General features: G+C 41.8%; 103 protein-coding genes and 1 pseudogene (1 of these 104 running past the window's edge). 31 read left to right on the plus strand and 73 right to left on the minus strand.

The features are described from left to right. Positions 1–986 precede the first annotated feature (986 nt). The 5 genes from FN960_RS05455 to FN960_RS05475 all read right to left on the minus strand — a co-directional run bounded on the left by FN960_RS05455 (position 987) and on the right by FN960_RS05475 (position 5,280). A complete protein-coding gene (locus FN960_RS05455) occupies positions 987–1,388 on the minus strand; it encodes a fibronectin type III domain-containing protein (protein WP_143847689.1) in 402 nt (133 codons plus the stop codon). Between the two features lie 247 nt (positions 1,389–1,635). Beyond that, a complete protein-coding gene (locus tag FN960_RS05460) occupies positions 1,636–2,835 on the minus strand; it encodes a class I SAM-dependent rRNA methyltransferase (protein WP_143847690.1) in 1,200 nt (399 codons plus the stop codon). A gap of 76 nt (positions 2,836–2,911) precedes the next feature. After that, positions 2,912–3,385 (minus strand): GNAT family N-acetyltransferase, encoded by a 474-nt coding sequence (locus tag FN960_RS05465; RefSeq protein ID WP_260681931.1) that lies wholly within the window; start codon positions 3,383–3,385, stop codon positions 2,912–2,914. A gap of 148 nt (positions 3,386–3,533) precedes the next feature. Then, a complete protein-coding gene (gene aldA, locus FN960_RS05470; protein ID WP_143847691.1) occupies positions 3,534–4,976 on the minus strand; it encodes an aldehyde dehydrogenase in 1,443 nt (480 codons plus the stop codon). 25 nt (positions 4,977–5,001) lie between these two features. Next, positions 5,002–5,280: a thiamine-binding protein gene (locus tag FN960_RS05475; RefSeq protein WP_143847692.1), complete on the minus strand. Its 279-nt coding sequence runs from the start codon at positions 5,278–5,280 to the stop codon at positions 5,002–5,004. Positions 5,281–5,442: 162 nt separating this feature from the next. On the opposite strand from FN960_RS05475, the gene FN960_RS05480 reads away from it, so the two are divergent. Further along, positions 5,443–5,757, plus strand: a complete 315-nt coding sequence (locus FN960_RS05480) for a DUF3817 domain-containing protein (RefSeq protein WP_143847693.1) — start codon at positions 5,443–5,445, stop codon at positions 5,755–5,757. Positions 5,758–5,876: 119 nt separating this feature from the next. Then, positions 5,877–6,221, plus strand: a complete 345-nt coding sequence (locus FN960_RS05485) for a YflT domain-containing protein (protein WP_143847694.1) — start codon at positions 5,877–5,879, stop codon at positions 6,219–6,221. Positions 6,222–6,257: 36 nt separating this feature from the next. Here FN960_RS05485 and FN960_RS05490 read toward each other — a convergent pair whose 3' ends face one another. Then, on the minus strand, positions 6,258–7,922 hold the full coding sequence (locus FN960_RS05490; protein ID WP_143847695.1) for a putative bifunctional diguanylate cyclase/phosphodiesterase: 1,665 nt from the start codon (positions 7,920–7,922) through the stop codon (positions 6,258–6,260). 124 nt (positions 7,923–8,046) lie between these two features. Next, a complete protein-coding gene (gene yxzF / locus FN960_RS24910) occupies positions 8,047–8,166 on the minus strand; it encodes a small protein YxzF (protein WP_498034073.1) in 120 nt (39 codons plus the stop codon). A 103-nt stretch (positions 8,167–8,269) separates the two neighbouring features. Between yxzF and FN960_RS05495 the strand changes: the two genes are divergently transcribed. Further along, on the plus strand, positions 8,270–8,851 hold the full coding sequence (locus tag FN960_RS05495) for a YpiB family protein (RefSeq protein WP_143847696.1): 582 nt from the start codon (positions 8,270–8,272) through the stop codon (positions 8,849–8,851). Here FN960_RS05495 and FN960_RS05500 read toward each other — a convergent pair. Then, positions 8,848–10,518, minus strand: coding sequence for a M20/M25/M40 family metallo-hydrolase (locus tag FN960_RS05500; protein ID WP_185970936.1), 1,671 nt, complete (start codon positions 10,516–10,518; stop codon positions 8,848–8,850). The genes FN960_RS05495 and FN960_RS05500 overlap by 4 nt on opposite strands. 300 nt (positions 10,519–10,818) lie before the next feature. Here FN960_RS05500 and FN960_RS05505 point away from each other — a divergent pair, with 300 nt between their 5' ends. From FN960_RS05505 to FN960_RS05520, 4 genes are read left to right on the plus strand one after another with little or no spacing between them, the layout of a single operon-like run. Then, positions 10,819–11,751 carry a metal ABC transporter solute-binding protein, Zn/Mn family gene (locus tag FN960_RS05505; RefSeq protein WP_260681932.1) on the plus strand — a complete coding sequence of 311 codons (933 nt, stop codon included), beginning with the start codon at positions 10,819–10,821 and terminating at the stop codon, positions 11,749–11,751. Positions 11,752–11,753: 2 nt separating this feature from the next. Further along, complete coding sequence (locus FN960_RS05510) at positions 11,754–12,512, plus strand: metal ABC transporter ATP-binding protein (protein WP_143847698.1); 759 nt, start codon at positions 11,754–11,756, stop codon at positions 12,510–12,512. After that, entirely contained in the window at positions 12,490–13,386 is an 897-nt protein-coding gene (locus FN960_RS05515) for a metal ABC transporter permease (protein WP_143847699.1), read from the plus strand. Before FN960_RS05510 ends, FN960_RS05515 begins: the two co-directional genes overlap by 23 nt. After that, positions 13,383–14,267 (plus strand): metal ABC transporter permease, encoded by an 885-nt coding sequence (locus FN960_RS05520; RefSeq protein WP_143847700.1) that lies wholly within the window; start codon positions 13,383–13,385, stop codon positions 14,265–14,267. Before FN960_RS05515 ends, FN960_RS05520 begins: the two co-directional genes overlap by 4 nt. A 578-nt stretch (positions 14,268–14,845) precedes the next feature. Here the strand turns inward: FN960_RS05520 and FN960_RS05525 are convergent. The 11 genes from FN960_RS05525 to FN960_RS05575 form a co-directional block, all read right to left on the minus strand. Next, a complete protein-coding gene (locus FN960_RS05525; RefSeq protein WP_260681933.1) occupies positions 14,846–15,322 on the minus strand; it encodes a GNAT family N-acetyltransferase in 477 nt (158 codons plus the stop codon). Between the two features lie 22 nt (positions 15,323–15,344). Further along, positions 15,345–16,127, minus strand: coding sequence for a Cof-type HAD-IIB family hydrolase (locus FN960_RS05530; RefSeq protein ID WP_143847701.1), 783 nt, complete (start codon positions 16,125–16,127; stop codon positions 15,345–15,347). 5 nt (positions 16,128–16,132) lie between these two features. Then, entirely contained in the window at positions 16,133–17,506 is a 1,374-nt protein-coding gene (locus FN960_RS05535; RefSeq protein WP_185970955.1) for a dipeptidase, read from the minus strand. A gap of 176 nt (positions 17,507–17,682) precedes the next feature. After that, positions 17,683–19,365, minus strand: a complete 1,683-nt coding sequence (locus tag FN960_RS05540; protein ID WP_143847703.1) for an SLC13 family permease — start codon at positions 19,363–19,365, stop codon at positions 17,683–17,685. Between the two features lie 105 nt (positions 19,366–19,470). Then, positions 19,471–20,196 (minus strand): response regulator, encoded by a 726-nt coding sequence (locus FN960_RS05545; protein WP_143847704.1) that lies wholly within the window; start codon positions 20,194–20,196, stop codon positions 19,471–19,473. After that, entirely contained in the window at positions 20,174–21,805 is a 1,632-nt protein-coding gene (gene dcuS, locus FN960_RS05550) for a DcuS/MalK family sensor histidine kinase (protein ID WP_185970937.1), read from the minus strand. The genes FN960_RS05545 and dcuS overlap by 23 nt, the downstream gene beginning before the upstream one ends. Before the next feature lie 162 nt (positions 21,806–21,967). Continuing rightward, complete coding sequence (locus FN960_RS05555; RefSeq protein ID WP_185970938.1) at positions 21,968–23,959, minus strand: methyl-accepting chemotaxis protein; 1,992 nt, start codon at positions 23,957–23,959, stop codon at positions 21,968–21,970. A 779-nt stretch (positions 23,960–24,738) separates the two neighbouring features. Further along, positions 24,739–25,110 (minus strand): PH domain-containing protein, encoded by a 372-nt coding sequence (locus FN960_RS05560; protein ID WP_143847707.1) that lies wholly within the window; start codon positions 25,108–25,110, stop codon positions 24,739–24,741. A 13-nt stretch (positions 25,111–25,123) separates the two neighbouring features. Next, complete coding sequence (gene nadD / locus FN960_RS05565; RefSeq protein ID WP_143847708.1) at positions 25,124–25,741, minus strand: nicotinate (nicotinamide) nucleotide adenylyltransferase; 618 nt, start codon at positions 25,739–25,741, stop codon at positions 25,124–25,126. 5 nt (positions 25,742–25,746) lie between these two features. Further along, complete coding sequence (locus FN960_RS05570) at positions 25,747–27,426, minus strand: nicotinate phosphoribosyltransferase (RefSeq protein WP_143847709.1); 1,680 nt, start codon at positions 27,424–27,426, stop codon at positions 25,747–25,749. A gap of 19 nt (positions 27,427–27,445) precedes the next feature. Further along, on the minus strand, positions 27,446–27,991 hold the full coding sequence (locus FN960_RS05575) for a cysteine hydrolase family protein (RefSeq protein WP_143847710.1): 546 nt from the start codon (positions 27,989–27,991) through the stop codon (positions 27,446–27,448). Positions 27,992–28,247: 256 nt separating this feature from the next. On the opposite strand from FN960_RS05575, the gene FN960_RS05580 reads away from it, so the two are divergent. Both FN960_RS05580 and FN960_RS05585 read left to right on the plus strand, forming a co-directional pair. Continuing rightward, positions 28,248–28,376, plus strand: coding sequence for an anti-repressor SinI family protein (locus tag FN960_RS05580; RefSeq protein ID WP_143847711.1), 129 nt, complete (start codon positions 28,248–28,250; stop codon positions 28,374–28,376). Between the two features lie 304 nt (positions 28,377–28,680). Next, a complete protein-coding gene (locus FN960_RS05585; protein WP_143847712.1) occupies positions 28,681–29,016 on the plus strand; it encodes a helix-turn-helix domain-containing protein in 336 nt (111 codons plus the stop codon). A 1-nt stretch (position 29,017) separates the two neighbouring features. Here FN960_RS05585 and FN960_RS05590 read toward each other — a convergent pair whose 3' ends face one another. Together FN960_RS05590 and FN960_RS05595 are read right to left on the minus strand one after the other, a co-directional pair. Then, the gene (locus FN960_RS05590; protein WP_143847713.1) at positions 29,018–29,224 is read right to left on the minus strand and encodes a helix-turn-helix domain-containing protein; all 207 of its coding nucleotides are present in this window, start codon (positions 29,222–29,224) and stop codon (positions 29,018–29,020) included. Between the two features lie 124 nt (positions 29,225–29,348). Continuing rightward, complete coding sequence (locus FN960_RS05595) at positions 29,349–30,560, minus strand: ornithine--oxo-acid transaminase (protein ID WP_143847714.1); 1,212 nt, start codon at positions 30,558–30,560, stop codon at positions 29,349–29,351. A gap of 1,058 nt (positions 30,561–31,618) precedes the next feature. Between FN960_RS05595 and FN960_RS05600 the strand changes: the two genes are divergently transcribed. Next, positions 31,619–32,824 carry an MFS transporter gene (locus tag FN960_RS05600; protein WP_143847715.1) on the plus strand — a complete coding sequence of 402 codons (1,206 nt, stop codon included), beginning with the start codon at positions 31,619–31,621 and terminating at the stop codon, positions 32,822–32,824. Positions 32,825–32,882: 58 nt separating this feature from the next. Here FN960_RS05600 and FN960_RS05605 read toward each other — a convergent pair whose 3' ends face one another. From FN960_RS05605 to FN960_RS05615, 3 genes are all read right to left on the minus strand, one after another. Further along, on the minus strand, positions 32,883–34,301 hold the full coding sequence (locus FN960_RS05605; protein ID WP_143847716.1) for an anion permease: 1,419 nt from the start codon (positions 34,299–34,301) through the stop codon (positions 32,883–32,885). 405 nt (positions 34,302–34,706) lie between these two features. Then, positions 34,707–35,342: a DAK2 domain-containing protein gene (locus tag FN960_RS05610; protein WP_185970939.1), complete on the minus strand. Its 636-nt coding sequence runs from the start codon at positions 35,340–35,342 to the stop codon at positions 34,707–34,709. A 180-nt stretch (positions 35,343–35,522) separates the two neighbouring features. Then, positions 35,523–37,913, minus strand: a complete 2,391-nt coding sequence (locus FN960_RS05615) for a bifunctional diguanylate cyclase/phosphodiesterase (RefSeq protein ID WP_143847718.1) — start codon at positions 37,911–37,913, stop codon at positions 35,523–35,525. Positions 37,914–38,141: 228 nt separating this feature from the next. Here FN960_RS05615 and FN960_RS05620 point away from each other — a divergent pair, with 228 nt between their 5' ends. Further along, positions 38,142–39,176 carry an acyltransferase family protein gene (locus FN960_RS05620; RefSeq protein WP_143847719.1) on the plus strand — a complete coding sequence of 345 codons (1,035 nt, stop codon included), beginning with the start codon at positions 38,142–38,144 and terminating at the stop codon, positions 39,174–39,176. Between the two features lie 325 nt (positions 39,177–39,501). On the opposite strand, the gene ltaS is transcribed toward FN960_RS05620, so the two are convergent. The 5 genes from ltaS to FN960_RS05645 all read right to left on the minus strand — a co-directional run bounded on the left by ltaS (position 39,502) and on the right by FN960_RS05645 (position 44,739). Further along, positions 39,502–41,418 carry a lipoteichoic acid synthase gene (gene ltaS / locus FN960_RS05625; protein WP_143847720.1) on the minus strand — a complete coding sequence of 639 codons (1,917 nt, stop codon included), beginning with the start codon at positions 41,416–41,418 and terminating at the stop codon, positions 39,502–39,504. 130 nt (positions 41,419–41,548) lie between these two features. Beyond that, positions 41,549–42,175 carry a flavin reductase family protein gene (locus tag FN960_RS05630; RefSeq protein WP_143847721.1) on the minus strand — a complete coding sequence of 209 codons (627 nt, stop codon included), beginning with the start codon at positions 42,173–42,175 and terminating at the stop codon, positions 41,549–41,551. 31 nt (positions 42,176–42,206) lie between these two features. Then, positions 42,207–42,812 carry a hypothetical protein gene (locus FN960_RS05635; protein ID WP_143847722.1) on the minus strand — a complete coding sequence of 202 codons (606 nt, stop codon included), beginning with the start codon at positions 42,810–42,812 and terminating at the stop codon, positions 42,207–42,209. Between the two features lie 181 nt (positions 42,813–42,993). Next, positions 42,994–43,779 (minus strand): SDR family oxidoreductase, encoded by a 786-nt coding sequence (locus FN960_RS05640; RefSeq protein ID WP_143847723.1) that lies wholly within the window; start codon positions 43,777–43,779, stop codon positions 42,994–42,996. Positions 43,780–43,860: 81 nt separating this feature from the next. Continuing rightward, entirely contained in the window at positions 43,861–44,739 is an 879-nt protein-coding gene (locus FN960_RS05645; RefSeq protein WP_143847724.1) for a MazG nucleotide pyrophosphohydrolase domain-containing protein, read from the minus strand. A gap of 225 nt (positions 44,740–44,964) precedes the next feature. Between FN960_RS05645 and FN960_RS05650 the strand changes: the two genes are divergently transcribed. From FN960_RS05650 to FN960_RS05670, 5 genes are all read left to right on the plus strand, one after another. Then, positions 44,965–46,014: an ABC transporter substrate-binding protein gene (locus FN960_RS05650; RefSeq protein WP_143847725.1), complete on the plus strand. Its 1,050-nt coding sequence runs from the start codon at positions 44,965–44,967 to the stop codon at positions 46,012–46,014. 55 nt (positions 46,015–46,069) lie between these two features. Then, a complete protein-coding gene (locus tag FN960_RS05655; protein ID WP_143848052.1) occupies positions 46,070–47,044 on the plus strand; it encodes a FecCD family ABC transporter permease in 975 nt (324 codons plus the stop codon). After that, the gene (locus FN960_RS05660) at positions 47,041–48,072 is read left to right on the plus strand and encodes a FecCD family ABC transporter permease (RefSeq protein ID WP_143847726.1); all 1,032 of its coding nucleotides are present in this window, start codon (positions 47,041–47,043) and stop codon (positions 48,070–48,072) included. The genes FN960_RS05655 and FN960_RS05660 overlap by 4 nt, the downstream gene beginning before the upstream one ends. Further along, on the plus strand, positions 48,072–48,881 hold the full coding sequence (locus tag FN960_RS05665; RefSeq protein WP_143847727.1) for an ABC transporter ATP-binding protein: 810 nt from the start codon (positions 48,072–48,074) through the stop codon (positions 48,879–48,881). Before FN960_RS05660 ends, FN960_RS05665 begins: the two co-directional genes overlap by 1 nt. Before the next feature lie 676 nt (positions 48,882–49,557). After that, positions 49,558–50,256: a DsbA family oxidoreductase gene (locus FN960_RS05670; protein WP_143847728.1), complete on the plus strand. Its 699-nt coding sequence runs from the start codon at positions 49,558–49,560 to the stop codon at positions 50,254–50,256. A gap of 58 nt (positions 50,257–50,314) precedes the next feature. Here FN960_RS05670 and FN960_RS05675 read toward each other — a convergent pair whose 3' ends face one another. Then, on the minus strand, positions 50,315–51,862 hold the full coding sequence (locus FN960_RS05675) for a PTS sugar transporter (protein ID WP_143847729.1): 1,548 nt from the start codon (positions 51,860–51,862) through the stop codon (positions 50,315–50,317). A 411-nt stretch (positions 51,863–52,273) separates the two neighbouring features. Between FN960_RS05675 and FN960_RS05680 the strand changes: the two genes are divergently transcribed. Beyond that, entirely contained in the window at positions 52,274–53,089 is an 816-nt protein-coding gene (locus FN960_RS05680) for an alpha/beta fold hydrolase (protein WP_143847730.1), read from the plus strand. 113 nt (positions 53,090–53,202) lie between these two features. Continuing rightward, complete coding sequence (locus FN960_RS05685) at positions 53,203–54,120, plus strand: metal ABC transporter solute-binding protein, Zn/Mn family (protein ID WP_260681935.1); 918 nt, start codon at positions 53,203–53,205, stop codon at positions 54,118–54,120. Positions 54,121–54,199: 79 nt separating this feature from the next. Here the strand turns inward: FN960_RS05685 and FN960_RS05690 are convergent, their stop codons facing one another. From FN960_RS05690 to FN960_RS05725, 8 genes are all read right to left on the minus strand, one after another. After that, complete coding sequence (locus FN960_RS05690; protein ID WP_143847732.1) at positions 54,200–54,454, minus strand: DUF4190 domain-containing protein; 255 nt, start codon at positions 54,452–54,454, stop codon at positions 54,200–54,202. Between the two features lie 9 nt (positions 54,455–54,463). Then, positions 54,464–55,027 carry a flavin reductase family protein gene (locus FN960_RS05695; protein ID WP_143847733.1) on the minus strand — a complete coding sequence of 188 codons (564 nt, stop codon included), beginning with the start codon at positions 55,025–55,027 and terminating at the stop codon, positions 54,464–54,466. An 83-nt stretch (positions 55,028–55,110) separates the two neighbouring features. After that, the gene (locus FN960_RS05700; protein WP_143847734.1) at positions 55,111–55,365 is read right to left on the minus strand and encodes a hypothetical protein; all 255 of its coding nucleotides are present in this window, start codon (positions 55,363–55,365) and stop codon (positions 55,111–55,113) included. A 35-nt stretch (positions 55,366–55,400) separates the two neighbouring features. After that, positions 55,401–56,549, minus strand: a complete 1,149-nt coding sequence (locus FN960_RS05705; RefSeq protein ID WP_260681936.1) for a metallophosphoesterase — start codon at positions 56,547–56,549, stop codon at positions 55,401–55,403. 914 nt (positions 56,550–57,463) lie between these two features. Continuing rightward, complete coding sequence (locus FN960_RS05710) at positions 57,464–58,744, minus strand: TRAP transporter large permease (RefSeq protein ID WP_143847735.1); 1,281 nt, start codon at positions 58,742–58,744, stop codon at positions 57,464–57,466. Between the two features lie 2 nt (positions 58,745–58,746). After that, the gene (locus FN960_RS05715; protein WP_143847736.1) at positions 58,747–59,229 is read right to left on the minus strand and encodes a TRAP transporter small permease; all 483 of its coding nucleotides are present in this window, start codon (positions 59,227–59,229) and stop codon (positions 58,747–58,749) included. Between the two features lie 13 nt (positions 59,230–59,242). Next, positions 59,243–60,253, minus strand: coding sequence for a C4-dicarboxylate TRAP transporter substrate-binding protein (locus FN960_RS05720; protein WP_143847737.1), 1,011 nt, complete (start codon positions 60,251–60,253; stop codon positions 59,243–59,245). Between the two features lie 93 nt (positions 60,254–60,346). Then, positions 60,347–61,360, minus strand: a complete 1,014-nt coding sequence (locus FN960_RS05725) for a zinc-binding alcohol dehydrogenase family protein (protein WP_143847738.1) — start codon at positions 61,358–61,360, stop codon at positions 60,347–60,349. A 116-nt stretch (positions 61,361–61,476) separates the two neighbouring features. On the opposite strand from FN960_RS05725, the gene FN960_RS05730 reads away from it, so the two are divergent. Then, a complete protein-coding gene (locus FN960_RS05730; protein WP_185970940.1) occupies positions 61,477–62,343 on the plus strand; it encodes an AraC family transcriptional regulator in 867 nt (288 codons plus the stop codon). 50 nt (positions 62,344–62,393) lie between these two features. Here FN960_RS05730 and pdxR read toward each other — a convergent pair whose 3' ends face one another. After that, entirely contained in the window at positions 62,394–63,821 is a 1,428-nt protein-coding gene (gene pdxR, locus FN960_RS05735) for a MocR-like pyridoxine biosynthesis transcription factor PdxR (protein WP_143847740.1), read from the minus strand. A 150-nt stretch (positions 63,822–63,971) separates the two neighbouring features. On the opposite strand from pdxR, the gene FN960_RS05740 reads away from it, so the two are divergent. Together FN960_RS05740 and FN960_RS05745 are read left to right on the plus strand one after the other, a co-directional pair. Continuing rightward, the gene (locus FN960_RS05740) at positions 63,972–64,673 is read left to right on the plus strand and encodes an aspartate/glutamate racemase family protein (RefSeq protein ID WP_143847741.1); all 702 of its coding nucleotides are present in this window, start codon (positions 63,972–63,974) and stop codon (positions 64,671–64,673) included. Between the two features lie 370 nt (positions 64,674–65,043). After that, positions 65,044–65,604 (plus strand): YdhK family protein, encoded by a 561-nt coding sequence (locus FN960_RS05745; RefSeq protein ID WP_143847742.1) that lies wholly within the window; start codon positions 65,044–65,046, stop codon positions 65,602–65,604. Positions 65,605–66,548: 944 nt separating this feature from the next. Here FN960_RS05745 and nirD read toward each other — a convergent pair. The 24 genes from nirD to FN960_RS05865 form a co-directional block, all read right to left on the minus strand. Further along, a complete protein-coding gene (gene nirD, locus FN960_RS05750) occupies positions 66,549–66,875 on the minus strand; it encodes a nitrite reductase small subunit NirD (protein ID WP_143847743.1) in 327 nt (108 codons plus the stop codon). A 13-nt stretch (positions 66,876–66,888) separates the two neighbouring features. Continuing rightward, the gene (gene nirB / locus FN960_RS05755) at positions 66,889–69,315 is read right to left on the minus strand and encodes a nitrite reductase large subunit NirB (RefSeq protein ID WP_143847744.1); all 2,427 of its coding nucleotides are present in this window, start codon (positions 69,313–69,315) and stop codon (positions 66,889–66,891) included. 16 nt (positions 69,316–69,331) lie between these two features. Further along, a complete protein-coding gene (gene cobA / locus FN960_RS05760) occupies positions 69,332–70,471 on the minus strand; it encodes a uroporphyrinogen-III C-methyltransferase (protein ID WP_185970941.1) in 1,140 nt (379 codons plus the stop codon). A gap of 820 nt (positions 70,472–71,291) precedes the next feature. Then, on the minus strand, positions 71,292–72,677 hold the full coding sequence (gene lpdA, locus FN960_RS05765; RefSeq protein ID WP_143847746.1) for a dihydrolipoyl dehydrogenase: 1,386 nt from the start codon (positions 72,675–72,677) through the stop codon (positions 71,292–71,294). A 14-nt stretch (positions 72,678–72,691) separates the two neighbouring features. After that, positions 72,692–74,008: a dihydrolipoamide acetyltransferase family protein gene (locus tag FN960_RS05770; protein ID WP_143847747.1), complete on the minus strand. Its 1,317-nt coding sequence runs from the start codon at positions 74,006–74,008 to the stop codon at positions 72,692–72,694. 17 nt (positions 74,009–74,025) lie between these two features. Beyond that, positions 74,026–75,009 (minus strand): alpha-ketoacid dehydrogenase subunit beta, encoded by a 984-nt coding sequence (locus FN960_RS05775; RefSeq protein ID WP_143847748.1) that lies wholly within the window; start codon positions 75,007–75,009, stop codon positions 74,026–74,028. 12 nt (positions 75,010–75,021) lie between these two features. After that, entirely contained in the window at positions 75,022–75,999 is a 978-nt protein-coding gene (pdhA, locus tag FN960_RS05780; protein WP_143847749.1) for a pyruvate dehydrogenase (acetyl-transferring) E1 component subunit alpha, read from the minus strand. Positions 76,000–76,120: 121 nt separating this feature from the next. Then, positions 76,121–76,465 carry a bh protein gene (locus FN960_RS05785; RefSeq protein ID WP_143847750.1) on the minus strand — a complete coding sequence of 115 codons (345 nt, stop codon included), beginning with the start codon at positions 76,463–76,465 and terminating at the stop codon, positions 76,121–76,123. 39 nt (positions 76,466–76,504) lie between these two features. Continuing rightward, positions 76,505–77,797, minus strand: a complete 1,293-nt coding sequence (locus FN960_RS05790) for an NAD(P)H-dependent oxidoreductase (RefSeq protein WP_143847751.1) — start codon at positions 77,795–77,797, stop codon at positions 76,505–76,507. 27 nt (positions 77,798–77,824) lie between these two features. Further along, positions 77,825–78,202 (minus strand): PTS glucitol/sorbitol transporter subunit IIA, encoded by a 378-nt coding sequence (locus FN960_RS05795; protein ID WP_143847752.1) that lies wholly within the window; start codon positions 78,200–78,202, stop codon positions 77,825–77,827. Positions 78,203–78,228: 26 nt separating this feature from the next. Next, complete coding sequence (srlE, locus tag FN960_RS05800) at positions 78,229–79,251, minus strand: PTS glucitol/sorbitol transporter subunit IIB (RefSeq protein ID WP_143847753.1); 1,023 nt, start codon at positions 79,249–79,251, stop codon at positions 78,229–78,231. A gap of 25 nt (positions 79,252–79,276) precedes the next feature. After that, the gene (gene srlA, locus FN960_RS05805; RefSeq protein ID WP_143847754.1) at positions 79,277–79,816 is read right to left on the minus strand and encodes a PTS glucitol/sorbitol transporter subunit IIC; all 540 of its coding nucleotides are present in this window, start codon (positions 79,814–79,816) and stop codon (positions 79,277–79,279) included. 13 nt (positions 79,817–79,829) lie between these two features. Continuing rightward, entirely contained in the window at positions 79,830–80,210 is a 381-nt protein-coding gene (locus FN960_RS05810; RefSeq protein ID WP_143847755.1) for a transcriptional regulator GutM, read from the minus strand. Between the two features lie 145 nt (positions 80,211–80,355). After that, the gene (locus tag FN960_RS05815; protein WP_143847756.1) at positions 80,356–81,306 is read right to left on the minus strand and encodes a sugar-binding transcriptional regulator; all 951 of its coding nucleotides are present in this window, start codon (positions 81,304–81,306) and stop codon (positions 80,356–80,358) included. Positions 81,307–81,870: 564 nt separating this feature from the next. Further along, a complete protein-coding gene (locus tag FN960_RS05820; protein WP_185970942.1) occupies positions 81,871–82,233 on the minus strand; it encodes a DUF1516 family protein in 363 nt (120 codons plus the stop codon). An 89-nt stretch (positions 82,234–82,322) separates the two neighbouring features. Then, on the minus strand, positions 82,323–83,915 hold the full coding sequence (locus FN960_RS05825; RefSeq protein ID WP_143847758.1) for a glutathione ABC transporter substrate-binding protein: 1,593 nt from the start codon (positions 83,913–83,915) through the stop codon (positions 82,323–82,325). Between the two features lie 248 nt (positions 83,916–84,163). Then, positions 84,164–86,248 (minus strand): Fe(3+)-hydroxamate ABC transporter permease FhuB, encoded by a 2,085-nt coding sequence (gene fhuB, locus FN960_RS05830; RefSeq protein ID WP_260681937.1) that lies wholly within the window; start codon positions 86,246–86,248, stop codon positions 84,164–84,166. Positions 86,249–86,270: 22 nt separating this feature from the next. Then, positions 86,271–87,266: an ABC transporter substrate-binding protein gene (locus tag FN960_RS05835; RefSeq protein ID WP_143847760.1), complete on the minus strand. Its 996-nt coding sequence runs from the start codon at positions 87,264–87,266 to the stop codon at positions 86,271–86,273. A 192-nt stretch (positions 87,267–87,458) separates the two neighbouring features. Then, a complete protein-coding gene (locus tag FN960_RS05840; RefSeq protein WP_143847761.1) occupies positions 87,459–87,818 on the minus strand; it encodes a sensory rhodopsin transducer in 360 nt (119 codons plus the stop codon). 38 nt (positions 87,819–87,856) lie between these two features. Then, positions 87,857–89,002: a Gfo/Idh/MocA family protein gene (locus FN960_RS05845; protein ID WP_143847762.1), complete on the minus strand. Its 1,146-nt coding sequence runs from the start codon at positions 89,000–89,002 to the stop codon at positions 87,857–87,859. After that, positions 88,999–90,087: a Gfo/Idh/MocA family protein gene (locus FN960_RS05850; RefSeq protein ID WP_221936793.1), complete on the minus strand. Its 1,089-nt coding sequence runs from the start codon at positions 90,085–90,087 to the stop codon at positions 88,999–89,001. Before FN960_RS05850 ends, FN960_RS05845 begins: the two co-directional genes overlap by 4 nt. A 24-nt stretch (positions 90,088–90,111) precedes the next feature. Next, complete coding sequence (locus FN960_RS05855; protein ID WP_143847763.1) at positions 90,112–90,933, minus strand: sugar phosphate isomerase/epimerase family protein; 822 nt, start codon at positions 90,931–90,933, stop codon at positions 90,112–90,114. After that, entirely contained in the window at positions 90,930–92,108 is a 1,179-nt protein-coding gene (locus FN960_RS05860; RefSeq protein WP_143847764.1) for a dihydrodipicolinate synthase family protein, read from the minus strand. Before FN960_RS05860 ends, FN960_RS05855 begins: the two co-directional genes overlap by 4 nt. Positions 92,109–92,118: 10 nt before the next feature. Then, the gene (locus FN960_RS05865) at positions 92,119–93,270 is read right to left on the minus strand and encodes a Gfo/Idh/MocA family protein (protein ID WP_143847765.1); all 1,152 of its coding nucleotides are present in this window, start codon (positions 93,268–93,270) and stop codon (positions 92,119–92,121) included. Between the two features lie 962 nt (positions 93,271–94,232). On the opposite strand from FN960_RS05865, the gene FN960_RS05870 reads away from it, so the two are divergent. The 6 genes from FN960_RS05870 to FN960_RS05895 all read left to right on the plus strand — a co-directional run bounded on the left by FN960_RS05870 (position 94,233) and on the right by FN960_RS05895 (position 99,831). Continuing rightward, positions 94,233–94,445 carry a YuzF family protein gene (locus FN960_RS05870; protein ID WP_260681938.1) on the plus strand — a complete coding sequence of 71 codons (213 nt, stop codon included), beginning with the start codon at positions 94,233–94,235 and terminating at the stop codon, positions 94,443–94,445. Between the two features lie 73 nt (positions 94,446–94,518). Next, a complete protein-coding gene (locus tag FN960_RS05875; protein WP_143847766.1) occupies positions 94,519–95,409 on the plus strand; it encodes a manganese catalase family protein in 891 nt (296 codons plus the stop codon). Positions 95,410–95,545: 136 nt separating this feature from the next. Then, on the plus strand, positions 95,546–96,721 hold the full coding sequence (locus FN960_RS05880; protein WP_143847767.1) for an MFS transporter: 1,176 nt from the start codon (positions 95,546–95,548) through the stop codon (positions 96,719–96,721). Positions 96,722–97,018: 297 nt separating this feature from the next. Then, on the plus strand, positions 97,019–98,023 hold the full coding sequence (locus FN960_RS05885) for a TRAP transporter substrate-binding protein (protein ID WP_143847768.1): 1,005 nt from the start codon (positions 97,019–97,021) through the stop codon (positions 98,021–98,023). Between the two features lie 20 nt (positions 98,024–98,043). Next, positions 98,044–98,547: a TRAP transporter small permease gene (locus FN960_RS05890; protein ID WP_143847769.1), complete on the plus strand. Its 504-nt coding sequence runs from the start codon at positions 98,044–98,046 to the stop codon at positions 98,545–98,547. Between the two features lie 3 nt (positions 98,548–98,550). After that, positions 98,551–99,831 (plus strand): TRAP transporter large permease, encoded by a 1,281-nt coding sequence (locus tag FN960_RS05895; protein WP_143847770.1) that lies wholly within the window; start codon positions 98,551–98,553, stop codon positions 99,829–99,831. A 119-nt stretch (positions 99,832–99,950) separates the two neighbouring features. Here FN960_RS05895 and FN960_RS05900 read toward each other — a convergent pair whose 3' ends face one another. Continuing rightward, complete coding sequence (locus FN960_RS05900; protein WP_143847771.1) at positions 99,951–100,754, minus strand: helix-turn-helix domain-containing protein; 804 nt, start codon at positions 100,752–100,754, stop codon at positions 99,951–99,953. 364 nt (positions 100,755–101,118) lie between these two features. Here FN960_RS05900 and FN960_RS05905 point away from each other — a divergent pair, with 364 nt between their 5' ends. Beyond that, the gene (locus tag FN960_RS05905; protein ID WP_260681950.1) at positions 101,119–101,949 is read left to right on the plus strand and encodes a carbonic anhydrase; all 831 of its coding nucleotides are present in this window, start codon (positions 101,119–101,121) and stop codon (positions 101,947–101,949) included. 485 nt (positions 101,950–102,434) lie between these two features. On the opposite strand, the gene FN960_RS24885 is transcribed toward FN960_RS05905, so the two are convergent. After that, complete coding sequence (locus tag FN960_RS24885; protein ID WP_260681951.1) at positions 102,435–102,926, minus strand: methyl-accepting chemotaxis protein; 492 nt, start codon at positions 102,924–102,926, stop codon at positions 102,435–102,437. 45 nt (positions 102,927–102,971) lie between these two features. Further along, positions 102,972–103,340, minus strand: a pseudogene (locus FN960_RS24890) (PAS domain-containing protein); the annotation flags it as partial. 296 nt (positions 103,341–103,636) lie between these two features. Here FN960_RS24890 and FN960_RS05915 point away from each other — a divergent pair. Genes FN960_RS05915 through FN960_RS05925 form a run of 3 tightly spaced genes read left to right on the plus strand, consistent with a single transcriptional unit; the run spans position 103,637 to position 106,516 of the window. Then, entirely contained in the window at positions 103,637–104,362 is a 726-nt protein-coding gene (locus tag FN960_RS05915; RefSeq protein WP_143847774.1) for a (Fe-S)-binding protein, read from the plus strand. Between the two features lie 14 nt (positions 104,363–104,376). Then, positions 104,377–105,822 (plus strand): LutB/LldF family L-lactate oxidation iron-sulfur protein, encoded by a 1,446-nt coding sequence (locus tag FN960_RS05920; protein ID WP_143848056.1) that lies wholly within the window; start codon positions 104,377–104,379, stop codon positions 105,820–105,822. Continuing rightward, entirely contained in the window at positions 105,803–106,516 is a 714-nt protein-coding gene (locus FN960_RS05925) for a LutC/YkgG family protein (protein ID WP_143847775.1), read from the plus strand. The genes FN960_RS05920 and FN960_RS05925 overlap by 20 nt, the downstream gene beginning before the upstream one ends. Positions 106,517–106,539: 23 nt before the next feature. On the opposite strand, the gene FN960_RS05930 is transcribed toward FN960_RS05925, so the two are convergent. From FN960_RS05930 to rhaA, 7 genes are all read right to left on the minus strand, one after another. Further along, positions 106,540–107,268, minus strand: coding sequence for a FadR/GntR family transcriptional regulator (locus tag FN960_RS05930; protein WP_143847776.1), 729 nt, complete (start codon positions 107,266–107,268; stop codon positions 106,540–106,542). A 374-nt stretch (positions 107,269–107,642) separates the two neighbouring features. After that, entirely contained in the window at positions 107,643–110,219 is a 2,577-nt protein-coding gene (locus FN960_RS05935) for an ABC transporter permease (RefSeq protein ID WP_143847777.1), read from the minus strand. Continuing rightward, positions 110,216–110,899, minus strand: a complete 684-nt coding sequence (locus FN960_RS05940) for an ABC transporter ATP-binding protein (RefSeq protein WP_143847778.1) — start codon at positions 110,897–110,899, stop codon at positions 110,216–110,218. Before FN960_RS05940 ends, FN960_RS05935 begins: the two co-directional genes overlap by 4 nt. Before the next feature lie 84 nt (positions 110,900–110,983). Beyond that, positions 110,984–111,988, minus strand: coding sequence for a sensor histidine kinase (locus tag FN960_RS05945; RefSeq protein ID WP_143847779.1), 1,005 nt, complete (start codon positions 111,986–111,988; stop codon positions 110,984–110,986). Continuing rightward, positions 111,975–112,679 (minus strand): response regulator transcription factor, encoded by a 705-nt coding sequence (locus tag FN960_RS05950; protein ID WP_143847780.1) that lies wholly within the window; start codon positions 112,677–112,679, stop codon positions 111,975–111,977. The genes FN960_RS05945 and FN960_RS05950 overlap by 14 nt, the downstream gene beginning before the upstream one ends. A 331-nt stretch (positions 112,680–113,010) precedes the next feature. Continuing rightward, positions 113,011–115,074 (minus strand): bifunctional aldolase/short-chain dehydrogenase, encoded by a 2,064-nt coding sequence (locus tag FN960_RS05955; RefSeq protein WP_143847781.1) that lies wholly within the window; start codon positions 115,072–115,074, stop codon positions 113,011–113,013. Between the two features lie 29 nt (positions 115,075–115,103). Next, positions 115,104–115,343, minus strand: partial view of an L-rhamnose isomerase gene (gene rhaA, locus FN960_RS05960; protein ID WP_143847782.1) — the final stretch only. Its footprint extends 1,014 nt past the window's final position; only the last 240 of its 1,254 coding nucleotides appear in the window; the start codon falls outside the window, past its right edge; its stop codon occupies positions 115,104–115,106.

The following is a 115,343-nucleotide window of genomic DNA, read 5'->3' on the forward strand; positions in this document are numbered from 1 at the left end:
TAAAGCAGGTTGCTGACATCAATACTAATGTTTCCAGATTCGTTTCCGCTCTCATTAAGAACATCACTTAGAATTTGTGTAATATCATTCATCTCTGGTCACCTCCCTATTTCTTTCAGCTTCCGTTTCAGTTGTTCATATTAAAGCAGGTTGCTGACATCAATGTCGAGATTGCCAGATCCGTTCCCGCTCTCGTTTAGAATGTCTCCTAAAATTTGCGTGATATCGTTCATCTCTGGTCACCTCCTATTTTTTTCAGCTTCCGTTCAGTCATTCATATTAAAGCAGGTTGCTGACATCAATACTAATGTTTCCAGATTCGTTTCCGCTCTCATTAAGAACATCACTTAGAATTTGCGTAATATCATTCATCTCTGGTCACCTCCTATTTCTTTTAGCTTCCGTTTCAGTTATTCAGATTAAAGCAGGTTGCTGACATCAATATCGAGATTGCCAGATTCGTTCCCGCTCTCGTTAAGTACATCACTTAAAATTTGCGTGATATCATTCATCTCTGGTCACCTCCTATTTTTTTCAGCTTTCGTTTCAGTTATTCAGATTAAAGCAGGTTACTGATTTCAATATTAATGTTTGCGGAGTCATTCCCACTCTCATTAAGAATGTCACTTAAAAGTTGAGTCACATCAGTCATATCTCTCGCCTCCCTTTTTCCGTCTCATAAAGCTAACGGAAGAACTACTTTCTTGGATCACTTTTTTGCCTATGTTTTTTTAGAATCGTTTTACACAGCCTATAGTAGATGATTAATATCTACATCTAGATTGCCAGATTCATTGCCACTCTCACCGAGAATGTCACTCAAGATTTGCGTTACATCTGTCATGATGTCTCACCTCTCTTGCTCTTTCATAAAAGCTAACGATACAATAATGAGATTGGATCACTTTTAGAGAAACTTTTTTAAAATCTTTTTTCTGATAGGCTTGTAATCGCTGATGTGTCAGTACTTCCCCAGATACTCTCCACTACTCACTGACAACCTCAGATGGCTCCGACTCTCTCCCCGCTTCATCAACAGACGTGATGTAATATCTATGCCCGCCTGCATCAGGATCCACAAACGTCTTCCTCTCATTCGCAGCCACACGACCTACTTCTTCAAACTCATCATCCGTCCCATCACGATACACGACATAGCTCACAATATCGTCTTCTCTCACTGCATGCCAACTTACAAATGTTCCTCTAACCTCCACATTTGTGGGAGGATCAGGCCGTTCCTCTTCTTGTTCCTCCACCTGCCCCTCCTGAGTACTTAAATCAGCCGTCCCGTCCACCGCTTGTTGATCGTAGACGTCTTTTGCATAAACATAAACAACCCAGAGTGATAATAGACCACACAAGACGAACACCGTCATTTTCTTCATCCATCTCACCTCGTATCTATATAAAGAAAACGTAAGAATTGACGATTTAGATCACTTTAGTGGCGGCATAAAAAATGTTTAATAGTAAGTGCTATGAACTAAATAATAAATAAAGCGCTTAGATCAGGGTTTCTGTGCTGATCTAAGCGCTTTATTAAGGATCCATTCATCTCACGGGAATAAAAGACAGAAAAACAATAAAAAGATTCGGTCTAACCCTATTTTGGGATCGACGGACGAAGAACAATCAATTATCTCTACGTATAAATAATACTTTCAAAAAGTTACCTTCCTTATACTGATTAAGGTATGGATAATCCTCTGGAACAGTATATTCTTCAATAATGGTATAGCTAACTTTTTGACTAGTGAAAGCTTGTTCTACAAAAGACTTAAACTTCCGCATTCCTAACACACTATTGTTTGTGGAGGCGACAATGACTCCATTCATGTTGGTGATGGCAATGGCCTGCTTAAGGAGCGTGGCGTAATCTTTAGTGACACTAAAGGTCTGTTTTTTAGAGCGAGCAAAGCTTGGTGGGTCTACTACTACTAGGTCAAAGCTAAGCTGTTTCTTCTGAGCATATTTAAAATATTCAAAGACATCCATCACATGAATTTTTTGCTGCTCGATCTCCACATCGTTAACAGAGAACTGTTCGATGGTCCGCTCCTTACTTCTTGAAGCCAAGTCCACACTTGTTGTGTGCACTGCGCCGCCCATAGCGGCTGCCACTGAAAAAGCGCCTGTATATGAGAACGTATTAAGGACCGTTTTCCCTTTTGAATATTGTTCTGTTATACGCTTACGTACCTCACGTTGATCAAGAAAAATACCCGTCATCGGCCCGTCATTAAGATAGACGGCATAGGTTATCCCGTTCTCCAGGATGAGTAAGGGTTCTGGCGCCTTCTCTCCTTCTACAAAGTCATCATCTTCTACGTAGGCTCCATTTTGGGCAAAACGTTTTTTCTCATAAAGACCAACAAATGGGTAGGTTCTTTTTACCGCTTCAATGATCCAGTCTCTCATTGTGTATATACCTTCGCTGTAATATGTTATGACCCCATATTCGGCGTAAAAATCAATGGTAACGCCTCCCACTCCGTCTCCTTCTCCGTTAAACACACGAAAAGCGGTTGTCTGGTCATCAGCAAATAAGCGGCCCCTTAACGCAAAAGCTTTTTGAATTCGTTGCATAAACAGCTGCTCATCAATACGATCCGTTTTGTTTGTACTTAGAATCCAGCCCCGTCCTTTGTTTTGGCTACCATAATATCCTGAAGCAATAAACTGCTCGTTCTCATCTTCAATTGTAAGGAAATCCCCTTCAAGAAGAGGCTCTTCCGCTTGTTCTATTAATTCCTGCTCAACTAGTGGAAACCCGCGCTTATACAAGGACGCTAGTCGACTATCTGCGTACAATGTAATATTCTGTCTACTCATTTTATCTCATCCTATTCATTCTGCCGTGTCATTCATCAGCCAAGTATACCATATTCAACTTGGTAGCTCGCTTGGGCTAAAGGGTGAAGGACTGTATGCTTCGTTTCTCGTGATCTTCAAGCGTTTCATATTCCCCATTGGTATATTCGTGAATCACTTTTTTCCAGAACGCCTGCGCTGGTTTGTTTTCTTTTAACTGAGCAACTACCCAATTTCCTCGCCAACGCTTAAATACTTCAAAAGCAGCTTTTCTTCCAATTCCTTTTCTTGTGTATGGTTTCAACACAAAGAATTCATTAATCGAGTTAGGTGAGGAGTCTGATGTCGCTTCCAGAAGAACAAAACCTGCGAGTTGTTGATCTACTTTAATAAATAAAGGAGTGAGATGCTGCTCACTCCAGTATCCATCGAGCTTAAATGGCTCGAATTTACCGTTACCTTCTATATTTATATCATCTAGGTATTCACTGAATTCATAGATATAAAATTGCATAAGATTATGCAGGATTGGCGCCTCTTCTTTTTTAACCGGTATGATCTGTACGTCCACAGGATGTCCTCTCCTTTATATATCTACCTTCTTTTATTATGCATAATAACTCGCCTAAAACACAAGGTTATCTAATAAATGCTAATCCCTCTCATAAAAAAAAGAACAATGGCATCGTTTCAGCCATTGTCCGGATCATCATTTCACTTTATTCCTGTTTAAATTCCATATAAACCGCATGAGTAACAAGGAAGTCATCCACTCCATATTTTCCATCAGTTCCGCCTAAGCCGGATTGACGCATGCCTGCGTGATAGCCTTGAACAGCTTCAAAGTTCTCACGATTTACAAAGGTTTCTCCATACAATAATTCATCGGCGGCACGCATCGCCTCATGATAGTTCTCTGTGTAAATGGAAGAGGAAAGGCCATATTTTGAATCATTTGCCCATTCTATTGCATCTTCAAATTTCGTGTAGGTCATGATTGGAAGAACCGGTCCAAAAATCTCTTCCTGTATAATTTCAGAGCTTTGTTTCACGTTGGTAAGAATCGTTGGCTCATAGAAAAAGCCTTGCTCCACTTCTGCGGGTTGACCACCTGTAACGAGTTCCGCGCCTTCTTCTACTGCACGCTGAACCATTTCGTGAATCCCTTGCATGTGATCCTTGTTAATGAGTGGACCAATATCAGCATCTTTGTTTTCAAGAGGATTGCCATAGGTTGTTTCTTTAAACACCTTCGTCAGCTTTTGAATAAACTCTTCAGCAACATCATCATGAACATATACACGCTCCGCATTTGTACAAGCTTGTCCATTGTTCGTTAGCCTTGATCCCGCAATATGCTTTACAGCCAAATCAAGATCTGCATGCTTGGTTACAATAGCTGGCGCCTTACCACCCAGCTCCAAATTCACTTTTGTGATATTCTCAGCTGCTGCTTCCATTACCTTGGTTCCTGCGCCAACGCTACCAGTCATGGTTACCATAGCAACCTTAGGATGTTTAGCCAGTGTGTTACCTACACTTGAACCCTTCCCAGTAACAAGGTTATAGACCCCGGCAGGAAGCTCTGACTCATCAACAAGCTTCGTAAACTCCACCGCTGTATTAGGCGTTTGCTGACTCGGTTTAAGAATGATAGAACAACCAGTAATTAAAGAGGTAGCGACCTTTCTTGCTAGAATAAATACTGGGAAATTCCATGGCACAATGCCACCGACAACCCCTATTGGTTTCTTTTGTAATAGTATTTGCTCATTGGGACGATCACTTGGAATGATCTCTCCACCAATTCTTCTTGCCCATTCAGACATATAGTAGAAATAATCTATGGCCATTTGAACTTCTCCATCTGCTAACTCATAGGCCTTGCCCTGTTCTTCTATCAATAATTCAACAAAACGTTCTTTATTTGCCTCAAGACTTTGCCCTAAATCACGTACAATCTTGCCTCGTTCTACCTGCGTTTGTTTTGACCATTGTTTTTGAGCGTTGTAGGCCGCTTCAATAGCTTGATTGGTTTCGTCCTCTGTTGCATTTGCTATTTTTGAAATGACTTTTTCCGTTGATGGATTCACAACATCGATTATTTCATCTGACGTTGAATCGACGTATGCTCCATTTATATATAATTGATGAGTGTTCATGGTTTACCCTCTCCTATCAAACAAATCAAAGTTTCTTCTCATTAATCGAAATACCACTTGGACGGTAATGCATCTTTATATGTGAATGAACTTCATTTGCACCAAGGTCAATGCTTTTGTCGTTTACCTTTTTGATGACAGCAAATACAGTATCAAGCTCTCCTTCAACGACTGTTTCCATCGCCCCCACTTCATAAGTCAATCCAGATTCTTGTATAACTCTCACAATTTCTGTTAGTATTCCGTCTGTATGGTCGTCTTTACCGTTTGGAAGGATTTGTATTCCGGCTGTTACTGTAGACATATCAGATCACTCCTCCATTAGATTGTACAGACTGTGTACCCCACACGAATATTCACAAACATTGTATTCGCTTCACAAAAAATTCATTAGCTTTTGCGTATTCATCCTTCATCAAGTAGTACAATAGAGGATATAACCATCTGTATAGGAAGGGTGTACGAGATGAACAATCCATTTAAACAATTTAAAGTGGTCGGATATTTAGAAGGTATTTCATTCCTTCTGCTTTTAGGTATTGCCATGCCTCTTAAATACATTTGGGGAATGGATATGGCTGTTACAATCGTTGGGGCTGCCCACGGCGGATTATTTGTTCTATATGTTGCGGCTATTTTCTACATGATGATTCGTGTACGCTGGACATTGCTAACCGCTCTTTTAGCGTTTATTGCTTCCATCGTTCCATTTGGCCCTTTTATCTTTGATGCCAAAGTATTAAAGCACCAAGAAGCAGCCACTTCATTCGTCACGAAATAATTTTTTGCCTGTCATATACTAAGATCGACTTTATGGGAATCATTTCCTTATCGTTTTTTTAATCTTTATGTTTTAACCAAAGCAAGGTGGGTAAACATAGAGCACAGGAGGCGATAGATATGAAACCAATATATAAAGAATTCAAAAATGACGAAGAAGTAGTGACAGCAGTATCTTCACTAAAATCACAAGGTGTAGAAGAGGACAACATTTACGTAATTACACATGATGACGATCGTACGAATCGTGTGGCTGATAACGCAGATGCAAACACGGTGGGCGTTAACGAAACTGGTTTGGGTACTTCTATCAAAAATGTATTCCGCAAAAAAGGTGACGAGCTTCGCGCTAAATTCGAAGAGCTTGGATTTAGTCAACAGGAAGCTGAGTCATTGGAGAACAAGCTTGATGAAGGTAAAATTATTCTAGCAGTGAAGGATGCACCCACAACTTTAAATATTTAAATCAACAAAAAAAGCTCCCATCGCTTGGGAGCTTTTTTAATGTTGTAAGGCTAAAAGTTTGGTTTTAATAGGGTCATATATATTATTGATCATGTCAAAAGGAACGGGTTTGCTAAAATAGAAGCCTTGAACCTCGTCGCAGTTTATCTTTTTTAGTAACTCAACCTGCTCTTCTGTTTCCACACCTTCAGCCGTGACAAGAATCCCTAATTTTTGTGCAAGGGAAATTAAGGACGTTACAATATGATAATCCTTCGAGCCCGTAGTCACGTTTTGGATAAACACTTTATCGATTTTTATCTTATCAACAGGCAGCATACGCAAATAATTAAAGGATGCATGACTAACACCAAAATCATCAATAGCAATACGAAAGCCTGCTTTACGCAAACGCTTCAAATTCTCAACGGTTGCTACTTCATTCTTTAAAATAGAATGCTCCGTAATTTCTAATTCAATATGCTGTGGGTCCACCTCATGTCTTTTGGTGGCATTAAGTAACACAGATTCAAGCCGCTTGGACTCTAATGTCTTTGTTGATAGATTTACCGAGACTCGAAGATGATTATGTAATAGACCACCAATTTGTTTACAAACCCTATTAATGACCCACTCATCAATGGTCTCAATGATTCCACACTCTTCAGCTACTAAAATAAATTGATCCGGTGAAATAAAGCCTAGCTTTGGACTAAACCAGCGTATAAGCGCCTCATAATGAATAACTTCTGTCCGCAAATGAATAATTGGTTGGTAATAAATCGTAAATTCTTGGTTTTCAATCGCCTTTTTTAGTTCTCGTTGCAGCATATTTTTGTCTAAATGACCGCTTTGGTGACTTTTAGACTCTTTGAACGTTTTAATTTGATTACCGCCATGCTGTTTAGCCTCAAACATGGCTCGATACGCTTTCATTATAAGCCGGTCAACCGTTTCCTCAGCGTCTGCCATCCTAGAAATTCCTATGCTTGCTGTAACGGGAATTTCAATTCTATTTACAAAAAAAGGGTTCTCTAAAGCTGACTGTAACGTTTCGGAAAGCTTCTCCACTGTCTGCCCATCTTCCGTACATATGATAAGCTCGTCTCCAGTAACACGAGAAAGCAAAGCTCGATCAGCTAATAATAACCGGAGTCTGTTAGCAATATCTGTTAAAAAACTCTCAATTCGAACATGTCCTATTTTGTCTATAATATTATTAAATTTATCTATATTTATATATATAAGTGCTAGGTTTCCATCTTGTTTACGCTGATATTCCAGCTTCTGTTGGACGAATTCTCTAAAATAATTAAAGCTAGGCAATCCTGTTCTTATTTCAAATGATCCTTCATTCGTTCTTTTTATACGTTCTGAATAGACTAATAAAAATACATCCTCAACATTGTCCAACTTTATAGGGACATGAACTGTTCTCTCTGTTTCATTCGTATTTATCTTTTCATCATATACAACAGCTTCATTATCTTCTATCGCTTTACGAAACATTGAATCTACACGTTGGGATACATACATGGGAAGCACTTCATCCATAAACTTACCTACAGATTCTTCACCAAGGTATTCTGAACCCTCCGATTTCGCACTAATATATTCATATCGAAACCGGCCATCCACATGTTTAAGTAAATATACCGTGTCATATGCATTTCGCAAAGCAGCGGCTAGCTTCATAAATTGAATATTAGTTTGTTTAGTCAAGGTCGTTTATAGACTCCTTTCTCCTGCGTCCACTCAGAAGTCTCTACTTATATATCGTAAAAAACGTTGATGATTTAAAGTGCTCCCACTAAATAAGTTAACTGTTGTAGATTTAGGGCTTTATTCACTCCTTTGGATTTGTATTCATCTCTTTCTTTTTCTTACGCTCTTTTACTATTTTCAGAATAACTGGATACAACACAGGTCCCCATCTGAGGGCTAATCTAATAATTCTTGGCATCATTCATCTCTCCTTCAATCATTCTATGCCCTTAACATTCCCTCCCTTTTCAGAAAAGAAACATTTCTCCCGTTTTTACGTTATGATTATAGGGAATACGTGAATATTGACTGAAGAACAGGCAGGTGATGACATGAACAGATGGGTATCCACGTCCGAAAAGTCTGGATTTTTACATTGGTTTCTAAAAAACCACCGATTGAAACGAAAAGATTCGCGATTAATTCTTGATTATCTGATAAATCATCCACATATATTAGAACATGTAACCTTTACAGATACAGTTTCTCCACAAGCAAAAACAATTATTATTTCTAGCATGCAATCAGATGAACAAGGCTTTGTATATTACAATCAGTCCGTCAAAAGCGAGGATCCCTCCAAGGTACTTGGTGATCTAATGGCTCATCCAAGCGCTAAAAGGAACTTAATCATTCATTTCTATGGGAGTCATATCCACGCCACCTATCAGCAATTACTACAAACTCCCATCAAAGAACAATATCAAAACTATAAACGCTTTAAGCGCTATGAAGATGAAACGAAAGTCTTACTTGATCAGGTCAAACAAACAACAGACCGAAACACGCTTCTCGCAGAGATTGACGCTGCACTTGATGATCGAAATGAAGCGCTTTTTAAAGAATTGACTATTCGCCTTAGAGAATTGGATGAGAGCATTCCTTAAACCGAGTGAAGCTCATGTATTTTCTGTAGCGCTAATGTAAGCAGCAAGGGTGCGGTTTCAGTTGAATAAGAGAGCTGAAGCCGTTCCGTTCGTTTATGAGCGTCCTTACCAAAAGGTCCAATATTCATTGTTGGAATATCGATATTTGCAATCTCTTTAAGGGGCACATGATAATCGTATCCAAACAAGGGCATATGCTTCTCTAGCGATTCAATGGTTTTTTGATTTCCACTGCTTCTGCAATAGCTCACATCAGACAGCCCTGGGAAGAAGGTTTTCTCTGCTACTTCCTCGCCACACTGTTCCAATGCATATTGCGTGACTTGTCGAACCACAGATAATAATGCCCGATCTGTATCCTTATCCAAATGAACGTGCGGATAATAAGGGGGTTGTAGCAGCACTAAATAAAAGGGTGCCAAGTCGAGAAAGTAACCAGATAACCTCCTTGCAATGGCTAACGTCTTCTCTGAATAATCCTCTTCTTCGATATCAACAGCTCGAATCACATCTTGATAAACACCTTGAAAGGTTTGACCATATTTATCAATGCCTAGCTTATAAAGATGCTCTAAGGTGTAAACCCTAGGCTTTGGAGGTTCACTAATCAGTCCATTTGGAACATGGGTCTGGGCAGACCTTAAGGACACAAGACGTTGATAGATGCGTTCGCTCGCAGTTTCACACGCTTGTGTTACTTTGTGAATCACTCCATCAGGTGAGGTAGCTAACGTTAGCACATTATAAAGCAAATACGCCTCATTTGGAGTTTGAACATCATAGCTTTCTTTTATATCTCTAATGCGTAAACAAGTTGGTGATGGCGACTTCTCGCCCATCGCTTGATCGGCGAATACCTCTGACCATTCCATCTCTACGGCAATTTGAGCAGCCATTACGGAAGCATTAATTCCCTCCAAAGGCTGTCCTACATGTGTTTCCCGGCCAAGACAATAGATAAAAGGTAAGAGCTTACCTGTCGAGCCAGTATAGATGTATTTACGATGATCATTTGGATAAGAGGAAAAGTTCGGTTCACTGCATATACAAGCATCAAAGCTCCAGCCAGCTTCTCTCATATCATGTAATTCCCCAACCGCTGCGAACATTCCTTTTGAAAGCATTTCCTCATCAGGAACCGCAACTAAAATGAGATTTTGTTTATTTCCTGGTGTTTCACTTATATCCTGTAGGACAGATAACTGCATGGCCAAACCTGCTTTCATATCCATGGTTCCTCTGCCAAATAGATAATCATTAGAATACAGGTCCTGTTGCGCGTGTGCATCAAGAAAGCCTTCATTTTCTCTCTTTAATTCGCCTTCCAATTGGGCTGGCGTAAAAGCGTACGATTTGTATTGACCAAAATCATCTACCCCAACCACATCAAAATGACTTAGCAAAAGAACACCACGTTTAGAGTCTGGATCTCCTTCCATCCTTGCCACAATTGCCTCTCTTTGAAGAGGATCCCCTTTAATCGGCACTCGCTTAATATGGTGAGCATGGCTTTTGTAGTAATCCATTCTTTGAAGAATCGTCACAATCGTATCAACCATCTCACATTCACCTTTTGTGCCGGATATACTTGGCTGATTCACTAATTCTAATGTTAATTGCTTTACTCGATCCGCATGTTCATACTGCAAAAATGTTTTCTGCCCCATCAGCTTCGCCTCTCTCTTTAATCGCTCATTTACTTTATGCATAAAATGCCTATTGTGACTCTAAGGAGTAAATAACTTCTCATATGTAAGGGGTATCATCTTCATCATATCAAGATTGTTGAAATGTGACGAATGATTTTTTTAGCAAGTAACCTTTGTTGTGAGGTTATCTCCTGATCTTTTTATGACCTTAAATTATTGACATTTTTGCAGAGGACTATTATTGTTTACTTAAGGCAACTTTTAGTCGCTTGTCTTACTTTTTCTTGCTCTGCACGATATATAAAGGAGTTTCACTCTATGACACAAATGAGTCATTCTATATATATATGGCTAATAGCTGCTATTTTGGTATTGTCGGGTTGCCAGTCTACCTTTGTACAACACGACCCTAATCAATTAAATGTCGTCACCACAACGGCACAAATTGCTGATCCTCTGCGTATAATTGGAGGCGACCGTATTCAGGTAACCAGTCTAATGGGACCAGGAATTGATCCACATCTATATGAAGCCTCACAGAGGGACATTAGTCGAATAGAACAAGCGGATGTATTGTTTTATAGTGGATTGCACCTGGAAGCTAATATGAATGTAATCTTTGAGAATACTTCTGTACCAACACTTGCATTCAGTAGTGCAACTGAGAGCTCCGAGCTGCTTGAAGATCCTGAGTACCCAGGTTCAATTGATCCTCATATTTGGTTTGATATAAATTTGTGGTCTGCAGGTATTGAAGCCGCTGTTGAACAATTAAAAGTGCTCTCTCCTCAGGATGCCGCATACTTTGAGGAGAACAAGCAGAACTACTTAAACGAGCTTCAACAATTACAGGAGTATGCCTCCGCTAAACTTGGCTCTTTAGATGAGAGTAAACGAGTACTCGTGACTGCTCATGATGCTTTTCAATATTTTGCACGTGCGACTGATATGGATGTTGTTGCCTTGCAGGGCCTAAGCACTGAATCCGAAATTGGCATCTCTGATGTACAGTCGACGGTGACGACGATTGTAGAACGGGATATTCCCGCTGTATTTGTAGAAACAAGTGTAAATGAAAGAGCCATTCAATCAGTGATTGAAGGCGTTAAAAGACAGGGGCATCAGGTGCAACTAGGTGGTGAACTCTACTCTGACGCAATGGGAGAAGAGGGAACCGAGACAGGAACATATATTGGAATGTACAGATATAATGTGAATACCATTTACGATGCTCTTTCAGGAGGGACATAAACATGACACACGTTCTTGAAGTCAATAACGTAAGTGCGGCTTATCGAAAAAATAAGGTGCTCGATAATGTGACGTTTGCTGTAGATAAAGGAACACTAACGGGAATTGTCGGCCCAAACGGTGCTGGTAAATCAACGTTAATTAAGACGTTGCTTGAGCTACACCCTTCACTATCTGGAGATGTTGCTTTTTTTGGACACTCCTTAAAAGCAGAGAAAACACGGGTGGGCTATGTGCCACAGCGCGGCTCTGTTGACTGGGATTTCCCCACCAATGCACTAGATGTCGTAATGATGGGTCTATATCAAAAGATTGGCTGGTTTAAATGGCCAATGCGCCGTCATAAGGAAAAGGCATTTGAAACGCTTGATAAGGTCGGGATGGCCGATTATGCCCACAGACAAATTAGTCAGCTGTCTGGCGGACAACAGCAGCGCGTCTTTTTGGCAAGAGCGTTAATCCAAGAAGCGGACCTTTATTTCATGGATGAGCCTTTTGCTGGGGTGGATGCTTCTACAGAGAAAGCGATTATGACCATTCTTAAAGAATTAAAAAACACGGGAAAAACGGTGCTAGTGGTTCATCATGACTTACAAACAGTCACTGATTATTTCGATCAAGTATTGCTACTAAACCGCTCTGTGATTGCCCATGGTCCTACCGTAACTACATTTACGCAAGACACTATTGCAAATGCATACGGCGGGGCTGTTCGTTGGATGAAGGAGGGCTTACAGCATGGGCATCCTACTGTCCAGTAATTTCCAATGGGTTCTATTGAGCACAACGCTCCTTGGCGTTGCAGCAGGAATGTTTGGGGTCTTATCTTATTGGAGAAAACAAAGCTTAATGAGTGACGCCTTGTCACATGCAGCGCTTCCTGGAGTTGTGATCGCCTTTCTCATTCTTAATGAAAAGAATCTACCATTTCTCATATTAGGAGCGGGAATAAGCGCTCTTCTAGGAGCACTGTTCATTCAAGGAATTAAAACATCAACCAGGATTAAAGAGGATACAGCCATGGGTATGATTTTGTCAGTATTCTTTGGCGGTGGGATCATGCTGCTTACCATTGCTAATCGCTCAGGGGGAGGCAACCAAAGCGGGCTGGATAGCTTTATCTTTGGTCAGGCAGCAACCATGGTGCAATCCGATGTGTACATGATGGCCGGTCTTGCCTGTGTGGTTATCCTGATCATTTTGTTCGCCTTTAAAGAATGGAAGCTGTTTCTGTTTGATCCTAACTTTGCAAAAGGGATAGGCTACCCATTGAGGGGAATGAATGGACTCTATCTTGCTGTACTAGTCATTACGATCGTTATTGGTATTCAAGCCGTTGGGGTCATTTTAATGGCAGCTCTGCTCATCATCCCAGCCGTCAGCGCAAGATACTGGACTCACTCATTCCATGTCATGATGGCTCTTTCTGCCGTATTTGGTGGACTATCTGGAGCTCTCGGAACATTTATTAGTGCCCAAGGTTCAGGATGGCCAACTGGTCCCTTTATTGTTCTAGCTGCCTCCATTTTATTTCTTGTTTCTCTCATTGCAGGTAAAGAAAAGGGCTTACTCATTGAGTGGCTTGAATACCGGTCCATTAAGAGGGACCACCTGCCGAAAGGAGATCAAGTATGACGTACGTAGCATGGATTCTGATAACTGCCTCTTTAGTCGGTATGTCCTGCGGTATGATTGGAGTCTTCCTTGTTTTAAGAAGAATGGCCATGATGGCAGATGCGATCAGTCATACCGTGCTACTTGGCATTGTGCTAGCTTTTATGATTACCCAGAGTCTTGAAGGTGTACACATGCTCATTGGTGCTGCTTTAGCCGGTCTTTTAACAACTTACTTAGTTCAGTGGTTCCAATCAAAGGGTGTCCAATATGACGCCTCCATTGGTGTCGTCTTCACCAGTTTGTTTGCGATCGGTGTCATCCTGGTTTCAACCAGTATCGGTAACACACACTTAGATATTAAGCATACTTTGATGGGCGAAATCGCATTTATTCCTTGGAATACAACAACACTCCCATTTACAGGTTTTGAGGTTCCAGTAGCCACTCTCATCTTATTTTGCGTCTTTTTATTAGTGCTAGGATTGATTCTTGCTTTTTATAAAGAATGGAAAATTACTGCTTTTGATCCCGCATTAGCCGCAAGTCTTGGACTGCCGGTGATTGGGTTGCACTATTTATTTATGACTCTTGTTTCGTTAACAACCGTAGCGTCCTTTGATGCTGTTGGCGCGATTCTTGTAGTGGCCATGCTCATCACTCCCGCTGCATCGGCCTATTTATGGACTGAGAGACTATCCATTATGCTTTTGTTAAGTGCTTCGTTTGGAATTATTTCTTCCATAAGCGGGTACTATCTTGCCGTTTGGCTGGATACCTCTGTCTCAGGATCCATGGCATTCTCTACAGGTCTTGTTTTCTTAGTTAGCTTTATATTTTCACCAACACATGGCATGATCTCGCGTTGGGTACGACCAGAAAAAGCCAGTTTGACGTCTTAAATTGCTCGAGGCTATGGTGAGATCGGCAGTGAACCCTTAAAGTTTGATTTTTAATTAATTACAGATAGGCTGGTTTGAGTTCAGTAATGTGCCTGACTCAAATCAGCCCATTTTAGTTTGATTTGATCGTGATTATAATTTTCTGGATAGAGTAATCTGATGATTTTTTCTTCGTCCGCCGCTACAGGAGAACCCTACGCTTTCCGCGGGAACGGCCTCAGCCCTCGAAGTGGAAAACCACCACTTCGATGTCTTCAGACGCGTTCTGTTCCGCAGGAGTCTTCGGGTTCTCCTTCCGCTCATGTTCTGAATTAAACAATTAAAGATCGTTTTTCAGTGACCGCCTGTTCTTCTCACAGGTATCGGCCCTCCTATTTAGTCCACTTGTTTAGTGAGCTCGCTGGTAAACTTCAAGAGCATCCAAAAACCTTTGAACACGCTTTGCGCCCTGTGCCCACTGTTGGGCATAAACCTGATGACGAATTAGGCCCGCTTCAAATAATCATTCACCACGTTCCTTTTACATTTTTCATGGGATTTCACCATAAAAAAAACACCCCAAACGTTAGAGAAAAACTCTAACGTTTGGGGTGCACCATCACAATAAACTCAACGTCTTTTGAAAAGAATGTTGCCTGCTGCACGAAGCCGCTATTTGTATAAAGCTTTATCGCTCGTTTGTTAAAGGCTGCTACCGAAAGTCTGATGCATTCACCTGAAAACCTGCTTTGTACATGAGATAATATGCTTTGAAAGAACTCCATACCCTTGCCTTGACCAGTTAAGGCCGGCGACATCCCTAGTCCTATATCGACACAGCTTTCTTTGTAGACACCAGCTATACTTCCCTCTGGCACTTGAGCCGATTTTCCGATACAGAAGATACCATACAGCCTGTCTTCATAATAAACTGAGTAATACGACCCCATCAAAAATTCCTGCATAGCCTCTGACTTGGAGCGGATATTGTAAAAATCATAAGGAGGTTCATAGTCCCATTGTAGCACCTGAACAGCATCCTCAGGTGTCATATCATCAATTATGTACTTCCCCACCTGGACGCCCCCCTTTATATTTTTAGCTATTCGTTTGAAGCACCCAGGTACGGATTGCCTTCGCAACGCCTGCCTCATTATTCGTTGAGGTCACCCAATCCGCTTGTTCTTTTACATATTTCTGAGCATTCCCCATAGCTACACCAATTCCTGCTTCTTTAATCATCGCTAGGTCGTTCAAACTATCTCCAACTGCCATCATTTCTGATAAAGAGATATCGAGTAATTTGCCTACCTTTTCTAAACCTAGTGCTTTATTAATCCCTGCTGCATTGATTTCAAGATTCGTCGGGCTTGAATTTGATAGCTCCAGCTCTGGATGAGATTCTAGCTGCTCCCTGATTGTGGCACGTGTTACATCATCCTTGATATCAAAGCCAAATTTAAGCCATTCCGTCTGATGGATGTCCTCTGGCATTTCACCGCGCCATACCTCACCGACAGCTGCAGCCCATATATGAGTATCCTCATGCTCTTTACTAAGATCCCACATTTTTTGTACCAGCTGACTGTCTAGCTTGTTACGCTCCACTAAATTACGTTCCTTGTCCCAAATTTCACTACCATTTACTGTTACTAGATAGGACTCTAGCTTTAATGCATCTGCAAACTCGCCACACGTCATCAACGAGCGACCAGTGCTAAGAATCACGCATATTCCCTGCTCTTGCGCTTCTGTAATGGCTTCAATATTTTCTCTTGGGATTTGGTGATCGGAATTAAGTAGGGTACCATCAATGTCCAGAGCCACTAATTTAATCTCTTTTCTACTCACTGCATTTGCCACTCTCTCCACTCCTATCATTTTACTCACTTCTCAAACTGTAGTGTTTCCCAAAAATAAATTAATGTTTCCATGCCCTTGTCAAAATTCTCTAAATGAAAATGCTCATTGGGTGCATGGAAATTCTCCGATGGCAAACCAAATCCCATTAACAAAATAGGAATGTTTAAGACTTGGTCAAAGGTTTCGACCACAGGGATGGATCCCCCCATTCTTGTAAAAACAGCCGGCGTGCCATAGACCGCTTCATAGGCGTCCGTTGCCGTTTTAAACGCAGGATGATCCGTCGGGGCTAAAAATGGTTTACCTTGATCATAACGGGTCGTAGTCAACGTTACGCCAGGAGGAGTATGGCTTTGCAAATGCTCTTCAATCTGTTGAATGATAACATCTGGGTCCTGACCAGGAACAAGTCTACACGTGATTTTCGCATGGGCTTCTGAAGGAATAACTGTTTTCACACCTTCCCCTTGGAAACCTCCGTAGATACCATTAATTTCGAGTGTTGGGCGTACCCACGTGTGCTCCCGTGCTGTATAACCCTTCTCACCAAAAAGCTCATTGAGGTGTAGCTCTTCTTTTAATTCAGATTCAAAATCTCCTAACTGGGCGTAGCTGGCACGCTCTTCTTCAGTTGGTTCGATGACATCATCATAGAACCCCTTAACCTGGATGCGCCCATCTTCATCACGCAAGGTATCAAGTAGCTGGACGAGTGCATGCACTGAATTCTGAACGGCACCTCCGTACAAACCTGAATGCAAATCTCCTTTTGCTCCTTTTACATCAATCTGAAGACTACACATTCCTCTGAGTCCCTTACATACAGCAGGTCTGCCTTTGCCAAGCATCGGAGTATCAGAAATTAAAAGGACATCAGCTGAGAGAAGCTGCTCATTTGACTGAACAAACTCATCTAAGCTTGGACTACCGATCTCTTCCTCTCCCTCAATGAGAAACTTCACATTAAAGGGTAATGATCCCTTCGTCGCAAGCAGGGCCTGCACAGCTTTTACATGCATAAAGGTTTGTCCCTTATCATCGCTCGCCCCACGTGCAAATAGCTTCTCTTCATGTACGATTGGTTCAAATGGTGGGCTATCCCATAGCTCTACGGGATCAACCGGCTGAACATCATAGTGACCGTAAATGAGTACAGTATGATCATTATCAGCTGACGTCCACTCCCCATACACGACTGGATGCCCAGGTGTCTCCATGATTTCAGCCTTTTGCATTCCTGCCGTCTTTAATGCTTCAACCGTCCAGTTGGCAGCATCACGGACATCGCCCTTATGATCGGAAATAGAACTAATGCTCGGAATCCGGAGAAATTCAATTAACTCGTTTATGTATTCTTGACGATTTTCCTTAATATATGATGTAGCGACTTGTGACATCATCATCATCTCCATTCAAATGGGTTTGACCTTAGTTTATCACAGGATCGTGTTGATAAACGAATGCCATCCTCTAAAAAACACTCCTGCGTACCCAGTACCTAAAATGAAAAACCTCAACCACAAAGGGTCGAGGTTTCTCACCTGTTAAGCTATGAAATGTCTCTTAACTATAACTAGTTTCTGAAGCTTTCTGGGAAGACCGTTAAATCTATTCCCCATAGAGTCGGGAGTATGAGATAGACCGCCCCTACTATAAGAATGGTTGCAATAATATTAACAACAAACCCAACCCGCACCATCTCAATGATTTTCAGCTTTCCTGTACCAAATATAATCGCATTTGGCGGTGTTCCAACTGGCAACATAAATGCACAGTTTGCAGCCATTGCACATGGCACCATAACGGCATACGGATGAATGTTTATCGCCACAGCTAATGCAGCAACAATTGGTAAAATCATTGTAGCGGTTGCTGTGTTTGATGTGATCTCCGTAAGCGCCATAATGAGAAGCGTAGATGCTAAGATAACAATAAAGATATGCATTCCATCTAAAACTCTAAGCTGATCGCCCATCCAATCAGATAGACCTGATGATGTGAAGCCTGCAGCAATCGCTAGACCTCCTCCGAAAAGAAGTAAAACCCCCCACGGAATTTCTTTTGAATCCTTCCATTCAAGAATTCTTGATCCAAATTTTCTAGAGGCTGGGACAAGGAAAAGTGTAGCCGTTGCGACCATGGCAATCATACCGTCAGTTAAGTCTAGGTTTTCAAAAAGATTAGTCCATACTAGTTCTCTCGTGACCCACATAATCGCTGTTAATACAAAAACTACGGCTACAACCTTCTCTTCAAAAGCCATGACTCCAAGTGCTTTACGCTCTTTAGAGATGACTTCTTGTCCACCTGGTAACCCTTTTATGTTCATCTTAAATGCAAATCTACCTAAATAAAGCCATGTAAAGCTGATTAATAGAGCAACCACTGGCGTGGCAAAGAGCATCCATAAAGCAAAGGATATCTCGACTCCAAAGATCTCGTTAACCTGAGCAGCTAAAATAATATTGGGAGGCGTACCAATTAATGTCCCTAGACCACCAATCGTCCCAGCGTAACCAATACCAAAGATGAGTGCTTTCTCAAACTTAGGTAATTCTTTTTCCTCAGGTTTGCCTTTTAAAGCTGCGGCAACCTGTGCTGTGATGGCAAGCCCCATAGGAATCATCATCATAACTGCTGCAGTATTAGAGACCCACATAGATAGAAATCCTGTGGCAACCATAAAACCTAGCAAAATTCGTTGAGTACTTGTTCCAATTAGTGCGATAATTCCTAGTGCTATTCGTTTATGAAGGTCCCACTTTTCCATCGCTGTTGCAATAAAGAAGCCGCCTAAAAATAAGAAAATAATATCATTTCCATATGCTGATACTACAGCGTCTGATTCAAGAGCCCCTGTAAGTGGCAATAATACAATTGGTAATAAGGATGTAGCTGGAATAGGCATAGCTTCTGTAATCCACCAGGTTGCTACCCAAAGAGTTACAGCAAGAACCGCCTTTCCTTCTGCAGATAATCCGTCAGGTTGAAAAAAGAACATGGTTAAGATGAATAATAGTGGTCCAAGCAGTAATCCTACAACCTGTGGCTTAGCATAAGGCTTCTTATAATCTTTATCATCCTCAGGACCTTGATTGTTAGATTGAGAATTCCCTTTATTTTTATCACTAGCTGAGTGATATTGCTGTTTAGCAGTATTAGCATCTTTTTGATAGGAAAATACATTTAATAGACGTTTTGTTTGTCTATGTGATTGCCAAAGACTTGCCCAAACATTTGCAGTAAATGCTTTCATATATAATACCCTCCCCGATTGTAAGCGCTTGCTTCATTTTGGTTTAATTTGTTCTCTCCGTCCACTTTAATTAACTAAAAACAGACCTTTTTGAAACTTTTTTAACTAGAAAGAGGAATCACTTTCAAGAACGGTAGCGATATACTCATGTCCCTTAGAGCTTAGCTTATATTGTTGAAGTGGTCTTCCTGTTCCTTCATATGAGTAATCATGCTCAAGCAATGCGTATTCCTCGAGATACCGTAAATATTTACGCAAAGATACTCTGGATATGGAGGTAGCGTCTGCTAAATCAGCTGTCGAAAACCAATCATCAAATGTCTGGATTTCATTTAAAATCCGCAAAAATGTATGCTTGGTAATTCCTTTAGGCAACTCCTCTTGTTGGATTTCATCTCCTGGTGTTCTAGGTAGAAATAATGTATCAAGCTCCTCTTGCTTAAGTGCTTCCATGCGAAGCTGCTGATAGCGCTGTGCATAGACATGTAATGCTTCTTTAAAACGATCAAACTCAAACGGCTTCATGAGGTAATCTACCGCACCATATCTCAGGGCCGTCTGAATTGAACTTTGATCGTTAGCTGATGTGACTACAATGACATCAACTTCTATATTCCCTTTTCGCAGATCAACTAACATGTCCAAGCCATTTTCATGATTAATATAAATATCTAGTAAAATGACATGGACCTCATTCTCCTCAAGAATCTCCCACGCTTCCTTTATGGTGCTAGCCGTTCCAACCGTTTGGAAACCTTCAATTCTTTCTAAATAAATACCATTAAACTTAGCCACCATTGGATCGTCTTCAACTATTAATACGTTTATCATGGTTATCTCCTTCTATCGGCAATGCGGCTCGCAGTGTCACACCTAAATCGTCGTTTGCTTGAATATCTAGCCGCCCGTTCAGTTCTTCAAGTGATGACTGCATGAGGTATAATCCAAATCCTCGTTTCGACCCTTTTGTTGATTGCCCCTTCTGCCTCAGGTTATCTAGCTCTGACTGTGTGACCGTTAATCCATTATCTTTTAGCTGCCAAATTATTTCTCCTAGTCTAACATCCATAGTGATTTCTATTTTAGGATTTGAACTAGATTCAAGTGCCTCTGCTGCATTATCTAAGCTGTTTCCAATAACGGTAATGATGACATTTGTATATTTTGTATCCTTCACTACCGGCCATGCCGTTTGGCCAGAAAAAGTGACCTGAATCCCTTTTCTTTTTAAAACATTAAGCTTGTTTAACATGTAACCTACTAGTACTGGGTCTTTGAGGTGGCGAGACATCCAACCGACGTCCTCCTGATAATAAGTTGAAATGGTTTTAATGTAATCTCGAAGCTCATCATAAGACTCTGTATGTACCATGGCTGAAACCACATGCAACTTATTCATAAACTCATGTGTGTGACTGCTTAAGGATTCTGCATAGGATTTTATTCCTGATAGTTGATCCAGAGCCAAGGCAAGCTCTGTTGTATCTTGAAATGTCGCCATCGCTCCTAATTGAACACCATTAGAACTAACTGGAACTCGTGTGACAACTAATTCATAATCCTGAAGTTTCATCGGCTGATTTCGTTTGATGTCACCCGTCTTTAATACCTCATGAAGCTCAAATTCAGGGAGGATATCCGCAATAGGTTGATGGAGAGGCTCGGTTGTTTTCCCCGTCTTATGTAACAGATCTAATGCTGTAGCATTACAGACAATGACTTTCCCTTCAGCATCTACTACGATAATCCCTTCCTGTACAGACGATAGGATCGCTTCACGTGTTTCCAGCAATTGAGTGATTTCAACTGGTTCAAGGTCGTGCATTGATTTTTTAACTTTTTTTGCAAGGAGAATGGCTCCAAGTATAGCTGGAATGATACCAAGAACCCCACCAAGCCACACCATTAGCTGACTTCGATAGACTGCATCATTGATATTGTCTGTTAATATCCCTACGGCTACAACTCCAACCTGATCTCCCACCTCGTTTGTGACTGGAATGAAAGCTCGTAAAGACTCACCTAACGTACCTTCTGCTGTTGATGTATAGGTCTGCCCCCCAAACGCAGGACTTACATCATCACCGACAAATTGTCTTCCTATCTGTTCCTCTAATGGATGTGTTAATCGAACACGATTCATGTTCATCACCACGATGTAATCAACGCCAGTTTCCGTTTGGACTTCATCTGCATAAGCTTGTAGCTCATCCTGTGTTCTTTCTGCTTGAAGGCCTTCTATCACTACAGGGGAGCGGGCAAACGAGGTTGCAATGGTCCATGCTTTGTCTTCAAGTGATGCTTTTGTTGATTTGGCATAATCATAAGCAACAAGCATACCCGTACATAAGAGTGCAATTAATACGACCGTACAGACAAGCAAGATAATGACTGTTCTTAAGTTGTAGGGGTTTTTCCGCTTCCAGATTCGTGTGCCCACTTTCTCGTTTAACTCCTTTTGTCTCTTCACGTGAATAATTAATAGCTTTACTATAACAAAGAACTTCTTGGGAAAACAGGAAACAGGAATAAGCTCGTTCTCTTATACATCAAAGAGACGAGCTTATTTAAACATCCATTAGACTTAATTGTCAGTACATGGTTACCATTTAAAGACTTGCACAAGCTCCTGGAGTTCCTCAGAGAGTCTTGTGAGACTTTCTGCAGAGCTTGAGATTTCTTCCATTGAAGCCAGTTGTTCTTCAGTTGAAGCAGACACGCTCTGCATCTCTGATGAGGTTTCTGCCGCACTCGCAGAGACTTCTTTAAATACGTCGACAAATTGTCTCGCATCCGATGAAATTTGCATAGATTCTGTCTTAACATGGTTAATTTTTGAGAGCATGTCGCTCATATACTCATCAATCTGATCAAATGAATGATCTGCCTGCTTTGCAACCTGAATTCCCTTTTCTACTTCAACCCCACCAACATTCATTGCATGAGAAGCTAACTCCACTTGATCTTGAATCTTTAGGATGATGGTTTTAATCTGATTATTGGCAGCAGCCGATTGCTCTGCAAGCTTTCTTACTTCCTCTGCGACAACAGCAAAACCCTTACCTGTTTCACCTGCTCTGGCTGCTTCGATTGAGGCATTCAGTGCAAGGAGATTCGTCTGTTCGGCAATATCCTTAATTACATTTGTGACCTGGTTAATCTCCCTTGAGCTTTCCCCAAGCTGATTCATTCTCTGTGATACCACGGAGCTTGTTTCTTGAATGGTATTCATTTGCTCCATACTCGATTCAACTGCCCTGCTTCCAGCCATGACAGCAGTTTGCACCTTTCCAGCGGTGGTTGAGGTTACTGCAGAATGTTGCTCGATCTCATCGATTGATGCTGATAGATGCGTAGCCTTGTGTGAACTGTTCTCCATTGCTTGCCCTTGAGCCTCAGTTGTTGATACAACCTCTTGAACGACAGTAGTGATCTGTTCTGTTGCTTTTGTGTTCTGTTCTGAACTGGCTAGTAGCTGCTCCGATGCTGCTGCTACTTGAGTTGATTTTTCTAGAACACCTTGTAATAGATCGAGAAAAGACACTCTCATCTGCTCAAAGGCTGAAGCAAGCTGACCCATTTCGTCTTTTCGATTTTGCCGTAGCTCAGGATGTTCGCTTAGGTCTCCTGTGCCCATGATGCCGGCTACCTTTACCAACGTATGAATTGGTTTTGTAATGGATCGAATAACTGCAATAATTAAGATCATCCCTACTATAAGAGTACTCCCCATCACGATCAACGTGTGCCAAAATATAGGGTTCACTGCCTCAGACACTTCATCTGAGAACATGGTTCCAGCGACCTTCCAGCCTGTTACGTCGTTTGTGAGATAGGACATATATTTGTCTTCAGATTCAAAGATATATTCAAACTGACCTGCATCATCCTGGTACATCCTTGCAAAGAAGTCGTCCTGCGCCACTGTACCCGCTTCCTGAGTTGGATGTGAAATAAAGCTCTGGTTTCGATCAAGCAAAAACATGTAGCCTTCTTTACCGACAGTGATTGATTCTAGCATACGGGTGAGGTCATCTAATTCTAAGTCAACAGCTACAACCCCACTGCCATCATCTAAAGCTCTAGAGAGCGTAATCGACATATTCCCTGTAGCCATAGAGGCATAAGGCGCTGATACAAATATCTCTCCGGCATTTAACTTTGCTTGCTGATACCAAGTACGTTCTCTGACATCAAATGATTCAGGATAATCATAGGTAGAAGGATGGTAGATAAAGGTACCAGAATCTGTCCCTATTAATGCTTGCCCAACATTTTCCTGCGAGATATAAAATTGTTCAATAAAGGTATCGACCGCTTGATCCTCTAACGTGTCGGATAACACATTCGCTAATAGGTCCAAATTTTCTTCTTGTGATTTAATATATTGGTTTATGGTTTGATTTAATGTTTCAATGCTTTCATCTGCTTCCTGTTTAATTAAAGACTCTGTGTTATTCCTTGCGCTATCGTAAGCAAAGAATCCAATGACTGATGTAGGCACAATCAAAATAAACAAAAACGAAGCGATTAATTTCGCTCGTAAGCTCATTCCTCGTTTATAGCGATTACTCTTTTTTGGTTTGTTTTTCATTGACCATTCCTCCATCTATGCCAAGGTATCCATCATCCTTATATCGGCAACCTTGAAGGAAAAGTTAATCTTACTTAGAAAAATTTATAAATTTTTAGATTTATAAATGGGATAGAGAGGTCTCGTGATTCGTTTCTTCGTCCGTCGCTCCCAAAATAGGGATCCACTTACCGCGGGAGTGAGTCAATCTGGCTCTGCCATCTTAACTCGATGAACCTTTTCATTGAGTTCGCTGAAAAATTTATTTAAACTGTGCTCATTTGCATCACAACAGGAATCAGACTTGTTCTTTTTGCTATGAGCTCTTGCTTCTTGCTAAATCTTCGCTCCTCTTGGTATTCAGGCCTTTTCTCTTGCTATGAGCTCTTGCTTCTTGCTATACCTACCGCTTCTCTTGGTATTCAGGCTTTTTTTCTTGCTATGAGCTTCTGCTTCTTATTAAATCACCTGCTTCTCTTGGTATTTCTCTTGCTATGAGCTCTTGCTTCTTGCTATACCTACCGCTTCTCTTGGTATGCAGACTTTTTCTCTTGCTATGAGCTTCTGCTTCTTGCTAAATCTCCGCTCCTCTTGGTATTCAGGCTTTTTCTCTTGCTAAGAGCTCTTGCTTCTTGCTAAATCTACCGCTTCTCTTGGTATGCAGACTTTTTCTCTTGCTATGAGCTCCTGCTTCTTGCTAAATCTACCGCGTTCAATAACTCAGTTGTCATTCTGCATAAGCTTTTCGATTCTCATCACAAAAAATAGTGGGTAAAGTCATTGATGACTTTACCCACTGCTTAAAATTCTGATCTGGATGATGCGTTTAACATGTGCTTGACGAGCTGGTTATAAAATCCTAGCGAGTCACTACCCTTTACTAGGTTTAATTGATGGCTTCTGGATCTTGTACTAATCCGAACTGGATTTGTAATGGCTATACGTCGGTCCTTTAACAGGGCGACCTCTTCAATCTTCTGATAGGGAATGGATACGACCTCCGAGGATTTTGAAACAAAGGATCTGCCAACAAAAATGATTCGTTGATCTGTTAAAGCAACAAAGTCTATTAACAAACCATACGTTTGTAACAGCCTTTCACCAGGTAGCAGAAATTCCTCTACCTTTTCTCGGTGATCATTACGGTTATCTGCATTTTTCCAAAAAGTCATGACATCCCTCCGTTTACTCTATTTCTTGATATAGACGATGCTCTTTAATATATTGGTAGCAGCTTTCAGGGAGGAGATACCGAGGTTCTCCACCTCTGCTAAATTCTTCACGAATATACGTGGAGCTTATTTCCATGGCTAACCCTTTATCAACTAATTGAAAGCGACCATCGTCTACGTTTCGAAGGATAGGCGACTGGGCAATCGTCTTTAGCATATCGATCCCATCTCGTGCCATGACGATAAACTGATTTTCCTCAAGCAGTTTGTCCCCTTGGACCCAGCTTCCCTGACCAATATTTTCGAGCAAATCTGCTCCCATTACAAAAAATAGCTCATCATTTGGATATGTTTCTTTTAATATTTGCATAGTGAAATAAGTGTATTGTCTGCCCAAAGGTGCATAGATCTCTTCCGTTGACAGTTCAAATCTGGGATCATCCTTAATGGCTAGCTTCACCATCTCAATCCGATGATGGTCACAAATGTTTAAGTTTTTATCACGTCTTTTATTTGAAGAAGGAAGAAATAATACTTTATCTAACTTCTTACGGTGGAAGATAGTAGAAGCCGTCCATAAATGTACATTTGTAACTGGATCAAAGGAAGAGCCATACACACCAATTTTCACTTATTTCACCTCTCAGTTGGATTTTTGCCGGCGATCATATTCTCCTTTAACTCTCTTAGCTCATCTGATAGTGCGACTGGATAAACTTCAGGAACTTCTAAACGAAGATATTCCTCCCAGAATGTTTTTTTAGCCGACTGATGATAGTCCCTCAGCTCTTGCATAGATGGCTGATCATATACGAGCTGACCCGCATCAAAGATTTTTTTATGAAGTTCCTCATATGTAAAGTTACGGATTGTTTTTGATTTAAGCGGATTTGTAGGATGCTTTAGAACCAATTCTTCTTTGCCCTCCAGCTGCTCGTGCTCCAAACAAATATAATCTCCTTTTGCCATATGATTCTGATCGTATAGGCGATATACCTTTTTGCGTCCAGGGTTGAGTACCTTATCGATGCTTTCAGAGATCTTAATCAGCGAAATCCAATCATCTTTCTTTAAGCTTCCACCATTGGTCTCCAATTCATGGTCAAATGGACTTCGTGCAACGATCTTGTGTACGCCTCCGAGGGCAGGGTTGTCGTACGCTGTGATGAATTTCGTCCCCACTCCCCAGATATCAATTTTAGCTCCCTGCTGCTTTAATGAAGCAATCGTGTATTCATCAAGGTCATTCGTCGCAGAGATCTTCACATAGTTTAAACCTTCTTCATCTAAGTGTTTTCGAACTTTTTTTGAAAGGTAGGCGAGGTCACCACTATCTAATCTCACTGCAGCAAGCTTCTGCCCTCTTTGCTCCATCTCTTTAGCAATTCGAATCGCATTAGGCAGACCACTGCCAAGCGTATCTGTCGTATCAAGCAATAGCACGACTTTCTGTGGAAATGTATCTGCATATGTTTTAAACGCTTCGTATTCACTCTCATGAAACATTATATATACATGGGCCATCGTCCCAGTAATAGGTATATCAAGATCTTTCCCAGCTTTCACATTACTTGTTGCTTGAAAGCCTGCAATATAAGCCATCTTGGCTCCATTTACACTTGAATCTCTTCCCTGAGCCCGTCGTTTCCCCATCTCAAGTAACACATCTCCCTCGGTGACGGTAACAAGGCGTGACCCTTTGGTTAAAAGCAATGACTCCGCGTTAATCGTGTTAAGCAACATGGCTTCAATCCAAATACACTCCCATACTGGGGCTTCTATTCTTACACATGGTGTGTTTGGAAATATTAAATTCCCTTCTTGAACAGAATAAAGATCTCCACTAAATCGTAGTGTTTTTAAGTCTTCTAAGAAGGCTTCATCAAATGACTCAGGTTGATTTCTTAAATAATCAATATCGTTATCATTAAAGTAAAGATTTGAAAGGATTTCAATGAGATGATCTAATCCTCCAAATGCAACATATCCACCGAGCTCCCCACGATAATCACCTACGCCACGTATGAAAGGTGGTTTACGGTAAAAGTCATCATACACGACATTGTTTTTATGAACATTCTGTTTCCACAGAGCGTACATCATCGTGATGGCATAATAATCGGCATCAAGTGCATAGTCCTGTGAAGGATTGTAGAACGGAACGATTTGAAAGCCTTCGTCCTGCTTACAATTCAAACATTCCACTATGCTCTTATTATCCTTAGCAAACATCGGATGTTTACAATGATTGCAGACATACACATGTCTATATTCCTTAGAATCGATATAATCAAAAATGGTTTCTTTCGATGACATGAGTGTAACTCCTTTTTTATTAACGAATAGTAGCCCCTAAAGATTGTTGAAAATGCTCAAGCGCCCATTCGTGGCCAGCTTGATTAAAGCTTGCAACTGCTTGTTGATGAATGACAATTTTGTATTGAAGCGAATAAGCATAAATGGCTGTATGTAGCACACAGATATCTGTCACATCTCCAATTAAATGGACTTCTGTAATACCACGCTCGCGAAGCTTAATGTCTAAATCAGTGCCCACAAACGCCGAATACCTTGTTTTGTCCATAAAATATACCTGTGGATTCTCTTTCACTTCATTATAATACTCTCCAAGGGCCCCATACAAATGACGTCCTTCTGTGTTTCGAAGATTATGAGGTGGAAATAGGCTGTTTTCCGGATGGTACGGGTCCTCTTTATCATGAACATCTACGGCAAACACAACAAAGTCACCATTATCAACAAATTGTTTTGTAACCTTAACAACTTCACTTTCAATCGCGCGCCCAGGTTCTCCCACTGATAAGGCACCTTCTTCAGCAATAAAATCGTTTGTATAATCAATATTGATTAGTGCTTTCATTGTTTATCCCCATTTCCATCTTATTTTTTCCTCTTATTAACTATCTTAGACTCACCGCTTCTATCGTGCAATGGCTTTCTAATTCTTCATTTACCTATACGTAATGTTGTCATTGAATGCTTTCCAATTGTTGCTTAGGAAATTAATAGGTTGCTACATTAAGAATTCTTTAGCTTTTGTTCTCTTTAAAGACAATAATCGTTCTATATAATGAACGTTATAACCTACAATATTTCCCTTGTAACTCATTGATTAAATGGAGGTGTTTGTAATTTGTGATAATAATGATCATGAATGGTTACACTTAGTGATGGAGGCGAGAGAGCTTGGCCTTACAATTGATGAAGTCAGGAGGTTTATTAGTGAGGCAAAAGAAGACGAGTAGTTTTTATGCAATTATTTATTTGAAGCTGACATTCACATACTACATCAAGGATTTCATACATTCGAAGTCCTTGTTGAGTTATTAATCTAGTCATATGTACTAGATTAACTTTTTACTCTTTTCGTAGATCTTTATACCCGTGTCTAATGTCTTTTTCAGAATTTTTTATTATAAAAATTGCAAATTGGGAAAATACTATAATAATGGCTGTCGTATCAGGCTTTTACCCTAATGTTCTATTTACAGAACAATTGATGTACTGGTATAATAGCGACTAGTCAAAGATATAAGTGAGGTACCTATTATGATTGGAAATCAAGTAAAAAAATGCAGGCTAGCAAAGGGCCTTTCCCTTTCGGAATTGGCAGAAAATGCAGGAGTTGCCAAATCATACTTAAGCTCTATTGAACGTAATATTCAATCTAACCCATCTATACACTTCTTAGAAAAAATATCAGTTATCTTAAATGTACCAATTGAAACATTACTTTACGAAAAATCAGCGACTGAACATAGTGATCTTGATAATGAATGGTTGGAATTAGTAAGAGAAGCCAAAGCGTCTGGCATAAGTCAGGATCAGTTCCGAGAATTTCTAGAATTTAACCGTTGGCGTAAAGATCAATCAAAACAACAGTAAGTTATTGCCTATCTATGTGTCGTATCAACTCAATAAAAGGGATGTCCATAGCATTAGCGAGTTTTGATAAAATTTCAACGCTTGGATTTTTTTGTATACCTCTTTCTACGTAGCTAATATATGATTTCGACACCCCTGATTGATCTGCCAGCTGATTTAATGTCATTCCCCTTTCCTTTCTTAACATTCTTATTTTCTTTCCATCCATCTTCTAACTCTCCTTACTCTCTGATTTGTTCTTTAATAAGAACGCGATACTGAATATTATACGGACACCTTTAGGCGCCCGCAACTTATTTTCCGTAATAAAGAACAAATTTCTCTAATGATGTCTAGTTTAAAAGTTCGTTAGATTCGTTAAATATTGACTTTAGACGTTCAAAAGCCCAATCAATTTCTTCTTTTGTAATCAGTAAAGGAGGAGCTAATCGAATGACATTTTCATGTGTTTCTTTGCAAAGCAATCCTTTTTCCTTTAATTTCTCGCAATAGGGTCTTGCTGGCTCTGTTAACTCCACGCCTATAAACAAACCTCTTCCTCTAACCTCATGAATGATTGGATGATCTAAGGTCCGAAGTTTAGACATAAAGTATTCTCCAAGTGTGAATGAATTCTCTACCAACTTCTCATCTTCAATAACTTGTAATGAAGCAATAGACACTGCACAAGCGAGTGGATTCCCACCAAAAGTGGATCCATGCGAACCAGGCGCAAACACCCCTAATATGTCTTCGTTGCTTACTACCGCAGAGATAGGCATGACTCCACCACCTAAAGCCTTACCTAAAATATACATGTCGGGTACTACACGCTCCCAATCACAGGCAAAGACTTTTCCAGAACGACCGAGTCCAGACTGTATTTCATCAGCAATAAATAACACCTGTTCCTGTTTACACAGATTTGCGGCCTCTGCTAAATATCCATGGGGCGGCAGGATAACACCTGCCTCTCCCTGAATAGGCTCAACAAGAAAAGCAGCCGTATTTGTAGTTATTGCTTTCTTTAATGCCTCAATATCTCCATAAGGCACAATTTTGATCCCAGTTAGCATTGGACCGAACCCACGCTTATATTCTTCATTTGAGGAAAGCGAGACTGCTGTCATTGTGCGTCCATGAAAATTATTTTCGCAGACAATGATTTCGGCCTGATTGATTGGTACGCCCTTGCTTTCATACGCCCATTTTCTCGCTGCTTTTACAGCTGTCTCTACAGCTTCAGCCCCAGTATTCATAGGCAACACCATATTTTTATTTGTTAGCACTGCCACTTTTTCATAAAAAATTCCTAGCTGATCATTATGGAATGCTCTAGACGTTAGTGTAATCCGCTCAGCCTGTTCCTTAAGCGCCTTAATAATTACGGGATGGCAATGCCCCTGATTAAGCGCCGAGTAGGCACTTAACATATCTAGATACTTTGTACCCTCCGGATCCCATACCCACACCCCTTCTCCTTTTGATAACACGATGGGGAGCGGATGATAATTCCTTGCACCAAATTGTTCAGTTTGTTTAATAATGTGATCTGTACCTTCCATCAAAAAACCTCCTCAACCGAAATGGTCCTGCAACTTCATTGTACGATTGGTAGTAAGAAGTCGGCAAGTGAAGGATAGAGTTCATGCTTATGTGTAATTGATATCGATGTAAAAAGAAAGGGTAAGGACATGTTTTGTTTCTTCGGATGTCGCTCCCGAAAATGGGGGTATGCTTACCGCAGGAGTACCTGAGCTAACGGGCGATGCCATCTTATCTCAATGAACTTTTTTTCGAAGCTACTGAAAAAGTCATGTAAGAATGAGCTGAATGGCGCCGCTACAGGGGAACCCTACGCTTTCCGCGGGAACGGCCTCAGCCCTCGAAGTGGAAAACCACCACTTCGATGTCTTCAGACGCGTTCTGTTCCGCAGGAGTCTACGGGTTCTCCTTCCGCTAACGTTCGGACTTAAACAGTTGAAGAAATTTCGCAGTCTTATAAAGATCGTTTTTCAGTGACCTCCTTTTCATCCCACAGGTGTTGGCCCTCCATTTTTTGTCCGCTTGTTTAGATGAATACTATCATCAACATTTAAACAATAATCAGGACTTTTCCTCTCTATTATTGCTGTTCAAATCCATTTTTTTAATAGTCATACCGATGCCTACTAACAAGCGGAAAAAGTAGGGTGCCACTGAATGATAGCGATCTACTTCTAAACAAAAAACAGCCCTCATTGCCTCAGATAAAAGTGTTTGAGCATTTGTCTAATCGGTAACATGAGCGGAAGGAGAAATCGAAGACTCCTAAGGGACCAGCACGAGTCTGAAGACATTGAAGGAGTGATCTTCTCCTTCAATGGCTGAGGCCGTGCCCTAGGAAAGCGAAGATTTCTCCTGTAGCGGTGCTCCGAGCTCATTTCTAGATGACATTTTCAACAACTTCCTTTTTCTCCCCCAAGTGTCAGCCTCCATTTTCGTCCACTTGATTAGATAGGTCTCAGAATCATTATCTTTACAATCATAGGTACTTTTCCAAGTGAAGAAAAGCTTGCAAGCATTGTAGACTTGTAATAGGTTAAATAGGAATGTCTTTTTTAATCTAGGGGGAGCTCCAACGATGGCACGTGTTCTACAAGAGGCAGAAACTACAATTACAATAAAGGATCATATCCTTTTTCTATCTACCGTTTTCTTTTTTTGGTTTGCTACATATATCTATGTCCCTACCTTCAGTCTCTATTTAGAGCAGAGAAATTTCAGTTACGCTGCCATTGGAATTATTCTTGGTAGTTACGGGGTCACACAGGTGCTCATTCGTTTCCCGTTAGGAATTCTTTCAGATATGCTGCAACGAATACGTAAACAGCTTTACATAGGTGGATTTGGGGTAGCTGCAATAAGTGGCATCATGTTTGTGTATTTAGATTCCTTTACTGCCATCCTGATCGCCCGTCTTCTTGCAGGAATCACAGCTTCTATGTGGGTGATGGCTACAGTTATTTATGCTCAGTATTTTTTGCGTTCACAATCATCTCGAGCAATGGGGACGCTCCAGTTTCTAACGGTGATGCCTCAGTTTATAAGCATGGCAATAGCCGGCTTTCTCGTTCAGGGCTTCGGATGGAATTTGCCTTTTTGGGTGGCTGTGGCTGCCTCGCTCTGTGGTATGTTTTTGGCACTATTTATTAAAGACCTTCCAGTAGAAAGAACAACTACCGAGGTAAAACCTCGTGTAGCGGATTATATCAAGCGAACGTTACAAGTACCATCCTTAATATCGATTACTGCCCTATCAATGATTGGTCATGGCATACTATTTATCACTATATTTGGATTTACACCACTATATGCCTCTAGAATTGGAGTGGATGAAGGCAGTCTCTTTTGGATCGTGACCGCATTTTTTATCCCACATGCCATTGCTTCATTAGGGCTTGCCTTTATTAGCTTAAAGGAGTCCCAGATTCAATTGATATTGGTTGGGTCTCTCCTTGTGACAGCAGGATGTATGTTTGTCTTACCGTTTACTCAAACATTGATTACATTGAGTATGGTTCATGCAGTTATTGGTTTGACCCTGGGTCTATTTCTCCCATTACTTCTTGGAAAAATCGCGTCCCTTCCAGTACAATCCATTCGAACCTCGGTTATGGGGTTTTATCAATCCTTTTACGCGTTGGGAATATTTCTTGGCCCACTGATTGCTGGTGCTATCGCTCAATCTTTTGGCTTACGTGAAACGTTCTGGTTCGGCGCTATTCTCGCATTAATCGCTATGCCTTTATTACTCAAGACTAAAGTAAAAAGTACCAGCCCAGCATAAAAAAGCATTGACCTAAGTGGCTTTGTCCCTTAGGTCAACACCTGCTAACCTCAATCTCCTACCATAATCCAAGCAGCTTCCACCATAGTCCGCCAATACCAATCCACACTGTGATATGAATAATCGAAATGATAAAACCGAGTGACCACCACTTCTGTTGCGTCACATAACCCGTACCAAAGAATACAGGGGCTGGACCACTCCCATAATGCGTCGTACAACCAAATAAGTTGCTAAAGAACCCGAGTAACAACGCTGATAATAAAGGTGGCGCTCCTGCTGCGACAATGACTGACAGGAAAGCGGCATACATGGCACTTACATGGGCTGTATTGCTCGCAAAAAAGTAATGAGAGTAAAAGTAAACAATGGCGAGAATGACAAGGGTATATGTCCACCCTAACCCTTGAACAGTGCCCTGCATCATTTCACTAAACCATGGGATCATGCCTAAGCTGTTTAGATATTCAGCCATCATGACTAAAACCGAAAACCAAACTAGCGTATCCCAAGCTCCCTCTTCCTTTTTGATATCCGACCATGACAATACGTTGGTTACGAGTAATGTCACCAGACCAATAAAAGCAGCTGCCGTTGCATCAATCCTTATGTACGATCCAGTCATCCATAGAGTTAAGAGTAGAATAAATACGGCAATCATAAACCACTCATCTCGCTTGAGTGCTCCCATCTCCTGCAGCTTTTCCATCGCCAATGCAGGTGCCCCAGGCGTTTCTTTGACCTCTGGGGGGTAAAGCTTATAAATCACTACCGGAATTAATAATAAGCTTACAATTCCAGGAACAATGGCTGCCAGCATCCACCCCGTCCATGTAATCTCTTGTCCTGTGATATTAAAAGCAATTTGAGCAGCCAAAGGGTTTGCTGCCATTGCCGTAAGAAACATTGCAGAAGTAATCATGTCACCTTGAAAGGAGGAAGTAATGAGGAAAGATCCTACTTTCCATTCTGTTCCATTGTCAGGCTTTGACCCATATGCTTCAGAAAGGGAACGAACAATGGGCATAATGATTCCACCTGCTCTTGCCGTGTTAGACGGCATGGCTGGAGCTAGCATTAAATCACTAACAATTAATGAATAGGAGAGACCGAGTGTTTTTCTCCCAAATAATCGAACAAAAAAATAAGCAATTCTAGCACCAAGTCCTGTTTTAATGAACCCTCTTGAGATAAAAAAAGCTATGACAATGAGCCATATTGTACTGTTCTGAAATCCACTTAACGCCTCTCCCATTTCCAATGTTCCTGTAATGACCACAGCTGTTAATCCTAAGATAGCCACACTGCCCATGGGCAATGGTTTAATAATTAATCCAGTGATCGTAGCTACAAAAATAGCAAATAGCTGCCAGGCTATTGGGTCTAGTCCGCTTGGAACAGGCATAAACCAGACTACTACTCCTATTAGGATAATGATGAGTAAGCGCAGGTAACGCACCTCAGTGGTCGTCTTCATATCTTCACTCCATTAATTCTTGTCTAATACTTCCTAATAGTTTGTGATACATACTGTTCTTCATACATTGGTTTTGGCAAACATAAAAAGAATGGCTGTTTCTATCATTCTGGCTCTACGGCGCCGCTACAGGGTTCCCCTTCCGCTAACGTTCTGACTTAAACAATTTAAGAAATTTCGCAGTCTTAAAAAGATAATTTTTCAGTGACCTCCTTTTCATCCCGCAGGTGTCAGCCCTCAAATTACGTCCGCTAGTGATGGGAAAGGGACTTGTTTAGCTCAATTCCTCTACATTAACCGTAGGTAGAACCATAGAATTCAACAACATCATAAACCTACACAAAAATCCGAACATACTTTTTTCAGTCATGTTCGGATAGGGGCATGCATTTTTAATTTTGGGTATTAATTCTTGATGGAGTCCTTTTCGGCCTCTGTTAAGACATTTGTTAATGCTTGAAATAGATAGTAACTTGAAACAACACCTGGGTCTAAGAATCCAATTGATTTATTGCCTCGCTTTGCTGCTTCCCCTTTTTGTGCCGTTAAATATTTTGAGGTTTTTAACGCACTCTTCGCAGCATCTTCGAACACTAGATAGTTAGGATGGGTTTGCTTCTCAACTGCATCTGCTACTGAAGCCCACACATCAATTAATGTTTTGTCTCCACGCTTCGTATCTCCAATTTGCTTCATCTTCACGACAGCGGTTTGCAGCCCTGCTCCAAACTGTTTAATCGTTACGTCGTTGCCATGTAGCTCTTTTGACATCTCAAGGAAAGCTTCCCCGTAGAGATGGACCGCCGCTGATTCTGTTTCCTTTTGAAGGACTGAACCTACATAGTTAAATATAGAGCCAAGCGACGTCACCTCGTTTGGCCAATTAGACTCTAGTTGACGAAATGCACCAATCACGTTCTGACCATGGTCTCCATCTCCTACATAATGGTCAAGCGTGGAAAGATATTCTTCATCCTGCTTTAGTTTCTGTACGCAGTTTTTTATCCATCTTTCTACTAGTTCAGCTGTAATCTCAGGCATAATGATCATCCCCCGACATTTAAATATTCTTAAGTAATCAATACCCTTTCTCTATTTATTAAATCATCCATCTTTAAACGTAAGAGATAGGGCTACACTTTTGGGTGACCTTTACGCTAAAGAAAAAAGTGGGTAACGTCATCGATGACATTACCCACTTTTTTACTATGTTTCTTACCTTTATATAGCTGCCTTATTCAAATAAAGCGCCTCTACCTCATTAGCAGGAAGCGGTTTACTAAAATAGTATCCCTGAATTTCCATCGATTTGTTTTGCATAAGAAAATCTAACTGATCCTTTGTCTCAATACCTTCAGCGGTAACATTCATCTTAAGGTGTTTAGCCATAGAAATGATGGTTGATACAATGGCTCGATCGTGATCATTCCTTGTAATATCGTTAATAAAAGATCGATCAATTTTCAGGCGAGTGATAGGAAATTGCTTTAAATAACTCAAAGAACTATAACCTGTCCCAAAATCATCAAGGCTAATTTTCACACCAAGATCACTTAGCTTCTGTAAGGTAACCGTTGACGTTTCAGCATCCATCATCATACCTTCTGTAATCTCTAGTTCTAAATACTTCGCCTCTAAACCTGTTTCATGAAGGACATATTGAATATGTTGGTCAAAGTCCGACTCATGAAATTGTTGAGATGAAAGGTTAACTGCTATAGGAACACGAAATCCGCCTTCCTCCTGCCATATTTTCATTTGCTGGCAAGCCTTTTTTAAAACCCATGTTCCAATTTCAAAGATAAGCCCAGTCTCCTCAGCAACTGGAAGGAAAACACCTGGAGCAAGCAGGCCTTTATCTGGATGCTCCCATCTTACAAGTGCTTCCACCCCAGACACCGTCTGCCCGTCCACTGAAAACTTAGGTTGATAATGGAGAATTAATTCATTGTTAGCTATCCCTTTTCTTAAATCTGATTCTAACTCTAACTTCTCTTCGATTTGTGTATTAAAGTCTTTTGCATAAAAACGGTATCCATTTTTTACGTTCTTTTTCACTTCATACATGGCAATATCCGCATTTCTAAGCAGTTCATCAGGCTGATCTCCATCATCTGGGTATACCGCTAGACCGATACTTGCTGAAATGTATAAGTCGTGCTCCTTTAGATGAAATGGCTTTTGAATGACCTCTACAATATGCTCAGCAAATGTGGCTACTGATTTTCTATTTTGATAATTTCTATATATGATTACAAATTCATCTCCGCCAAATCTTGCAAGGGTGATGTCCTCATTTTTAGTGGACTGGCTAATTCTCTTACTAACTTTCTTTAAAAATAGATCCCCATACATATGCCCGAGTGAATCATTTATCATTTTAAATCGATCAATGTCCAACGCTAATATGGCAAAGGATTGCTTGGTAGACTCACAATATTGAATAGTATCTTTCATCAATTCATTAAATTTCCGTCTGTTTGGCAGACCTGTTAATTCGTCATGATACGCTAAATGTTCAATTTGTTTAGTTGACTGCTTTTCAAATGATATATCCCGCATCATAATATGTATGCCAGCTACTTTTTCAGCAATAATGACTGGTAGATGCATTACCTTCACATCTATACGAGCGCCGTCCGGTCTGACAAAACTCGTCTCGTAGCTTTTGCGATTAAATGGTTGAAAGTCTTTAAATAAACCCAATTCATGAATGGTCTTATTTAGAAACCGGCTCTCTGGCATACCTGTAATCTGTTCAACAGATGGGTTCACACGCAAGATGCGTCCTTCTTGGTTCACCGAAAGAATTCCGTCATTATTGTGATCATATAGCGAACGATACCAACGCTCTTGCCGCTCAATATCAGTATTTTTTTCGTTAAAGCGTTTATTTAGATAGATACCAGCCATCGTTAAGCAAAAGGAAATGAACGTGGCTGCAGCAATCCAAAAAGCAAATCTTTGTGGATTGATTAACCCTTCACTTTGCGAATGAACTGTATAAAGAGTAAATGTGGCTGCTGCCATACCGGTGTAATGCATGCCTGTAATAGCAACAGCCATAATTAATCCGCTTCCTATTTTGTAGAGCACTGCGTTAGGTGATTGTGTTGCTTTCAATTCTAATAATAGCCATAAGGCAGCAAAGGAGGCTAACGCTGCGATTGCTACTGATAGGGCAACCGTTCCCCAGTCATAGGTGATCTCAAGCGACATGGCGGCCATTCCAACATAATGCATACCTGAAATAGCAGCGGCCATCAGCAGACCACCAAAGAATAATATCATCGTATCATTAGGCTTTTTAAGCCCTACAATAAAAAGCGCAATAGCGGACGCAATAATGGCAAATACTATGGATAGAACGACAATGCCAATATGATAATAAACGGGAATCGGAAAAGAATACGCAAGCATCCCAACAAAGTGCATAGACCAAATTCCTAAACCCATTGAGACTGCCCCAAATGAAAGCCAAAGCCATTTTCCTTTTCCATGTTCATATTGAACCCTTCCAGACAAATCCAAAGCGGAGTAAGAAGTTAACGTGGCAATTAGGTAGGACAATAACACAAGCGACACATTATAAGATCCGTGAAAATGCTCCATTATGAAATCCCCTTCTATAGTCAAACAGAATCGAGGTTAATTAATAACATTTCTCAATAAAACAGATAATTAGACCCATTAGATCACAACTATATACCTATTTTACCATAAAAAAATGAAACAAGATGTATTATTTCGCATCATTCTCGCTAATGGTTTTCAAGTTCTAATAATGAGGGTAGGCTTAATAAGAGTTTTTGCCAACATCTATAGAAGGAGCACAATATTATGAGTGATCGTGTTAAATGGATTGATGCCGCAAAAGGAATTGGCATCATTCTAGTCGTTATGAGTCATGCACCCATTCATGATTCGATTAAGAATTTTTTATTTGCGTTTCACATGCCTATGTTTTTTTATTTATCTGGCATTGTTTATAAGACTTCATCCTTGCCAACGTCTACTTTTATATTAAAAAAAGCACGGGGATTGTTACTTCCATACTTTATCTTTTCATTTATCACATATATTGTTTGGTTTTTCGTTACTCGACATTTCCCTTTTACTTCGGGAGATCAAGTAGATCCTATCGTGCCATTTTCCGGCATCTTTATCTCTACACCTGTAGATTATCAATTAACGTATAATCCAGCTATATGGTTTCTCACTTGCTTGTTCGTAGTTGAGGTTTTGTTCTACTTGTATCAGCGTCTTTCAAAAGGGCGTTGGTTGCCCATCTTACTTATAGGCTGTGGTTTCATTGGATACCTAAGTTCTATCATTATTTCATCTAATGTCTTACCTTGGAGTATTCTTGTAGCCTTAACTGCTATTGTTTTTTATGGTCTTGGGTATGCAACGAAACACCTTTGGAAGTCCTATTCATGGCGTTCTGTCCTTATAGTCGGAGCGGCTTTGTACGCCATCACGTTTATTGCACAAGGATTAAACACGGAGAGAATTGATATGCGGGGTAATATTTATGGGGAGATTTGGTACTTTTATATCGGCGCAACTGCGGGGTTGATAGCAACCATTTTACTCGCTCATAAGCTTGCTCGGTTTCATTACCTCGTCTACCTTGGACAATATTCCATTGTTATTCTTTTGCTTCATTTTCCTGCTTTAAATCTTATGAAGGCCTCTGTTTACTATGGGCTAAATATGGAGATGGCTGAAACGACGACTCTTCCTTGGACATTATTCTATACTGTGAGTACGTTACTTCTCATGGTTCCATGTATCATCTTTCTTAAGAAATACCCTTTCCTTCTTGGAAAGAAAAAACCAAAGAAATCACAGCGCACCGTAAAACCGGCATAAAGTAGTGAAGCATTTTAAAGAGGAGTCATTAGTCACACAAAGCAGGCTGAGACAAAACATAAAATCTTTCATTTTTAACGCGAACATTGCAACAAATCCGCTACAGGAGAAACCCTCGCTTTCCACGGGCACGGCCTCAGCCCTTGAAGCGGAAAACCACCCCTTCAATGTCTTCAGACTCGTGCTGTGCCGTAGGAGTCTCAGGTTCTCCTTACGCTAGTTAAGATGAAAACACGAAAAGACGATGAATCCTAGTTAGGATCCTTCGTCTTTTCTTTATGTTCATATACTTTTGTCTAGCCTTCTTTTGAGATGTTCAGCCTTTCTATTCAGTTGACTTTGTTCCGTAGAAGTACTCTTTAGGCTTAACTGGTTCAAAATTTGAGATGGAATGAAATCTGAGCAAATCCTGATATAACACGTCATCAGAGAGCTGAAGCTGTTCGCTTACTTTTTCCATTAAGCGCTCTGTTTCCTGATTTGATTCAAGCACCTCACCAGACGCAGTATCATACATAGTGCCAGCTACACTTGTATACGTCGGTGTGACAAAGCTTCCATCACGAAACGCCACAGTCTCATCATGCTCATCAGAAAATAAATCTGTTCCAAAGGTGATATATGGCTTTGCGTCTACTCCTTGCAAATGAAGCAGCGTCGGCATGACATCAATTTCCCCACCAAACGTGTGCTTTACTCCACCCTCCATGCCAGGAACACGGATCATAAAGGGAACTCGTTGATTTTGCGCATTTTGGTAAGGCGTGATCTCTGTATCAAGCACCTCTGACATCGCACGATTATGATTTTCAGAAATTCCTTGATGATCTCCATATAACACAATAACTGAATCCTCAAACAAGCCCGCTTCCTTCAAATCATCAAAAAATTGTTCAACAGCCTCATCTAAATACCGCGCTGTCTGAAAGTAGCCATCTACCGTTTTATCTCCTGTTGTCCCACGTGCTAAAGACGCATCCTCTTCATCCAGGATAAATGGGTAGTGATTCGTTAAGGTAATAAGATGAGCATAAAAAGGCTGATCTAAGGACTCTAGCATCGGAATAGATTCCTTAAAAAACGGCTTATCCTTTAATCCCAGATTCACCACAGCATCATCCTCCATATGATACGAGGAGGCATCGAAGAAATAATCAATACCAAACTGTTTGTAAATCTGATCCCGGTTCCAAAAGGATTTGTAATCCCCATGCAGAACGGCACTTGTATGCCCCTTCTCCTGATTTAAAACGGCCGGTAGCGATTGAAAGGTGTTTTGACCTTTGGTGACAAATGCAGCACCCGTTGGCAGACCAAAGATACTATTATCTAGGATGAGCTCTGCATCCGAGGTTTTCCCTTGACCCGTTTGATGAAAAAACTGATCAAAATACTGGATGTCATCCTCGCCATGCGCTAGACGATTTAAAAAAGGTGTGACCTCTTCGCCATCCAATTCATAATCAATCAGAAAGGATTGAAAGCTTTCTAAATGAATCTTAATTATGTTCTTGCCTTCAGCTATACCAAACAGCTCTTCATTTGGCTCCGCGTAATGCGAGGAGGTATAGTGCTTAGCATTTGTAAGGTCATCACTGCTAGCATACGCTCGTTGAGATTCCATTTGTGCCGTTTGGATGCCATCATAGATCGTATAGTTATATAACCCTAAATACTTCACAATATAATTCCGATCAAAGGTTCTTGTCAGCAGCTGTGGTCGATCAATTTCAGCAAGTGTCAGGTTTACTGTAAAAATGACCAGACTTGCCATAATGGCTAGAGAAGCCATGCTTTTTCTCAGGCGAACCTCGGTTATCTCCACTTTTCGAAGTAGAAAGATTAAAATAGCTACATCCAAAAAGTATAAAAAATCATAGCCATACATGGTGGAAAAAATACCATCAGTCATATTACTGACGTTATCAGTCTGTAGCAAGTTAGGTAACGTCAAAAAATCATCAAAAAACCGGTAAAACATAATATTTGAATACAGCGTAACCGTCATTAAAATGCTTAGTATGACGATCCACCAACATGCTCTTTTTCCCTTAGCAAATAAAGCCAACCCAAATAATAAAATCGTTGCACTAAGTGGGTTTATTAATAGCAAAAATTCTTGCAAGGACCCTTTTACTCCTAAATTAAATTCAAGCTTATACGACGTATAGGTTTTGACCCATACTAGTAAAACCGCAATCAAGAAAAAGGTTCCCTTACTGATCTGTCGTTTTTCAAGCATAGGATCTCTTCTTTCTCATTCAAATTCCATATAAAGCACAATATAATGTTCTGCATTCTAGACCTAAATCCTTCATCCTGCAAGGATCAAATTTTGGTTTTTATGTCTATAACCGTGAGACATTCAAGAATTATTCTGGCCTCTTTATTGAAAACACGTCACTTAAAAAAGCATAATCATGTCCCGCTAATCGAGCAACTGGCATCAATGCTTCTGAGGACAAGTAGCCTTTCTCGGGATCATACACATCCTCGGCTACATGATAGCAAACCACTTTTGCAAGCAGTAAATCATTCGTAATGACCCCATACTCATTTTCTATAGGTATATGATTATGAAGTATACACTCAAAGCGAGCTTTTGCTTCTATTATGCCCGGTGTTTTGACAATTTCACTTGGTTTTACATGGAATTCTGTTCGATCAAGCTCACTTTCATTTGGCTTTAAATTTGCCGCAGTTTCATTTACACCCTCAAGGATAACTTTATCAGTAACATGAATGACAAGTTCGTTGTTATAAAGAGCATTGCGGGCTGTGTCTTTCATTCGTCCATCCTTTCTTCCAATAGAAATAGAGACTAATGGCGGATCCGCTGAAACCACATTAAAAAAACTAAAAGGAGCCGCATTCACGACTCCTGTATCCTCAGACGATAGGGTTGTAATAAAAGCAATAGGTCTTGGCACCACAGAACCAGAAAGAAGCCGATAGTGTTCCTGTTTTGTTAAATCAGTAGCCGTAAATGTATGGTGCATGCCTTTCACTCCTTCATTTTTTTAAATTATATTAATCATTTGCCTCTAAATCATGCATATAATTATAAACCTTATTTATCTCTTCCTCCGCACCGAAAGCATACGTGACATTCCATATTCGGTCGACATTCGTCCCATTTAATTCTGCATCTAAATCATGAAAAATTCGATGAAGATATCGCACAGACATTTCATCAGAGTGCTCCTCCGACACTTCTATAAGTGCTTCTGCATTCCTAAGATCATTCATCATTTCTGAGTGTGAAAGACCATAGTCCATCATCCATTGGACATCTGATTTTAATGTTCTCCATTTCTCACGCTCGGTTAGCTCGGAATGGTCTAACCGTTCAACTCCACCCCAGCCTGCCAAATGGTTCAAAAAATCATGATGCGTTTGTATGAGTTCTTTTACTTTCTCTTCTTCCCCTTCTTGAAAAACCACACGTTCCGTGGAGGCTTCATAGTCAATAATTCCTTCTGCTGCCTCTGTCTTAGTACCTAGCTCTCTCGTAGGAAGATTCTCTACTTCATTAGAGTCCGATGCAAATAAACCTTCCTGGGTCATCCCTATATAGGCAATAGCTGCGCCTGCCAACAAAATAATAATTGTTGCACCAATCGCAATATTCTTCACGAACAGCTTCAGCTCCTCTAACTAATGAAAAAGTATTGTATCCAAGGTACCACATAATCCACCCTACTCCTACCTTAACTTGTATATCTTTAGAAAAATGTAACAAAAAGGTGATGTTGAAGAGATAGGACGCAGTTGAACCACAATATCATGAAGATATCATGGTTCAAAGCGGTTATATTTATATAGCTCTAATCATTCCACCATCTACTAGTATGGAGCTACCAGTCATATAACTTGAGGCCTCTGACGCTAAAAAGGTCACTACATTTGCAAACTCTTCTGGCGTTCCATACCGCTCTAGCGGAATATTTTTTCTTGCCTGCTCCGCTACTTCCTCTTTAGACTTACCTAGCTTGTCAGCTTTTAATTGATCTAAATGGTCGACACGATCTGTAGCGATTCTCCCCGGTGATACTGTATGAACTAAGATGCCATAAGGAGCAAGCTCCTCAGCCAGGCTTTTAGCCAAGCCTTGAATCCCCATACGGAATGTATTTGACAGGATTAATCCCGGTATCGGCTGCTTCACAGAGGATGAGGCTATATTTAATATGCGCCCACCGGATTGTTTAAGGTCTGGAAGCGCTTCTCGTATTAAACGGATATAGCTTAATAAATTTAATTGAAATGCTTGCTCCCACTGCTCATCATCAAATTGTTCAAACCCACCACCTGGAGGACCCCCTGCGTTATTAACAAGAATGTCAATTTTCCCAAAGGCTGTGCTTGTCGCATGCACCAATCGTTTGATGTCCTCAACCTTGGTAATATCAGCCACCTCATATTCAACTCGTCCTCCGTCTACGGCAAGGAGCTCCTCTTTCACTTTAGACAGCTTCTGTTCATCTCTACTTGATATCATTACATTTACGCCTTCTTTAACTAATTGCTTAGCGACAGCCTTTCCTAAACCTTGACTTGAAGCAATTACTAATGCCGTTTTCCCTTTTAAATGTAAATCCATAGCTTCCACCTCCATACAATTTTCAACTAGTTATTATTGTGAACAAGGGATCAAAAAAAGGCAACTGTAACCACTTTCATTTCACTCGACACGCAGCAAAAAATAGACAGTCTCCCTACTCTCAACTTGTGTTATCTTGAGTGACGCACTATCGACATAAGTTTGTAGCTCAACTTGTGTAAGAGCCTGCTTTGGTGCCTCAATAATGAATCCGTCCAAGCCTTCTATTCTTGAACAGACGGTAAATCGACGCAGGGATCCTGAGAAACGCTCCATATTCTCTTGTAACGTTTGCGTCACATCCCAAGGCTTCGCTCCCCAATAGCGACTGCCCTGCTGAAAAACGGATGAGCTATGCGTTTTTAATTGGAGATACCTCTCCACGGTCGGCTCTGTAATGGGGTCCGAGGTTAACGCAAATCGATGGCGATCTCGTTCCAGGTTCTTTTTAAGTGTACGTTCTACATGATCAAATACATTTGTATGAAGCGAGGCAGCAAATGTGTACAGCTGCTGATGAACCAAGGCAATAACGGAACAAACGGACATTTGTTTTTCCGTCACTTTTAATTTTTTGTCCCCATCGTAATGATTTAGAAGTCTAGCTAGTTGACCGGTTGTTTGTACAAGTCGCTGAAAGTTCACAGCAGTCGGCAAATCGTTTTGTTCATGTATTATGTATTGAACCTCTGTTGATAGTCCAAGCTTCTTGTACTCGCTCGTTAAGTCGCACGCAAACTGATTAGCTAAACAGGTGGTAATAATAAAAACATCTGCTAGCTCTCCGCCGACGTCTTCATCATTTGCTTCTTCAACTAGCAACAGCTCTGCTAACTCCCCTATTTCCTCCGTGACCCGTGCCATTCCTGAAAGGGTTCTCCAATAACCGCCAAGATGCCGAATAGATTGATCCACCAGCTCCTGATAATCTCTAATTGTCTGTAAAGACGTGTAACTCATAATGGACCTCCACTCTTTTCGAACGCTATTCTCTATGTATTGAGAACGCTAATTTTTTGTCCATTTTATCTTAACATCAATCACTCTATTTTGATGTAGACACACGAATCAAAAAAATCAATTGACAAGTATGTAAATTAAAATATAAAATATTTGAGAATGATTATCGTTATCGAATTTATTGTTAGAATCTAAAAAACCATTACATAGACAAGGTAGGTAAAGATGATGGCAAAACAAACAAGTTTAATGAAAGTATTATTTGGTTCAGCTCTAGCTACAGTGACATTAGCAGCTTGCGGAGGCCAGACCTCAACTGTAGATGACAACACACAGACCGCTTCTCAAGAAATAGAGTCTGGATACCCTATTGTGATTGAGCATGCTTTTGGCGAAACCGTTCTTGAAGAAAAACCAGAGCGCGTAGCTACTATCCAATGGGGAAACCAGGATGTAGCCCTTGCTCTTGATGTTGTACCAGTTGGATTCTCAGCTGCAAACTTTGGGATTGTTGATGATCGCGGCATGTTACCTTGGACAGCAGAAAAGGTAGAGGCGCTTGGAGAAAGTGACCCTAATGTCTATCAAGATACAGATGGTCTTGATTTTGAAGCAATTTCTGATTCTAATCCAGATGTGATTCTAGCTGCTTATTCTGGTATCTCACAAGAAGACTATGATTTGTTAACCCAAATCGCACCAGTTGTTGCTTATCCTACGTCCCCTTGGACAACCACATGGCGTGAGCAAATCACAATGAATGCTGCTGGAATGGGTATGGTGGAAGAAGGCGACGAGCTTGTTACGAATACGGAAGAATTAATTGCAGAGAAAGTAGCCGAATATCCACAACTAGATGGTAAAAATGTTCTATGGGTTAACTTCTCAGAAAATGACCTATCTCAATTACATCTATATACACCCGTTGATACACGCGTTTCATTTTTAGAGGAGCTAGGTCTCGTGTTTCCTGAAGACATTTCGGACATGATTGAGGACGAGACCGCTTATTCCCTAAATCTAAGTGCTGAGAATGCGGATGCTTTAAATGCTGCAGATATCATTGTTGGGTACGGGGATGATGAGCTACTAGAAGTGTTACAAGCCGATTCACGATTAGGCCAAATCTCCGCTGTTGAAAGAGGATCTATTGTATTTATTAGTGGAAATTCAGATCTTGCTGCTGCAGGTACACCCAATCCACTTTCTATCTCCTATACGATTGATGAATACGTAGAACTCCTTGCAGAAGCGGCTGATAAGATCGAGGAGTAAACAATTGAAAACGACGAAAAGTCTACACGCGCATCTTCCAAATCATTTTTGGAAGATGCTCATTCTTTCTCTTATATTACTCTTTATATGTGTCATCGCTTCCTTTGTATTTGGCTCAAGAGTTGTGGGGAAAAGTGACCTGTTGGCAGGATTGTTTTTCTCTGAGGTTGAATCGTATGGAGCAAGTGTCGTTCGAGAGCGAATCCCAAGAACGGTGTTTAGTTTGTTTTGCGGGGCTGCACTTGGTGTATCAGGGGCTCTTATGCAGGCCGTGACACGAAACCCAATTGCAGACCCAAGTATTCTCGGTGTAAACACGGGTGCCGCTTTATTTGTCGTATGTGGCTTGGCCTTCCTACAAATCAGTACCGCAGCTCAATATATTGGGCTTGCGATTGCTGGGGCTATGATCACAGCAGTATTTGTATATGGAATTGGGTCTATGGGGCGAGCAGGGGCTACGCCCTTAAAGCTTGTTTTGGCTGGTGCAGCCACGAGTGCGGCCTTATCCTCTCTTATTGGCGCCATTATGCTTCCACGCTCTTATGTTATGGATCAATTTAGATTTTGGCAGGTAGGTAGCGTGGGCTCAGCAAACTGGAGTGCGATTACGACGTTTTTGCCCTTTTTAATCATTGGCATTATTCTTGCGATTATAGCCGCTCCAGCTCTTAATGCTCTAGCTCTTGGTGATGAAGTAGCCACCGGACAAGGCGTTCGGACAGGCGTATTAAGGTTGGTTGCTGCATTTGCAGGCGTGATTTTATGTGGAGCAGCCACCGCGCTCGCAGGTCCTATTGGATTTATTGGTCTTTTGTCCACCCATTTGGTCAGACTCGTGCTTGGAACAGACCTGCGTTTTATTATTCCCATGTCTGCTCTTACTGGAGCAGCCATTCTGACCATTTCTGATGTCAGCGGCAGGCTGCTTGGCAGTCCCGGGGAGCTAGAAGCCGGTGTTGTTACCGCCTTTATTGGTGCCCCCTTATTAATCTTCCTAGCGACTAGAATGAAAGTGCGATCATTATGAGACAAACAACCATTGAAAATATTATGGCCGGTAGACGCGAACGCCGCTTACGCTGGATCATGGTTACAGGGATACTGAGTATCGTAGCTATTACTCTCTCTGTCGCCATGCTTATGCTCGGCAACACGATTTATCCAGTAAAGGATGTTGTAGGCGTTCTACTTGGAGCTGACATTCCAGGAGCATCCTTTGCTGTAGAGACCATTCGTTTACCTAGAATGCTAGCAGGATTTTTTGCTGGAATTGCCTTTGGTATTGCCGGAAACACCTTTCAGACCATGCTACGCAACCCACTTGCTAATCCTGACATATTAGGCATTACTGCTGGATCAAGTGTCGCTGCACTTATTTGTATCTTGGTCTTTCAGACAAGTAACACGACGATATCGATCGCCTCAGTTTGTGCCGGTCTCGTCACAGTGGTCATCATCTATGTATTATCAAGAGGAGGAGCCTTTTCTATTGGAAGACTGATCTTAATAGGGATTGGTATTCAAGCTATGTTAAGTGCTGTGATTTCCTATTTATTATTAATAGGGGCACAGCAGGATCTTGCAACGGCTTTACGATGGCTAAACGGCAGCCTGAACGGCTCACAATTACAGGCCGTTTTACCATTAATCATTACCGTAATCATCTGTGCACCGATTGTTATTTTACTCGGGAAGCATTTACACCTATTAGAGCTTGGGGAACAATCCGCGGCGTCACTTGGTTTAAATACGGATCGCACAAGGATGCTTCTTATTCTAAGTTCCGTTGCTATGATTGCTCTTGCAACCGCAACCACTGGACCCATTGCCTTTGTGGCCTTTCTTTCTGGCCCCATCTCCAAACGTTTAGTAGGAATCGGGTATTCCAATGTGATCCCTGCTGGTTTAGTTGGCGTTAATCTCGTATTGGCCGCAGATTTACTTGGACAATTTGCGTTTGAGGTTCGGTTCCCTGTTGGCATCATAACTGGGTTGCTCGGGGCCCCTTACTTGCTCTACCTTCTTATCCGCATGAATCGAAAGGGAAGTTTATAATGAAACCTACACGTACATTTCAAACGGAACAAATTGTCGCTGGCTATGATCAGAAAACCATTCTCGATAAAATTAATGTTGAAATACCCAGCAATCAAATCAGTGTCATTATTGGAGCGAACGCCTGTGGGAAGTCCACCCTGCTTAAAACCATGGCTCGCCTCATTAAACCCATCGCCGGTACAGTGACGCTCGATGGAAAATCCATTGCAAAAATTCCCCCTAAGCAACTTGCACGTGTCTTAGGGATCCTGCCCCAATCACCAACCGTACCAGAAGGAATTTCTGTTACAGATTTAGTAGGCAGAGGAAGATTCCCGCATCAATCCTTACTCAGCGGCTGGACAAAAAAAGACTATGAAGCCGTCGCCGAAGCAATGGAGATTATGGATATTGTTGAACTAGCCAACCGTAACATTGATGAGCTCTCCGGTGGTCAACGACAACGAGTCTGGATCGCCATGGCCCTTGCTCAGCAGACAGATATCTTATTTTTGGATGAGCCCACTACATTTCTTGATATCACCTACCAGGTGGAAATCCTTGATTTGTTAACAGATCTAAACCAAAAACACGGCACAACCATCGTCATGGTGCTCCATGATATCAATTTAACCGCACGTTATGCCGACCATATCTTCGCCTTACGTGAAGGAAATCTAATCGCTGAAGGCACACCATCTAAAGTTATTACCAGTGAACTGATTAAGGAAATCTTTGGACTCGAATGCACCGTGATAGAAGACCCTGTCTCAAAAAGTCCGTTAGTAGTACCCAGAGGAAGGCATCATGTGAGAACTGGAAGATAGCTTTAGCTTGGAGTGGTGCTCGGGGCTCTTGGTAAGGAGGGGCTTCCTCTTGCTAGTTTGCCCAATCTTCTTGGTATCGTGCTCGGGCTCTTGGTAGTGCGGGGCTTTCTCTTGCTAGTTTACTCATTCTTCTTGGTATCGTGCTCGGGCTTGGTAAAGCGGTGCTTTCTTTTGGTATTTTGATCAGACTTCCTGGTATCGCTCTGCGGCTCTTGCTAAAGCAGGGCTTTCTCTTGGTATTTTGATTAATCTTCTTGGTATCAGCCCTCCGCTATTGCTAAAGGACTACTTCCTCTTGCTATTACCTCCCATCTTCTTGGTATCAGCCCTCCGCTCTTGCTAAAGCACTACTTCCTCTTGATATTACGCTCAATCTTCTTGGTATCGCCCTGCGGCTCTTGCTAAAGGACTACTTCCTCTTGCTATTACCCTCAATCTTCTTGGTATCAGCCCTCCGCTATTGCTAAGCACTACTTCCTCTTGCTATTACCCTCAACCTTCTTGGTACCAGCCCTCCGCTATTGCTAAAGCGCTACTTCCTCTTGCCATTATGCTCAATCTTCTTGATAACAGCCCTCGGCTCTTGCTCAGGCACTCCCCGGCTACATTTCTTGCTTAATATCACAAGTCGACATACACTACTTACATATACAGAAATATAAAAGGTGGTCTTTTAATGAACATAGAAATTTGGTCGGATTTTGCCTGTCCGTTTTGTTATATAGGGAAGCGGCATCTGGAGAAAGCATTAGATCAGTTCCCTCATAAAAATCATGTAACCGTTGAATTTAAAAGCTTTGAGCTGGATCCTCATGCGGAGAAGTTCACCGAAAAAACGATGGCTGAGCTGTTAGCAGGTAAATACAGAATACCTGTTACTCAAGCGGAAAATATGACGGCTAACGTTGCGTCTCAGGCAAACAGTGTTGGGTTGACTTATCATTTTGATTCGATGCAGCCAACAAACATGCTTGATGCCCATCGACTGACTCAATTTGCGAAAACAAAAGGAAAAGCAAATGAGTTAGCTGAACGTCTTTTTTATGCTTATTTTACGGAGTCTAAGCATCTCTCCACTCCAGAAACACTTGTTGAACTTGCGACAGAGGCTGGTTTGGATTCAATGGAGGCAGCAGACGTGCTTGCATCAAAGCGATATACTGAGGAGGTCAAGCAAGAGCATCAGCACGGTGTATCTCTTGGGCTTCAAGGTGTTCCCTTTTTTGTGATTGATCGTACGTATATTATTTCTGGTGCTCAGCCCCCTTCCGTCTTCTTGGAGAGCTTACAAAAAGCATGGGAAGAGCAACATCCATCAACCTCTGATCAACCTTCCGATGATATGAATTGTTCAGACGGCACTTGTAAAAGTTAGTCTCTGATAGAAGCAGCACTACAAAAAAACCGAGCAGACGCGTCTGCTCGGATTTTTACTAGTCGTTCTTTGCCTGTATTCGGTTGGCAACAATGGTAAATAAACATGCGCTCACGAGTGATGCCGTCATTGCAATAATAAATCCAAGCACGGAATCGGAAAGTCCTGGTGCAGCAAAGGCTGGTACATATGCCGTACCGCGAAGGTTAAACATACCCACAACCGCTCCGCCTATTCCTGCTGAAACGATAGCGCCAATAAATACAAGTCGGTTTGCGAACATAAACGGATAGGCTGATTCGACAAAGGTACCAAAGATCATATTGATACCGAATGATGGTCCTGCTGCAGCTGCTTCGCCTTTTCTACGCGGAGCAATGATGTTTGCTAGGTTAATTCCCGCAGCTACCATAACTAGACCCACCATATCAATTGCCCCTAAAAAGCTATTTCCCGTATTCTCCATTTCAAGCAGAACAATCGGAAGAATGGCAGCATGATAGATTCCCCCAATGATGGCTGGCCAGATTAGTAAGCCAGCAACAACTCCCGCAACAATGGGATTAAAAAGTATGGTTTGGTCAATGGCAAAGCGAATCCAGTCTCCTAGCTGTAGGGCGATTGGTCCCAATACATAAAAGACAGCTAGTCCCGGGATGAGTCCACCAAAACCACCGGCTACGATGTTCACAGTGGTCGCAGGGAAGTTAAGCTTTAAACATTTTGAAAATAAATAGGGTACAAGGTAACCCGCACCAATTCCCGCAAGCAAACCACCAATAATTCCACCATTCACTGCGAGTAATCCAGCTACAATTCCCGCAACAATTGAAACCTCTTCAAGCTCAGCTATCTGCTTAGCCGCAATAACTGCAATGACAACAGGTAATGCTCCAATAAGAACATCAAACACATCGCTTAGCATGGTTAAGCCTGGCACTTTACTTAAAGCTAGAACAATCGCTAAGGCAATAAATGCTGGTAAAGAGGCCGTCATAATTCCTCTCACATTTAATTTCTTGGGTTTGGAGTGCTCTTTGGCTTCAGTCGCGTGAAGCTTTGGTGTATATTTTGTTTTCCAATACTTACTTAATGCCGTCATGAAACCTATAGCTCTCGTTTTATTAGACGTACCGGTTGTTCCAGATTGGGCGATGACGTTTGCCCCTTGGACACCAATATCCGCCATGGAAGTGCCTCCTGTACCAACTACCGGAATTTTTGCCTCCACAGCCGCTTGAATGACTTGCTGGTTGGCCTTAGAAGGATCTGCACTCATGGCAATTAATCCATCAATCTCTCCATCTAAAATAGATTCCGCCAATCTTTTATCAAGATCAACAGCTCGCTGATTTACCTCTTCTAATGTTCCTGAGAAAAGGTGTTCTAATGAAGATGTTTGTGGATCCCATCCGAATAAACTAGCTGGGGACGTTGATTTCACATGGTCCATCGACTGTTCTGTTGCTATAAATTGAATGCCTCTTATTTCAACATTTGCTGCTTCTGCTTGAGTTTGCAATTCTTTTATTAAGACTTCAGGATGACTTCCACCTAGGTGATATAAATTGCCTCCACTGCTTGCAATGACAATAACCTGTTTCATATTTTCTCCGCCTATCTCTAACTCGTAATATCTTTTATCACTCTACCAATTTACCACAGTAAAGCATTATTTGAAAAGAGAATACTAGAAAAAACCTTGTGCCCATATGTAGAGATTGCGCATAGGATGATTAGTAATACAATAACCAACTAAAGAGAGGGATCCATGATGAAAGATTATATTCTCCTTCGATTATATGTCTTTAGTTTCTTAGGTGTTTTAACCGTTTTGCACATTAAACAAGTCCTCCCCGCGTTGGTCATCCTTTTAATCCTTTTAGCGAGCTGTTTTGGATATTTTGTTGGCTGTTATGTTCGTTCAAAAAGAAGAATTCCACCATCCTGACCCGTATATCGAAGGCTGTCCTCTACATAAGATGACATAAGAGCAAAAGTGAGAGGATGATACAAAATGGGGTTTAAGGTACTAGTCGAAACAAACACTGCACTGTTTGTAGAGGACATTGGTCCGAGTGATGGAGAAACCATTTTATTTATACATGGATGGCCACTCAATCATCTCTGCTTTGAATATCAATATAATCAGCTACCAAAGCTTGGATACCGTTGTATCGGAGTTGACTTACGTGGATTTGGTCAATCGGATAAACCCTGGTTTGGGTATACTTATGATCAACTATCAGATGACATTCGCGTCATTATTGATAAGCTTGGCCTTAAATCAGTTACACTTGCTGGTCACTCCATGGGTGGAGCCATTTCCATTCGTTATATGGCGAGGCACGCTGGACATCAAATTGCACGCTTAGCACTCATTTCAGCTGCGGCTCCTAGCTTCACGAGAGGACCTAGCTTTCCGTACGGTATGAGTAAAAGAGAAGTGGATGCACTCATTCAAGAAACCTATACAGACCGACCTGCCTTACTAAGTCAATTTGCAGACTTGTTTTTTGAAAGACCAACTTCCGAGCCATTTAAGCAATGGTTTATTGACCTGGGTTTAGCTGCTGCTGGATATGCTACAGCCTATACAGCCGTTTCCTTGCGAGATGAAATGCTTTGGAATGACCTCTCAAGCATTCATGTTCCCGTGGGTATTTTTCATGGAAAAAAAGATAAAGTCTGTCCTTATGAGTTTGGTGAAATCCTTCATGCTCTCATCCTCGGATCAACCCTGTATCCTTATGAGGGTGCAGGGCACGGTGTATTTTATTGCGATCAGGATGTATTTAATCAAGATTTCTCAACCTTTATCCAAACAACTTAAGTAAAATATGTTGACAATATTGCCATACACCATTAAAGTTTCCTTAGGTAAAATTTATTATGCTTGCATTACTTTGTTTGTTAAGAGCAATTTTATTTTTAGGAGGTTTATGCGTGAATACATTTAAAGTTGTCGTAGGCTCAGTCTCCTGTTTAGCACTGTTAGCTGCCTGCCAATCAGATACAACCGATGGAACAGAGAATGAGTCGATCGACATTGTCACAACCATCGCTCAAATTGCTGACCCTCTTTCAGTCATCGGTGGAGAGCATATTAACGTTACAGCATTAATGGGCCCTGGGGTAGACCCTCACTTATATGAGGCCACTCAAAGTGACATTAGTACACTTCAAAATGCAGACCTCATTTTTTATAGTGGCTTACATTTAGAAGCCAATATGATGGATGTCTTCTCTAATTCAAGTGTGCCATCCGTGGCGATTTCCGAGACGATTCCAGAGGCAGATCTTTTACTTGATGAGGAAGGCTCCATTGATCCACATGTTTGGTTTGATCCAAGCTTATGGATGATTGCATTAGATGAAGCTGTTGAGGAAATCAAAGACGCTGTACCTGATCATGCGGATGAGTTCGAAGCAAATAAAGTGGCATATTTTAAAGAATTAGAAGAGATGCAACAGCAAGCCGAGCAAACTTTTGCCAACATCCCAGTAGAACAACGAGTACTTGTTACCGCTCATGATGCCTTTGGTTACTTTGGAAGAGTCAATCAATTGGAGGTTGTCGCCTTACAGGGCTTAAGTACAGAATCAGAAATTGGTCTGTCAGACGTTCAATCAACCATTGATACGATTATAGAAAAAGAGGTTCCTGCCGTATTTGTTGAAACAAGTATAAGCGATAGCTCCATCCGGTCCGTCATCGATGGTGCAGCCAAGGCAGGAGTTGAGGTCGAGCTAGGAGGCGAGCTTTATTCAGATGCGATGGGAGAGGAAGGCACGGAGGTAGGTACGTATATTGGCATGTATCAGCATAATGTCACGACCATTGCTGAGGCTCTTTCCAAATAAAAAACAAAGGAGAGATGATCTCCTTTGTTTTTTTAATGCCAGCATGATTTTACACTATACTCAAAAGGTTGAATAGCACTTACACAAACGTGCTCATAACTCCTAAGGCTAGTAATATAATAAATAAAATAGCCCAGATAACTGAAATCCATGAAATTACTTTTGTCGCAATGATAAGCCCTCGCTGCTCGGGCGTCGTCACTTTGGCTGCCATAACTAATGCAACAATTGCTAATATCAAGCCTACGTAAGGTATAAACAAACTAAGAATAGCTAAAATAAGTGCCCCTATTGCCATACCTTGTTGATTTGATGTACTTTGAGTTGTCATCATTCTCCTCCTTTATAAGCGTTGAATTCGGTGCGTCTTTCCATCCGTATGCTCATTAATCATTCTGTATTCAGAGCGTCCTAAATAGGTTGGGATACTAATCTTAGCTAAATCCGGTAATCCGTTTTCTGAGAAGAGATTCTTATCTTGATATGTAAGCATCACTTCACCTACAATCCACTCATGGTCACCGTATGTAGTAATATCCACAACTTTGCATTCATAAGCAAAGTAAGCATCTAAAAGGATCGGCACGTCTACTTTTATTCCCCGTTCATACGGGATGTCCAGAGTCTTAAATTTATCGGTCACCGATCCACTGTACGTTCCACTAGCTTGAATCCATTCCGAGTGAGTACCAGTTAGGAAATTTACTCCAAAGGTTCTGCTTTCCTGAATCAGCTTAAAAGAGTATGTTTCTTTTCTTAAAGAAATTCCATAATACCCTGGGTTTTGGCCAATATATGTGTGCCACCCAGCCGCCATCACATTACATTGATCTTCATGCTTCGATGTAACGATAGCCACCATCCCCGGATACGTGTGCCAGCCTGGTTTCTCAGTCGGTGTTCTCATACCATTTCTCCTACCTCGTCTAGTTTTTGTATACCCAATATCCATAAATTCAAACCAATCATTTACAAATCATACTGAAATGCTTAAATATAAAAAAAACTTATTACGCCGAAAAAAGCAAATATGACAAATACCACTTCCAAAGCAATTGAGATCCACGCTATTACTTTGGTGGCAGTCTTAAGACCAAGTTGCTCTTCGTCTGTCACTTTTGAAATCATCACAAGTGCGATAATTGCTGCAACAAGTCCTAAAAGAGGTACAAATAAACTGACAATGGCTAAAACTAAAGCACCTATCGCTGTACTTTGTTGGGTAGTATTTGATTGAGTAGTCATTTGTTTCTCTCCTCTTCTATTTGCGTAATTAGGTATCATCCATCCTTTCCAGTAAAGGTCACATCAATCTGCAAAATCTCTGAACGACTGCCAATCCGAATAGGCGGGCCCCACGATCCATAGCCTGATGATACTATGGCATGCATCGTATCTTTTAACTTGTAACCATAATCGAGTTCAAATAATCGTGATGTTATTAGATGGTTAGGAGCCATCTGACCCCGATGGGTATGACCTGAAAGCATCAAATCAACTCCGGCACTTGCTGCCTTGTCTAGGTGATACGGTTGATGATCCAGAAGAAAAATTGGTTTTGTCTGGTCTAGTGATTCCACTAATTCAGCGACATTCTCTCGGCCTGCTGGTGAAATCTCTGCTGTCTTATCTTTACGTCCCACCAGATAAAAGGATTCATCAATTTTCACGGATTGATCCTGAAGCATCGTAATACCTGCTTCTTCAACGAGTTTAATAAATTCCTCGATTGTTCCCCCATAATACTCATGATTCCCAAGTACTGCGTATGTGCCCATTGGAGCTTGGAGCGAGCTTAACGTTTCTGCCATTTTCTTTCGTTTAAACGGTTCAATGTCTCCATCTAATATATCCCCAGGTATTAAAATGATGTCCGGTTTTAGTTCCTTTGATTTATTAATCAGCTTCTTTAAATAACCGTTCCCGATAATATACCCTAAATGGATATCCGAAACTGTCATTATCCGCAGACCGGAACGCTCGCCAGCCTTTTTATCTATGGTTATTGAGTACGGTCTTATCACTGGGCTCCAGTTATTAAACGAACCCCAAAGTAATATCCCCATCATTCCTAACAACACTACACACCCAATGAGTGAAATGTATTCATTAGTGGGCAAGCCTGCTAGTGAGAGTATCCAAACAACGAGATCTAATAAAGGCAAAAAAAGAACAGCGTATTGTAATACCGCAAAATAATACGAACCAATCCATCTCAACAAACCACTACTAGGTCCGGTTATTCCTTGGGCGATTAAATAGGAAAAAGCAATAAAAGCAAAGATACCCCAGTAATATACATTCCATTGTGATTCCATTCCATTCATAGCACGTAACCAGATGGCACCGTGTACACCTACATAAAAATTAATGCCTACATAGGCCAATAAAATGATGGTAAACCCTAATAGTCTCCTAATCCCTTTCACGCGTATCCATTCTCCTTTTTATCTATCTCTCAAATATTGGTGACTTATGATGTAAGTATACCTTCAGCCGACCTTCTTTCACACAAAAAAGATTCTTGAGAATATATATAAGGTCCCTGAAAAAGTCATCTAGTAATGAGCTTATGCATCGCTACAGGAGAACCCTACGCTTTCCGCGGGAACGGCCTCAGCCCTCGAAGCGGAAAACCGCCACTTCGATGTCGGTCTGCCGCGTTCTGTTCCGCAGGAGTCTACGGGTTCTCCTTCCGCTCATATTCCCGATCAGACAAATGACCAACATTCCCATTTAAGGGTGGGACATCTCGAAAGAGGGTTGGCTGCGCTTCGGAAATACACTCCGCTTTCCGTGGGCGGCTGGTGAGCCCCCTTGTGCTAACGCACTAAGGTGTCTCACCTAGGCCTTCCTCCCACAGGAGTCTCCGTGTATTTCCTACGTTTGATTATGCTTATATTTTTTCGTTCAGTTACATTCTTAGTTTTTCATTCAGATTCGAGTAGATTGTGTCTGAATAGCTACTAACTATAAAAAGAAAATAGAGGGTAAAGTCATACTTCGATGACCTTACCCTCTATTCTTAATATGTTTGATTTTCGCCGCGCCACAAGAAAACGGGTATTTCTAGGTCAAGCCCTTATGATTGTGTAAATATTGATTCCAATACCTAACTAAAACCAGCGGACGAAAATGGAGGCCGACACCTGCGGGATATAAAGGTTCAATGAGATAAATCGACGGAGTCGAGTTAGCTCATTACCTTCCCGCGGTAAGCGTGCCCCCATTTTCGGGAGCGGCAGCCGAAGAATCAGAACGTTTCCCGCCCTCTATCTCTATTCAACAAAATCTCGAGGGAGCTCAGAAATAAACTCCATTATTCGCAGGCTCAGCGTCTACTTTATAAAATAGAAGGAAGCCATAAAGATAGGGCTGGAATATAGGCAACGAGTAAGATAGCAACAATTAAAGCTAGCCAGAATGGCCATACCTCTTTAATAAAGTCCTCAATTTTCACCTTGGTAATCGCCGCGGTTGTAAACATAATGGTTCCAACAGGCGGTGTGATCGTCCCTACACTTAAACAAAGGATAAAGAATAAACCAAATTGCACAGGATCAATCCCAAAGGACAGAACCATCGGCATTAAGATAGGCGTTAATATAATTAATAGAACGTTACCTTCTATTAAGGTACCGACTGCTATTAAGAAAATCATCACAATAAATAGGAACATGGCCGGACTACTGATAAAGCCTGTCACCCATTCCGTTAGAAACTGCGGAACCTGCTCAAGCGTCAGAATCCACCCAAAGGCTGTGCCCGCCGCGATAATAACCATAATTGTTGCTGTTAGATTAACAGATTCTTTTAACGCAACGTACAGATCACGCCCCGTCATTTGACGGTAGATTAAGAAGCCTAGTAATAGCGCATAAATCACTGCGACAGCTCCTGCTTCTGTAGGGCTGAACACTCCGAAACGAATTCCACCAATAATGATAATCGGTAATAAAATGGCTAAAATAGCGTCTTTTGAAGCAAAAAGAATTTCTTTTGGTTTAGCGGCAGGTTTCTTTTCTACTTCAAACCCACGCTTCTTCGCGAGAAAATGAACTAAAATTAGAAAGATTACACTAAGTAATAGCCCTGGTACAATTCCGGCCATAAACAATCTGCCAATGGAGACGTTTCCAATGTACCCGTACATAATAAGAGCTATACCTGGTGGAATTATCGGTGTAATTAAAGATGTTGCCGCTGTAAGTGCTGTAGAAAATGCCGGCGGATAATTCCGCTTTGTCATTTCAGGCACTAGAACCTTTGACTGCATGGCTGCATCGGCAATGTTTGAGCCTGACAAACCACCCATTAATACACTTAGAAGTACATTTACCTTTGCCAGACCACCCGTCATATGACCCGTTAACACTTGGGCAAAGCGCAGCATCCGTTCTGTAATCCCTGTATAATTCATCAGAATACCTGCAGTCACAAAGAACACAATCGCAAGCAACGGAAAGGATTCAATTCCACTCATCATTCGTTGAATAAGAATCTCGTTAGCGAAGCTGTCATTAAAAATAAAATAAAAGGCACAGGCTGCGATCATCGCATACGCAACTGGGATATTCATAACCATCAATAGAAGCATTAAGATTAATGTAATAGCTAGCATCATAACTACTCGATTCCTCTCTCTTGTTTCACATATTCTTTATCTTTTCTTAGGAAGACCCGAATCAGGTGATACAACACAAGTGCGGACCCTATTGGTACAGCCATTGTAATAAACGAATAACTTACTCCGAGTACCGGGGTTACCTTGGCCACTCCGTGAATGGCAAAAGCTGCTCCCCAATAGACAAATACAACGGCAGTCACAAAAAAGATAAAGACTAAACGAAAGACCTGAAAACGAAACAGCCATTGTTCTGGTAACTTCCTCACAAAATAATCAATTCCGACGTGAGAGTTTGTTTTTGTCGCTGTGCTCAGTCCAACAAACACCAACCAAATAAAAAGTGCTAAGCTGATCTCTTCTGTCCATGTAATGGGACTGTTCAAAACAAAGCGAAAGAATACATTTATACTAATTAATAGAATAATTCCAGATAAGGCTACAGTGGATAGAAAGTCATCCAGATGATTCATTAGGTTCTTCATGATGTGCTCTCCTTCACTGAGTAGTCTCTTTTTCTTCTAATAATGTTTCAATTGTTTCTTGAAGATCCGGGCTCCATTCAGGTGTAACCTCAAAGATTCGTTCCGCCTTTTCCCTGAAAGCCTCTTGATCGACTTCATTAATGATAATGCCCTGCTCCTCAAACAGTTCAAGAACTTCCTCTTCCTGCTCATACACAATGGCTTTACCGTACTCACCAGCTTCATCTCCCGTTTCACGAAGAATCGTGAGCAGGTCGTCTGGTAAATCTTCAAGGAAATCTGTCCCGCTTACCCAAGGACTCATTATTTTTGTATGGCCAGTTAAAGCCAAATATTTAGCTACTTCATTTGTTTTTGATGCTTCTAGAACAGGAATTGGGTTCTCTGCTCCGTCAATGACCCCTTGTTGAAGCGAAGCATACATATCTCCCAAAGGTAATGGAGTTGGTGAGGCACCCAGTACGCTAAAGGTGTTGATGTACATTTGGTTATTAGGCACACGGATTTTCATACCGCGTAAATCCTCTGGTGTCAGCACCTCACGTGTTGTCATTAAGTGCCTCTCCCCGTACAACGTATTTGTCGATACGACATCAAATCCAATGTCCCTTAACTCTTCACGTTGTTCATCAAACCAATCCGTTTCAGCCAGATAAAATAAATCATCAACATCTTCAACAATATAAGGCGCTGTAAGTACACCTAAATCGGGTACAAAGTTCATTAGAAAATCATAGCCCGTAAAAATGATGACGTTACTACCAAACAAAGCCTGCTCCACAACATCGGCTTCAGATCCAAGCTGTGAACTCGGATAGATATGAAAATCCAAACGACCTTCACTTCGCTCCTCGGCAAGCTCTTTCCACTTTCTAGCAACCTGATCAACAGGCTCCCCTGGCTGATTCCCGTATGCAATATTGACGGTATAAACATCCTGTTCTGCAGAGGCATTCGAAGATCCCTGACAGGCTGTTAATAAAATGAGCCCCATACACATAACAGGTAGTATTAATTTTTTCATATTAAGTCAACCCTCCCAATAGATAGCGCTTACACATTCTTGAAAATTGAAGTTCCAGTGAGTCAAATTCACTAGAACATCATTCCATTCGCTTTAAACATGGACCATCGCTTTAATAACGTTTGATTCGGGTTTTAACCATGATTCAAACGTCTCTATGACTTCATCAAGCTCACATGTATGAGTAATATATTCATCCATATGATAATTTTTTGAGGCTAATAGATGTGCCACGTCTTCAAAATCCTTCACTGTTGCATTTCTGCTTCCTAAAAGGGTCAGCTCTTTTTTATGAAAATCAGGATCATTAAATGAAAGGTCTTGTTTTACAAGCCCTACATAGATCAACTTGCCTCCAAACCCAACATAATCAAATGCTTGTGTCATCGAATGCGCATTACCTGTTGCATCAAAGACAATGGATGGCATTTTGCCAATCGTAGCCTTTAACTCGGCTTCAGTTGGTTTACTTGTACAAAGTGTGTGCTGCACGCCTGCCCACTTCTTACAGAATGCTAAGCGCTCCTCACTTAGATCGAGAACTGTTACCTCTGCTCCTTTTTGCTTTGCAAAGGCCACCACACCGAGTCCTATTGGTCCTGCTCCAACCACAAGTACCTTCTCACCTGGCTTAATCTCGGCACGATTCACGGCATGTGCCCCTATGGCCAGAGGTTCCATTAACGCGGCGTGATCGAGTGTTAGGTGATTTGTTTGAATCACATGCTCCACTGGCACAACCAATTGCTCACACATTCCGCCATCCGTATGCACACCCAGTACTTGAATAGACTCGCAACAATTTGTTTTGCCTGCTTCACAGGCATCACAGCTACCACAGTGAAGATAAGGAATAATAGCTACCCGGTCACCTTTCTTGATGTGGTTTACCCCATTGCCTATCTCTGCTACTTCACCTGCAAGCTCATGGCCTAACACCCTAGGATATTGAAAAAAAGGCTGGTTCCCCATATATGCGTGTAAGTCAGTTCCACAAATGCCGACTCTTTTTATTTGAACAAGTACCTCACCATCAGATACTGTAGGCGCTTTCATATCACTTCTGAATGTAAACTCTTTTGGTTGATTACATACTATACCTCTCATATGTGCCCTCCTGATTTCATCTTACCATGATCATAACAACAAAATTAATCATTAGATATTGCGTAATTTGACTTATTTATACCTTTTTTTGATACAATAAGATAGAGGTGATGTTCATGAAACTTATACAAAAAAAGACAAGCCCTGGTCAGAGCTTGCCGATTTCCATTACGTATAAGGATACCAAGACCCAAAACATTGAGCTGCCCCACCATATTCATGACTGGAACGAAATTATTTATGTATATAAAGGAAAAGGCACGCTTTTAATTGATCAGAATTTATATCAAGCGACACCGGGTGATTTATTTGTGATACCCAGTAATGTTGTTCATCGAGCCATCCCTGCCTCTGATCATTTAATTACCTCAACAGCTGTTTTTTTTCACTCATCTCTGCTTCATTTACCAGAGAATATCTATACATCTACGAAACACGCCATTATTCATCTGGCTCGCTCTGAAAAAACATACCGATTTCAAATTCATAAAGACGGACACGATGACATTGAATCCTATCTAGACCGAATTCACGATGAGATTCAGCTGGTCACAAAAGAATCCGAGCGTGCCATTTTTTTATGGCTACAGCTATTGCTTGTCTACCTTGACCGCCATTGTGTCATTAGTTCCTTCACTCCAAAATCTACGGGTGAACCCGAATGGATGCGCAGTTTATTACAATATATTGAAAGCCATTTGCATGAAAAATTAGATCTAAACGACCTCGCCACTAGATCCTCGATATCCACAGCACACCTAAGCCGGGTGTTTAAAAAGTATCTTGGAATTGGTTTATCTGAATACATTACGACCAAACGAATGGCCAATGCTAAACAAGAGTTACTTCATTCGAATGAAAATATTGAAACGATTGCAGAAGCTTGTGGATTTAGCAGTATGCCTCACTTTTATCGTACCTTTAAAAAACATACTCAGCTCACCCCCTCCGATTATAGAAAAGCCGGGACCTATGGTAGATAGATCCCGGCTTCTATTAGCTTAGTTCTTTTATTAGTTCTTGACTAGGCTTACTAAAAAGGAGCAGTGGTCTGCTTAAAGATACTTACCGCTTCATGTAACCTATCAACACCAATACGAATATCTGCCTCTGTTAGGCTGCCGTACCCAAGCACCATTTGCTTCGTATGGTAGCCTTTTTGCAAGGCATATTGTTCAACAGGATAGACAATTACTTGATGCTGTTTGCAATGATCTACAAACGCTTGGTCTACTTCAAGCTGTTTCCATTCTACAACCACATGCATTCCCGCCGCATGACCGATGATTTTTAAATCAGGGAAGCTCTTTTTAAGTGCTGCTACAAGCGCTTTTCTTCTTCCTTCATAGATTCGTTTCATTCTACGTACATGTTGATCAAGATGCCCTTCTTCAATAAATCTTGCCATGATTTGCTGTTCCAACGTGGCTGTGTGACGATCGGAGAACCATTTGAGCTCTTTGAATGGGTCTATTAACTGGTAAGGCAGGATGACGTAGCCAATGCGCAAGGCAGGAGAGAGAATTTTGCTAAAAGTCCCTACATAGATGACTCGCTTTGAATCAAGCCCTTGCATTGAATACACTGCTGTGCCCTCGTATGTAAATTCACTGTCATAATCATCCTCTACAATATAGCTATTCATCTGCCTTACATATTCAACGAGCTGAATGCGGCGTTGAATAGGCAGCACGGCACCTAACGGAAACTGATGCGAAGGAATCACAAATACAAAGCTTGGCTTTTCATGATGTGATAACTTTTCCGGGATTATCCCTTGATCATCAGCTTTAACAGGATATACGTTTGCACCGGCATTGGAGAATATATGTCTCATTTCATCGGTGACAGGATCTTCAACCGCAACATGCTCCCCCTCTTTTAGTAATAGCTGTGTAATGAGTGCCAACCCTTGAGTCGCCCCTGCTGTAATCACAATCTGTTCTGGATGACAGGCCACACCTCTCGTACGCGCCAGGTAAGTAGCTAATACTCGCCTGAGAGTCTCATCGCCAAAAGGCGTACGGTATCCAAATAGCTCATCAGCTGAGTCATAGCACACCTCTTTTGCCAGCCTACCCCACACCTTACGTGGAAAGTGATCCATCGCAGGATGACTCGCTCGAAAGTCAATGAACTGCCTTGAATCATGCTGCTCCGTTTGTAGCCAATCTGCTAAATCACTTTCTCTTTTTTCTGTTTCTGCTGCCTTTAACACAACACCTGCCGCTACATATGTACCCGAACGTGGCCGTACCAATAAATAACCCTCTAATATTAATTGTTCATACGCATCAGTAACCGTATTACGTGAAGTCCCTATAGAATGTGCCAGCTCCCTTGTGGATGGCAACTTCTCATGCTCTTTTAACTGTTCACTCAAAATAAGTGTTCGTATATTTGTGTAAACCTGTTGTACTAAAGATGTTGTTGAATGACGATCAATTGGGAACCAAAGCATAATGTATTCTCCTTTCCATTCAAAATTAACCTTACGTCGGTTTAATAGACTTAACTAATCTGGCACCCTGAAAGTTGTACTTTCCTGGACCTTATCCATACCAGTATAGCATGCTACAATCAGTTAAACGCTTGAACGGAGGATGCTACCTTGAAAACCATTGGATTTATTGGAGGGCTTAGCTGGGAATCAACAGCTGATTATTATAGATACGTAAATGAGTATGTAAAGGAAGAGTTGGGTGGACTTCACTCGGCTAAATGTCTACTGCACTCGTTTGACTTTCAAGAGATTGTACAGTTGCAGAAGCTTGGCCATTGGGAGGAAGCTACAGCTAGAATGGTTGATGCCGCAAAGAAACTGGAAGGAGCAGGAGCCGATCTAATCGTCATCTGTACGAATACCATGCATTTGATGGCGGATGAGATTGAGAAGCAAACCTCCATACCACTTATCCATATTGCTGATGCAGTGGCTGTCGCTATAAAAAAAGCTAACATGAGTCGTATTGGTCTGCTTGGAACTGCATTCACTATGGAAAAAACCTTCTATAAAGATCGGCTCGCCACCCATGGAATTGAGTGTCTAATTCCCGGAGAAGAAGATCGGAAAGTCGCTCATGACATTATTTTTTCGGAACTGTGTCGGGGGGAGATTCTTGAGGAATCTAAAATATCCTATCAACAAATTATTCAGCAATTAAAAAAGGATGGTGCACAGGGGGTCATTTTAGGTTGCACCGAAATCCCACTGCTTATCAAGCAAACAGATTCCCCACTTCCCGTCTTTGATTCCACTCGTCTTCACGCTGAAGCAGCGGTTCGTTTTGCCATGGAGACGGCTTTAGTATAAGAATAGCTCTCGCGCGATAGTCAATGACTACGCGCGTTTCTCTTTTTATATGCTTCTACATGTGGATAAGCCTAACCTTTACATTCCCTTCACAATCTATATGATTACTTTATATAATTTCCCCTGAATCTGTGGATAACTAAAACTTATCCTCAAGTTTACCCACATATCCCCGATGAAAGATCTGAATTTTCATTTTCTACTTGTCGAGTTTCCCCAAGATGTTCATAACTTGTTTACAAGCTCAACATAAACCAAGCTAAAGATATCCACATTATCCCCATGTTCAATACCATTCATAAAATACACAGCTTGAGGAAGTCTAAAGGGTAACGATTCAAAAGCCAACGAACGAGGTGATTATTCTACAATGAAGAAATGGCTATTTTTGTGGACAGCGACCGTGCTCATCTTAAGTGGGTGTAACGCAGATGGAACCATTAAGGATCAGCAGCCATCTGTAAAAAACGAAACGGCTGACCCCTCAAATCAGACCGACCAATCAGCCACACCCCAGTTACCTGAGGGTTTAACAGAGGAACCGGACCCCACCTATGCGATAGGGAGTAACGCCACCATACTAACGGATCAGTCGAGAGACATGCATAGAGCAGAGGCTGTTATAGTAGGAGCTTATAATACAACGGCGTATGCCGTTTCCTATAAGCCAACGAACGCAACTGATGACGTTTGGAACCACAAATGGGTAATCAAAGAGGAGCTGACGCCTTCTGACTCAACAAACCTTGAACCGGGACACCAGGTGACCCTTCATACAGATCGGATTCAAGGGATGGAAGGCGCAAAGGCGACGATTGAATCCTCCCAGCAAACCACAGTGTATATGGTGAACTTCGTACCTACAAATGGCGAAGATGAGGTTATAAATTATCAATGGGTAACAGAACAGGAATTAAGTACGACAGAATAATCAGGGTATCTGAGTATCGGTTCTTCGGCTGTCGTTCCCGAAAATGGGGGCACGCTTACCGCGGGAAGGTATTGAGCTAATCTGGCTCTGCCATCTTATCTCAATTAACCTTTTCATCGAGGCCACTGAAAAAGTCATCTAGAAATGAGCTCATGCTCCGCTACAGGAGAACCCTACGCTTTCCGCGGGAACGGCCTCAGCCCTCGAAGCGGAAAACCGCCACTTCGATGTCTTCAGACTCGTTCTGTTCCGCAGGAGTCTACGGGTTCTCCTTCCGCTCATGTTCTGAATTAAACTATTAAAGAACGTTCGCAATCTTATAAAGATCGTTTTTCAGTGACCTCCTTTTCATCCCGCAGGTGTCGGCCCTCCATTTTCGTACACTTGGTGGGTGGTAAGCATTAAGTATATGAAGATTACACAAGCGTATTGATAAAGTACTGTCCCAACCCTATTTCTTTTTTATGTATAGGGAAAGGAGTTAAGCTAAGCCAAACTTAGAGCTCTCGATTCCAAATGACAAACTGAGTTACTAATTGGAGTAATGTAATCATAAACCAGCGTAGGAAATACTGGGAGACGATTGGCAAGATCAATGCTAATCACCAACGTGTTTTGTTTTACTTGATCTAATCAATTATTTATATTATGATTCATAGCAAGTCCTCCTTGGTGTGTTGTGTGGGTACAATTGCATCTTAACGGAGGGCTTTTTTCTGTAAATAAGCTAAAAAGAAATCCCACAGGAATGTTACTGTGGGTGTTGGCCTAGGTGAAATACCTTAGTGTGTTAGCACAAGGAGGCTCACTCACCAGCCGCCCACGAAAAGCAGAGTGTATTTCCGAAGCGGATCCTACCTCTTCTTTCGTTCCCAAAATAGAAGACCCAAGCGATGATATGCTCGATCGCCATCATCGTTTGGGTCTTCATGAGATTAAAACACTTAATCCAATAATATATAAACTCCACGATCTTTTATGGTTACTCCATATGTCTTAACACAACCGACGTCAGGTGCTACGGCCTCGCCTTTTCTTAAATCTATTTTCCAATCATGCATTGGACAAAATACATGCTCTCCGCTAACAATTCCATCAGAAAGAACGCCACCTTTATGTGGACAGCGGTTCTCTACCGCTAGCACCTCTCCATTCTCTTGCTTAAATAAGGCAATTTCCAATCCAGATATCACTAGTTTTTTTCCGATACTCACTGCCAGTTCATCTAATTCCGCAACATAGATATGTTTTTCATCCACCACGTGAGTCATTAAGAGCCCCTCCTTAATTCGTAACCTCAACTTCTTTCTTTTCATAAAGCTCCTGCTGCTTATCCTTGCTTTCTAGAACGCTACTCCACGGGTCATTCTGCTTTGTTAGAGCCAATTCTACTCGTTCGATTAACTGTGCTTTTGTTTCATCATCCGAAAGAACCTTTTTGATATGTGTTAAACCAACACGTTCCACCCAGTGTGACGTTCTTTCAAGATATCTGGCGTCTTCACGATAAAACTGAAGGAATGCACTAATGATGTCAAGAACCTCTTGGCTGGTCTCTACCTTCGAAAATAATTCGGCTCCTCGTAAATCTACACCGCCATTTCCACCAACATATACTTCCCATGCTCCTTCTACACCAACAATGCCAATATCCTTAATACCTGATTCAGCACAATTACGTGGGCAGGCCGAGACAGCCATCTTCACTTTATGAGGAGTACTTAACCCTTCATATTTCTTTTCAATCTGAATGCCTAAACCAATAGAATCCTGTGTGCCGAAGCGACAGAAGTTCTCTCCTACACATGTTTTAACCGTTCGGATGGATTTGCCGTAAGCATAACCAGAGCGCATGCCTAGGTCATTCCACACATTAGGAAGATCTTCTTTAGCGATGCCCAGTAAATCTATTCGTTGTCCACCAGTTACTTTAAGCAGGGGCACCTTATACTTATCAGCCACATCCGCAATTTTTCGCAATTGTTCTGGATCGGTTACTCCGCCATACATCCGTGGCACAACGGAGAACGTTCCATCGTTTTGAATATTGGCGTGTAATCTTTCGTTGACGAATTTTGAAGTAGAATCATCCTCGTATTCAATAGGATTATTTAAGCCAAGATAATAATTAACCGCTGGACGGCATTTGGAGCAGCCGTTTTCAGTTGACCAGCCAAGTACATTCATGACTTCTCTTACGTAGCTTAATCCTTTATCCCGAATTTCTGAGGCCACCTCTTCGTGTGATAAGTCTGTGCATCCGCAGATCGGTTCTTTCTGGGACGAAGCATCCTCTCCCGTCGTTACAGCTAATAATTCAGCGACAAGTGGTTTACATCCTCCACAAGAACGAGAGGCGTTTGTGCATGCTTTTACCTGCTCTACCGTTGACAGACCTTGATCTTGAATAGCTGCTACGATATCTCCTTTGGATACTCCATTACAACCGCAAATGGTTTCACTATCTGCCATTGCTACAACTACGCTCTCCTTCTCATCCGACTCATTTTCAGAAGGAAGAATTGCCACTTTATTCATATTTGAGATATCCTGTCCCGTTCTCATCATAGTCAGCAGTCGTGGAGAATCAGAGGTGTCACCAAATAAGACAGCACCAATAACCTTGTTACCTTCCACTACTACTTTTTTGAAAATACCTTCAAACTCATCATGCACTCGGATAGACTTTGTTTTTTCTCCATCCTGAAAACGTCCAGCAGAAAAAACATCCACTCCAGAGACCTTTAGCTGCGTGTAGATAATTGAGCCTTGGTATCCCGGTTCTGAGAGCGTTTCCTCTGAACAGATGTGTTCCGCTAAAGCCTTACCCTGTTCATATAAAGGAGCTACGAGACCATAGACAGTTCCATTGTGTTCCGCGCATTCACCGACAGCATAAACACTCGGTATAGATGTCTCCATGTAGTTGTTTACCAAAATGGCTCGGTTTGTGTCTAACCCTGTTTCTTTAGCAAGGGCAACATTTGGTTTAATTCCTACTGCCATTACAACTAAATCAGCATCAAGCTTCGAGCCGTCCTTAAACAGCACGCCATCGACTCGTTTTTTCCCCGTAATTCGTTCCGTGTGGGCATTCAGTCTAAATTTCATACCCTGCGCCTCTAGTTCTTCTTTAAGCATTTTTCCAGCTTGGTCATCCAACTGTCTTTCCATTAAATAATCGGCAATGTGAATAACTTCTACTTCCATATTTAAATTTAATAGCCCTCGTGCTGCCTCTAGGCCAAGTAGACCACCACCAATAACCGCAGCCTTTTTATAATGCTTGGCCGTATCGATCATTGTCTCGCAATCCTTAATATTTCGGAATGCGATGACACCTTCTTTATCAGCCCCTGGCAATGGCAGCATAAATGGATTAGATCCTGTGGCGAAAATTAATTTATCGTAGGAGCGACTTACACCACTTTGACTTAGTACAACCTGTTTCTTAGAATCCACCTTTACAACAGGATCACCTGTAAATAATTCAATATGATTCGACTCATACCACTCATAGCTGTTAAGTACAATACTATCAATACTCGCATCTCCTTGTAGAACGGACGATAAAAGGATGCGGTTATAGTTCGGATGTGGTTCTTCTCCAAAGACCGTGATTTCAAATTTATTTGGTTCCTTTTTTAGAATCTCTTCAAGCGTACGAATGCCTGCCATGCCATTTCCTATAAGGATTAATTTTTGCTTCACGCTAATTCTCCCCTTTTTATGTGTGCCGTATTTCTTTAACTTTAAAAGGAATACAGGCCTCAATGATAGGATCTTCTTCCATTACCCGACTTGCTTTAATTCCGTGGCTTTCTAGATACAATAACGTCTCTTTCCCCTGACAAATCCAACGACATGACTTTAAGTCTTCAAAATTAATACCTGATAAATCTATAAATTCAAAAAATTCAAGGCAGTCTTGAATATCTGTAAGCAGAATTGTATTAATATGCTTGTCTTCTATAAGTCTTGTTACAATCATTCGCTCTCGATCAAGCTTCAGTGTACGTGGTGAGAATGAACAAGGATATATATCAGCTCCCTGACTCTTTACACCCTCTATAATTAGATCTTGCTTGGATGTCGGATATAAGATGCCAACTCCTGATAACGGCTTATTCTCAAACCACGATATCTTACTCCTCAGTTTGACAACATTGCCCACTATAATCACAGCGGGATTCTCCATTCCAACAAGCTCTGCTTGGTTTACAATGGTTGAGAGGGTTCCCTCTAAAGAACGCTGTTTGCCATAAGTGCCCCATTGAACAATAAGAACGGGCATCTTTTTGTCCATACCGTTTTTCGTTAATTCTGTCGCAATGGTTCTCAGATGTTTTACTCCCATATAAAAAACAATCGTGTCCACTGCGCCGGCAAGCTCTTTCCAATTCACTGCTGGCTTGCCGTCCTTGGTACAGGTATGACCTGTAACAGTAGCAACCGATCCAGATAATCCTCGATACGTTAAGGGAACACCCGAGTAAATTCCTGCGGCACTGCCTGATGTAATGCCAGGAATAATCTCATACTCAACTTGGTGCCGGGCACATAGTTCAGCCTCTTCACCCACTCTTCCAAAAATGGAAGGGTCTCCTCCTTTTAACCTAACTACCTTTAGCCCTCTTTTGGCATGGATAAGGAGTTCCTTCTGAATGTCTTCCTGCCGCAGAGTATGCTTACACGGCTGTTTTCCACAATAAATTAATTTTGCCTTCGTATTCTTTAATAAGAATGGGTGTACAAGACGATCAAAGATAATGACATCAGCTTCCTGAAGCAACCGTAAGCCTTTTACAGTGATGAGTTCTAAATCACCTGGCCCGGCGCCAACAAAATAGACGCAACCTTGTTTCAAAATCTTCTCCACTCCTCCCTGTCTATTTCGTCATTCTATATGAGATATAGAATTCACTGAGGCTAAATGTGAAAATTTCTGACAAGATTTTTTTGCTCAAAAATACGTAAGATTATTTTACGTACCAACAAATCCTGTTACGAATAACGCATTTAAATTAACTACCACCCATTTTAAATAATGAATAATAAAATTGCTTTGTTATAAAATAAATTGTTGATTCTATTCATCATATTGTTTTCACCTCAGGAATTCGAAAATCGCAGTTGAGGATCATGAAACAGTTTGAAAGTATTAGTAATCTTGTTTTCATAATGCTTTCAAGCTTGACAAAAATAAGCATGTGAAGTAAATCACGATCACAGAAGGACAAATAAGACCCCGTACCACTTTTCATCGTGATACGAGGTCTTAAGGAATATGCACTCTTTTTTGGAGCACTTCTGTTCTTGGTAAAGAGCTTTTTCTCTTGGTATCATGTTCGGGCTTCTTGCTATCGATGCGGGGCTCTTGGTACTTTGCTCTTTCTTCTTGCTATTAAGCCTGGACCTCTTGCTATCGCTCCCGGGCTCTTGGTACCTTGCTCTTTCTTCTTGCTATTACACCCTGGCCTCTTGCTATCGACACCGGGCTCTTGGTACTTTGCTCTTTCTTCTTGCTATTACTCTCAGGCCTCTTGCTATCGACACCGGGCTCTTGGTACTTTGCTCTTTCTTCTTGCTATTACACCCTGGCCTCTTGCTATCGCTCCGGGGCTCTTGGTACCTTGCTCTTTCTTCTTGCTATTAAGCCACTCCTTCTTGCCAAGTCCCGAAACTTCTCATCCATGAATTCCGCGACCAAGCCAAGCTCCTGCAGCTTCATTTAATGCTTCAGACACACTTGGGTGGGCGTGAATCATAGAGGCTAGCTCCTCTACCGTGCCTTCAAGGTGCATAAAGGCGGTCGGCTCTGCGATCATTTCTGTTACATGTGGTCCTGCCATGGTTACACCGAGGATCTCTCCGTATTTTTCATCAGCAATGAGCTTGATGAATCCTGTCGCTTCATCCATCGCTAATGCTTTTCCGTTGGAGCTTAGATCTTGCTTAACCACCTTGACCTGGTAACCCTTTGCTTTTGCTTCGGCCTCTGTTAAACCAACGCTGGCTATTTCAGGGCTTGTGTAGACGCAACGGGGAACCAGTTTGCCATGAATTGAATCCTTCATTCCGGCTGCGTTAGCCGCGGCCACTAGACCTTCTGCACTGGCTGCGTGCGCCAACTGCCAGCCTCCTATGATGTCACCGACGGCATAGATGTCTTTATGGCTTGTCTGCATGGTTTCATCCACTTGTACAAATGGACCATCTAACCTAAGATTTAGCTTTGAAATAGCGGAGAGATTTGGCTTTCGACCTACACATACTAAAACGTCATCAGAAGCAAGCACTTCCTCGTTTCCATTTTCAGATGTAATGGAGATGTTTTTGAGCGTCTGACCTTGCTCTATCTCTGTTACTTTAGTATGCGTGAGGATTCGTACTCCTTTTTTCTTTAAAGCTTTTGCCAGCAGTCTTGCAGCATCTTCATCTTCGTTAGGAACGATGCGTGCTCCCATCTCAACTACGGTTACTTGAACGTTTAGGCTTGAGAAGATACACGCAAATTCAACACCTATGATTCCACCACCAATGATCACGATTGATTTTGGTATCTTCGTCAAGTCAAAGACGGTATCACTTGTATAATAATCGGCAGACTCTATACCTGGAATTGGAGGTACAAACGGACTTGAACCCGTTGCAACAATGATTTTGTTTGCTGTAATGACTTTAGACTCTCTTGATTTTAGCTGGATGTGCACGTGGTTCGTTTCATCCACCTCACCGATTCCATCATACACATCTATGTTTCCCTGCTTCATTAAATAACCGATACCGGTACGAAGCTTTTGAATGACTTGGTCTTTTCTGGCGAGCATTTTTTCTAAGGAGAAGGTGACAGGTCCTGTTTCTATCCCCCAGTCCTTCGCTTGTTCAATATGTTCAATGACCTCAGCATGTCTGAGTAAAGTCTTCGATGGGATACACCCTCGATTTAAACAGGTTCCACCAAGCTGCTGATGCTCGATGATGGCGACCTTCTTACCTAGCTTTGCCGCTCGGATCGCTGCTACATAACCGCCTGGACCTCCGCCAATCACCACTATGTCATAGGTTGACACGTTCTTCCACCCCCTTAAATTAACAGTTGATATGGATGTTCCAAAATCTGTTTAAGCTCGGTCAAAAAGGCAGCTGCCGGAGCTCCATCTATCACACGATGGTCAAAAGAAAGACTTAGACTCATCATTGGGCGAAGCTCTATTGCTCCGTTCATACCTACAGGTTTCTCCTGAATACGCCCTACACCAAGAATGGCGGACTCTGGCTGGTTAATAATCGGTGTAAAAGTATCCACCGCATACATTCCTAAATTACTAATCGTGAACGTACCGCCTCTCATTGAGTCGGGTTGTAGCTTGCCTTCCCTCGCATCTGTTGCAAGTTGCTTCGCTTCCTGAGTTAACGCCTGTAGCCCCTTCCGATCGACATCCTTTAACACAGGCACGATTAGACCACCAGGTATCGAAACAGCTAACCCAATATGAACATATGGGTGATAGACAATCTGCTCACCGTCCAATGAAACGTTCATCTCTGGATGACGAATGAGCGCAGAAGCCGCTGCCTTTGCAATCACTTCCGTATAAGAAAGTCTCTTACCTGTTTGCTCCTCAATAGGTGCAAGTAGCTGAGCACGTAACTCCATTGAAGCGGTCATATCGACCTCGGTCGTTAATGTCACGTGTGGGGCCGTAAATGCACTTTCTGCCATACGTTTGGCAATCATTTTTCGTGTACTGCTCCATTTTTTCCGCTTGGCTTCTACTACTTTCTCAGCTTCATTATTTGCAGACACGTTTTCAACATCATTTCTATAAATTTTTCCATTTGAACCTGAGCCTTTAATACTGCGTAACTCAATTCCTCTGTCAGCTGACAATTTACGTGCGAGTGGTGTAGCTTTGGGCTGTTGAACATGTGTCTCTACATCGGCCTTTTGCACACGTCCCATCGGTCCAGTGCCAGTAATGTCTCCAAGCGTCACATACTCTTCTCTAGCCACTCTTCTCGCTGCCGGTGTTGCCCTTACCTTTTCCTCTGCTTGGTTCGGTGAGGTTGTTTCTTTTACTTTTTCTGTTACCTGATCTGCTGTGCCCGCATCATCTAGAGTCGTACCCGATACACCTGGTGATTCTTCAGGCACCTCTTCATCCTTACTGCCAATATAGCCAATTACGTAATTAACCGGCACTTCCTCATCTTCTCCAATATATCGCTTAAGCAGCGTGCCTTCCTCATAGGCCTCGACCTCAATATTGATCTTATCTGTCATTATCTCAAATAAAGGCTCCCCTACTTCTACCGTCTCACCCTCTTCCTTTAACCATTCTAAAAGGGTGCCTGTCTGCATCGTACTGCTAAGCTTGGGCATAAAGATTTCCTTTGCCATCCTTGCTCCCCTCCTTCCTATACACCTTTGATCGTTTCTTTTACTGCTTCAATGATGTCTTGAACCTGTGGCACAGCAGCTTTTTCAAGCTCGGGGTTATAAGGGATTGGTACAGCCTTGCCTGCCAATCGTTTAATGGGAGCATCCAAATAATCAAAGGCCTCACTTTCTGCAATGACACTAGCAATCTCTCCGCCGAAGCCCCCACGTTTTACCGCTTCATGTACTACAATGAGTTTGCCTGTTTTCTTTACAGACTCAATGATGGTTTCTTCATCTAACGGGACAAGAGTTCTTGGGTCAACGACTTCTACATCAATGCCTTCCTTCTCTAATTCAGCTGCCGCTTGAAGTGATTTATGAACCATATAAGCAGTCGCAACAATGGTCACATCTGACCCTTTTCTTTTTATATCCGCTTTACCTAAAGGAATAGAATATGCCTCTTCTGGTACGTCACTTTTTGTTCGGTAGCATAACTTGTGCTCATAAAATACAACTGGGTTATCATCATCTATTGCAGCCTTTAGCAGTCCTTTTGCATCGTATGCAGTGGATGGCTGCACTACTTTCAAACCAGGCACATGAGTCATCCACGCTTCTAAGCTTTGTGAATGCTGGGCAGCAGCCCCTGTCCCCGAACCGGCAGGCGTTCTGAGCACCATTGGCACCTTGCCTTCGCCGCCATACATATATCTGAGCTTAGCAGCCTGATTCACCATATTATCCATAGCAATCGTAATGAAGTCAGAGAATTGAAGCTCTAAAATAGGTCTCATTCCAGTTAACGCTGCACCAATCGCCGTTCCCGAAATGGCTGCCTCAGATATTGGGGTGTTGCGAATTCGTTCGGGTCCAAACTCCTCAATCATGCCACGAGTCACTCCAAACGCTCCTCCGTAAACGCCGATGTCTTCTCCCAAAATAAAGACATCTTCGTTTGAACGCATTTCCTGACTCATTGCTTCTCTCACTGCCTCTAAATACGTAAGCTCTCTCAATGTGACTCCCCCCTAGGCATAGATATCCTCCATTAATGTCTCAAGCGTGGGTTCAGGACTATTTTTGGCAAACTCAACTGAGCCCTCTATCTCCTGTTGCGCCTCTTGACGAATCTGTTCCGCCTCATCCTCTGTGATCAAGTCCTGAGACTGAAGATACTCTCTAAACCGTGCGATCGGATCCTTTTCTCTCCAGGCTTTTTCCTCTTCTCGAGTACGATATTTCTTGGCATCACTTTTCGAATGACCCTTCCAGCGGTACGTCTTTGCTTCAATCATTGACGGCCCGTTGCCTTCTCGGGCATACTCAACCGCTTCCTGCACTGCCGTCCTAACCTCTAACAAATCATTCCCTTCTACCACCTTTCCAGGAATGCCATATGAGGCTGCACGCTCTGCTATATCTTCAATATTAACCATGTCTTTTACAGGACCAGACATGCCATATTGATTATTTTCACAAAAGAAAATCACAGGTAGCTTCCAGATTGAGGCAAGGTTCACAGCTTCATGAAAACTACCTTCGTTTGAGGCACCATCACCAAAAAAACAAAGGACAACCTTGCCTTGGTTTTTCATTTTAGAGGTTAGAGCCGCCCCAGTAGCAATCGAAAAACCACCGCCTACAATACCATTCGCCCCTAAGTTTCCTTGGCTTACATCAGCAATATGCATAGAACCACCTTTGCCCTTACAATAACCCGTGGTCCGACCAAACAGCTCTGCCATCATTTTGTTGACGTCTGCTCCTTTTGCGATACAGTGGCCATGTCCTCGATGCGTACTCGTAATCATATCGTCTGCAGCTAAAGCAGCGCATGCTCCAACAGCAGATGCTTCCTGACCTACGGCGAGATGAGTTGTACCATGAATCAACCCTTTCGCAAAAAATTCATCGACTTTCTCTTCAAAATAACGAATGAGCCACATTTGTTTATAAAGAGGTACAAGGGTTTCAGTGCCTAGATCAGCTCGTTTTTCCTTTGACATATGTTAATCCTCCTTTAGTTTCTGTCATTTGTTCTAGATATGAACAAATGTAATTCATGAGCGAAAAAATACCTGAACCCCCTGCTTTATCTGTCCATTTGAACAGATAAAGCAGAGGAATTCAGCGATGCTTGTGGTCATGTTTATGATCTTTAATCATATGACGCGAGCCTTTGAAATCCTTAAATAGTCGATAAGGCTTACTTATCACCCGCACAGGTAAGGAGAATAAAAATCTACTTAAATCTTCTCTGTACTCCTGGGTCATCCGTTTGGGTTTTGTTGCAATACGTTTCTGGGTTTCTTCATAAAATTCCTGATCAAGATCCATGACAAATTCCAAATCATGACTGCATTCAATACATTCGATGCTTTTTAGTTGATCGTTCACATATGTTATTTCGTGTAATACCTCTTCCTTGCAGTGAATGCAATACAAATCGGCTTCCATCTGACTTGTTTTCATACGTTCACCACCTTTAGCTGTTAACTCTCCTTCATCCACCTATAACAACGTATCATCCTGAAGCTTACGCAGCTGCCATATAAATGATTCCTTGGTTTGGGTAATATCTGAATAGGAAATGTATTCTCCCTTTTTAATCGCTCGGTTTACACGAACATTGCGATCAACAAGTCCAAGTGGCAACAGGTTCTCTTTCTTAGCATCCTCAGCTTTTAAAATACTTCCATATACGGTAAATCCACCAATGCTATCTAAATGCTCTCCAGCTTCCAAATCTCTTTTGGCTACAGTCACTGTCTCAGCAACTAACCCTTTCCAAGGTGCGATGGTCGCCTCCTGGTAGAAGTAAGCACGTGCTACAGAGATTGGTGTTTCAAGACTAGTCAGATGATATGGTCGATAGAGTACATAGTTTGGTCCATCTCCCATGCTTAAATATTTCATCTCATGATTCACTTCTTCCTGGTCCGATGCAATGATTGCAAACACACCAGGCGCAACGCCATTCACAAATTCTACAATCTGTTTATTTTCTACCAAACCGCCCTCAGACACGTTTTGGAACATGGCAGGCAGTTCTTTTACGTTTCCAGTCAACCCGTGCATACCTGGCTTATCTGGAAGAAACCCTGTTGCATTCGCAACGGCCGTCATCTCTACCATGGTCTTTGACCCATCCTGGAAGGAGGCTATCATCTTTGGACTTGCTCCCTTTTCTGCAGCTACTGCGGCCACCGAGTCTGGATTAGCTTCAAGATTTAAGGGATTATTTTTTCCTTTACCAAGCGCAATGACTTCAAATCCACTAGCATCAGCTAGATCATACAATTCCATAACGGCACCTGGCTCATCTCCTGCAGAGCCTGTATACACAACACCACTAGAATCAGCGAGTTGCTTTAATAGTGGTCCCACCGTTACATCTGCTTCTACGTTAAGCATGACAATGTGCTTTTTGTTCATGATGGTATCCCAGGCAATGCGGGCACCAATATCAGGTACACCTGTAGCATCTACAACCACGTCAACAGAAGGTAATGAAGTGACTAAGCTAGAGGAGGTTGTGCTAATCACTTTGCCTTGATTCACAGCCTTTTCTGCCACACTCGGATCTGTCGTTTCTACAATATCCTCCAGCTTCACTCCAGCATTTCTGTAGGCGTTGACTGCATTCTCAACCTGAATATCTGCAGTAACAACCACACGCATCCCTTTCATTCCTTCAATTTGCGCGACCATACCTCTACCCATTTGCCCAGCACCAATCAGTCCAACATTAATGACCTTCCCCTGTTGTTCTAATGCTGCGAGCTTTCTATTTATACCTAACATACAACCACTCCTAGTTTCTCTATTGGTCTATCCTTTATAAATGGCTAGTTTCCCGCCAACCTCAAGTTGTGGCACGTCCTTCTTCTCCACACATAAGGTTCCAGGTAAATCAGAAGATGATTTTCCACTGAATTCAATCGTACAGTGCCCTAGATCCCTTAGTGTTTCATTTGCTTTCTCTCCCACAAATAGGATCTTGTACTGCTCACCTTGAATGTGGAGCGTATCGCCAACTTCAACATTTTGTAGCAGCTCTGTTTGCTTATGAACAGCTGAAATATCCTTTAAATCGGCTGGTACCGTTTCATTAAAGATAATGAGCATATTTTCTTCTAAAAAGATGCTTGTCTGGGAACCCAGTTCAATAAACTCGGTTTGATAGACAGGTGTTTTTGTTTGATACATGTCTCTCACTCCTTTTTATCTAGTGCTTATGAATATAGTCCGAAGCTGAATACATACGCAATGACAACTGCCAATGGTCCTGTAATCATTCGAGACATTAATACAGCTGGCACCCCAACCTCAATTGTTTCAGGTTCTGCCTCTCCAAGAGTTAACCCCACTGGCACAAAGTCTGCTCCTGCCTGAGGGTTGATCGCAAACAATGCCGGTAACGCCAACTGAGGCGGAATATTTCCTCGCCCGATCTCAACCCCAATTAACACCCCTACCACCTGAGCAATAACGGCTCCAGGTCCGAGTAACGGAGAAAGTAATGGGATGGAGCACAGCACAGATAATAGAAGTAATCCTACAAAGTTACCTGCTAGTGGTGACACAAAGTTGGCGATAAAGTCTCCAATGCCTGTAAAGGTAATGATTCCAATTAACATACTGACAAACGCCATAAACGGGAGAATATTCTTAATAACTTGTTCTATCGTCTCACGCCCGGCCTGATAAAATATACCAACGACCTTTCCTGCGCCTCGACCAACAATCTCAATAATATTTGCTTTCTTTTTTGGCTGCTGAAGCTGAGCCGCTTTAGCCTTTGCCTCTTCTTTAATGCGGTTTGCTTCATTTTTGTCTAAACGCGATGAATCTTCGGAAGTAGATGTAGATTGTTGCGGTGCTCCCTCTTCCGCAGTTACATTCGCTATCTTCACGCCAGACACAAAGTTCTCCTCATTTATAAATCTCATTAATGGCCCTGATGGAGAAGTAGGAGTTAGATTTATAGTTAGCACACCCATTTGCGGGTATACACCACAGCGCGCTGTGCCACCACAATCAATCACGACGCAGGCCATTTCTTCTTTATTTACGGACGTTTTAAAACCGTCAACCGCCTCAGCACCGGTAGCATCTGCAATATGCTGGGCAAGTGGATCGATGCCGCCTCCCGTTACAGATACCACATACTTCTTCTGTTCCGTTGGCTGTATCGTTAATGGTCCACCCCAGCCTCCACTGCCCTTTTCTACTTTTACTTGTTTGTATTCTGCCATAGTCATTACCCCCTAATAATCTTTCTTATGATTGTGAGGCAAGCTCTTGCTCTCGCTTTTTAATTAAACGGCCAGTGATAATTTCGGTGACGATACCACGAATTAAGATTACAATAAGACCTACGATAAAGAACCTGATGGCTAAGGGTCCAAGCGATAATCCGAGCGTGGTAATACCTGAGGCGATGCCCATATATACAAACAACTCTGCAGGGTTACCATGTGGAAACAATCCGGTAATTGGATGAACAAAGGATACAGCTGAGTCATAAAAAGCTGGTTTCTGATGCTCTGGTAAGAATCGTCCAAATGTATACGCCATTGGATTCGTTAAGAAAAATACAGCTAAGAAAGGAAATAATGAGTAACGTAAGATGATGTTTTTTGTGCTCTTTAGTGCTAATTTATTGATACGCTCTTCGCCAACCATTTTAATGATTGCGTTTACAGCAGTGATTAAACAAATCAACGTTGGAATAATGCCAGTGACCATTCCGATAAAGGTTTGACCGCCCTCCTCAAACATTCCGATAAAACCTTCTGCAAGCTGTACTAAAAAGTCCATCTGCCCTTCCCCCTTATCCTGCTATTGTTTTATTGCGTTGCTTATTTATTTGATCTAGAGAGGTTTCAATTGCTTTGCGGAGTGGATGCTCCTGAACCAATTGTTTAACCTCGTGAACGAATAAACCATCAAATGCTGTAAGTGGTGAAAATCTTGAAAAAACGGTCACTCCCGCCATTTTTCTACCTTCTATAACTCTTCCATCCTGGTTGGTTACAAGAATGACAATACTACCTATCCCCAGTCGTTGCTTATGAATCCCGACTCCAAGGTATCCTGATGAGCGTTTACTCATTTCCTTAAGCGTTTTTTGATAATGATTCATTTGAACCCGAGTTAGCAAAAGCTGCAAAATCCACGTTGCAGTAAATAATCCAATCAGCCATCCCCACATGAAATCACCCCTTTAATTACATATGTTCATATTAGTTACTTATGTTTCGATTATAAAAGCGCTTTCAATTTTCGTCAAGTAGTTTTCTGAAAAATATGTCGAAACTACTCATCTACTTTTGAAAACGCTTTAACTATCGTACATTTTAAATGTGGTCATTAACTAATGATTGTGCGGTAGAGTCATCAACGATTAGCACGTTTAAATAATTTGATTTTAGTGCGATCAGCAAGCTTTCTACTTTATGAGACCCTTCTGCTACCCCTACTACTTCTGGAATATCTTTAAGCTCATCTAAGGTAATGCCAATCACCCGATCGTTTAATGGGTGCGTTATTTGATCACCCACCATATCAAAGAAACGAGAGCCGATATCGCCTACAACACCTGACTTCCGCAGCGAAACCAAGTCTTCTTCCTTTAAATATTCCATTGTGCTCATCGTTGAATTCAAAAGTGGATTACCAATCCCTACAAGAGCCATCTCAACCTGCCTACCCTCCGCTAAAACGTTGGCTATATCCTCACTTTCAATGAGCCGTTGCTTTAATTCTTCACTTTCCACCATCGCCGGAGCATACAGATAGGAACAGGTGCCATTTACTTTTTGGGCAAGCTGATAGGCTAATAGATTTGAGTGAATGTTAACTAGCTTCCTTCCCATGCCTCCAACAAGCGGCACGATGTTTAAGTCAGAACGCTGCTCATAAGGATACTCGTTCACCATACTGTAAAGCGCAGTTCCCCATGAAATTCCGAGACTTTTAATCCCGTCCAGATGCTTACTCACATAATAAGCAGCTGCTTTACCAACAGAACGCTTGACCATCTCTGGAGTTAGACCTGAAGTAGGAACAACCACGGCTTCCTTAAGTCCAAACAGGTTTTCTAATTTATGCTCCAAGGTAGCTGTATGAGCATTTTCATCTTTTATATAAATCTCTACGATACCCAGTTCTCTTGCTCTATTCAGCATTTTTGAGATAACTGGTCTCGACACCGACATTTTTTTTGCAATTTGAGCTTGTGTCCAGCCATCAAAATAGTAAAGATTTGCAGCCTTAACTAGTAGACGTCGCTCGTCCCAATTAACCATTTAAGATCACTCCTATAGTAAACTATGTGCACTTATGATCCAATTATAACAGATGTTCCGCCAAAGCACATACGTCATTATTATAGTATATAAAAGAGGGAGAAGAGGTAAAGTCCTGATTATTGTGTACATAGAACATGCGGACGAAAATGGAGGACCGAAACCTAAGGGATGAAAAGAGAGGTCACTGAAAAACGATCTTTATAAGTCTGCGAACGTTCTTCAATTGTATAAGTCAGAACGTTAGCGAAAGGAGAACCCGTAGACTCCTGCGGAACAGAACGAGTCTGAAGACATCGAAGTGGTGGTTTTCCGCTTCGAGGGCTGAGGCCGTTCCCGCGGAAAGCGTAGGGTTCTCCTGTAGCGGCGCCAGTCAGCTCATTCTTACGTGACTTTTTCAGTGGCCTCGATGAAAAGGTTCAATGAGATAAATCGACGTAGTTGAGTTAGCTCATTACCTTGCCTCGGGTAAGTGCCCCCATTTTGGGGAGCTGCGGCCGAAGATACAAAACTAATTTACACATAAGCATGGACTCTATCGGAGAAGACAGAAATGATTGGAAATTACCAAAAGCGTAGATAAATACCTAGAGGTAAAAATAAACCAATGAGGATGGTCAAACTAATAATGGTGATCATCGATATCGTTGTGAACTTAGTCAAATCCCCTTTATTAAGATGCATAAGAAAAATTTCCATAATGCCCATACTAACCATACCGAGAATCAGCTTAGCTCCTCGCATCAATGAAAAAGGCATCATTGGAACGAGCAGAATGCCAGTAGCTAGCACAAATAAAAATGATACCCTCATAAACTGGTGAAGAATAATGGCTTGTTTTCGCTTTTTATTCACATATAGCTTGTAGACTATTCCAAAAAGGAGGAGTGTTACAGTAATAGCGATTAGATGATATTGAGTCAGCAAATGAAGCACCTCCTTATTTTTATCTTCCGTTCTTATTATAGAAAAAGAGAGCACCTATTCATAGTGAATAAGCAACTCTCTTAAGATTGTTAAGGTATTGTCACTTCATTTAACTGATAGAAGCCTGAAGCATCTGCCCAAAAGCCCTCAACTCCATCGCGATAACCCATTATATGTGAAGGATGATAGAGAAAGGTCATTGGTACTTCTTCGTTTAAATAATTGCTAGCATCTTCATAAAGACCTAGTCGAGTATTTTCATCCTGTTCGATTCTAGCTTGATGCAGCATGTCATCAAACGTATCATCCTCCATAAAGACGCGATTCCCAGGAGGTCCTATATTATCTGAATGGAAGAGCATATGCATTGGATAATCCGCGTCCCCAGTGCCAAGAGATAAGCCAAGGATAAACATATCATGTTCCCCCGATGCTGTAGCGTCTAAGTAGGCACCCCACTCAACGACACGAATCTCAACATCGATGCCAATTTCCTCAAGATTCTGCTGAGCCATTTCCGCAATATCCATACGCTCACGGTTATCGTTTGTCCAGATGGTCGTTGAGAAGCCATCTTCATAACCAGCTTCTGCTAAAAGCTCTCTTGCTCTCTCCGGGTCTCTTTCAATGCCGGTTACATTCTCGCTGTAACCAAAATTCGTGTCGTTTACAGTTCCAACAGCAACCTCTCCAGTCCCTTCAAGAATGCCATTCATCATATCCTCTTTATTAATGGTCATGGCAACTGCTTTACGCACATTCACATCATCAAATGGTTCCTTTTGCATATTGAACCCTAAGTATGTAATACTTGCCGCGTTTCGTTCGTAAGCATTTATTCCATCAGTGTTATTTAAGCGACCGAAATCACTGGCTGTAATTGGACTGATAATATGCGCAGCCCCAGTTTCCAGATCAGCAAGTCTTGTCTGATCCTCAGGTACCACTCGGAACGTTACTGTATCAACTAAAGCCGGCTCGCCCCAATAGTCAGGGTTTTGATCGAGTACAATTTGATCCCCAGGAGCCCAGCTGTTAAATGTAAAATAGCCCGTTCCTATAGGGTTTTCATTGATATACTCACCAGGCTGTCCACCAGCCTCCATATTCGCGTAATCCTCTTCGATCACATCCTGACTCACGATACCCGCAGCGTAATGCGCAAAATGAGCAGGTAATGGTGCAAATGGCACCTCTGTGCTTAGATGAATCGTGTGGTCATCTACGACCTCAATCTCTTCAATAATTTCAAACAATATTTTTCTAGGTGATGCTACTTCTTCATCCAAAATCCGTTCAAGATTTGCTTTTACAACATCTGCATTAAACTCCGAGTCATCATGAAAGGTAATGCCTTCATTTAACTTAAATTCCCAAACATCATCTTCAATCGCTTCCCACGATTCGGCTAATAAGGGCTCAAGCTCCATATCCTCATTAAACTTTGTTAAGGTCTCATACACATTAGTCTGAATATTTCCAGAAGGAACATCATTTCCTGTATGAGGATCTAATGTATTTGCATCTGAAAGTACGGCCAGTATTAGGTCTCCTCCTGGACTTCCTTCTGTGCCATTAGCATCTACCTCTTCCACACCTGAATCACTTGCACAACCAGCCATAAAAAGTGCCGCTGCGCCGATTAAACCGTACTGTAGCTGTTTTCCACCATGAGCATTCATTTGTAGCCTCCTTTGTTATTTGTTCATTCTTTTGTCCACCCTCCAATAAATCCCCTTAAATATCCCAGGGGAGAAGACAAAGGAATGAAAACGTATTTATAGAATAGACTCTTCTAACCTACTATAAATAACTAGTTGAAAACAAAGTATAATGTGAAGGTTTTGTGTCTTTTGTTTATTCTGAAAATTTAAAGTCGTAAAAAATGAAATCCGAACAAGCTGAACGGGCGGTTCGGATTTCACTCATTTTATCTAGCTTTTAACAGTCTTGGTCTCGCTGATCGATACATTAAATATAATAAGTAAGGTGCGCCTATAATAGCTGTTACAACACCTGCAGGAAGCTCTTTAGGAGCAAGCAGGACAACACCAATCCAATCAGCTGCCGCTAAGAGAAGTCCACCAAGCAAAGCCGATAGAATCATCGCTTTTTGATGATGGGGACCCACTAGCATCCGAGCTGCATGCGGTGCTAATAATCCAATAAATCCAACGGCCCCAACATTTGCCGCTGCTACAGAAGCGAGTAAGACTGCAATAACAGCAACAGTAAGTCGCGTTTGGCGAACCTTCATCCCGAGTCCGGTTGAACTTTCCTCATTAAAAGAAAGCAAATCAACCTTTCTTCCTTGCCACCAAGCAAGCAGTATTAGAATACCCACGGAAGGAAGAAGCAAATACAACTCACTCCAACCACGGCCATACGCGCTTCCTGCCATCCACGTAAGCGCTGGAGCGACGGAAACTTTAGCATACACAATGAGTATATTAATGAAGGCTGCACCTGCAGCCGCCACAGCAATTCCAACAAGTGTTAAAATCATTGGATCTAGACCACGACGCCAAGAGATTCCATACACAATCGCTGCTGCCCCCATCCCTCCTAATACAGCTCCGGCCGGCAGCCAAAAGCCTGAAAGTTGGGGAAATACAACCATAATCAGTAAAGCACCAACACCAGCTCCACTTGTAATACCAATTACCTGTGGATCCCCTAGTGGATTGCGTATCGTATTTTGAATCAGGCTTCCACTTACGGCTATAGCCATTCCAGATATTCCGGCAATTAAAAGCCTCGGTAGCCTGAAATCGTACAAAATCTTTTCATGGATGGCCTGCCCTTGTCCAATTAAGGCTGCCCAAACATCAGGGAGGGGAATGTACAAGCTTCCACTTGTGAGACTAAGTGTCCATACAGCGAGCATTAAAATCGTAAATACGGTTGCCCACAGTGAAAACGAGCCAATTCGTCTTGAACCTCCTACACTCATTGATAAATTTGACTGAAAACCGGCGCCTCCTTTTACATGCTTAGACATACGCAAGGCAAGCCAGATGAGCCAAGGGGCACCAATCGCAGCCGTAATGGCTCCAGCAGGAAGTTCTCCATAACTATCAATAAAGCTTCTCGCTATTGTATCTGCAGCGAGCAGGATGGTAGAACCCCAAATTGCACTAATCGGAAGAAGCCAAATATGCTGGCGAACCCCCATCATTCTTACAAGGTGCGGGGCAACCAACCCAATAAATCCAATTGGACCTACAATACTTACACTGACACAAGCTATAACAACCGCAATAGCCATCGCTACGATTCGTGTTTGTTTCACTCTCTGCCCTAATGACTTTGAGGTTTCTTCATTTAAAGTAAGTACATCCAACTGACGAGCAAGCAGACATACAATAAAGATGCCCCCCGCAACCCACGGCCAGGAAAAGCTTACCCCACTCCAATTATTTTGAATTAATGAACCGGACCCCCATAGAAAAACCCCTTGAACTGTTTGTTGATTTAACATGATGAGTGCACTTGTAACCGATGAAAGAACCAAGGTGACAATCATTCCGGAAAGGGCCACTCGGATGGGTGTGCTTCTACGACCACCAGCTAAACTAAAAACAGCTACAGCAGCACCTGCACCACCAGCAACCGCTACAGGAAAAGCATATTGCGTCTGTAAAGCAGGGAAGAAAATCATCCCTGCCACCACTGCAAGATACGCACCTGCGTTTACCCCCAATGTGGTTTCTGAAGCTAATGGATTTCTCGTTACCGTTTGCATAAGTGCGCCTGCAACGGCTAGCGCACAGCCAGAAACAATACCCATGACTGCTCTTGGAAATCGGTTCGCCCAAATTAAATGATGCTCCGCCAAATCCTGACGATTCAGCAGAGCTCCAATCACATCATATACCGATACATCTGCACGTCCCTGAGTCAAGCTAACTAATAATGTGAAAGCTAAGATCACAACACCGCTCAACAGCATAATAATTGGACGCAGGCTTTGTTTACTTAGGACATGTTGGACAGAGGGGGGGTGATTTGACATCCCCTCTGCCCTTTTTTCTCCTCTACTCATTTAAAAAGGCGTCTACCACTTTTTCAGCATAAATTTGAGCTGATAGAGGTCCCCCGTACGGCCACGCATCGCCGCCAAGTGAGTAGATTCGATCTTCCTCTACAAAGGTAAGACCATCCCAGATTGGATTTCCAGTTAAGTGATTTCCGATAACATCATCACTCTCTTGAATGATCGTGAAGAAGTTTGCATCCTCGATAGCTGGAAGAGCTTCAACGTCCGCAGAGGTAAAACCGTATCTTTCAAACTGAGAGGATTGGAACGCATTTACTAGCCCCATCTCTTCAATCATTGGTGCAGCCATCGACGTGTCATCATGTAAGCGAAAGGTTACAGCATTTTGATCACTATAAGCCATCGCCACAACAAACTCTTCTCCAGCCTTGCCAGCATCCTCAATCTTCTGCTTTGATTCTGCAAAAAGCTGGTCAATGCCATCAAGTACTTCCTGAGCTTCCTGCTCCTTATCCATAATGGTCGCAATCTCATTAAAGGTTTCTATCATCACATCATACTGTGTGCCTTCTCCTTCAGCTGGATACGGATCGTATACAAGTGTAGGAGCAATATCATTCAGCTCCTCATAATTACTCTCAACATTTGATTCCAGGCCAATAATAAGATCAGGCTCTAAGGCTAAAATCATTTCAAGATTGGGTGTATTACGCATTCCGATATCTTCTACGCCATCAGGTATTTCCATACCAATATCGACCCACGTATTCATACCCTCAATATCCGCAATTCCAACAGGCTCTATCCCTAATGCAAGAAAGTCCTCAACATAACCCCACTCAAGCACCACCACTCGTTCAGGAACACCGATAATATCTGCCGTCCCTCGTGTATGTTCAAATGTACGCACTTCTTGATCATTCTCATCTGTATTTGTACTCTCATTGCTATTGCTCGTTTCACCACAACCTGCAACAATCGTTAAACTAGCCGTTACTGCTCCTACAAGTCCAAATCCTTTTCTCCAACCCATCCTGCTGCCTCCATTTATGTACGTTATTTAATTATCAATAATAATCATTCTCAATTGAGAATAGCAAAACTCCTAACATTCGTCAATAAAAAGATAGTGGGTTAGTAGACTTAGGTACATTTTGTACACCATAGGATCATAATAAAAAAATAACCCCTTACCAAAAATATTAAATGGCAAGAGGTTATATCACTATACACTATAAGCAATCGTAGACATAAGTGCTAATTCAGGCTGAGTTGTGTCCAATCGACTATATTGAACAATAATTGGCTGTGAGCTTTGCACTTCTATAGCGTAAGGAACACCGACAGGTACTCTACGCCCCTCTTTTTCCAAGATATTTGTCTTAAGGTGGAGGGTGCGTCTACCTTTTACTCTCACTTCAATTTCTTCAATCGGATCTTGATCCTCAAAATAAAGCGTGATTTTTAAAATGGCCATATCTTGTTGACAATTAAGCACACAGATTGCTTCATGGCTTTCGAGTGCACCAGAGCTTCGCTCGGGAATATAGGCATCTGGTATAAACCAACTTTTCTTGCCGTTCATTTAATCACCCTCTTCATTTGATAGACTTCCCAATCCTTTTAAAATGCCGGATTCGGTATAGCTCCTTTTTGATAAGCATCTGTTAATACATCACGAACGTTGTCCACATACCTAAGCTTTGTTTCCTGATCAAACTTCCTGTGCTCTTCTGGAAATGACCGGACTTGATCAAGCTTGCTATTGATTTCCCCCAACACGTGAACATGCGTTGCGGCAGTCTCAAAATCACATGGTGGTGCCCCCCCAGATCTTTTAACCGCATCAATACACCAATTAAGCTTATCTACATGTGGCACATGAGGGTTTCCGTAATCCTTTGTAGCGCCATCTTTAAATTTAGCTAGTATCGTTGGTATCTCATCCTGCGTATTAAAGGTTACCGTTCCCTTTTCAAACTCATATTGAAAAATCGGCCCTTCGTTATCTACTACAGCATGCGAGGCAAGGAATAACAGCTCTGCTCCTTTGACAGTTTTCATCTTCACTAAACAGGTGTCAAAGGTTTCAATCTCATTAACTCGATACAGCTGGGCATCCACATGATTGACTTCAATACTTGTTTCAATTTGCTCACCTAAGACATAAAACATATTGTGAAGGAAGTGAGCCGTTGCATTGTTTGCTATACTGTCCATAATTAATTCTCCAGTTGGACTGAGCTGTCTACCCGCCCATGCCGAGCGGTTAAAATAATCCTCCGTCCGTGGCCAAAGAACCAACGTTTTTAATTGAATGGCTTGGCCAAAAACTCCTTCCATAATGTCCCGCTTAAGCGCTTGAATAGACTCAGTGAATGACCAGTTAAAACCAATCGCTGCCCACTTCCCTGTCTTCTCCGCTGTTTCTTTCCAAATAGGAAGATCGCTCGGGTCACCCGTCAAAGGCTTTTCACATAATACGTGGCTTCCATGCTCCATTGCATACATGGATTGATTCGTATGGAATTGTATCGGAGTCGAAATGATGGCAAGATCAGCTTCGTGATGTTCATAAAATGCTTCAATTGTATGATAGATTGGAATGGATTTCTTCTGAAGAACGTCAAATAAACCACTCTTTTCAGCGGCAATTTCAACAACACCTATTATTGAGGCATCTTCGCGATCAAGTAACGACCGTAAGTAACTTTCTCCATATCCATTAATTCCAATTAACACAACGTGAACCTGTTCCTCTTTGCTCATGTACTTCCCTCCCAGCCCTTTAAACGCACAGCTTGCTCCTGAGCCTCTATTGCCAGTTCAGACACCTTAAACACATGTTCTTGTGTCATGGCATGGTCCGTACCGTTCTGACAATCTATAAGTAGCTCATAAAAATATGGTTTCCCTACGCGTCCACTAACCGGAACGTAAAGCTCCTCTGACTGTGTCACGATATATAGGTGATCTCGTTCTGTAGTACGGCCTACATCAAGATATTTTCTTAATTCAATGTATCCATCGGTTCCAAAGATAACCGTTCGTCCGTCTCCCCATGTTGGTAAGCCATCTGGTGTAAACCAATCTACCCGCACATACTGAGTCGCACCATTATTACCTAATAGGGTGGCATCGCCAAAATCCTCCCAGTTACCGTACTCAGGATGCTGATAATTAGCTGTTTTACTATGAAGCACCTTGGCGTCCGTTGCACCAGAATAAATAAGGAATTGATCCATCTGATGGCTGGCGATATCTGTTAAGATGCCCCCGTTTTGCACAGGATCAAAAAACCATGCCTCGCGTGTTTCTTTTTTAAGTCGATGCGGCCCGGATCCTGTCACTTGAAACACCTTGCCAATAAGGCCTCTTTCAACAATATATTGCGCGAGCATCGCCGATTCGACTCCAAGACGTTCCCCAAAGAAGATCGACCATTTTTTGTTTGTTGCCTTCTTGGCTACTCTAGCCTGTTGAACCTGTTCCTTTGTTGTAAAACCTGCTTTTGCTGAGAAAAAATGCTTATCATGAGCAAGAACTTGCAAACCAAGCCTGGCCCTTTGTGCAGGTATGATACTGGTGGCAATCATGTCTGATGAATCTTCTAACACCTGCTCAGCCGACTCAGCCGCAATAGCAGTAGAATAAGCTTCTAACAGCCGTTTTTGTTTTTCCTTATCACGATCATACACATGGTGAAGGGTTGCGCCTGCTTGGCATAACCCCTCCACCATACCAAAAATATGTGGATGATCCATTCCAATCACCGAAAAAGAAAAAGGTTCTCTGATTTGACGATTCGTATCGATTGATTGAAAGATCTCATCAATGGTTTCCCGAACACCCATCTAATACCCTCTCCTACTTAGTGCTTATACGTGCTCTAAATATCGTTCTTTCATTAGTTGGAGAACTTCATCCCCAGGCCGATCCCATAATTCTTGGTTCATAATTTCTACTTCTATTGGGCCAGCGTATCCAGCTGCTTCAACCTGTTTACGCATGCCATGTAAATCAATGACCCCGTCTCCCATCATTGAGCGCCCTTTAAACATATCATAGATGGGCACCTTCCAATCCGAAACATGGAATCCTAGAATGCTACCTCTTGCCGTTTCAATGTCTTGCGCTAATTGTGGATCCCACCATACATGAAAGGCATCAATGACAACGCCAACCTGCTCAGATTGATAGTACTTCACAAGAGAATTAGCCTGGCCTAACGTATTAATAACCGAACGATCAGCAGCGTACATCGGATGTAGTGGCTCAATGCCAAGCTTAATTCCGTGCTGCTCTGCGTAAGGAATAATCGCTTCTATTCCTTCTTGAACCCATTTTCGTGCCTGCGTAATATCCTTATCTGGAGATGGACCGCATACAAGCACCAGCGTATCCGTATTTAATTCTGCTGCTTCTTCAATTGCACGCTTATTGTCTTCAATTCGAATGTTACGCTCTTCCTGAGTCGATGCCGGAAACATCCCCCCACGGCAAAGGCTTGAAACCTTAATCCCACTATTCTTTAAATGGGTGACCGTTTCCTTCATTCCATACTCTGCAAGCTTATGACGCCAGATTGAAATCCATGGTACTTCATTTCGTTCACAGCCATCTATCGCTTCAGATAAAGACCAATTTTCTGTAGTTATCTGATTCAGACTTAGTCTACTTAATTCTGCTTGACCACTCATACACGTACCTCCTGTTCAATTCCAGCAAGCTGCAATACTAAACTCATTCGTTTCACTGCTAACTCTGGATTCTCAATGAGGTTCGCTTCATCCATAAGCTTAAATAATTGTGTCAAATGTTGTATGGAACGAGTCCCCTCTGCTCCACCAATCATTTTAAAATGGGACTGATGCCCATTTAGATAGGCCATAAAGACAATCCCTGTTTTGTAGGCATAGGTTGGCGTTTGAAAAATATGACGGCTTAACGCTACCGTTGGCTCTAATACACGTTGATACGTTTCAAGATCATTTTGATCTAGAGCCTGCAGGGCGTGTGCAGCTGCAGGAGCAATTGCGTCGAAAATTCCAAGGAGCGCGTGACTGTATCCCTGATCATCACCAGCAATTAACTCTGGATAGTTAAAGTCATCACCTGTATACATCCGAACGGAATCAGGTAGTAAACGACGCATCTTGATCTCTTTGTCTTTATCAAGCAGTGAAATTTTAATACCATCTACTTTTTCCTGATTTTTGTGAATCAGTTCCAAGCAAACATCCATTGCTAGATCATAGTCTTCTTCGCCCCAGTAACCTTGCAGTGCTGGATCAAACATCGGCCCTAACCAGTGTAGAATAACAGGCTTGGCTGTTTGACCTAAGATTTGTCCATACACATGACCATAGTCTTCTGGTTTTTTTGCTGCTTTGGCTAAGGCGCGACTAGCCATTAAAATAATGCCACTGTCTTGAGCCTCTACAAATTCACACTGTTCTGTATAGGCTCGAATAATATCATCTAATGAGTGTTCTACGCTTAAATCTAAATGATCTGTACCCGCGCCAGCGGCAATTAACCCTCCTACTTTTTTTGCTTCAAGAGAGGATTGCTTAATTAACTCCTGTGCACTTTCCCAAGACAGACCCATGCCACGCTGCGCGGTATCCATCGCTTCTGCTACACCAAAACCAAGCGACCACAGATGTCTGCGGTAATGTAATGTTCTTTCCCAGTCAATGTCTCCACCAAGAACAGGATGACTAGAGGAAAGTGGGTCTGCCACTACATGCGCTGCAGAATAAGCTGTACGGGAGGAAAAACCCCCCGCACCACTAAACGCAGATGGTGACCCTTTTAATTCATACGTTTCAACTGTACGATCTTCTGTTGGAAGTTTAATCGAGTATCCCATCATACGCCTCCTATAGATTTAATTCTGGTACATCTACCCATTTACGACCATGCCATGCTTCTAGACCTAAGTCTGAAAGTTGAGTGCCTTTTGCACCTTCAAGTAGATCCCAAGGAAATGCATCATCTTGATGGATATGCTTCAGGAATAATTCCCATTGAATTTTAAAGCCATTATCGTAGGTTTCATTTTCTGGAACTTGCTCCCATTGCTCTTGGAAATCAAACGGGTTTGGAATATCTGGGTTCCAGGTTGGACGCGGAGTCTGCACGCGATGCTGCGTTTTGCAGTCACGCAGTCCAGCCACTGCACTACCTAACTTACCGTCTACTTGAATGGTTAATAGGTCATCACGGTCTACACGTGTTACCCATGAAGAATTGGCTTGAATTACGGCACCATTCTGCAGTTCAAAAATCGCATAGGCTGCATCGTCAGCAGTCGCTTTATAGGTTTCCCCATTTTCATCTACACGGCTATTAATATGTGTTGCTCCTAAGCAAGTTAGGGATTTAATTTCGCCAAACAAGTTGTCAATGACATAACGCCAGTGAGCAAACATATCGACAATAATTCCGCCGCCGTCTTCTTCTCTATAGTTCCAGCTCGGACGTTGACCTTCCTGCCAGTCCCCTTCAAATACCCAGTATCCAAAGTCTAGCTTTACAGAAAGAATCTCTCCAAAGTAACCACTGTCAATTAACCGCTTAAGCTTTAATAAACCAGGAAGGAATAATTTATCTTGGACAACACCGTTTTTCACGCCTGCTTCTTGAGCCAATCTTGCGAGTTCCAAAGAGCCTTCAACACTTGTTGCCGTTGGTTTTTCACAGTAAATATGTTTGCCAGCTGCAATCGCTTGTTTAATGCCTTCAGCACGACGGACCGTTGTTTGTGAGTCAAAATAAATGACGTTATGATCATCAGCTAACGCAGCTTCAAGGTCGGTGCCAATGCGCTCAATCCCATGAGCATCAGCAAGCGCTTGGAGTTTTGCCTCATTCCGTCCAACAAGGATAGGATCAGGATAAAGTACATCTCCATTTGCTAGCTTGACGCCACCCTCTGAACGAATTGCTACGATTGAACGAATTAAATGTTGATTCGTTCCCATTCTACCTGTTACACCATTCATGATAATCCCAATTTTATGAGTTGCCATCAATCTATCCCCTCTCAACGTTTAATCTGTCTCTATCATAAATAAAGCGCATACATAAATCTTATTAGATCAGGTGAAAAATTCTCAATTTCGGAAATAGAATGAAAAAGTCATAAAGGAATACTCTGCTTGCATAAATGTAGGAATTGGAGGGTATCTGTGTGAAATTTCTGCGCCGCCGCTCCCGAAAATGGGGGCACGCTTACCGCGGGAAGGTAATGAGCTAACCCGACTTCGTCGATTTATCTCATTGAACCTTTTCATCCCGCAGGTGTCGGCCCTCCATTTTCGTCCGCTCGGTGAGTGTTAGCCATCAAGAAGAGAGTTTAACACGTAGAGTTTACATATTTTCCTATACAAGAAGTTCAAAAGGTTATCGGGAATGATAGGTCCTCCGGGAGGAAATTGAAATTCATCCGAAATAAGCCGAATACATCGCAAAGTGCAGAAATTACATTGAGCAGAAGTCGGGAAGCACGGTCAATCCACCACCCCCCACGGATGGAAAATGCGCGGAAATATCAAGCCAGTGAGCGAAAATCATCATGGGATGCGCAAAAAGCGGAGTGCGTGCGCGAAAGCCAGTAAGCGCAGCCCATCCACTTAAATAGGAATGTTGGTCAATTATCTGATTGGTCAACAGAGCGGAAGGAGAAAACGTAGACTCCTACGGAACAGAACGCGTCTGAAGACATTGAAGTGGTGCACTTCCACTTCAAGGGCTGAGGCCGTTCCCGTGGAAAGCGAAGTTTTCCCCTGTAGCGGTTCATGAGCTCCTTAAGCCAGGTTAGCTCATTACCTCCCCGCGTTAAGCGTGCCCCAATCTTTTGGTAGTGGCAGCCGAAGAACCAAATCATGAGCCGGTATTTTTTTCTAATATGAACTCTAAACAACATTCGGTTTTCTTTTCTGTGTTTATTGCATATACTTCCTAAGATTAAATTGAAGAAAGGATGATGGTAGTGGATGAACAACTAGAATGGACATTAACTGACCCGTATTTGTATAGTGCTGTTTCGGAGTATTTAAACAAACTGGTGGAAGTGCAAACGACTCGTGGTGGAGTAAGAGGAACATTACTTGATGTGCAGCCTGATCACTTAGTTATTGAGATGGGTGGCACACCTTTTTTTGTGCGGACTCAGCAGATTATCTGGTTTTTTCCGGCAAAATAATATGAGCAGATAAGACATCCATTCACTTGCATATACTTCACCGTACTCATTATGGAACGGAGGGAACTGTCTTATGATAAAACGCATCAACAAGTTGCAAATCGAGCTTCCAAGACCCGAGCATGGTGATGCAAATGCTGCCGCTGCCGTTCAAGAATTGTTAGGTGGGAAGTTTGGTGAAATGTCCACGTTAAATAATTATATGTTTCAATCCTTTAATTTCAGAGGAAAATCTAAATACAAACCCTTTTACGATTTAATAGCTAGTATTACAGCAGAAGAATTTGGTCATGTTGAACTTGTGGCTAATGCGATCAACCTCGTGTCGTATGGAACAACATTTGCTGGAGATCCAGACACCGCACCCCTTCAAAATGGTAAAGATGATAAATACACCACTCACTACACTACGACAGCGCACACTGCATTCCCGGGAGATGGGATGGGGAGACCTTGGAACGGCACGTTTGTAAACAATAGTGGAGCGTTAGTTGAGGATCTCCTTCATAATTACACGTTAGAAATTGGTGCCCGTAATCACAAAATGCGCGTTTATGAGATGTCTGCCAATCCGACTGTAAGAGAATTGTGCGGGTATTTATTAGTGAGAGGCGGAACGCACATTATCGCCTATGCGAAAGCAATAAAAGTAGCAACTGGAGTAGATATAGGTCAAATGCTTCCTGTACCGTTTCCCGATAATACAAAATTTGATGCAGCCAATAAATTTATTGAACAGGGCTTATACAATGTACTCTATACATGGGGAGAGCCTGAATATCGAGACATCCGCCAAATTTGGAAAGGCGAGAACCCCGAGACAAAAGAACCTCTTCGTGTCATAGATGGTGTGCCAGAGGGGGCTCCTATCCCTGATTTAGAAGAACGGCCGGAAATGTTTGCACCAGGTGTGGACCCTGATGATTATCAGAAAATACTGCAACGTCTAAAAGAGAATATGTGATCATAGCTAGAGAGCGGCTTTGCCACTCTCTAGCTTTTTTGTATTAACTTTAGGTAAAAAGGCTAGACATGGCCCGAATAATGTTTTATTATAACCGCTTGTGCTAGAAATAAAGCGTATGAATAGGGGTGATGAAATGAATCGTTTACAAGCTTCAAGACCCATTGTTTTGGCTATATTCATGATTTCAACATTTGCTATTGGAATGACTGAGTATGTTGTTACGGGACTGTTGACTCAATTCTCTATGGATTTGGATGTACCCATCTCAACAACAGGGTTACTACTTAGCGTGTATGCCTTAGGTGTTGCAGTGTTTGGACCAATCCTGAGAATGATTACGATTAAGTTCCCAACCAAAACACTCTTAATTATTTTTATGGGGATTTTTGTTGCCAGTAATATCATTGCTGCTACCGCACCTAATTTTGAGATGCTACTTGTATCTAGACTGCTTTCTGCTACGATGCATGCACCCTTCTTTGGCTTAAGTATGGCTGTTGCGGTCAGCATTTCCACCCCAGAGAAACGGACAGCTGCAATTGCCGCCGTACAGGGCGGGTTAACGATTGCTATTATGATTGGTGTTCCATTTGGTTCCTTTTTAGGAGGCATGTTTGATTGGAGATATGTCTTCTGGTTTATTGTTTTGATCGGAGTCATTGCTTTTGTTGGTATTATCTTAACTACACCAAATCACAGACCTATTGATACACCTAATCTACGGAAAGAATTAGGTATGTTTAAAAATAAAAGCGTGTTACTTGTCATTGCCATTATTGTATTCGGCTTCTCTGGTGTATTCACTGCCTACACCTTCAAAGAACCAATGCTGAGATTATTTGCGGGCTTTGATGTAACAGGTATCACCGCTGCCCTCTTTTGCTTTGGGCTTGGCGCGGTCATCGGTAACTTTATTTCCGGGCGTGTTGTTCCAAAATTATTAACAGAACGACTAATGGCTGCACTTGCAGTACTTGCAGTCATTCTTGTAACGTTCACATACCTATTACAATTTTCTGTCACGGCGTTTATCGTCTGCTTTCTATTTGGGGCAGGAACATTTGGAACCACTCCACTCTTAAACTCAAAAATTATCATTGCTGCAAGAGAGGCTCCTTCTTTATCTGGAACTGTAGCCGCATCTGTATTTAATTTAGCTAATGCGATTGGGGCCTTTTTAGGTACATTGATTTTAGATCTTAGTGCGAGCTATGTCATCGTCACTTTTGTTGCTGCCAGTCTAATAACTCTAGGCTTTTTGTTAACATTGCTTACTCATAGAGTTGAAGATAAGTCATTGTATGAATAAGAGAGTGAATTAAAAAGCAACATGAAAAATTATTATTAGAGAGAACCTCTTTCCAACTGTGGACGAGGTTCTTTTTTAGCGAAACGTTGAAAACTCAAAAAATTTATTTTTCTTACTTTTCACTTAAAAAAACAGTCTCCTTCGCCCTTTAAAGCAATTTAGAAAAACCCCTAGTAATCTTCTATTACTTGTAAGATAAATTGCAATCGCTTACAATGACACCGTGCATCCATATAGATTCCACCTTTGTTAGTAAAGAGGAAATTAGTAGATACATAGATTTTAGGGGGTTTTGAGATGAGAAAAACAGTAGCGACTGTGTCAATCATCAGCGTTGCTCTCCTCGTAACAGCATGTGAACAGGCATCGGTACTCTCCAATCAGTCGACCGATGAAGATACCTATTTAATTCGATTAGGTGAAAACCAGCCTGAGGATTACCCTACTATGGCAGGAAACCTTGCTTTTGCAGAAATTGTAGAAGAGCGCACAAACGGCCGTATTACGATTGACATCTATTCAGGAGGCCAAATTGGGGATGAACGAAGCTCGTTAGAACACGTACAAATCGGTTCCATTGGAATGGCGAGATCAAACGCAAGTACATTGTCTGAATTCGCGACTACCATTGGAGTATTATCGATGCCGTACTTGTTTGAAAGTGAAGAAGCTATGTGGAATGTGCTTAAGTCTGACATTGGCGACGACCTTCTTGACAGCTTACATGAAGCAGGTTATCAGGGGTTAACATTTTATGATAGTGGCAGTCGGCATATTTACAATACGAAAAAACCTATTGAATCTCCTGAGGATTTACAAGGCTTGCAAATAAGGGTGCAAGAATCACAAGTGATGATATCTATGGTAGAAGCATTGGGAGCAACTGCCTCAACGATGTCATTTAGTGAAGTGTATTCCGCATTACAAACAGGTGTTGTAGATGGTGCAGAAAATAACTTTCCAAGCTTTTATACAACCAATCATTTTGAAGTGGCCAATCACTTGTCTCTTAATGCTCATGGGCTCACTCCTGAAGTACTTCTTATCTCAAAGGAATTGTTTGATGGGATGAGTGAGGAAGATCAGAACATTTTAGTAGAAGCTGCCGAAGAGGCATCTGATGTCCAACGTGAGGCGTGGGATGAGCTTGAACAAGAAGCATTAGAGCATATAGAAGATCGAGTGAACATTGTTGAAATAGATGATTTTTCAGAATGGCGAGAAACCGTTCAGCCTGTTTACGACCAATACGGTGGACAATTTCAAGAATGGATAGACAGAATTGAGGCTGCACAATCGTGAGACATGTAGGGAGGTATTAGATGAAGATATTGATTTCTTTTCGTGATTTAATAAATAAGGCCATTGAACACCTTGTTATTGTCATGCTTGCTTTAATGGTTCTAGTTATCTCCTACCAGGTTTTTGCCCGAGTTATTTTAAATGCGGCACCTACTTGGGCTGAATCCTTTGGCATCTTTCTATTTATCTGGGTCGGAATATTTGGGATTGCCTATGGTTTCAAGGAACGAACACATATTAGCGTGGATATCTTTTACAGTTATCTGCCAGAGTCTATTAAACCCTTTATACGAATCTTCAACTCCATTTTAGTCATAGCTGTTGGCGGCTTCTTTCTGTTGTACGGGTTGAATTTTGCCTTTGCCAGCATGGGAAGTAACTTGCCCGGTCTAAACATTCCTACTGGCATCAGATATTTAGTTGTTCCTATCGCCGGAGCACTAATGCTGTTCTACGGCTTGATTAGCCTTATTAACAAGGAAGAGCAAGCTGGTGGAGACATCTTGGCAAAAAAGGAGGAATAGATAATGGAGATTGCTATATTGTTACTAAGCTTTTTACTTCTATTAATATTTCGGGTCCCTGTGGCGCTTGCCCTCGTTATTTCGTCACTATTAACTGCGTTCTCAATCGGAATCCCTTTAGAAGCGATTATTCAACGCATGGTTGGTGGTTTAGATTCCTTTTCACTTCTGGCCATCCCCTTTTTCATCCTAGCAGGTGAAATTATGAATGAGGGAGGGATCTCACGGCGGCTAATTAATTTGTCGAACCTAGTAGTCGGCAAGATCCGCGGCGGGCTTGCATTAGTAAATGTCATTTCCAGTACCTTTTTTGGAGGCATATCTGGTTCAGCCGTGGCAGACGTTTCTTCAACTGGTTCAGTGTTAATTCCTATGATGAAAAAGAAAGGCTATGATGATGACTACACCGTTGCAGTCACTGTATCAAGTTCAGCACAAGGGGTGATCTTACCACCAAGTCATAATATGATCATTTATTCCACCGCAGCAGGTGGTGTGTCAATTAGTGCGTTATTTATGGGCGGTGTTCTTCCTGGGTTATTATTAGCCGTGGCTTTAATGATTACAGCTTACATAATCGCCGTAAAGCGCAACTATCCTACAAGTGAACCAATGAAAAAAGAAGACGTCCCAGGTGTTTTAAAAGAGGGCGTGCTCGGCCTCCTCACAGCTGTCATTATTATTGGGGGTATTATTAGCGGGATCTTTACTGCCACAGAATCGGCAGCCATTGGCGCGATCTATGCGTTTATTATTTCATTTTTTGTGTATCGTGATGTCCCACTTAGAAACATGAGAAATGTACTACAACGGACATTCAAAACCCTATCTATGATCCTGTTTCTAATTGCTGCATCTTCGGGCTTTGGTTGGTTGCTTGCGCTGCTTAGAGTACCAAGTTATGTATCCGACTCCCTTTTGGCCATTTCGCCAAATGATTTTGTAACCTTACTTCTTATAAACTTAATCTTACTTCTTTTAGGGACAATCATGGATATGGCGCCTCTTATATTAATTGCGACTCCAATCTTTTTACCAATTGTTCTTGATTTAGGCATGGACCCTGTGCACTTTGGCATCATCCTCATGCTTAACCTTTCTATAGGATTAATTACGCCACCGGTGGGAGCCTGCCTGTTTGTAGGAGCAGCGATTGCAAAAATACCTATGGAGAAATCCCTGAAAGCGCTGCTCCCCTTCTATTTTGTTATGATTATTGTGCTACTCATGATTACATTCTGGAGTGATTTAGTTTTATTTCTACCAGAACGACTCGCTGTTTAGATATACCTTTTCTTCTTAATTAAAATAGCTTTAACAAAAAAGGACGTCACTTGGGTTTAACGTAACCCAATGTGGATCGTCCTTTTTTTCTTATGCATAAAAACGTTCTCCTCTTATTTCTAAAGCTTCTTCTCCACGTACGCCGTCCTATACCGATTCGGAGGCACGCCCACCTGTTTTTTAAACACACGATAAAAGGTAGAAAGAGATTCAAACCCGACTTCAAAACAAATCGTAACAATGTCCAGATCCGTCTCAACCAGCATTTTTTTGACGCGGGTTAAACGAACTTCTGTTAAATAACGCATCGGCGTTTGGTCAAAGACTTCCGTAAACATCTGATTCATGTAACGAGAGCTGATGCCCATTTTCCCGGCCATTTCTTCAATGCTGGTAATTTGATAGAAGTTTGAGTCAATGTATTCCTTTAACCAGCCTGAGCGCAAGGTATTTGAATCCGGTTGTACAGCGGATTGATTCGTACGCATCAGGATAAATAGAAGCTGACTCAGCAGGAGTTTGATTCCAAGCTGATATTCAGCATTTTTTTGGGATTGTTCATACAGCATTTTTCTAAGTAGTTGGCGGATTTCACTGCTAGAAAAGAGAGTGAGGCTCCAAACTTTAGCCTCTGAGAACACCGGTTTGATGAGCGACTTTTGGCTATCTGTATCAAGAAGCACTTGCGAGAATTCCAAAATAAGCACCGTCATCGTCGACGCTGCTAAAATGGAGTGTTCTGTTCCAGGTGGAATAACCATCATGCTGTCTGGCTTCAGAGTAAATTCTTCATGATTAAGCCTGCATCTGCCCTGCCCATTTAGCACATAAAGAATCTGATGTGTATGATGAGAGTGGGGCTGAACAAAGTCTTTTTCCTGATGCTTACTTTCGTAAAGAATGACTTCCTGCTCCTGCGCCATGACCACTCACTCCTCTGCCTGATTCTCTATTTACATCATATATGATCAGGCAGGGAAGTGAAAGCGTCATCGTATGTGCTAACGTATCGGTGCTTTTAGAATGTGGTCCTTTAAAATGTGTGGATGATTAATAAGGAACGATGAATGGAAGATAAAATATTTATAAAAAGCACAATGATGTCGTTGAGTTTGTAAAGATTACTCTACACTGCTAAGAGTTCAACCGGACACAGAATAGTAGGCCATCTTGGCATTTACCATATTACCTGGAAGGTTGGGAAATCCTCATACCTACTAGTTTTATAGAACATGACCATTATAATTGGACGTACACTATTTATTGGAGGAATACACATTGCCAAAAATGAAGACGGTTAGAAAACTATCATTGAGCGCTACATTTTTAATATCAAGTAGCACAATGAGCACCACTCCTCTCCTTGCACAGGCCGAACCTACTCAATCCCTATATCATTATGAATCCTTGCAAATAATGCTAGATACTCAAGAAAAAGATACGTGGTCATATTCCGGCTCAACGGGTCCTGAATTCTGGGCAGATCTAGATGAGGAATTTAAAGCGTGTACGCATGGAGAGGAACAATCCCCCATTGGCTTGCATAGGGAAAAGCTATTAGAGGAAGATAAATGGTCCATCGATCTTGACTATAATGAAACAGAATTCTCAATAGAAAACAATGGCCACACGATCCAGGCAAATGTAGATGATCATACTTCAAATAAGTTGACGTTAAATGGAACAGTTTATAAGTTAGTTCAGTTTCATTTCCATTCACCAAGTGAACACACCTTAAACAATGATTATTATGAGTTAGAAGTTCATTTCGTTCATCAAGATAAAAATAATAATTTGGCAGTATTAGGTGTTCTAATTGAGGAAGGAGACACAAACGAGACGCTAGCAAACATGTGGGACGTGATGCCTGATGAAAAAGGGGAAGCAGAAGAAACCATTTCACTTCATCCATCAGGGATCGTGCCTACTGATCTATCTACTTTTCAATATGATGGTTCTCTTACGACGCCTCCCTGTTCAGAAGGCGTAAGATGGAGTGTCAGCAATGCCTCCATCACCATGTCAGCAGAACAGATCCAAGCGTTTCAAGACCTCTATCCAAATAACTATCGCCCCATTCAAGAGATAGGTAATAGAGAGATTGGCTATCATTATTAAGAGACTAAGACATAGCAATGGCTGGGGCAGAACTATATTTTACAGATAAAAAGACGAACAGGGCCGCTAAGAATGGGCCGGTTTCCACGTGAACTTCCTATTTCATAAAGTTGAAAAAGCGCCACATCGCTGTCGGTCTGCCTCGTAGAAAGGTTGTCTAGACTCTGCGTGAGACATCTCTGATATCCATGACGCACGCCACTCACCAAGCGGACGAAAATGGAGGGCCGACACCTGCGATATGAAAAGGTTCAATGAGATAAATCGACGAAGTCGGTTAGCTCATTACCTTCCCGCTGTAAGCGTGCCCCCATTTTCGGCAGCGGCAGCCGAAGCGACATCCACACTCTTTTATTTTTTATACAATCATAAAGCTGAACAATGAATGGAGAGACTCCAACATTCTTCAGCTTTTTTATTAATTATCATCCTTCTGCCCCATCCAATTGATTTATCTATTTATTAGTATCATAGCCTCTTATATCTTAAATAGTCGCTTTGAATTTCTGTGCTTCTTTATCAAGATTAGACGCATCTGTAGAAATGGTTTCGAAATCTTTTAGGGTAACGTGGATTTGCTTTTGGTTTTCAACGGTATGATCTTTGACCTTGATAGTTCCATCAGAAATGACATTCACTTCCTTTGTCATCGAATCAATGCTCTCTCGAATTTCCATAATTGAGTCCTCTATTTGTTTAGACAACTTCCGTACTTCTTTGGCCACCACATCAAACCCTCTACCATGTTCACCAGCTCGAGCAGCCTCAATCGCTGCGTTCAGTGCAAGCAAATTCGTCTGCGAAGCAAACCCCTTTATTGTCTGAGTAATTCCTTGAATAGCATTAGCTTTTTCCTGAAGTCCTGTTAACGTGCCTGCATTTTTTGATGACAGCTCAGTCATTTGATTAATAGTCGATAAAAGGGTTTGACTGCGATCTATACCTGTTTCTGCTCTTTCGTTTAGTCTCTCAGACATCTCTTGCAAATTACCGGCCAAGGATGTAATGTTCTGCTGTCTATTTGTGATATTCGTAGCAATTTTAGAAACCCCTACTACCTTCCCCTCATCATTAAAAATCGACATATATGTGGCCTCGAGCCAAACAACATTCCCCCTAGCATCCATTCTCTTAATTTTATCCTGAAAGCTATTTCCTGATAAGAGATGTTGCCAGAAGCGCTCGTACTCAATGCTGCTATGAAATTCAGGAAAACAGAACTGTTTGTGATACATACCTATCATTTCATCGACTGTGTACCCCATTGTTTGCGCGAACAATCTATTTACATAGGCTACGCGCAAATCTGTGTCAAACCTGATGAGTGCCACATTCCTTTCTATTGCCTTAACTACCTGTGCGTCCATTACCTGATCTACTGCATGCTTCATTTCATATCCTCCGTTAATTGGTTCACATTCGCAAAATGTGCTTCAATTATCTATTTAGTTTATCGACTAAGACTCTCCATTCAGCCTCTATATAGGTAACGTAATAAAAAAGCAGAAAGATTACTTTTTGCCCAATTAGTAATCATTACTTAAGTCCTAATTATATACCCCTTAGATTACAGACAAAACCTATTGCTTTCGGATCTCTTGTTCTATCATTGAACTCCCATCTGTCCATGTTTATAATATAGATACTATCTAATGGTCTGACCATATGATGAAATGGAGTGAGTGAAATGAAGGTGTCCTTATTTATTACCTGCTTGGCCGATGTGTTCTACCCGAACGTTGGCAAGGACGTAATAGAAGTGCTAGAGCGTCAGGGCTGTGAAGTCGATTTCCCTGTTAGCCAAACCTGTTGCGGGCAGCCGGCGTATAACAGTGGTTATCATAAGGAAACAAAGGAAGTTGCCAAAAGTATGATTCGTACCTTTGAGCATTCAGAATACGTGGTTGCTCCATCAGGCTCGTGCGCAGCGATGCTTCACGAATACCCCCATTTATTTAAGGATGATACAGCTATTTGGTTAAAACGATCCGAAGAGCTTGCAGCAAAAACCTATGAGTTCACACAATTTCTTGTTGATGTACTAGGCGTGGAGGATGTAGGTGCAACGTGTCCCGCCTCGGTTACGTATCATACCTCCTGTCATATGACACGATTGCTTGGCGTAAAGGAAGCGCCGATGAAACTTTTAAAGCATGTAGACGGATTAAAGTACACTGAGCTGCCAGGCAAGGAGACCTGTTGCGGATTCGGAGGCACTTTCTCTGTAAAAATGAAACCGATTTCAGAGCAAATGGTTGATGAGAAGGTTGCACACATTGAAGAAACAAACTCTGAGGTGTTGATCGGTGCCGATTGTGGCTGCTTAATGAATATCGGTGGACGTTTAGAGCGCCTCGGAAAAAATGTTCAAGTAAAGCACATTGCGGAAATTTTAAATCAACAACACTCGTAAAGGGGGAACCAATGATGCCAATGAAAATTGGAGACAAGCCATTTTTTGACCGGGTGAATAAAGGATTAGGCGACTCATTTATGAGAGGCTCTGTTGTTTCTGCACAGGAGCGCTTAAAAAACGCCAAAACGCGCTCGTCTGATCAGTTGGGTAATTGGGAGGACTGGCGTGAACAAGCCGAAGAAATTAGACAGCACACTCTTGAGAATCTCGACTTTTACCTAGAACAGCTCGCAACCAATGTCACGAAGCACGGTGGTCATATTTACTTTGCCCAGACCGCACAAGAAGCAAATGATTACATCAAAAGCGTTGCTGAGAAGAAAAAAGCGAAGAAAATCATTAAGTCAAAATCAATGGTAACGGAAGAAATCGGGATGAACGGAGCCTTAGAATCGATTGGCTGCGAGGTCATTGAGTCTGATCTTGGTGAATATATTTTGCAGCTAGATGACCATGATCCACCCTCTCATATTGTAGCGCCCGCCCTTCACAAAAACCGAGATCAGATTCGCGATACGTTTGAAACCAAGCGTCAATACCAGGGAACATCCACACCCGAGGAGCTGGCATTATTTGCTCGAGAGCAGCTTAGAGAGGAATTTCTGACAGCTGATCTTGGCATTACAGGATGTAATTTCGCAGTAGCTGAATCTGGATCGATTGCCCTTGTAACAAATGAAGGAAACGCACACCTGACAGCAGATTTACCGAAAACACAAATTTCGGTCATGGGTATGGAGCGAATTGTGCCTACCTGGGAAGAACTCGACGTGATGGTAACAATGCTTTGCCGGAGCGCGGTGGGGCAAAACCTAACAAGCTATGTAACTGGTTTAACAGGTCCACGACGTGATGGCGAAACAGACGGACCCGAGGAATTTCACTTGGTTGTGGTCGACAACGGTCGCTCTTCCATTCTCGGCACAGAGTTTCAATCGGTTCTGCAGTGTATCCGATGTGCGGCTTGCATTAACGTTTGCCCCATCTACAGACATATTGGTGGACATTCCTACGGCTCTATTTACCCTGGTCCTATCGGAGCCGTGCTTTCGCCATTGCTAGGCGGGTATGACGATAATAAAGAGCTTCCATTTGCTTCAAGCCTTTGTGTAGCCTGTACGGATGCTTGTCCAGTAAAGATACCGCTTCATAATCTATTAATCGAGCATCGTCGCAAAATTGTGGAGGATGAGAAGATGAATGGCTGGGGTGAAAAGCTTGCGATGAGAGGTTTTGGCCTAGCAATGAGCTCTTCTAAGGTCATGAGCACTGGGGCAAAGCTTGCTCCACGCCTGATGAAACCCCTTGTGAAGGACGGGAAAATCGTTCGCGGCCCTGGTCCGATGAAGCCATGGACGGACATTCGTGACTTTCCTACACCTGCTGACCAGTCCTTTAGAAAGTGGTATAAGACGAACAAAGAGGGAGCTGGCACACATGACAACAACAGAAACTAACCAAGAGACCTTTTTAAATGAAATTGCAAAAAACCTTGGACGACCGAGAAAAAAAGAAGTCACTCGACCAAAGTGGAAAAAACAGCCGCAATGGGATGTCTCAGCCAATTCGTCTCAAGACGAGCTAGTGGAACAGCTGAAAGACCGCTGTCTAGCGATTCATACACAAGTTGAAATGGCCACGCTTAAGACGCTTCCAGAAACATTAAACAAGGTGCTGGAGCAATATGAAGCTTCGTCTGTTATTCGTTGGAATGATGCTAGATTTGAAGAATTTGGCCTTGAGTCATTTTTTGATAAACATCATAAAAACGGTCATCCCGTCCACATCTGGGATTCAGAAAAAGAAAAAGAAAACATCAACTTTGCAGAAAAAGCAGATGTAGGCATTACATTCTCAGATATGACGCTAGCTGAATCAGCGACGGTGACTCAATTAAATAATGATGGCAAAGGTCGATCCGTCAGCTTTTTGCCTAAGTCATATATTGCGATCATCCCAAAAAGCACTCTCGTACCGCGTATCAGTCAGGCCACTAGAATGCTTCACCACCTTGTCGAAGAGGATCAACCATTTCCTTCCTGTGTCAATTTTGTCTCTGGACCAAGCAATAGCGCAGACATTGAAATGAATCTTGTGGTTGGTCTGCACGGACCTGTTCGTGCTTGCTATATTCTTGTTGATGATAAGTAAAATAAAATGGAGAGACTCGTAGCTTAGGAATCAGCTGAGATCTCTCCATTTTTTTGCTTGTATTCAATGAGCAATTGATTAATTGTGTCGAGGTGCGTCGACATCGCTTCTTTCGCTTTAGTAGGGTGTTTCGCTTTAATAGCTTCTGCTACAGCAATGTGTTGATCAATCAGTTTCTGTCTAATTGAATATCCTTCAATCACCTTCACCATCCAAACCTTAGTGACAACACTAGAGATTTGCAAAACCTCTGTCAGGAACGTATTTCGTGCCATATCTGCGATTAAGCGGTGAAATTCTAGGTCTAGCTCTAGAAAAAGGGCATGATCAGAAGAATCCCTCATTCTCTCTATGACACGATCCAGCTTTACATGATCCTCATCTGAAGATTTCTCAGCTGCCATTTCAGCCAGCACCGCTTCTAGCTTCACCCGTGCTTCTACCAGCTCAAGAATATTCTCATAGCTGATTTTAGACATAAGATCGAGGTGTTTCGTAAAGAAGTCGCCGAAGCTCTCAGCCACAAACGTCCCCTCAGGCACTCGAACTTCAACCAACCCTAACGCCACCAATGCACGAATCGCTTCTCGAAGCGTACTCCTGCCCACTCCAAACATCTCCATCAGCTGCTTCTCTGAAGGAAGCTTATCTCCTCTTGCAAGCGTTCCATTTATAATTAACTCCATTAACTGTTGTACAATATTTTGAGACATTGTTGTCTTAGTTACTGGGTTAATTTGTCCTTCAAACATATCATCACTCCAAAGATCTGACCTTAAGACCTTAATGTTGTAAAGTACTTATTAATGTGTAGATAGTTATACCAATGCCTACACTTAAACAAGCGGACAAAATAGGAGGGCCGACACCTGCAGGAAGAACGTTCGCAGGCTTATAAAGATCGTTTTTCAATGACCTCGAAGAACAGGTTCATTGAAATAAGTGGGCAAAGCCCGATTAGTTCAAATCCTGTCTGCGGTAAGCAGCCCCCTATTTTGGGAGCGGCGGACGAAGAAATGAATCATAGCCGCCCCCTGTCCATGCCCTCAGGCTCATTTACACTTAAACTTGGACACTGACCTTAATGATACCTTAGGGCCAATCAAACAACAAGATGAATGGACATCTAGTTGTTTTCCTGAGTGATGCCTTGAATAATGGTTTCTTTTTTTGTTTTTGATAAAGAATAAAGCATGGATACGCCCACAATAGCAAACACAGCTACAATAACTGCGAGAATATGAAGCCATGGCATCGTAAATCTATACGAAAACGCGTATTGTGTCTGTAAATAAATCAGGTACATAACCCCAATACTGATAGGCAGTCCATATGCTAATGACTTGACCCCATAAATAGCACTCTCAAAAATCATCATCTTACGGAAGGATTTTGACGTCATGCCAACCGAACGAAGCATCGCAAATTCTCTTTTACGTAAAGCCACACTGGTAGAGATTGTATTCAAGATATTTGCAATGGAAATAAGCGTAATGAGCGTGATAAATCCATAGCTAAAAATAGATAGGATCGCAACAATGTTTTCGCCACGCTGTCTATAATCATTTAAATTATTGATTGAAAGCTGGTCAGCATACTCTAGTTCAATTAGGTCTGCATACGTGGCTGAGGGATTATCACTTTGGATATAAACTGACATATGATTATAATCATATTCCGAGCCTTCAAGCACCTGATCAAAGGTTTGCTCAGAGACAATCATATCCACACTGTCTAGCCTTGGATAAAAAGATCCAATGGGGATTTCAGCTGTAAGTCCTGTTACTTCAAGTGATGAGAGCTCATATAGATCACCATCATCATTCTCGTAATACATTTCATAAAGCTGAAGTGTATCCCCTACCTCAGTATTAATGGTATTTGTTTCAACATATTTTCCAAGGGCAGCATCTTCATAGGTGATTTCATTAATGATAACGGCAGCGTAGGGTTGATTCAGAACTTCCTCAGAGATATTTGATTTGAACGCATAGTCTTTTAAGCTTTTTGCATCTAGTCCTCTTAAGTACACCTCATAAAAATATCTTCCTTGCTCATCCTGTATCAGATAGCCCGGTTCAAGTAGCTGCTGAGGGATATGATCTTCATCCACGTGCACGAAGAGCTGAGCCTCTTTTCTGATAGAGTATTCATCTACTCCAGATAGTGTTTGAATGTCTTGAGCTAGCTGTTGTTTCAGTTCAAGATCATCACCGTACAAAGATACATCCAAATCATAGTTCACACCATCATCAGCCACACTATACGAACGCTCTAAGCTATTTGTAAAAGAGGAAACGGATAAGAACAACACAATGCTGACGATTAAGGAGAGAACGGTCACATTGTACCTCTTTTTGTTACGCTTTAAGTTCTTTAATCCAAGCTCTGCTTCTAGTCCAAACCAGTTTCGTACGTACTTTAATGTGCGGACATTTTTTGACTTGAGCTTTACATCATGGGTTTGACGAATGGCATCCATCGCTGTAATTCGTGATGCTCTTAGCGCCGGAATCCAGGTAGATATAAAAATGGTTATGGAAGAAATGATTAAGGCTGAAATGATTGAAAATGGTGTCACTGTAGCTTGCAAGGACTCCTCATACCCAATCGATGACAGCATGGGATTAATTCCAATAAAGGTGATCCCAATTCCCGCAATACCAGCAATAATTCCAATGGGAACACTGATAACACCTATAAGAAAACCTTCAAAATACACCGAGTTACGCTTTTGTCTCTTTGTCGCTCCGACACTTGAAAGCATACCTAAATGGCGCGAACGCTCCGACACTGAAATGGCAAATGCATTAAAGATGAGTGCCACAGAGCCAACCACAATAACAACCATAATGACGGCAAGCAATCCATTCCAGGTTCGTTCCATTCCCTCGTTTGCTGTAATTCCGGTAAAACGAAGTAGCCCGTTATTAAACTCTATGTCCTCTCTACTAATCCCCATCTCATCAGCTAAAACTTGAGCTTCACCATATAAATCACTATTTGCATTCTTTAATGAGACATAGGCATCAAGCTTTGAGTCGACAACGTCCTGAACGTAGGAAAAAGCCATATAGGCCACGTTCCACTCATTTTCCCAGCGTGGTTGTTCTAAGATACCGACGACCGTAAATGTTTGTTCTTCCTGGTCAATGAGCGTCTCATTTAAGTTTCCTTCAGAATCGAGATTGTATTGATCAAGTGCTAGGATTCCTTCTAGATCACTAAAACGGGTACCAATATCTAATGTAATCTCATCCCCCACTTGCCATTTCACAGCTTTGGATGATGAGTCACTTAATATGATTTCGCTGTTATTTTGGGGCAAACGTCCTTCTATAACATTTACATTAAAGTGTTCAAACGCCTCGTCATTCATCTCTTGAATATAGAGATACGGCTTATAGTCTTCAATAGGATCTGGAATCAATGCATATCCATTCTCATGAATAAGCGAAAGCGCCTCTGTATTCTCATGCTCTTCAACGGTGATCGCCTGCTCAAGGGTTAGATCTGAATAAGAGACATGCCAATCACCAGAATAGGCAATCTCTTCTTTTTTCTGTAGATCAGTAAAAGAGACACCTAAGGTAGCTACCCCCGAAATCATGGCTGCTGAAACAATCGTTCCAAACATCGTGACAAGCGTTCGTTTCTTATTCTTAATTAAGTGGCGAATGGTTAGCTTGTTTACAATATTCATGGTCGAATGACCTCATCACTCGCAACTTTGCCATCCTCAATTGTGATGACTCTATCTGCCTGTAAGGCAATTCGATCATCATGTGTAATCATGATTAATGTTTGCTTATAGGTTTTGTTAAACATTTTAAGCAGGTTAATGATTTCCGCGCTATTTTTGCTATCAAGATTTCCAGTCGGCTCGTCAGCTAGCATAATGGCTGGATTGCTTATGAGCGCACGGCCAATCGACACGCGTTGCTGCTGTCCACCCGAAAGCTGATTTGGTAAATGATCAAGTCTCTCTGTTAGACCGAGTTGTTCCACTAAATCTTTTAATTGCTTAGGATCTACCTTATGCTCATCAAGCAAAAGCGGTAGGGTCATATTTTCTTCAACCGTTAAAATAGGAATAAGATTATAGAATTGATAGATGAGTCCAATTTGTCTGCGTCTAAAAATAGCTAGCTGTGTTTCATTTAAGGAGTATACGTCTGAGTTATCTATAAATACTTTCCCACTTGTCGGACGATCAACTCCTCCAAGCAAATGAAGTAAGGTTGATTTTCCTGAACCTGAAGGACCAATAATCGCTACGAATTCTCCTTTATTCACTGAAAACGATACATCATCCAATGCCTTAACAGCCGTTTCTCCTTTTCCGTACACCTTTGATAGCTTTTCTACTCTAAGTAACTCCATCGTCACAACCTCCACTGTGTAATATCTACCTTTAGTCTAGACAATGAAGATGACTACCCCGTGACAACAAAAGTGACAATCTAGTCACTTTCCTCCGCTTTTGAAGAATTTAATAGAAAACGTTGTACCATCGCCTTCCTTACTTTCCACTTCGATATCTCCATTTTGACTTTTAATGATTTGATGAACTAAAGCCAGCCCTATGCCTACACTTCCATCCTTGGCGTGTTTCCCTTTATAAAAACGCTTAAAAATATGCGGTAAGTCCTCCTTAGGAATTCCGCTCCCGTTATCCTCAATTTGAATCTCTGTATAGAGCACATTTTCACTGTAGTTCAGTTGAATAGTCCCGTTCTCCGGTGTGTGTTCGACTGCGTTTTTCACTAGATTAACAAACGCCTCTGTACTCCAGTATTGATCGCCAAGAAACTGAATGGTTTTGTCTCCTTTAACTGAGACCTGTACATTTTTTAGCTCCATTGGTATTTGGGAAGGCTGCAAGGCTTGTTCTAATAGCTGCTCTACCTTCACTGGCTCCCGTTTAAAGGTAATGGTCCCAGCATCAATTTTAGATAGCTTTAAAAGAGAGGAGACTAGCCAGTCCATTCGTTCAAGTTGGATAAGGATATGACGGGTAAACTCTTTGCGTTTCTCTTCCTCTAATCTATTATCACTTAGCAGGTCCGCCATAACAGTCATTGAGGTAAGAGGTGTCTTTAATTGATGTGAAATATCAGAGATCGCATCCGTTAGCTTTCCCTTCTCTTGCGTAATCTCAGCGCTTTGTTCAGATAACATCCTTGTCACACGATAGATGTCATTCTTTAAAATACTTAATTCGCCCTCTTCATTATCTCGCACGTCTAATAAGTACTGGCCAGCTGCAATACCGCGAAGGTACTCTGCGAGATGCTCCATTTGTTGATACCGACGTTTTGTGAAAATGAGAAATATACCGATTAGTAACAGAGCTACGATAAATACAATAATAGATGCGAGTACAGACTCTATGAGTGCTAAGCCCGCACCTAAACCTGTTACAGCAAGGCTACTAAAGAGGAATCTTTTCACTTCTTTATTTCGAAGCATAAGCGTCACCAGCTCTATAACCTAGACCTCTAACCGTTTTAATAATGACAGGGTTCTGGGGATCATCCTCTAGTTTTAGGCGGAGACGTTTAATATACACGGTCAACGTATTGTCGTTTACAAATTCTCCGCCAACATCCCAAATCTGTTCAAGCAGTTGACTTCGCGTCATCACCTGTCCTAGATGATTCGCAAAAATCATCAGTAGTCGATATTCTAATGCGGTTAGAACCATTTCCTTTCCTCGCTTAAACACCTTAGCTTCTAGCGTGTGAATTTGAAGTGGCCCCATGGCGAGGATGTGCTGACTAGTCTGAGAGGCTTGTTTGCCATACCGTCTAAGTACCGTTTTTATTCGTGAAATTAATTCTCTTATACGAAAAGGCTTTGTGACATAGTCGTCTGCTCCCATGTCTAGACCCATGACCACATTCACTTCCTCATCAAGAGCCGTTAAAAAAATGACAGGAAGATCCTGCTTCTCTTTAACTAGCTGACATAATTCGTACCCCGTCCCGTCAGGCAAGGACACATCAAATAAACAAAGAGACACCTCGCTAAGCTCTTTGCTGATTACTTGCTTTGCACTTGTTGCGCTGTCACATAACTGAACTTGATATCCTTCTTGCACAAGAGAATACCGCAGGCCTTCAGCTATCGCTTTATCATCCTCAACTAGCAGGATTCTCATGAGCTCTCCCTACCCTTCCAGATTATGTTTGAAGTGTATCACAACCTTGTGAGCTGTACTAGCTGAGTAGGTAAGAGAAAGGTTGAGGATACTTGCGATGTATTGGAGTTGCTTGCGATGTATTTTCCGCTCCTCCTGATGTATCAGCCTTTCTTGCGATGTATTTTCCGCTCCTCCTGATGTATCAGCCTTTCTTGCGATGTATTTTCTGCCTCTTCCGATGTATTAAATCCTTTTTCCGCTGTTTTCAACCTCATAAAAAAGCTTGTTGTTGATCTCATACTAGATAGATCCTCAACAAGCTCTATATCAATACATTTTCAGATAACCCTTATCTCGGAAACGCCGCAGGCACTCCGCCATCCACTGTAATCATGCAACCTGTGGTTTTTTCAGCTTTAGATGAAGACAGATACAGCACGGCATCGGCAATATCTTTCGGAAAGATCATTACGCCTAGCGTGGTGCGTTTTTTGTAGTGCTCTTCTAATTCATCGGGCTCTATGCCGTATGCGGCGGCACGTTCCTCGCGCCATGCAGATCCCCAAATGGCTGAGCCTTGCAGGACTGCATCCGGTAAAACGGTGTTAACGCGGATTCCGAAGTCTCCTCCCTCAGCTGCAATCGTACGAGCTAGATGAGCTTCTAGTGCTTTTACAGAGCTATAGGCTGAAACATTTTTGCCGGCATAAACGGAGTTTTTCGATCCGATAAAGACCATACTTCCACCAATTTCTTGCTTCTTTAAAAGCTTAAATGCTTCACGCGATACAAGAAAGTACCCTGTGCCAAGTACGTTCATATTCAAGTTCCATTCCTTTAAGCTTGTTTCATCAAAGGGACTTGATGTGGCAAGGCCTGCGTTATTAACAAGCATATCTATGCCTCCATATGTGCGAGCGACTTCGGCAAATGCTTCTACTATGGCTTCTTCGCTTGTTACATCCATCTTAAGTGCCAGCGCTCGTCCTTCCCCATACTCTGCATTGATCTCGTTAGCTATTTTTTCAGCGCCTTCAAGATTCAAATCGGCAAGCACTACGTGAGCTCCCTGTTTCACATATTGTCGGCACGTTTCGCTACCAATGCCTCCAGCGCCTCCAGTGACAAAGGCAACCTTTCGAGAAAATTCGGCTTCTGCTGGTGCTAGTGATAATTTATAAAGCTCAAGCGGCCAATATTCGATTTGGAAGGATTCCTCCGCATTAAGTGAAACAAACTGACCCAGCGCTGTTGTGCCTTTCATAACAGAAATCGCTCTTGTGTACAGGGCACCACTCACCTTTGAGTTCGCTAGACTTTTTCCTGTGTTCACCATTCCGAGACCAGGAATTAAGATGACGCGTGGAGAAGGGTCAAACATCTTATCCCCTTCTGACTGATGTTCTTGAAAATATGCCTCATACTCCTCTTTATATCTCTTAATCCCTTCAACCAGCTTGTCGCTTAATCCAGATGCATCCTCAGCATTTGGTTCCCAACTAATATAAAGTGGCACACGTTTAGTGTGAACTAAATGATCAGGGCATGCCGCACCTACCTGAGATAACGTCTCGGCATCCTGGCTATTCACAAATTCAAGGATATCGTCTCCATCATCGTAGGAAAGTATCGCTTTTTCTCGCTGGCTCACCTGTCCACGGATAACAGGCATTACTTCCGACAATACTGCTTTACGTTCTTCCTCTGTCAAAGCAGTAAACTTCTCACCGCCAAAAATTTCACCCTGCTTTGATTTAATAAAAGCTTCCGCTTCATTGATAACAGAGATTGTACGATCATAGCTCTCCTTGGCCGTGTCTCCCCATACAACCAGACCATGCTTTTCCATTAAAACAAGCTCTGCTTTAGGATTGTTCTGAACACCTTCTGCAATCATTTTAGATAAGGTGAAGCCCGGACGGATATAGGGAACCCACACAAATCGATCTCCAAAAATCTCACTCGCCAGCTCTTTACCATTATCTGCGCAGCATAAGCTGATAATCGCATCTGGATGTGTATGATCCACATGCTTAAATGGTAGAAAGGCATGAAGTAACGTTTCAATTGATGCTCGCGGATGCTTTTGATTAAGCATACAGTTTTCTAAATAAGCAACCATTTCTGCATCTGGCATCTCGTCTTTATCAATTAATGGACGCACATCCTCAAGACGTAATCCGGTAAAATTTTTGGCTCCCATTGTTGCTAGATCTGATCCGCTTCCCTTTACCCACATAACTTCTACTTCACGACCGCGAAAATCGATCTCCGTAGTTTTCATTGATGTATTTCCTCCGCCCCAGTTACAGACAGCGCGGTTAGATCCAATTAAATTTGAGCGGTAAACCAGTTCATCCAAGCCTTGATTCAAAGACTCTGCTGCTTGCTTATTCCACAGATTTTTCACCATTTGCTCTCATCCTTTTCTATTTGTTTTACTTATACTCGTTTAGATTGAACCGCTTCCTCATACTGCTGGATGTCCGTTAACCAGCTTTCCTTAACCGGCACCTGCTGTCTTAGACAGTACTCATCCCAAATCGCTCCAAAAGGATATGTTTTAAACTCTTCTAATAAAGCAAGTCTTTCTGTAAAGTTTCCTTGCTCTTGTAGATTTTTCAGATAATCACTTGGCTCAAGCAAGGCATATAACAAGGCTTTAACCGTGTTTCGTGTACC

The organism is Alkalicoccobacillus porphyridii, assembly GCF_007293315.1.
GTDB lineage: Bacteria > Bacillota > Bacilli > Bacillales > Bacillaceae_D > Alkalicoccobacillus > Alkalicoccobacillus porphyridii.

What these genes read in the sequence shown, in the direction of transcription:
- FN960_RS05875 (WP_143847766.1), top strand. Translation starts at nt 94,519, where the DNA reads ATGATAAAACGCATCAACAAGTTGCAAATCGAGCTTCCAAGACCCGAG.
- FN960_RS05825 (WP_143847758.1), bottom strand. Translation starts at nt 83,915, where the DNA reads ATGAATGCTCATGGTGGAAAACAGCTACAGTACGGTTTAATCGGCGCA.
- FN960_RS05920 (WP_143848056.1), top strand. Translation starts at nt 104,377, where the DNA reads ATGCCAATGAAAATTGGAGACAAGCCATTTTTTGACCGGGTGAATAAA.
- FN960_RS05485 (WP_143847694.1), top strand. Translation starts at nt 5,877, where the DNA reads ATGAAACCAATATATAAAGAATTCAAAAATGACGAAGAAGTAGTGACA.
- FN960_RS05940 (WP_143847778.1), bottom strand. Translation starts at nt 110,899, where the DNA reads ATGGAGTTACTTAGAGTAGAAAAGCTATCAAAGGTGTACGGAAAAGGA.
- FN960_RS05645 (WP_143847724.1), bottom strand. Translation starts at nt 44,739, where the DNA reads ATGAGTTACACGTCTTTACAGACAATTAGAGATTATCAGGAGCTGGTG.
- FN960_RS05730 (WP_185970940.1), top strand. Translation starts at nt 61,477, where the DNA reads ATGAAACTTATACAAAAAAAGACAAGCCCTGGTCAGAGCTTGCCGATT.
- FN960_RS05720 (WP_143847737.1), bottom strand. Translation starts at nt 60,253, where the DNA reads ATGAAAAAATTAATACTACCTGTTATGTGTATGGGGCTCATTTTATTA.
- FN960_RS05795 (WP_143847752.1), bottom strand. Translation starts at nt 78,202, where the DNA reads ATGTATCAAACAAAAACACCTGTCTATCAAACCGAGTTTATTGAACTG.
- FN960_RS05815 (WP_143847756.1), bottom strand. Translation starts at nt 81,306, where the DNA reads ATGGTTAATTGGGACGAGCGACGTCTACTAGTTAAGGCTGCAAATCTT.
- FN960_RS05725 (WP_143847738.1), bottom strand. Translation starts at nt 61,360, where the DNA reads ATGAGAGGTATAGTATGTAATCAACCAAAAGAGTTTACATTCAGAAGT.
- FN960_RS05515 (WP_143847699.1), top strand. Translation starts at nt 12,490, where the DNA reads ATGGGCATCCTACTGTCCAGTAATTTCCAATGGGTTCTATTGAGCACA.
- FN960_RS05930 (WP_143847776.1), bottom strand. Translation starts at nt 107,268, where the DNA reads ATGTTTGAAGGACAAATTAACCCAGTAACTAAGACAACAATGTCTCAA.
- FN960_RS05510 (WP_143847698.1), top strand. Translation starts at nt 11,754, where the DNA reads ATGACACACGTTCTTGAAGTCAATAACGTAAGTGCGGCTTATCGAAAA.
- nirD (WP_143847743.1), bottom strand. Translation starts at nt 66,875, where the DNA reads ATGACTCACGTGGTGGATGAAAAACATATCTATGTTGCGGAATTAGAT.
- FN960_RS05630 (WP_143847721.1), bottom strand. Translation starts at nt 42,175, where the DNA reads ATGCACCATACATTTACGGCTACTGATTTAACAAAACAGGAACACTAT.
- FN960_RS05915 (WP_143847774.1), top strand. Translation starts at nt 103,637, where the DNA reads ATGAAGGTGTCCTTATTTATTACCTGCTTGGCCGATGTGTTCTACCCG.
- FN960_RS05575 (WP_143847710.1), bottom strand. Translation starts at nt 27,991, where the DNA reads ATGAAAGCACTAATCAATATTGATTATACAAACGATTTTATTGCTGAA.
- FN960_RS05835 (WP_143847760.1), bottom strand. Translation starts at nt 87,266, where the DNA reads ATGGGTTGGAGAAAAGGATTTGGACTTGTAGGAGCAGTAACGGCTAGT.
- FN960_RS05885 (WP_143847768.1), top strand. Translation starts at nt 97,019, where the DNA reads ATGAGAAAAACAGTAGCGACTGTGTCAATCATCAGCGTTGCTCTCCTC.
- FN960_RS05605 (WP_143847716.1), bottom strand. Translation starts at nt 34,301, where the DNA reads ATGAAGACGACCACTGAGGTGCGTTACCTGCGCTTACTCATCATTATC.
- FN960_RS05580 (WP_143847711.1), top strand. Translation starts at nt 28,248, where the DNA reads ATGGAGGTGTTTGTAATTTGTGATAATAATGATCATGAATGGTTACAC.
- FN960_RS05520 (WP_143847700.1), top strand. Translation starts at nt 13,383, where the DNA reads ATGACGTACGTAGCATGGATTCTGATAACTGCCTCTTTAGTCGGTATG.
- FN960_RS05570 (WP_143847709.1), bottom strand. Translation starts at nt 27,426, where the DNA reads ATGTCATCGAAAGAAACCATTTTTGATTATATCGATTCTAAGGAATAT.
- FN960_RS05745 (WP_143847742.1), top strand. Translation starts at nt 65,044, where the DNA reads ATGAAGAAATGGCTATTTTTGTGGACAGCGACCGTGCTCATCTTAAGT.
- FN960_RS05925 (WP_143847775.1), top strand. Translation starts at nt 105,803, where the DNA reads ATGACAACAACAGAAACTAACCAAGAGACCTTTTTAAATGAAATTGCA.
- FN960_RS05500 (WP_185970936.1), bottom strand. Translation starts at nt 10,518, where the DNA reads ATGGGGCAGAAAACATTTTTGCAGTATGAACATGCGGATCGAGTAAAG.
- FN960_RS05600 (WP_143847715.1), top strand. Translation starts at nt 31,619, where the DNA reads ATGGCACGTGTTCTACAAGAGGCAGAAACTACAATTACAATAAAGGAT.
- FN960_RS05790 (WP_143847751.1), bottom strand. Translation starts at nt 77,797, where the DNA reads ATGTTAGGTATAAATAGAAAGCTCGCAGCATTAGAACAACAGGGGAAG.
- pdxR (WP_143847740.1), bottom strand. Translation starts at nt 63,821, where the DNA reads ATGCTTTGGTTCCCAATTGATCGTCATTCAACAACATCTTTAGTACAA.
- FN960_RS05945 (WP_143847779.1), bottom strand. Translation starts at nt 111,988, where the DNA reads ATGCTTCGAAATAAAGAAGTGAAAAGATTCCTCTTTAGTAGCCTTGCT.
- yxzF (WP_498034073.1), bottom strand. Translation starts at nt 8,166, where the DNA reads ATGATGCCAAGAATTATTAGATTAGCCCTCAGATGGGGACCTGTGTTG.
- FN960_RS05950 (WP_143847780.1), bottom strand. Translation starts at nt 112,679, where the DNA reads ATGAGAATCCTGCTAGTTGAGGATGATAAAGCGATAGCTGAAGGCCTG.
- FN960_RS05810 (WP_143847755.1), bottom strand. Translation starts at nt 80,210, where the DNA reads ATGTGGGGATGGCTGATTGGATTATTTACTGCAACGTGGATTTTGCAG.
- aldA (WP_143847691.1), bottom strand. Translation starts at nt 4,976, where the DNA reads ATGAACACTCATCAATTATATATAAATGGAGCATACGTCGATTCAACG.
- FN960_RS05710 (WP_143847735.1), bottom strand. Translation starts at nt 58,744, where the DNA reads ATGATGCTAGCTATTACATTAATCTTAATGCTTCTATTGATGGTTATG.
- FN960_RS05610 (WP_185970939.1), bottom strand. Translation starts at nt 35,342, where the DNA reads ATGCCTGAGATTACAGCTGAACTAGTAGAAAGATGGATAAAAAACTGC.
- FN960_RS05475 (WP_143847692.1), bottom strand. Translation starts at nt 5,280, where the DNA reads ATGTCTACAGTAACAGCCGGAATACAAATCCTTCCAAACGGTAAAGAC.
- FN960_RS05615 (WP_143847718.1), bottom strand. Translation starts at nt 37,913, where the DNA reads ATGGAGCATTTTCACGGATCTTATAATGTGTCGCTTGTGTTATTGTCC.
- FN960_RS05480 (WP_143847693.1), top strand. Translation starts at nt 5,443, where the DNA reads ATGAACAATCCATTTAAACAATTTAAAGTGGTCGGATATTTAGAAGGT.
- FN960_RS05695 (WP_143847733.1), bottom strand. Translation starts at nt 55,027, where the DNA reads ATGAGAACACCGACTGAGAAACCAGGCTGGCACACGTATCCGGGGATG.
- FN960_RS05545 (WP_143847704.1), bottom strand. Translation starts at nt 20,196, where the DNA reads ATGATAAACGTATTAATAGTTGAAGACGATCCAATGGTGGCTAAGTTT.
- FN960_RS05540 (WP_143847703.1), bottom strand. Translation starts at nt 19,365, where the DNA reads ATGAAAGCATTTACTGCAAATGTTTGGGCAAGTCTTTGGCAATCACAT.
- FN960_RS05535 (WP_185970955.1), bottom strand. Translation starts at nt 17,506, where the DNA reads ATGTCACAAGTCGCTACATCATATATTAAGGAAAATCGTCAAGAATAC.
- FN960_RS05460 (WP_143847690.1), bottom strand. Translation starts at nt 2,835, where the DNA reads ATGAGTAGACAGAATATTACATTGTACGCAGATAGTCGACTAGCGTCC.
- FN960_RS05900 (WP_143847771.1), bottom strand. Translation starts at nt 100,754, where the DNA reads ATGGCGCAGGAGCAGGAAGTCATTCTTTACGAAAGTAAGCATCAGGAA.
- FN960_RS24885 (WP_260681951.1), bottom strand. Translation starts at nt 102,926, where the DNA reads ATGTCTGAGAGACTAAACGAAAGAGCAGAAACAGGTATAGATCGCAGT.
- srlE (WP_143847753.1), bottom strand. Translation starts at nt 79,251, where the DNA reads ATGGCAGAATACAAACAAGTAAAAGTAGAAAAGGGCAGTGGAGGCTGG.
- FN960_RS05895 (WP_143847770.1), top strand. Translation starts at nt 98,551, where the DNA reads ATGGAGATTGCTATATTGTTACTAAGCTTTTTACTTCTATTAATATTT.
- FN960_RS05590 (WP_143847713.1), bottom strand. Translation starts at nt 29,224, where the DNA reads ATGGATGGAAAGAAAATAAGAATGTTAAGAAAGGAAAGGGGAATGACA.
- FN960_RS05650 (WP_143847725.1), top strand. Translation starts at nt 44,965, where the DNA reads ATGATGGCAAAACAAACAAGTTTAATGAAAGTATTATTTGGTTCAGCT.
- FN960_RS05840 (WP_143847761.1), bottom strand. Translation starts at nt 87,818, where the DNA reads ATGAACGGCAAGAAAAGTTGGTTTATACCAGATGCCTATATTCCCGAG.
- FN960_RS05770 (WP_143847747.1), bottom strand. Translation starts at nt 74,008, where the DNA reads ATGGCAAAGGAAATCTTTATGCCCAAGCTTAGCAGTACGATGCAGACA.
- FN960_RS05455 (WP_143847689.1), bottom strand. Translation starts at nt 1,388, where the DNA reads ATGAAGAAAATGACGGTGTTCGTCTTGTGTGGTCTATTATCACTCTGG.
- FN960_RS05665 (WP_143847727.1), top strand. Translation starts at nt 48,072, where the DNA reads ATGAAACCTACACGTACATTTCAAACGGAACAAATTGTCGCTGGCTAT.
- FN960_RS05890 (WP_143847769.1), top strand. Translation starts at nt 98,044, where the DNA reads ATGAAGATATTGATTTCTTTTCGTGATTTAATAAATAAGGCCATTGAA.
- FN960_RS05955 (WP_143847781.1), bottom strand. Translation starts at nt 115,074, where the DNA reads ATGGTGAAAAATCTGTGGAATAAGCAAGCAGCAGAGTCTTTGAATCAA.
- FN960_RS05640 (WP_143847723.1), bottom strand. Translation starts at nt 43,779, where the DNA reads ATGGATTTACATTTAAAAGGGAAAACGGCATTAGTAATTGCTTCAAGT.
- FN960_RS05530 (WP_143847701.1), bottom strand. Translation starts at nt 16,127, where the DNA reads ATGATAGGAGTGGAGAGAGTGGCAAATGCAGTGAGTAGAAAAGAGATT.
- FN960_RS05680 (WP_143847730.1), top strand. Translation starts at nt 52,274, where the DNA reads ATGGGGTTTAAGGTACTAGTCGAAACAAACACTGCACTGTTTGTAGAG.
- FN960_RS05845 (WP_143847762.1), bottom strand. Translation starts at nt 89,002, where the DNA reads ATGAGCAAAGAGGAACAGGTTCACGTTGTGTTAATTGGAATTAATGGA.
- FN960_RS05690 (WP_143847732.1), bottom strand. Translation starts at nt 54,454, where the DNA reads ATGATGACAACTCAAAGTACATCAAATCAACAAGGTATGGCAATAGGG.
- FN960_RS05505 (WP_260681932.1), top strand. Translation starts at nt 10,819, where the DNA reads ATGACACAAATGAGTCATTCTATATATATATGGCTAATAGCTGCTATT.
- FN960_RS05585 (WP_143847712.1), top strand. Translation starts at nt 28,681, where the DNA reads ATGATTGGAAATCAAGTAAAAAAATGCAGGCTAGCAAAGGGCCTTTCC.
- FN960_RS05675 (WP_143847729.1), bottom strand. Translation starts at nt 51,862, where the DNA reads ATGAAACAGGTTATTGTCATTGCAAGCAGTGGAGGCAATTTATATCAC.
- FN960_RS05670 (WP_143847728.1), top strand. Translation starts at nt 49,558, where the DNA reads ATGAACATAGAAATTTGGTCGGATTTTGCCTGTCCGTTTTGTTATATA.
- FN960_RS05880 (WP_143847767.1), top strand. Translation starts at nt 95,546, where the DNA reads ATGAATCGTTTACAAGCTTCAAGACCCATTGTTTTGGCTATATTCATG.
- ltaS (WP_143847720.1), bottom strand. Translation starts at nt 41,418, where the DNA reads ATGCTTGAAAAACGACAGATCAGTAAGGGAACCTTTTTCTTGATTGCG.
- FN960_RS05855 (WP_143847763.1), bottom strand. Translation starts at nt 90,933, where the DNA reads ATGAGTGGTCAAGCAGAATTAAGTAGACTAAGTCTGAATCAGATAACT.
- FN960_RS05700 (WP_143847734.1), bottom strand. Translation starts at nt 55,365, where the DNA reads ATGACTACTCAATCAAATACTACCCAACAAAGTACAGCGATAGGTGCT.
- FN960_RS05715 (WP_143847736.1), bottom strand. Translation starts at nt 59,229, where the DNA reads ATGAAGAACCTAATGAATCATCTGGATGACTTTCTATCCACTGTAGCC.
- FN960_RS05860 (WP_143847764.1), bottom strand. Translation starts at nt 92,108, where the DNA reads ATGGGATACTCGATTAAACTTCCAACAGAAGATCGTACAGTTGAAACG.
- FN960_RS05785 (WP_143847750.1), bottom strand. Translation starts at nt 76,465, where the DNA reads ATGAAAACAAGTCAGATGGAAGCCGATTTGTATTGCATTCACTGCAAG.
- srlA (WP_143847754.1), bottom strand. Translation starts at nt 79,816, where the DNA reads ATGGACTTTTTAGTACAGCTTGCAGAAGGTTTTATCGGAATGTTTGAG.
- FN960_RS05660 (WP_143847726.1), top strand. Translation starts at nt 47,041, where the DNA reads ATGAGACAAACAACCATTGAAAATATTATGGCCGGTAGACGCGAACGC.
- FN960_RS05935 (WP_143847777.1), bottom strand. Translation starts at nt 110,219, where the DNA reads ATGAATATTGTAAACAAGCTAACCATTCGCCACTTAATTAAGAATAAG.
- FN960_RS05905 (WP_260681950.1), top strand. Translation starts at nt 101,119, where the DNA reads ATGAAGACGGTTAGAAAACTATCATTGAGCGCTACATTTTTAATATCA.
- FN960_RS05560 (WP_143847707.1), bottom strand. Translation starts at nt 25,110, where the DNA reads ATGACTTTTTGGAAAAATGCAGATAACCGTAATGATCACCGAGAAAAG.
- FN960_RS05655 (WP_143848052.1), top strand. Translation starts at nt 46,070, where the DNA reads ATGCTCATTCTTTCTCTTATATTACTCTTTATATGTGTCATCGCTTCC.
- FN960_RS05865 (WP_143847765.1), bottom strand. Translation starts at nt 93,270, where the DNA reads ATGGCAACTCATAAAATTGGGATTATCATGAATGGTGTAACAGGTAGA.
- fhuB (WP_260681937.1), bottom strand. Translation starts at nt 86,248, where the DNA reads ATGTCAAATCACCCCCCCTCTGTCCAACATGTCCTAAGTAAACAAAGC.
- pdhA (WP_143847749.1), bottom strand. Translation starts at nt 75,999, where the DNA reads ATGTCAAAGGAAAAACGAGCTGATCTAGGCACTGAAACCCTTGTACCT.
- FN960_RS05555 (WP_185970938.1), bottom strand. Translation starts at nt 23,959, where the DNA reads ATGAAAAACAAACCAAAAAAGAGTAATCGCTATAAACGAGGAATGAGC.
- FN960_RS05595 (WP_143847714.1), bottom strand. Translation starts at nt 30,560, where the DNA reads ATGGAAGGTACAGATCACATTATTAAACAAACTGAACAATTTGGTGCA.
- FN960_RS05620 (WP_143847719.1), top strand. Translation starts at nt 38,142, where the DNA reads ATGAGTGATCGTGTTAAATGGATTGATGCCGCAAAAGGAATTGGCATC.
- FN960_RS05850 (WP_221936793.1), bottom strand. Translation starts at nt 90,087, where the DNA reads ATGGGTGTTCGGGAAACCATTGATGAGATCTTTCAATCAATCGATACG.